Here is a 114,388-nt window from a genome sequence, read left to right on the forward strand (position 1 = left end):
CTGGTGATTTCCGTGCTGGCCCAGTTGCTGCTGTATCGCATGATTCGCAGCGGGAATCTGGTCAATGTCACTAGCCTGTTTTATCTGGTTCCTGTGGTGACAGCCGGATTGGATTTCCTGATTCTGGGCAATACCTTGGCGGCTCGCGCGGGGTTGGGACTGGTGGCTATCTTGGCGGGTCTGTGGCTGACATTACGGAAGAAGGCGGCGTAAGTCTGCTTTTTATAAGTGGGGTTTCATAGAGAGTGAAATCAGTCTTTGAATGATGAGATCGGTCTCAGTGAAACCACCACTTGGGTCCCTCTACAGGGATTGGGCTGAGCACTTGCCGGTGCTGCGCACCGGTGCCCTTGTCAGGAGATAGCTACGGGCGCATCCTGAACTCGCCGGGTACTTGGTCCCCCGGACCAAGTACAAGCGTCCGGCTCAAACAGCAGGATGCTTGAACCCCTACGCTATCTCCTGACCGCGGCAAGTACTCTGATCCGCCCAATCCCTGTAGAGGGACCCAAGTGGTTCACAGTGATGCAACTCCACGCTTCAAGCTGGTTTGCTTCCAAGATCCAAATACTCATAGATAGATCCTAATACCTAGATCTCTATTTTTAAGCGCAACCCTCAAAGCGCCCCTCTAAAAACCCCTGATTTACGAGTTCTCGCTACAGATAGATGCCAATCATCAGCATGTGAGTACGGCAAGCACGTTGATCATCATTGATGATTACTTTTGGGTATTTCAACTGGCCTCACTGCGCTCAATGGCAGTAGCCCTTCAATCCATCTCAACAACTTGGCCGACAACAAGCCCTAAGTCCACCAAGCGCCAAGCCAAGGAACTCTAAAAAGCCCCCTGTCTCCTATACAACCAGCACTTTCTCCCGCCACAAATCGGTTTTTTTATATTTCTCCGTTGTGAGCCGCTTAGGGGCCGGGTCCAGGGGGGTGGGCGATTCAGACTGCTTGCCGCAGGCGGTTCTGATATCCGGGATGCAAGCCCTGTGCTGCTTGAGCCCGACGCTTGTGATTGGTCCGGGGGACCAATCACCGGGCGAGTTCACAGGGTGCCCGGATATCAGAATCGACAAGGGCACCGATGCGCAGCATCGGCAAGTAGTCAAGCCCACCCCCCTGGACCCGGCCCCCAAGCGGCGTCCCCACACCGAGACACCAAACAAAAAAACCGACATCTCCAACCCTGGGGTCGGGCGAGATATCGGTTCAAAAGCCAGGGGCCTGTTCCCGGCGTGCTACCGTTTCAAAACGTGCTTCTAATTATTAATTCCAGAAGAACCAATCTCAGCCGTCTCACTGCGCCGCAATCCAGTCCTGCAATTCCTTCTCCCCTTGCCAGGGTTGACTACGATCAGCACTGGCCGTGCGTGCCTGGGCAACCAGCTCGGGAGTGATAGCATCCACCTCATTTCCCCACTCATGGCGAATAAAGCTCAACACAGCCGCCAGCTCCGCATCACTGAATTGTTCTGCAAACGCAGGCATCGCCCCCTGATATTCCTGACCTTTCACCGTAATAGGCCCGGTAATCCCATGCAGCACCAATTGCGCCAGCACCTTGGGTTCTCCCTTCACCCATTCAGAGTCAGCCAAAGGCGGAAACACCCCTGGCAAACCTTGTCCCGTCGCCTGGTGACACGCCACACAGGCATTGGCATACAACTGCTTGCCGTCCGCAGACGCACTGGCAGGAGCGGGAGCCAACACAGCCAACGGTCGTTGATCCCCCAGACGGGGAGAGCTGTTAGGCTGAGCTGACACGATGTAATACACCGCCCAGGCCAATAAAGCCAAAACCACCAGAATCACAACGCGCGGAACCGGGTTGTATTGCTCGTGAGGATCCGCATTCTCGCTTTGACGACTTTGCACAGGGCGACTCATTCCTCACCTCCCACTGCATCAGCACTCAAGATCGGATACACATGCTTGAGCGATTGCAAATACACCACCAGATCCAAGGCCTCCGGACGGGCCACCACCACCTTGCCCTCCGGTGCCACACCCGGCGGCAGACTCACGACGCGCTCATCGGGCTGCACCTGATCTGGGCTCTTGGCTTCAAACAAGAAACGATAGGGAGGCATATTGCTACCCGGCGAGTATGCGCGTGGATCGTACAAATGACCCAGATGCCAATCCTGACTAGGCTGACGCACGCCAATATTGAACAAATCCGGCCCGGTACGCATGGTGCCCAGCAAAGGCGGATCGTCGTAGTGATAATCCCCCGCGACCGAAGCGCGCCCCCAACCACGGCTGGCATCGGCTACACCCGCACCCGTGGTGCTGGGCTGCTGCGTGTGACAAGTAATGCAGCCATTGCCCCGATACACCGCCCGCCCCCGTATTTCCTGACTGGTATAGGGTGACAAGCCTTCCGGGGCAGGCTCGTCCTTCAGTTGCAAAAAGGGCACCACAATCATGGCCGCCGTTGCCAAGGACAAAGTCACCATGGACCCGATAATCAACTTCAATTCGTTTTCCATGACCTTAAACCTCCAGCTCAGCGATGCGGCGCACAGGAGCCGAGCGGGACTCGGTCAAGGCAAACGCACCCGACTTCACAATCATCAGCAATACGTGCAGGGCGAAAACCAGATGGCCCAGCGTCATCATGGCGCCGCCAATGGAACGACCTTGCAGCCACGGCATGGTGACCGCCACCGATTCCATAAAGCCACGCGCAGGATCCAGCAGGGCCAAGCCTTGCAGCACGCCACCAATGCTGAGCGTGATCATGTAGACAGCAAAACCAGCCACCACCAACCAGAAGTGCCAGGAGATCAAGGCGGGACGAGGCCAGGCGGTGTTCAGAATGCGTGGCAAGGCAAAGTACACACCACCAAAAATCACCATGGTCACAAAGCCGTACATACCCAGATGAGCGTGTGCCACCGTAAAGTGCGTAAAGTGAGTAATGGAGTTCAGCGAACGCAGTGCTTCAGCAGAGCCTTGCAGAGACGCGACGGTGTACATCATGGCGCCAAAGACAATGAAACGCAGAACAGGCGAGTGACGCAGCGCACTGAAATGACCTTTCAGCGTCAAGTGCTGGTTAGCCGAAAAGGCCAGCACCGGAATCACCATCATCATGCTTTGAACAATGGACAGGGTAATCAGCCATTCAGGAATAGGACCACCAATCAGATGGTGCGCCCCCACCTGTCCGTAGAAAAACGCCAGCGTCCAGAATCCCAGCAGCGACAAGTTATAGGAGCGCACGGGCCGCCCGATGACTTTAGGCAGGAAATAGTAAATGGCGGCAATCGACATGGGGGTGTAGAACAAGCCCAATACGTTATGCCCGAACCACCAGTTCATGGTGGCTTGCTCCACCCCGAAGTGCACGCCAGGAACCTTGGCCACCAGATACAGAATGGGGAACCAGAACAGCGCCGCACCGATATACCAAACCGACACGTATAAGTGCTTGACCTTGCGTTGCGAGAGCATCAAGGCCAGCGGCATACCAATCATCATGCCGCCAAAGGCAAACAACACGCCAATTTGCCAAGGGATCTCCAGCCACTCCAGGCCCGCATTCAAGCCAATGGCCAGCGCGCCCATCCCGGCCACCAAGGCGGCGTTCCAGACCAGGCCGCCCACCATCACCAAACGGCCCCCCAATAAGGGAGTTTGCAACAAGCGCGGCAGCATCCAGATGGTCAGGCCCAGCAAGCCCATAGGCGCCCAACCATAGGCCACGCCGTTCAGGTGAATCGTGCGTAAACGGCCAAAGCTCAACCAGGACACATCCCCCAGAAACTCGGGCCAGTGCAGCTTCAAGGAGCTGATCAGCCCCGCAAACGAAGCCACCACCAGCCAGACCACCGCACAGACAATCAGCAAAAAAGCAGGCAAGGAACTGGAACGGTCAGCCTGCTCACGCGCAGCCATTTCAATGGCACTGGTTTGTTGGCCATGATTTTCTGCCAGATGGTCGGCAGCAGCCAGACTCAACGCCTGCCGTTGGGCATCACCGGCAGAGGGTTCTTCGGGCTGGCCGATTTCGCCCTTGTAAAAAATAGTGCGTGCACCACTGACGTCAGCATCGAACAGGCCCTTGCGCAAGGACCAGATAAAGGCAAAAAGCCCGGCAATCGACAGGATGAATGCGGCAAGCAAAAGCGCCGTCGGGTTCATGGTATTCCTCTGAGTAGATAGGCCCGCCGCCCACACGGGCACGGACGAAAACACCCGGCAAGGCTACCCGTCGGTACAGTGCATTCCAAGAATCAGTTAATGCTTAAAAAACCCTATCAGTTGGCTTGAAAGCCGTGTAAACCCCGACTTGCTTGTATTTACCGGCATACCCATCAGATAATAAAAAAACCACATTTATTAAAATTACCGTATCAGATGGAGCACAGAGCAGCATGAAACTGTACGAGACGCTGGCCAAGGAACTGGCCCAGGCCATTCTTGACGGCACCGTAGCGGCAGGCGAGCGCATGCCCTCTGTGCGTCAATTGATGGATAAGCACAAGATCAGTGCCTCGACGATTTTCCAGGCCTATTACCGACTGGAAGCACAAGGCTTAATCAAGGCGCGCCCACGTTCAGGCTATTACGTGTGCTCCAGTCTGGCTCCTCATACGCTGGAGGCAGATACAGCCTCCCAACCTCCTCTGCAAGCGACCAGCGTCAATAATAGCGACCTGATCATGGCGATCTTGCAATCCAGCTCCGAGCGCTCCGTAGCCCCTTTGGGATCCGCATTTCCCAGCCCCTTGCTCTTTCCTCTGGAACGGCTTGGGCGCTTCTTGTCCGCCAGTCTGAAACAGCAAGACCCTTGGGCCAGCGTGGATGACCTGACCCAGGGCCACGCTCCCTTGCGCCGCCAGATTGCCTTGCGTTACCTGGCTCAAGGCATGGCCATCAATGCCAACGATATTGTGATTACCAACGGGGCTCTGGAAGCACTGAACCTCTGTCTGGCTGCAGTGACTCAACCGGGTGACATTGTGCTGGTGGAATCACCCACCTTTTATGCCGCCCTGCAATCGCTGGAACGCATGAAGCTGCAGGCCCTGGAAGTGCCCACCCACCCGCGTGAAGGCATTGATCTGGAAGCGCTGGAGCACGCCCTCAAGCAACACGCCCCCAAAGCCTGCTGGCTGATGACAAACTTTCAGAATCCGCTGGGCAGCCTGATGCCCGACACTAAAAAAGCCCAACTGGTCGAGCTGCTGGCCCGCTATGAAATTCCCTTGATCGAGGACGATGTCTATGGCGAGTTGTACTTCGACACGGAACGCCCTCGTCCCGCCAAAGCCTTCGACCGTCAAGGTCTGGTGATGCACTGCTCCTCTTTTTCCAAAACCTTGGCACCCGGTTACCGCATCGGCTGGGCCGTCCCGGGACGCTATATACGCGAAGTCGCCCAAGCCAAGCTGACCACCACCCTGACCTCCCCTGTGCCCACGCAACTAGCCTTGGCCAGCTATCTGGAAAAAGGCGCGTACGACCAGCATCTGCGCCGTTTGCGTACCCAGTTAAAAAACCAGTATGCGCAGTTCTCCAAAGCCTTGGGACGCTACTTCCCCGCAGGCACGCGGGCCACCCGCCCCGAAGGCGGCTACTTCCTGTGGGTAGAACTGGAACAAAGCGTGCAGACCCTGGAATTACATCGTCAGGCCCTGTCCCAGGGCATCAGTCTGGCGCCGGGTTCCATCTTTTCAACCACCCAGAATTACAGCCATTGCCTGCGTCTTAACTTTGGCCACCCCTGGACAGAACACAGTGATCAGGCCTTGGAGATTCTGGGTAACTTATGCCGACCATTGCCACTTAAAAAGTAAAGGCACGTAGCGCCTGACGATAGAAAATAAAAATTGGCAGCTTATTGAATGACAAAAGAAAAGACAGCATGATCGCGCAGTTACACACGCAAGCACACTGTCTGTTCAGGAGTTTTTGATGGCCCACACCTTACGTAACAAGCTGATCGGTGTCTGGCAATTGCAGTCCTTTGAGTTTGTTCCAGCAGATGGCTCGCCCCGCTATCCGGGGCTGGGGCCCAACCCCATTGGTCAACTGATTTACACAGAAACAGGTTATATGGGAGCACAACTGGGCAGCAGCACCAGAACGGTACAGGACAGTTGTCAGTCCCTACTGGATACGTACCTGGCCTATGCAGGTACGTTTGAAGTAGACGAGGCGACCCAATGCGTCACCCACTTTGTTGATATGTCTCTGTACCCCGATTGGGTGGGCGTTCCCCAGCTACGCCTGGCACGCTTTACCCAAGACGCGCTGGAACTGTCTACCCGTGATCCCGTCGTGGTGGCTGGCAAACTAGGCGTGGGCACCTTGCTGTGGCACCGTGCCGAGCCGGTCTAAGCACACTGGTTCAACGCCATGAGCAAAGTCCAGCCTGTGCTGGTCATGTCAGTGTTGAACCGCGCTATCGAGCAAGCCCAGAAAATAATCCACAATCGCATGGGCACGTCTGTCCTTGCGCATGGCCAAGGACAAGGGAATCGTAAACTGACGCTGCTGTGGGTCCACCGCAATCATCTGGCCCTTCTCTACCCAACGAGCCGCCACGTGCTCAGGCAGGAAACCGATGTACTCTCCCGTCAAAATCAAAAAAGCGGTTCCTTCCCGATCACTGGCGGTAGCGACACAATTCAAATCCTGATGCTGTCCAATCGCCTCCGGGCTCATGCGATAAGCGGGCGCAATAGCCGCAGCCTGGCGCAAGGCTTCCTGAGACACTGCCCCTTTTTGTACCGCTGCAAACAAAGGATGCTCCCAGGAGCAGTACAAAAAATAAGGCTCGGCATACAGCGTGCGATACTCCAGCCCGCTCAAGGCATTAATTTCGGGCAGCACACCCATATGCAAACGGCCATCCAATAAACCGCGCTCAATTTCACCTGGCGTGCTCATGCTGATATGCACACGCACCGCCTCGCTGTTTTGCCGCAAGGCACGCAAAGCGGAGGTGATGTGCATATGAGGCTGCGAGATCAGGCTATTCATCAAGCCTATATTCAAATCTCCCCGCAAGCTGGAATGCAGCTGGTTCACTTCACTGCGAAAATTCTCCACCGCAGCCATCAAGGTTTCACTGGCCCGCAATACTTGCCGCCCTTCCTCCGTCAAAGCAAAACCGGCCCTACCGCGCTGGCACAAGCGGATTCCGCCCAGGCGCTTTTCCAAATCGCTCATATGCAGGCTGATGGCCGAACGCGTAATCCCCAGCACACCTTCTGCGGCCGAAAAGCTGCCCACTTGCGCCACCGTTCTGAACACACGCAGCAGACGCAAATCAAAATCGGAAACCTGCAACAGTCCTTTGAGCTGCATATAGGTAAGTAAAACAATAAGTGAAGTTAAATAAAAACGTATTTTACTCAACAACTTAGCTCTCTACACTGGGGGTATTCACCGCCTTGAGGAGACAAACATGAACTCACCCTACTTTGCGCCACAGCAGATTGCCAGTGAACTCAATCTCCAGTCCCACTGGATGCCCTTTACCGCGAACCGACAATTCCAGCAGGACCCGCGTCTGGTCGTCAAAGCCGAAGGCAACTGGCTGTATGACCAGGAGGGTCGCCAGATTTTTGACGGCCTGTCCGGGCTTTGGACTTGCGGGGCTGGACACGCCCGTCATGAAATCCAGGCCGCCGTGCATCGCCAACTCGGACAACTGGACTATTCTCCCGCCTTTCAGTTTGGGCATCCCACCGCGTTTCAACTGGCCGACAAACTAACCCAGCGCACCCCCGACGGTCTGGATCATGTTTTCTTCACCAACTCCGGTTCTGAATGCACCGACACTGTCGTAAAGATGGTGCGAGCCTACTGGCGCATCAAAGGCCAGGCAACAAAAACCCGTCTGATTGGCCGCGCTCGTGGCTATCACGGCGTGAACGTGGCCGGTACCAGCCTGGGCGGTATCGGCGGCAACCGCAAAATGTTCGGTCAATTGATGGATGCCGACCACCTACCCCACGTGCTGCAAGCCGATTGCGCCTTCACACGCGGCCAACCCGAAACAGGGGGCCTTACCCTGGCCGACGAACTACTGAAGCTGATCGAACTGCACGACGCCAGCACCATTGCCGCCGTTTTTGTCGAACCCGTCTCGGGCTCGGCAGGCGTACTGGTGCCCCCTACCGGCTATCTGCAACGCCTGCGCCAGATTTGCGATCAGCACAACATCCTGCTGGTCTTTGATGAAGTCATCACTGGACTGGGCCGCCTGGGCACCTACACCGGAGCCGATTACTTTGGCGTCACCCCCGACATCATGACCATGGCCAAGCAACTGACCAACGGTGCCATTCCCATGGGCGCGGTCATTGCCAGCAAAGAGATCTACCAAACCTTCATGGGCCAGGACCTGCCACTGCACACCGTGGAGTTCAGCCACGGCCACACCTACTCCGCCCACCCTGTCGCCTGCGCCGCAGGACTGGCTGCCCTGGAGTTGCTGGAACAGGACAACCTGCTGCAACGTTCTGCCGAACTAGCCCCGCATTTTGAGCAGGCCCTGCACCAGTTGCGCAATAGCCCGAATGTGATCGACATCCGCAACTGTGGCTTGGCAGGTGCCATCCAACTGGCCCCGCGTAACGGTGACCCTACCATCCGTCCCTTTGAAGCCGGCCTACAGCTGTGGAAACAAGGCTTTTACGTACGCTTTGGTGGCGACACCCTGCAATTTGGCCCCGCCTTCACCACCACACACGCCCAGCTTGATTCATTATTCGATGCCGTCGGTGGCGTCCTGAAGCAACTGGCTTAAGCAACCCCAAAGGGCGGACTATCTTGGGCCGCCCTAAATCAGCTCCACTCGTTGCAACTGGAAACCTTAACTTTCTACCCAAGCAGCCCCTGTAACCGGCTCCAAGATCCACAAACGCGCCATAATACGAGCTTTGCTCCACAAGAAATATTCAGCGCCATGAGTTCTCCCACAACACCTACCTTTGCTCAGGCTCCCATCGGCCTGTTTGACTCGGGTGTGGGCGGTCTGTCCATCTGGCGCGCCCTGCGCCAGTCCTTGCCAAACGAAAACCTGCTGTATCTGGCCGACTCACAATGCGCCCCGTACGGCGACCGTTCCCCGGAATGGATCATTGAGCGCACCCTGTGCATGACAAAGTTGCTGGTCAACCAAGGCTGCAAAGCACTGGTCATCGCCTGCAACACCGCCACCCTGGTGGCAGCCCAGGCCTTGCGCGACACGCTAAGCATCCCCATTATCGCCATCGAACCCGCTATCAAACCCGCTGCTGCCCTGAGTCGCAACCGTAGCATCGCCCTGATGGCCACCAGTCGCACCTTGGACAGCGGCGGCCTGCAAAGCCTGATCGAACGCTACGCCAGCGACGTGGAAGTCATCCGTATCCCCTGCCCCGGCCTGGCCGACCGCGTCGAAGCCCTGCAGTTAAGCGGCCCGGAAATCGAAGCAGAGCTGCGCGCCCGCCTGGCCCCTGCCCTGCAAAGCCAGGCCGACACACTCGTGCTGGGTTGTACCCACTACCCCTTCCTGCGCCCCACCATCGAAGCCATCAGTGGCTCGCGCTTCCATATCCTGGAACCCTCCTTCGCGGTCGCCGCTCAAGTCCACCGCCGCCTGGAACAAGCTAACTGCCTGAACACACAGGCTCAAGCAGGCAACAGCGCCTTCATCAGCAGCGCCCCCATGGAGCAAGCGCGACAAGTCATCCGAGCACTGACAGGACTGGCAGAACCCACCATGCTGACATTCCCGACGCAAGCCGGAACACGCCCTATCGTCGCGGACTAGCACAAAGCAACAACAAACTCCCCGAGAGTGACGCCAGCCAGCGCCGCGCCAAACCCCGAGCGATCCCTGACTCAGACCATACCTCTGGGTGCCTTCTTATGCTCTTGTGTCATCGCTTGTCTCCTTCAAGACAATCATAGGCCCGAACACAAAATTTCCGACACTCTCCGCCGCGTCGGCAAGTTGTCCGCCTCCGCCCCCTGCTCCGAGGCCCCGAGTGGCGACCTACGAAGAGTGATAAAAACTACAACTCAAACCCATCACCCACCTTAAATTTGCTACTTAAAAGATAAAAATCACTTACAGCCCCGCCAAACTGCCCCACCGTAACAAACCATCCATTACACCGTCATATGCCTGCCAAGCCGCAGCCAGCCAGGCTTTGATCCCCGCTGCTCCCCTCCCCGCCCCACCCTTCACATAAAACACAATCCAATCATCGGCGGATTTTCTGATCCGTTCACAGGGCAGTCACACGCCCTTCCTACACTGCCCGCAGTCCTGATCCGATGCCGACTGGGCAGCCCACCCTCATGCACAGTCCGGCCTCTCTTTCCACCTTCTCTCCTTGAGTGGCTGTATGACCTTCACCTCCCGTCCCCAGAAATCCCCCACCGTGCAGCGCCTGCAACAAGCCGGACTCTCTCTGTCCCTGGCGCTGCTGCTGACCGCCTGCGGCAGCGGCTCCGGTGGTAATGATGGCCCAGCTAACCCTGGCACCAATCCCGAAACCCCTACCGTAGAGCCCGGCGACAAACCCCAGGCGCTGGGCGGCAAAAAAGCCCTGATCGTCACTATCGACGGCTTAAGCTACGAAGCCCTGCTGCAAGCCCGTCAAGCAGGCCAGCACCCTGCCCTGAAAAACCTGACCATTGCCCCCGCACAAACCGGTGGCTACGCGGGCACTGCCAGCGAACAACGCACCCTGCCACTGCCTGGCTGGGCCTCCCTGATTACCGGCGTCTGGGCAGACGAGCACGGCCTGCGCGGTGTCGGCCAAGAAGACACCAAACTCAATAGCCCCACCTTGGTCGCCCAGACCTCCAAACCAACCCAGGCCGCCCTGGCCTTGAGTACCGGCGACTACCGCACACTGTGGAGTCAGGATCTGCAAGAAGGCCGCATCATCGAAGCGGCCAACTGCACCGACTCTGATAGCTGTGTCAGCGAGCAAACCCAGAAATACCTGCAAGAAGGCAAATCTCTGATCCTGGCTCAAATCCAGGCCCCCGCCCGTGCGGCCAATCAGGCAGGCCTGGGTAGCCCGGCTTACCAACAGGCCGTCAACGACTCCCTGGCTGCGCTGGACAAGCTGTTCGCCCTGATCGACAAACGCACACAGGCCGATGCGTCGGAAGACTGGCTGGTCATCCTGACCACCAGCTACGGCCTGGACGAATTTGGCGGCACCACCGGCTCGCAATTTAACCGCAACAAGACCAGCTTTATTGCTACCAATAAAACCCTGGCCTCCTTGCCTGCCATCGACAGCCAAGTCTCCAGCAGCACGGACATGAACACCCTGGCCGCCGTCATTGACATCGCGCCCACCGTCCTGTCCCACCTGGGTCTGCAAAACGAACAATACCGCTTCCGTGGCTCGCCCCTGCAAGCCGACACCCGCGTACACAATCTGGTTTTCAGCAAACCGGCCGACAAGAACATGGTGGACCTGAACTGGGTGCTGCAAGGCGAAGCCTCGCAAGAAATCCAGGTCATGCGCGATGGCAAACTGATCGCTACCTTGCCTGCCGGTACTACTCAGTACTCCGATCCACTGCCTGCCTCCGATACCGCGCAAACCTACTCCCTGTATTACTCGGTCCAGGTGGGCAAGGCGGCCTCGACCCTGAAAGCCGATGTAGGCTACCAGCCCCCACCCAAGCTGGCTGACACCCTGAAAAACGGCCTGCTCAGCTATTACACCTTCAATAGCCAGCCCTTTACCGACGCCAAAGGTGGCAGCACGCTGCAAACCTCGACCCCTGCCGTGCCGGCCGGCCAGTTGATTGCCGCTGACTTCCTGGACCCCAGCACACCCAAGGGTGGGCTGCGCATCATGGGCAGCAATGTCGATGGCAACGGCAACCGTGGTTACCGCCTGTCCATGAGCCGCAATCTGTTCACTCTGAGCAGCGTGCAGCAAATGACGATTGGCTTTTGGCTGCGCACTGCCAACAACTGCCACGGCTATGGCGCCTCCATCATGGCCAACAAGAACTATGACTCGGGCAACAACCCCGGTTTTGCATTGGGCCTATTTAACGCCAACGGCTGCGACATCCGCTTTAACACGGGCTACGGCGGCGGCCGCAACGAGAGCCAGGGCTACAACATCACCCCCGACGAATGGGCCTATGTAGCCGTCGTCATCGACAAGGCCCAAGGCAAGATGCTGGGCCACGTGTTTGACCCCAAAAAAGGCGCGCAGTTTGGCTCGGTGGCTCTGGAAGCCCGCACTTTGCAAGCCCTGGGGGGCACCGGCACGGGCGAACTGGGCTTGAACGAAGACGTTACCGGCCAGTACTACAAACGCTGGGGACGCAGCGACATCAATATGGACTTTGGCGAACTGGCCATGTGGGACCGCGCCCTTAGCACGGACGAACTGACCAGCATTTACGAATCCCGCCAGCCTCTGTCCAGCCTCCAACCCTGATCGCCAAGCAAGGACTATTTATGACTTCCAAGAACGCTTCACTCACCTTTGAGCGCCTAAAACGCGCATCCGTCTTGTTGATGTTCTGCGGCCTGCTGGCTGCCTGCGGTGGTGGCAGCGACACCGATAGCTCGGGTAACACAGGCTCGCCTGAAGAGCCCACCGAGCCTGGCAAACCCACGCCCGAACCCGCGCCGCAACTGAAATGCGCCCCTTGATTGACTAAGAGATTAAGTACAATGACTTCACGCCGCAATTTCCTACGCAATATGACCGGTGCCAGCCTGGCTGCCGGTTCCTTGGCCGCTTTCCCTCCCAGCATCCGCAAGGCGCTGGCCATTCCGGCCAACAACAAGACGGGCACCATCAAGGATGTGGAACACATCGTCGTCCTGATGCAAGAGAACCGCTCATTCGACAACTACTTTGGCACGATGAAAGGCGTACGTGGTTTCGGGGACCGCTTCACCATCCCGCTCCCGAATGGCCGCAATGTCTGGCAGCAAAACCTGAGCTCCACCGAAACCATCATGCCCTACCACTTGGACAGCACCAAGGGTAATGCTCAGCGGGTCAACGGCACCCCCCACGCCTGGGTCGATGGGCAGCAAGCCTGGGACCATGGCCGCATGGCTTTCTGGCCCAAGTACAAGCGCCCCCACTCCATGGGCTACTACCGCGAAGCCGAGGTGCCGTTCCAGTTCGCCATGGCCAACGCCTTTACCCTGTGCGATGCCTACCACTGCTCCATGCACACCGGTACAAACTCCAACCGCATGTTTATGTGGACGGGAACTAACGGCCCAACCGGGACGGGTGAATGTACCGTCAACAACGCCTGGGACAGCCTGGGTTCCTCGGCGTTGGGCTACGAGTGGAAGACTTATCCCGAGCGTCTGGAAGAAGCCGGTATCAGTTGGAAGGTCTACCAAAACCTGCCTGACAACTTTACTGACAACTCGCTGGCAGGCTTCAAACAATATCGTCGTGCCAACGAACAATCGGGCAAGCCAAACAATGCCCCTTACGAGCCGTCGGATGACATTGGTAATCCCCTGTACAAGGGCGTGGCCAACACGATGCCCGACGGTGGTTTCTTCGGCCAACTGCGCAAGGATGTCGAAGAAGGGAATTTGCCCCAGATTTCCTGGGTCGTGGCACCGGCCGCCTACTCCGAACACCCTGGCCCATCCAGCCCGGTGCAAGGTGCTTGGTACACGCAGGAACTGCTCGATGCACTGACATCGAACCCCGAGGTCTGGAGCAAGACCGTTCTGCTGGTCAACTTCGATGAAAACGACGGTTTTTTTGACCACGTACCGTCCCCTTCGGCACCATCCATTGATCCGGACACGGGCAAGCCTATGGGCAAAACCACCCTGACCGATGAGCAGATTGCTTTTGAATACTACAACTACCCCAGCCCCAAAGGCTTGATGGGTCAACCTCCACGTGACGGCAAGGTATTTGGCCCCGGGGTACGCGTTCCAATGTACGTGATCTCTCCGTGGAGCCGTGGTGGCTGGGTGAATTCGCAAGTCTTTGACCACACCTCCGTGATCCGCTTCATGGAAGAGCGCTTTGGCGTGATGGAGCCCAATATCAGCCCCTATCGCCGTGCAGTATGTGGTGACTTGACCAGTGCCTTTAACTTCGCCAGCCCGAACGACGAACCTCTGCCCACCTTGAACGGACGTCGTAGCCGTGACGAGGCCGATGCCATCCGCCGTGCCCAGGAACGCCTGGCTCAGGTGCCTCAGCCCCTGGACAATCAGCGCATTCCTGTGCAGCAAACCGGTGTGCGCCCGTCGCGTGCCCTGCCCTATGAACTGCACGTCAGCGCCCGCTGCGATAGCGAAAAAGGCGTACAGCTGCTGTTCTCCAACACAGGCAAAGCCGCTGCTGTTTTCCATGTCTACGATAAGCTGAATCTGGACCGCATTCCCCGCCGCTACATGGTCGAACCCGACCAGATGCTGGACGATGTCTGGGACGTTCAGGCCGATAACCTGGGTCACTACGACCTGTGGGTACTGGGCCCGAACGGCTTTCACCGTCACTTCCGTGGCGATGTCAGCGTACTGAGCCAGTCCGAGGCCGCTCGCCCCGAAATTCGCGTCTGCTACGAAGTCACCAAAGGCGATGTCTATCTGGAAATGATGAACGGCGGCCAGTCTGCCTGCACCTTCACCATCCAGTCCATGGCCTACCGCGAAGACGGCCCTTGGGAAGTGACGGTTGAACCAGGCCAGCAGTCCAAACAGTCCTGGGCCCTGAAGTCCAGCGGCCACTGGTACGACTTCGTGGTCCGCAGCAGCAACGACCCAAGCTACTACCGTCGCTTCGCAGGTCGAGTGGAGTTTGGCGCACATGGCGTCAGCGACCCAGCCCTGGGGATCCCCGCCTACCTGTAAGACTTAAATACTCTGAATCCAACGTTCTATTGTCTGACTATGTGTGCGTGCGCACCACGCACACTTTTTACCCCGCTGCCAGTACTTGGCATCGGGGTTTTTTTTATCTGTAGCCTACACCCCAGAGAGAATAAAAATGCCCTACTAACCGGGTCAGGAACGGCTTGTCTTTCCTAGAATGCTCCATGACAGTGGGCATCCAGCACTAGCAATGCCTACTGCTGCAGGCAAAGAGTCCCTACAAATCGTAGCCTTGCGCATAGGGCTCAGATGTACATCAACATGGCGACCAAGTGGCGCATGTATTACGTCCTGCGGGACGACATCTTGATGATGAGTTGGGGCGAAAACTGCCAACTCCCCCTGAATGACGGCAGCAGATCTTGCCATCTATCTGCACATTGCCGTCAGAGAGGGGGGAGACCGCTGTAATGGCTGCGGCCGGAGGAAATATCGCTAAAGCCAGAGGTACAAGGCCGTTGGCACGTGATACGAGCCTGTCTCGGGAAAATCTGTACAAAAGCTTGTCAATTGTTTCCCTAGTTCGGGTACCTTGTTCAAGGTGACCCGAACTAAAGGGGCAAGCTAAGCATCAAACCCTGGTTCAACTCCCATTGAACACCTGCTTACTGCACCAGCTGATTCATCTCGATAATAGGCAGCATCACGGCCAGCACAATCAGCAAGACCAAGCCCCCCATCAGCAAAATCATCAAGGGTTCCAGCAAGGCGGTCATGGTCAGGGCCTTGCGCTCCAGTTCAGTCGACAAGGTCGTGGCCGCACGATCGAGCATAGGGGCCAGTTCGCCAGTTTTTTCACCGCTGGCAATCAGTTGTACCAATAATGGCGGGAACAAGGCACTGCGTTGCAAGGCAGTCGCCAAAGGCAGACCCTCGCGCACATGAATAGCGGCCTGATTCACCGCATCGCGCAAGGCCAGATTCGAGACCGTACGTCCTGCCGCTTCCAGAGCGGTCAGCAAAGCCACATTGCTACCAGCCAGAATCGCCAGCGTGGCGGCAAAACGAGCAGTATCCACACCCAGCAAATAGCCCCCCAGAACGGGCACGCTTAACAGCCGTCGATGAAAGGCCAGCTTCAAGGCCGGTTGTCGCAACAGGAAAGCGGCCAGCACAGCCAGCAGTAGTAACACCACAAACAGCACCACACCCCAGTCGCGTAACAGATCGCTGGCGCCGATCATCACGCGCGTGAGCATGGGCAATTGCTGTTTGGCTTGGGTAAATGCGCCCACCACCTGGGGGACGACATAGCTCAGCAAAAACACCACCATCGCCACAGAAATCAGGCTGACGATGGCGGGATAAATAAAGGCTGTCAGCACCTTGCCGCGCAAGGCTCCGCTGTCTTCGATAAAGCTGGCCAGACGATCCAACACTTGTTCCAGTTCACCGGACTGCTCACCTGCCCGCACCAATGCTCGGTAAATTTCAGGAAAGTCACGAGGGTGATTGGCCAGGGCATCGCTCAGGCTTTGTCCTGCTCGGATATCAGCACGCAAGGCTGCCAGCAGTTGCACCAAAGGCCGACGCGTCGCCTGCTCAATCACCACTCCCAGGCTGGCCTCCAACGACAAGCCCGCCGCTACCAGACTGGCCAACTGACGAGTCAGCCAGGATAGCTCGGTGCGGCGCAAACCCGCACTGCGGGCACGAGCCACAGCACGACTGCGCCCCGCTTTCAGGGAAACGGTCAGCAGACCTCGGGACAGCAATTGCTGGCGCGCCAGACGCTCGCTCTCGGCCTCCAGCACCCCCCGTTCGCTGCGACCGGCCTGATCCACGGCCTCATAGTGATAGGTCCCCATACTGTCCTGCCCGCCTATAACTCGCGCGTGACGCGCAATACTTCTTCAGGCGTACTGACGCCCTGCTCCACCCACCGCTGAGCATCTTCACGCAAGCTTCGCATGCCCGATTCACGCGCGGCCTGACGCAAGGCGGGTTCGGCTCCGGCGTCATTTAACAAGTGCTGGGCACGTTCATCGATGCGATACAGCTCATGAATCCCAGTACGCCCCTGATAGCCCGTATGGGCACACTGTTGGCAACCTTCAGGGCTAGCCCGGTATTGCCCCTGCTCGGCAGGTTGACGGCAATGTCGGCACAGTTTGCGTATCAATCGCTGGGCCAGCACACCCCGCAAGGTAGAGGCCAGCAAAAAAGGCTCCACCCCCATATCCACCAAGCGAGTGGCCGCAGACACCGCATCATTGGTGTGCAAGGTAGCCAGCACCAAGTGGCCAGTCAGGGAAGCCTGCACCGCAATCTGCGCGGTTTCCAGATCCCGGATTTCTCCGATCATGATGATGTCCGGGTCTTGTCGCAATATGGCGCGCAAGGCGCGCGCGAAACTCAATTCAATACGAGGGTTGACCTGCGTCTGGCCGACGCCAGGCAAGTCATACTCAATCGGATCTTCGACGGTCAGCACATTGCTGCGTGCCGTATCAATGCGCCCCAAAGCGGCATACAAAGTCGTGGTCTTACCGCTGCCGGTAGGCCCGGTGACCAGCACAATGCCGTGTGGTTGATGAATCAGCTCATCGAGCTGAGCCAAAATATCCGGGGCCATGCCCAGACGCTCTAGCTCCAGCTGTCCGGCTGACTTGTCCAGCAGGCGCATCACGGCGCGTTCGCCATGTCCGGTAGGCAGAATCGAGACACGCAGGTCCAGCGCCCTGCCTCCTACTTTCAAGGCAATACGGCCATCTTGTGGGAGCCGCTTTTCGGCAATATCCAGGCTGGCCATGATCTTGATACGGGACACCAAGGCTCCGTGCAAGGCCCGGCGCGGGCTGACGATATCGCGCAAACGGCCATCCACTCGATAGCGCACGACCGAGTGGGTTTCATACGGCTCCAGGTGAATATCACTGGCGCCATCCCGCACAGCCTGGGTAAACAAGGCATTAATCATGCGAATGACCGGCGCATCGTCCTGATTTTCCAGCAAGTCGGTGACAGCGGGCAATTCCTGCATCAGTCGATCCAGGTCCACCTCGTTGGCAGCGGCATCCACCACGCTGGCAGCATCGTCGCCCTGTGCATAACTGGCATCAATCAAGGTATCCAGTTCGGCATCTGGGATTTGCCGCTCGTCCAGCTCGGGATAGCGTCGCCGCAACTCCACCAAGGCCCAATCCGGTGTGCGCTCGCTAATCACCAACGTGCCCACACCTTGCTGCTGCGTCAGCACCGCGCGGTGCTGACGTGCCCAGGAGTAAGGCAGGCGGGTCATAGCGTCTCTCGCAGGTCTACCGCAGCGGATGAACCGGCGGCCTGTGGCAAGACCATGTGTCCCGCATCAGGGTGAAACCAGGTGGAACGATCCGGCAGTCCAGTCTGCACGGCACGCATATAGTTGTAGCGGTCCAAAGACAGACTCTGGCTGTCCTGCGCGTTACGCACGATATGCGGACGCAAGAACACCATCAAATTGGTTTTTGTACGCTTGCGTTTCTCGTACTTGAAAAGGCTGCCTACCAGCGGAATATCTCCCAGCAAAGGCACCGATTGTGTACCGTCCTCAATCGAGTCTTCCAGCAAGCCACCCAGCACAATGATCTGGCCATCATCCACCAGCACATTCGTGCTCAGCGCACGTTTGCGTGTGACGGGCGAGTTGGCCGATACCGACATGGCTGTATCGATACTGCTGACTTCCTGATAGAGCGCCATCTTGACGGTGCCCCCTTCCGAGATCTGCGGGCGCACTTTCAAGGTCAGCCCCACGTCTTCACGCTGAATCGTCTGGAACGGATTGCTGGCCCCGTCGCCCGTGGTGGTGTATTGGCCCGTCACAAAGGGAACGGTACGGCCCACCATGATGCTGGCTTCTTCATTGTCCAGCGTCATCAGGTTAGGAGTAGACAGAATATTGGTGCCCCCCTGGCGCTCCAGCGCTCGCGCCAGTACACCTAGATTGACAATCTGCTGACCCAGCACGTTCACTGTGCCTTTCACCACACCCAGGCTCAAACCAGCCGCCAAGGAATCAAGCGTCGTTGCCCCAGCCTTGGTGATACCGCTGCCGCCCAGATTGGCACCGCCCACAAAGCCCGAGCCGCCGTCCGAAATATTGCCGCCGCCCGTCATCCACTGAATGCCGAACTCGGCCGCATTTTCTGCATTCACCTCCACGATCAGGCTTTCGACCAGCACCTGAGCGCGACGTTGATCCAGTTGGTCGATCACTTCACGCAAGCTGCGGTAGACCGGATCGGGGGCCGAGATAATCAAGGTATTGGTAGACGGGTCGGCTTGAACAGTCGCCCCACCAGCGCTAAAGGCCACGGTGCCACTGGCATTATTAGCGGCACTCAAGCCCATCTCGCCTTGGGACTGACCTGCTGTTGCCGACGTTTCCATTGCCTTGGCCGCGCCCGTGGTGCTGGAGGCATTGCCAGCAGGAGCCAGACTATTGCTCTGTTGCTGTCCACCCGTTGCCGTATTACCTGAGCCGGACTGCCCGGTCAAAGCAGCCCGCAACACTTCAGCCAACTGTACGGCCTGGGCATTACGCAAATAGACCACATGCAAATTGCCCTTATTGCTTTCCGGGCTGTCGATACGGCGTATCAAATCCCGCGCCAAATCCAGCCGTGCCGGACTGCCTGCCCGCACCAACACGGAATTGCTGCGCGGATCGGCCACCACCGTGATGCGTTGCGCCACATCATTTCCCGGAGTATCCAGCATTTGGGATGCCAAGGCCGCCACATCCAGCGCCACCCCGTAATCAATCGGGATGATGTCCGTATTCAAACCGGCAGGGGTATCTATCCCGGCGATCACCTGGGCAATGCGATCCAGATTATCACCATAGTCAGTCACAACCAGGGTGTTATTGGAGGGGTAAGCATTGATAGGATTGTTGGGCGAAATCATGGGCCGCAACACGGGAACCAGGGCCGTGGCATTTTCATAACGCAAGGTGAACACACGGGTTTCCAGCTCGCCACTGCCGCTGGCCCCGGCACCTGCGGCACGCACGGCACCGCCCTGTTGACGCGCCTCGGTTTCGGGCACTACTCGGCTGACCTTGCCATTGCGCAATACAGCAAACCCTTGCATCCGCAAGGCTGACAGCAACATCTCGTAGGCAGTGCGGGCGTCGACCGGCACCTCGGACACCAAGGTCAGTTGCCCTTTTACACGCGGGTCCACAATAAAGTTCTGGCCGGTAAAGCGCGCCAAGGCGGCCACCACCCCGTCCAGCTCAGCATCTACAAAATTCAAGGTAATGTCGTTGCCTTGCGGAAACTCGGCCGGGTCGGGCAGGTCGATCGGAGCGGCCCGGCCCCCGACTCGCTGCGGAACCCGACGCGTCACGGCAGCAGAAGGCGTATTGTCATTGGTAAAGCGCGGATCAGCCTGGGTACTGCGTACAGGCGTCTTGCCTACCGAAGCAAAAAACGAAGAAGGATCCGGGCCAGGCTCAGGTTTCTGACCTGTGCTGGCACAGGCGCTTAATAGGACGGCGGCCCCCAGACTTAAAAAGAAGCGAGGGCGCAGCCCAGGAAGTCGTTTGGTCAAGGTACTCATAGTCAAAATATGGTTATTCCTGCTTGCTAATCGTTGTGGCTATTCGCCATTGGGTCACACCCTGACGCTGAGGCCCCAAGGCCTCTAGTAACTCTTTGAATCGTTGATCGTCGGCCTGCTTGGCTTGGGCACGTCCTTCAAACAGCCCGCCTGCCGCCCCCCACTGACCCTGACCTGCCAAAGTCAGATCCCCCGCCAGGGTTCGCAGGCTTAGCTGCACACCCTGGCCCTTGCGGCTGACAGCCAATTGGTAATCACCCAGCTCGGCTTGGGCCGCCAAAGCCGAGCGCGCATTGCGCCAATCCAGCTCCAGCAAAGGTCCACTTTCAGCGGCCAGCGCCTGACTGGGCCAGCGCAACTGCAACTGCCCTTGCGGTTGTACGGTCTGCAACAAGGGATGCAAACGCCCTAAAAGCGCAGCGGGAACCGTTAGGCTTTGGCCAGAAATGCGCCAGCCTTGCAGGCTGGCTTGCAAGCGCACAGGCTGGTCCAGCCACGCATGGCTTACTTCCATTTGCGGCCAGGGCGTCAAACGCCAACGCCAACTGACAGGGCCGGGAACAGTGCGAGCCAACAAACCCGACCCCACCACCAGCAGACCTTGCCCGGAAGCCAGATTGCCGTGAGCCGTTTCCAGTCGTAGCGGCAATTGCTCCGGCTGCCAGATCAACATCATGCGGGCAGGCAAAAAGGGCACGGCGGCCAGCAGCAGACACACCGCCAACAAGGTCCAGGCCATGATTTTGGTCAGTTTTTTCATGCAGGCTCTCCTGCACCCAACACAATGCGGCCATCCAACAAACCTGCACGTTCGCGGCTATCTACCACCGAGCGACTCAGGCTGACTTCTTGCACGGCAAAGCCCAGCACACGAGGGGCGTGCATCAACCAATCCATCAAGGCAGGAGCGGCCACGGCCTGGCAGACCAGAACACGCTGCTCGGCCGGCGACACCTCTGTCTGACATTGGGTGCCCAAAGTCTGCAAGCTGCGCTGCAAGGCTTTGTCTTGTCCTTGCGCGTCAACCGGCGCGACCAGCTCTTTATCCAGGACCTGAATTTGCGACAACACGGTTTGCAGTTGCGCCATCTCATACTGCAGGCGCGGCAGCTCTTGTTTTGCCAAGGCCAGATCACGAACAGCGGGACGTAACAGCAACAACCACAGAAGCATCACAAGCAGCACAGCCCCCAATACCGACAAGGCCAACTGATCCCGACGGCTCAAGGCTCGCCAGTACTGTCGGGCAATGGCAAGCTTGTTATGGACGGTCAGCAGTACAGGCTGAAAGGCAGCAAATTTGCTCATTGCTGCCCCCCTTGCTGGCTGGACGCTTGCGCTGCTTTGTTCAAACCGATCTCCCACTGACGGGCCGACTCGCCCTGTTTCCACTCCAGCTCCGATTCAGCAGGCAAAGGTGGTGCAGGCAAATCGCTGGCCAGTGTCAAAAGCAACTGTTGGTCCTTGAAATTCAATGCGCGCACCTGTCCTTGCAAGGCAGGCCATTGCACGGCACTGGCCATCAACAACCGATCAAAAGGCGCCGAGGCCGGACTTTTATCGGCCAGCAAGCCGTCACGATGCTGTCTGGCCTGCGTCAAGGGCGCAACAATGACAGGCAAATGCGGCAAGGCTTGTCGAACAGCCTGCTCCATCTGGGTCTGTACCTGTTTCATCTGGGAGCGCAAGGACTGCGCCTGCTGCTGCAAGACCAAGGTCCAGCTCAATACCGCGGCCAGAGTCCACCACAGACTTTGGCGCAGCACGCTGTTCCCGCCGCCACTGGCGGCCATCTCCGGCATCAACAAGGAGCAAGCGGGTACTGTCAGCATTTGACCTTGGCCCTGCCTGTCTTGCTCATGCCCCTCGGACCAGGCATAGACTCCACTGAGAGGGACTCCGGCCTGGCGCGCTTGCTCTCCCAAGGCCAGCAAGGGCTGGCGCTCCGTCCAGACTAATTGACTCATACCGGCAGGCCCCGGTGCCGAGCAGGCCACCCACACCTGTTCAATAGGGCTCAAACACAAAGGCTCGACCGCACTGCAGGCCACGGCCTGCCGCCGCGACGCACTGACTGAAGGAATACGCGCCTCAGTCACCGTTGCCATCCCGGCCGGTAAAACCAGCTCCAACGATCGGGCCAGGGCTTTGAACTCCTGAATCGCTGCCCGGCCACGGCGCAATACCTTGGCACGCTTGTCGCGCAGCACAAAGTCCACCGGCTGATCCAGCCTAGGTGGGGAGTCCAAATAAATACGCAGCACTTTGCTCATCACTTCAACGAATCCAGACAATCCGGCTGCGGTCCGCAGCCCTGTTAATCAGGGCCTGGGTCGCTACCCGGCTATGGTCAAGTCGTAACTGACCACTTAATAAAAACCACTCACTGCGCACGGTCAGCGTTTGCCCCTCCAACGCCTCCTGACGTTGCAAGCGGGCTTGAACATCGGCCTGATCCCGGAACCACTGGCCCCGGTCGCGCTGCGCCAACAGGCCACGCCACTCAACCAGACTGACGGAAGGCTGCACCGCAGCCAGCACCTGGGCACTGGCAGTATTCACATTCAAGGATTTGGCTTGCGGCAGGTAGCTGAGATAAGGCTCCAGTTGCTTGGCCTGTTGCACCGCATTGGGGAAAAAGTCCTGCAAATGGGAGGGCCAGGGCGCTTGTCCGGCCTGAGCCCGTTGCAGCCGCTGGGCCAACTCCAAAGCCAACGAGGGTTCCTGCTGCACACTGCCCAACAACTGCTCCAATGCCTGCACGTAGCGGGCCTGAATCCGGCCATCGCTTAGCAATAAAGCCAGATTGAATTTGCCCTGCTCGTCCTGGATATAGCCAGAGAAGTAAGCCGCACGGGTCTTGTCAGGAGTCTCTATCTTCAACTCACTCAAAGCCTGGGCCCACAGGCCGCCTTTATGCGTCACAGCCGAACGCTGCGAGTCCAAACGCAAGACCAGCACGGCCCAATCCAGCGCACCGCGCAGCAGCCAGTTGGCCTGCATGTAGTCACGCTCGCTGGCCAGTTGCGTTGCCAGTGCACTTTGACGCTGCACAATGCCCATAGTGGCAATAGACACTGCCATCACGACCACCAGCGCATTGATCACCGCCATGCCTTGTTGGGATACCCGTTTCATAGCAGCATCACCACTTTGCGGTATGGATGCTCCTGCCCTTCCAATTGCACGGTCAGCTCTATGCCAGTCGCCGCTGCTCCAGCCTGCTCGGGCCACGGCCAGCTTTGCCAGCCACGTGCCGGAATCCAGATACGCAAATTCCAGGCAGTGACCTGCTCCAGCACAGCTTGCAAAGGCCCCAACTCGGGCAAGGGATACACCGTTCCTGCCTGGGCAATGGCCCGCTGCAACACACCCTGCTGCAAACGCCATTGAATCTGCTGGGTTCCCGCGCCAGCATCGCTACGACGTTCAATCATCAGGATGGCCGGGCCTTCACCCTGGGCTTGCCAGCGAATACTGGCGGGCAGTACTGCCATCGCCCCGGTCGGGTCCACGGGGCCTGGCACGGGGGGCAGATGCAGCTCCAGATCCCGTCCCATTTGAGCCAAGACATTGAACAAGGCCTGGGTCTGACGTGCCTGCTGACCAAGTTGCTCATCCGCATGCAAGACCGCATCCAGGCCTCGCCAGGACATCAGGCTAATCAAGGCCATGATGGTCAAGGCCACCAGCATTTCCACCAAAGTAAAGCCTTCCTGGCCAGTATCTGTCATGGCAAGGACGCCAAGGTCGCGTGCAGCTCGGCCAGCACGGGGCCTTGGGGCAAGGCAGCCTGCACCGTTACCTGACGAAAGAAGCGATTGGCCGTGGCTTGCACGGTCTGCTTGCACTGCAAATTCAAGGAACCTTGGCGGCAAGGCACCACGGTTTCACCCGGATCGGGAAACAGGCGGCGCAGACGCATCTCGGCCACCACACCGTCAACGGCCAGCAGAGCCAGGCTGCGCTCATGCATGGCCTGGCTGCCAGAAGCACTCAGGCCCAGCGCACGCAATCCGGCGGTCAGGGCCACCGATACGATGGCCAGCGCAATCAACACCTCAATCAAACTCATGCCACGCTCTGTCATGACTGCACATCAAAACGGCCTGTCGGGTCGCTGCGAAGATGCAGTACCTCGTGGCCATCATCCAGCTCCAGCAGACGCGGCGCGGACAACCATTCATTCACAAAAACCCAGGGCCCGGCTGGCTCCAGGCGCACACGCACTGATTCCAGCGTCCAGGATCGCTGGGGAAACAATTGGGCAAAACGAGCCTGATCGCGCAGCCAGCCCACAGTGGGGCTGGAGCCATCGGTAGCGTCCGGAATCAGGCTGAAACGATAGCCCTGCTGATCCGCATTCCAGGCGACGCTGCGGCCACTTTCGCGCACATAGCTTTGCAACTGCGCCAGACGCAGGGCCAGTTGACGGGCTTCCCGCTGTATCCCCTGATCCCGGTCCAGTACCAGCACGCTTAAACCTGCGCTGCTGACAATACCCACGATCAACAAGACCACCAGGGTCTCGATCAAGGAAAAGCCCCGCTGTGCCACATCAGTCCCAATTGCCGATATCGGCATCACTACCCGCCCCGCCAGCCTGACCATCCGCCCCCAGCGAGAACACATCGATCTCGCCATGCACGCCGGGTTGCAGATACTGGTACGGATTGCCCCAAGGGTCGTTAGGCAGACGGTCCATATAAGGGCGCCAGTTGCGTGGCTCGGGAGGCTGAGCGGGGCGCTGGTGCAGCGCCGCCAAACCTTGAGCCGTACTGGGGTAACGGCCGTTATCCAGGCGATACAGCTTCAAGGCCTGTGTCAGCGCGGCAATATCCTGACGGGCCGCGACGGCACGTGCCTGATCGGGCCGGTCCATCAGGCTGGGGACAACCAAGGCCGCCATAATGCCCATGATGACCACCACCACCATGACCTCAATCAGAGAAAAACCTTGTTGAGCGCGGGACTGAACCGATCCGGCCAAACGACGCGCCGGACTGCGAGATAAAGTAGATCGAGACATGAAGGAAATAAGCCACCCAAAAAAACCCAAGCTCTTGTCATACGGGCTTCATGCAGCACACGCACACTAAGAGCCCTTAAGACAGCCATACGGGCTGTCTGCCAATGCACTATTCGATGCAGTCTAAATGGGTATTATTTCCGCCATATTTCCGTCACATCTTTGGCTGCGTTTGTGTCAGGCCGGTATTGCTCTGGCCTTGATCAACCTGCTGATCCATCTATTCCTACCCTCGGAAGGAACGATTGCGCCTGTGCTGGAGCAGGACCACCGCGAACAGATCAGCACGCAACAAATTGCGCAGTGGTTTGGAGGCAGCACCGCCATGCCCGAGCTGCGTTTGCACGGCATGATTGTGAGTGGTCAGGGTGGGGCCGCCTTACTTAGCATTAATCAACAGGCGGTGCGCGCCTACCGCCCTGGTCAGGAGCTGGCACCAGGCGTGCTGCTGGATTCGCTGCAGCGCGAGCATATTGTGATTACGGTCGATGCCGTGCCCCAACAAATCGCCACCGAGCGTAAGGGCCCCGCCGTCATTGCCGGTATTCAGCAAGGGGCTCAGCCCTGAAGTGAAGAGTTAGCAGTATGATTTAAAGCTGTCTTTCTTCTTTCCCCCCTGGTGGGTATGTCTGCTTTATTTCGTCACTGGTTTGACAGCCTGCGCCCCAAGTCGCTGGCCATTGCACGCCCTGAAATGCTGCGTGCCACGCTAGGCGCCACGCTTAGCGTACTGATTGTTTCCTCTCTGAGCCTGTACCTGTCGGATTTTGCCGACACGCACCACTGGCTGGTAGCCTCCCTGGCGGCCAGTGCCTTGCTGATTTTTCTAGTGCCAACCAGCCCGTTGGCCCAGCCCTGGAATGTGTTGCTGGGCAATCTGGTCGGTGCTTTGACAGGGATTAGTTGCGCCATTTTGCTACCTCACCCAATTGCCGCCATTACCATGGCCGTGTGTGTGGCCATGCCCATCATGCTGGCGCTGCGCTGTGTGCACCCGCCTAGCGTGGCAATGGCGGTTTTCCCCGCCCTGAACGGGATTCACAATTACGACTTTGCGCTGTTTCCGGTCCTGTTTGACTCTTGCGTGCTGATTTGCCTGGGCATGCTGTACAACCGCCTGACCGGGGTTACCTATCCCCCCGTCCCTAAGCCCACCACTCGTGCGACAAGCACACTGTCACGCTTTACGGACCAGGATTACGATGCTGCACTAAGCCACTACAACCAGACGCTGAACATCAGCCAGGACGATCTGGAAAAATTGGTCAGCTACGTTCATCAGTCGGCCTTCCGACGCAATCTGGGCACACGACGCTGCGCGACCTTGATGAATGATGCCCCCCTGTCCTGCCAGGTCAGCACGCCCTTGCAACAAGCCTGGGACATGATGCGCGAGCGCAAGATCAAGGCCCTGCCAGTGCTGGATCAAGACAAACATGTGATTGGTATTTTGGCCTTGTCGGACTTCTTGCAGCGCGCCGGACTGGATCAACCTGATAATCTGCGCCAGCGACTCAAGCGCTTTTTAAGCCCCCGCCAGCAATCGGCTCCCACGGTGGCCGAAGTCATGACCTCGCCTGCCGTCACCGCCAATGCAAACTGGTCTGTGGCCGAGCTGATTCCCTTGTTCAGCCAGGGCCGCCATCGTCACATGCCGGTGGTCAATGAACACAAAGAACTGGTGGGCATGATTACCCAGTCAGATCTGATGCTGGAGCTGTTCAGAATCCTGCAGCCTCCGCGAGACCAGCCGGACTGACTATAAAGCTGAGCTCCAATAAAAAACCCCACTGTTTGCCATCGCCAAACAGTGGGGACAGATCTGCATCAGTACATTGAGCACTGACACAACACCTTTTTAGTCAGCCTGCAAGACACCTCGGCGCAACTGGTCGCGCTCAATGGACTCGAACAAGGCCTTGAAGTTACCTTCACCAAAGCCATCATCGCCCTTGCGCTGAATGAACTCAAAGAACACAGGCCCCATCAGCGTTTCAGAGAAAATCTGCAGCAAGAGACGACGGTGACCACCTTCTGATGTGCCATCGAGCAAAATGCCACGGTTTTGCAGTTCTGCAGTGGGTTCTCCGTGCTCAGGCAAGCGACCTTCCAGCATTTCATAATAGGTTTGTGGCGGCGCCGTCATAAAACGCATGCCCATGTCCTTGAGTTTGTCCCAGGTGGCAATCAGATCATCGGTCAGGAATGCTACGTGCTGGATGCCTTCACCATTGAACTGCATCAGGAATTCTTCGATCTGGCCCGAACCCTTGGCGGACTCCTCATTGAGAGGAATACGGATTTTACCGTCGGGGGCCGTCATGGCCTTGGAGGTCAAGCCAGTGTATTCACCCTTGATGTCGAAGTAGCGAATCTCACGGAAGTTGAACAGGTGCTCATAAAACTGAGCCCAGTAGGCCATGCGGCCGCGGTACACGTTATGGGTCAGGTGATCGATCTCTTTCAGGCCCGCACCCACAGGGTGGCGGTCCACGCCTTCCAGGTAAACGAAGTCGATATCGTAAATAGAGTTACCTTCGCCAAAACGGTCGATCAGGTACAGAGGCGCGCCACCAATCCCTTTGATCGCCGGCAAGCGCAGCTCCATCGGCCCGGTAGGAATATCAACAGGCTGGGCGCCCAGTTCCAGTGCACGCTCATAGGCTTTTTGCGCATCACGCACCCGGAACGCCATGCCGCAAGCCGAAGGACCGTGCTCGGCAGCAAAGTAAGCAGCGTGGCTCTTGGGTTCTTCGTTCAGGATCAGGTTGATCTCGCCCTGACGGTACAAGGACACTTTCTTGGAACGGTGTACCGCCACTTTGGTGAAACCCATCATCGCAAACACAGGTTCCATCACACCAGGCTGGGGAGCGGCAAATTCGATGAACTCAAAGCCCATCAGGCCCATTGGATTTTCAAACAAGTCAGTCATAGCAGACTCCAACTGTAATCAGGTAATCAAGGAGGGCGTAAAAACGCCTTGAAACGTTGACTTAAGCCTGGCTGGGAGGGGCGCAGGATATCCCGCGCACACTGCGTGCCAAGTGATCACCAAACAACAATTGAAACCCCAGAACTCTCACAGGCTCTGCTCCAGTGGGCGGGAACCCGAAATGCGCTCCCATCGCCGACACTTATTATGCGGGGAGCAAGCCCCTTTTCGATATAGAGCATTACCCTAGAAGTCTAAACCACCTGCCTTAGCGCGCCAGCAGCACAGGGACAGATGACAGCAACATCGCTACCCCGGACAAAGTCAGTAGACTCAACACAATGGCGCGAAAAGTGCTTTGACTGATCCCCACATACAGACGTGCGCCCGCCAATACGGGAATCAGCACCGCCAGCATGACCAACCCGATCGCGGGCAGCATGGACGAGACAATAGAACCGGAGGCGATATACGCCAGCAAGGTCACAGACAAGGTAGCCAGATTGAAGTTTTGAATAACGGCACGCTGCTTGTCTTTAGGCAGGCCCGTCATGGTGGTCCATAAAGTAGGAATCACCCCGGTCATCCCACCCAGACCGCCCATCACACCACCAATCAAACCCGCCAAAGCATTAGCCAAGCGACTGCACACCCGCACATGGCCCAGACGGCTAGACATCAGCATGACGGGGCACCAGATCACCATCAAGGTACCCAGAAACGCCTTGAACAGCGCTGCATCCAGAAAAGGCAGCAGATACGTTCCAACGGCACGCCAAGCAGCCCACCGAATAAGAAAGGCAAGAGAATCTGCCAGTACGACGTGCGCCGCCGGGTAAAGGCGGCAATCATCTGCCCCGTCCAGGCACCACACACTGCCAGCACCGCCGCCAGTTGGGGCTCCAGAAACCAGGCCCAGCAGGACATGGCCACCATACCAAAGGCAAAACCTGACAGGCCCTGCACAAAACCGGCCACAATGGCGCCAAAGGCAACCGCCCAATAAACCGACTCCATATTCCCCTGCTGCTCCTGCATGTAGACAAGGTCACAGTATCCTTCTTGTGCGAAATGAGCGGGCAGAAAAAAGCCTCCAACTTGGAGGCTTCCCAAACTGTTACCGGCGTTGGCCAAAGTTGGCCAAATCATGCCTGGCTCAGATTGGTTCAGGCTGGGTCAGCAGCGCGCAGATCACGAGGTTGGATCAGCGATTCGGCACACAACACTTCATTGAGGGTCTCGGCATCCATCAGGCCACGCTTGAGAACCACATCACGAATATTAGTACCTGTCTGGAAGGCTTCGGCGGCAACCGAGGTAGCGGCTTTGTAACCGATAAACGGGTTCAAGGCAGTCACCAGGGAAATAGAACGTTCGATATTGCTTTCCAGGCATTCACGGTTGGCAGTGATACCCACCACGCAGAACTGAGTCAACGTGTCGCAAGCATTGCTCAACAAACTCATGCTGCGCAGCAGGGAGTGAATAATCACAGGCTCAAACGCGTTCAGCTGCAATTGACCGGCTTCAGCAGCCATGGTCACGGTCAAGTCGGCACCAATCACTTCAAAGGCGACCTGGTTGACCACTTCAGGGATCACAGGGTTGACCTTACCGGGCATGATGGACGAACCCGCTTGCACAGCAGGCAGACAAATTTCACCCATACCAGCACGAGGACCGCTAGAGAGCAAACGCAAGTCGTTGGACAGCTTGGACAACTTGACGGCAGCCCGCTTCAACACGCCCGACAGATGCAAGAAACCACCACAATCCTGAGTTGCTTCGATCAGGTCGGCAGACACGCGCAGCTGAACACCGGACAGATCGGACAAAGCCGCTACAGCCAGCTCGGCGTATTCAGGGTGTGCGGTAATACCAGTACCAATTGCCGTACCACCCAGATTCACATCACACATCAGTTTGCGCGATTCTTTCAGGCGCACGATGTCTTCGTTAATCATGGTGGCAAATGCGTTGAACTCCTGACCCAGGGTCATGGGCACAGCATCTTGCAACTGCGTGCGGCCAATCTTCATGTACGAGGAGAATTCCTCGGACTTTTTCAAAAAGGCATCACGCAAACGTTCCATGGCCGCAAACAGCGGATCCAGCGAACGGTAGGCCGCCAGGTGCAAAGCCGTTGGATAGACGTCGTTGGTGCTTTGGGCCATATTCACATCTTCATTGGGATGAAGATATTGGTACTCGCCACGCTTGTGCCCCATATGCTCCAAAGCCAGGTTACAAATAACCTCGTTGGCATTCATATTGGTCGAGGTACCTGCGCCGCCCTGAATCATGTCTACCACAAAATGCTCATGACACTTGCCTGTCTGTACGGCCTGGCATGCAGCCACAATGGCGTCATGCTTGTCCTGCTCCAACAAACCCAGTTTGAAATTGGCCTGAGCAGCAGCCTGCTTGACCAGTGCCAGAGCATTAATCAGTTCCGGGTAAGTTGAAATAGGCGTACCGGTAATGTGGAAATTCTCCTTGGCACGCAAGGTATGAACACCATAATAGACTTCATCGGGGACTTGGCGGTCTCCCAGCAAATCATGTTCGATACGGAACTGACTCATAATTCCTTCGTTTCCTTAATAACGATAGCAAGACATTTCTGATACGCCTCATACTCAATCCCGGAGTACAAACGGAACAAAGCCCTGCCATTTCTTGCGAACTGGGCAGGGGCTCGGGGACATGCTGGCAAATACCACTAATAAGCTTTGGATAATGCTTGTATCCAGTTGCGGAAAGCAAAGGCCCGTAAAAAACGGGCCTGTATTGCTATCCGCCAAGCGGGGTGAATGATCCAACCGCCTTTTTTGAAGGCATCGTCGAGCTTGGGAAGCGCTGTAAGCATTGTAAACGCCGAGCGCTCGCCTGCACGTCGTTTTGCGGTTTTTCTTGAGTTGCTGCGCCTGGTTTTTCTGCTTGGCGCTTGAGAACCGACTTAATTTGACGGTCTACCTCTGATATAGCTCACTCATCCTGCCCATAACAAAGATCTGGCGTTTTGAACACGAACGTTGCGTGCTTGCATCATTTTGATGCTGTTGCGCTATAAGACTCACAACACAAGATCAACAATCATCACCAAGATGCCGGTATTGAGAGTCCCAGAACCTTGTTATGTGAGAAAAAAAGAAGGCAAAAGAGTATACACAAACAGTGAGACCATTCAATAAACTCACTACTGACAATACTGAAAAAAACCAGCACTATTTTACTAAATGAAAATTCCTGATCAATAAAAGGTGTTTAAATCAATGAAAATGGAATTAAAAAATAAGATAAATTTCCACTTTAAAAGCAGCGGCTCAGTAATAAAAGAAAGCAAGCCCGGTTTTATTGGGCTTTGTGATTCTTTCTAAATAACTACTGCTCTTTGCCGCGCACTACTCAACGGCACAGCACTATGAAATTACTCGATCTGAAATATCAAACTATCCTGAGCGAATCCCAGCGCCAGGCTCACCCTAAAACCGAGGATATCGAACTGTGTTTACGCGTTCTATCGCTGGCGTCCAGTATTAATCGCGCCTCCAGCACCGTCTTGAACGAATTTGGCCTATCCGAAGGCCGTCTGGTTCTGCTTTTTTTGCTGAGCCGCCAACCTTCCGGCCTAAGTCCCGCCTTGCTGGCAGAACAAGCCGGTGTCACCCGCGCGACCATTACCGGCCTGCTAGACGGGCTGGAGCAGCAGCAATTGCTGGTGCGACAAAACAATGCCTCGGATCGCCGTGTACTCACTGTTAAACTGACCGAAGCTGGCAAAGAGTTAAGCGAGCACTTGCTGCCCTATTACATCGAGTGGCTCTCGGGTGTGTTTAGCCATGTGCCCCAAGACGTGCGTGAACGCTTGTCTAATTTGTTATCCCGGGCCATGCAAAGCGATAGCAAAGGGGAAATCAAAATTGAAAAACCTCTTTCGCACACCGTTCCCGGAACCATGCAGCGCAGTTATATGGTTTAAAGCGCAAGATCGTCTGCCCAAAGGTCAACCTTGTGGTCGACCCAACATGATCAAGGGTGGCACCGATACGGTTGCCACCCTTTGTTTTCGTCCCCGCAAGGCTGAGGTTTATGGATGCTGCTGTTATTGAAGCCATGAAAAAATGGCCCAATGTACCCGCTGTCAGCGGATATCTCTCTTTGGATCAATCAGGCCATTGGCGTCATCATCCGGCTGGCGATGCCAACCAGCATCCCGAGCACGTGGGTGAACGCATTTCTCACCCAGGATTGCTGGCATTTTTCAATCGTAATTATCAGACGGATGAACAAGGCCGCTGGTTTATCCAAAATGGCCCCCAGCGTGTCTATGTTCGCCTGGACGCCGCTCCTCTCATTGTGTCCCTGGCCGAAGATCTGGCGCATTTGCAAGACCACACCGGACGCCTCGTAACAGCCGTCCAGGCGTGGTTCGTCAGCGCTGAAGGTCGGCTATATTTGCGTACCCCTACCGGCCCGGCCTTATTGGCCAGTCGCGATATTCCGGCGCTGCTGGAACAATTGCGAACAGAGCAACACGGCCTGGACAGCCTGGATCTGGAGCACCCTCATTACAGCGAGGGCTGGTCTTTACCCGCCTACCCCAGGCGCTGTTCCCTGACAGTCTGGTCATCCTGCGTGTCGCCCGCCGACGAATTGGCGTATATTGTTTTGCCTGAGCCCGATCCTATTTGAACCGCCATCACAGAATCTGCATGACCCAGCCACCCGCCTCTTTTTACTTCCCTGCTCCACGCACGCAAAACTTCTGCAGTCAATGCGGCAGCAAACTGACACGACTGGTGCCCCCGGACGATAACCGCATGCGTGATGTCTGCCAAAACTGCGGCGCGGTGCACTACCAGAATCCCCGTAATGTGGTCGGGATTGTGCCTGCCTGGAAAGACGATCAGATCTTGTTGTGCCGTCGTGCCATCGAACCACGCTACAACACCTGGACCTTGCCCGCCGGTTTTATGGAACTGGGTGAGACCCTGGGGCAAGGCGCCTTGCGTGAAATGGGTGAGGAAGCCGGTGCCCAAGTCGAACCCGGCCCGCTCTTTACCGTCATCAGCGTGCCCTACGCAGAACAAGTGCATATTTACTACTTGGCCAAAGTCACCAGCGACGTATTGGATCCCGGTCCGGAATCTCTGGAAGCCCGTTTCTTCCACCTGGACGACATTCCTTGGGACAATCTGGCGTTCCGCACGGTCAGCGCCACCTTGGAGCGCTACGTGGAGGATCACAAGGCTGGTCGCTTCCAGATTCACGAATTTGATATCGCCCCCCGCGACCACGACTGATCATGTCGCTTGTCTGGGTCACTCCCGATCAGGCCCTGCCCAGCCCTGAGCACGCCAGCCCGGAAGGGCTGGTGGCTGCCGGTCTGGATTTAAGTGTTCCACGTCTGCTAGAAGCCTACAGTCAGGGCATGTTTCCCTGGTACAGCCCTGGCGACCCGGTACTGTGGTGGTCGCCTGATCCGCGCATGGTGCTGGAAGTGGACAAATTCAAGATTTCCCGCTCCTTGGGCAAGAAGCTGCGCCAGGTTGCACGCCAGCAAGATCAGAACGAGGCCCGCCTTCGTGTCACCTGCGATCTGGCTTTCGAGCAAGTCATCGGCCAATGCGCCGCGCAACGCAGCGCCACCGGTACCTGGATCAGCCCGGATATTCAGCAGGTCTATACCGACTTGCATCACAGCGGCTACGCCCACAGCATAGAAACCTGGATGGATAACAAGCTGGTCGGTGGTTTGTATGGCGTGAATCTGGGCCGCTTCTTTTTTGGCGAATCCATGTTTGCCTTACAAACCGATGCCAGCAAAATAGCCCTGGCCCATCTGGTGGATTTTCTGAAATTTGCCGGGATACCGTATATAGACTGCCAGCAAGAGACATCGCATCTGGCCAGTCTGGGCGCCAGCCCCATTCCCCGAGCGGATTTCATGGATGCCCTGGCCTGGGCCATGAACCAGCCCAGCCCGGTTTGGCCACACGGGGCTTTGCAACTAGGCCAGCCCCCAACTTGCTAGGCTGGCGCGAGCATCCCATAATGGCTCTATCACGCTTGGCAGAGTCGCATGAATTATCCCAAAGCACCCACCAGTCCCCAAACGCTGCAATTCTATTCCACGGCCAGCTACCGTTGCAGCTACCTGCCAGAACAACAGGCACGCTCTCTGGTTGCCGCTCCTGCGCACCTGATTAACGACGCGGTTTACTCCAAGCTAGTCCAACAAGGCTTCCGACGCAGCGGCACCTTTACCTATCGTCCCTATTGCGACCAATGCCGCGCTTGCCAGCCCTTGCGTTGCGACACTCTGCACTTTCAGCCTGACCGTGCCCAGCGCCGTGCCAAAAAACGTCATGGCCATCTGATCGTGCAAGATCTGCCCCTGCACTGGAACGCCGAGCACTACGAGCTGTATCGCCGCTACCAGGCCAGCCGCCATCCCGGTGCCGGCATGGACGAAGACGACCAGTCCCAGTACGCCCAGTTTCTGCTGGCCAGCCATGTCACCTCACGCCTGCTGGAGTTTCGCGAGCCCGACGGCACCTTGAAAATCGTGGCGGTCATTGATGTGCTGCAAGACGGACTCTCCGCTGTCTATACCTTTTTTGATCCCGACGACACCGGCAGTTTGGGCACCTACGCCGTACTCTGGCAACTGGATTATTGCCGTCAACAATCCCTGCCCTGGCTCTATTTAGGCTATTGGATCGAAGAAAGCCGTAAAATGACCTACAAAACCCGCTTTCGCCCCTACCAGCTCCTGATAAAAGGTCGTTGGGAATGGCTGGCTTAACGTCCTCTTTTATCGATCCCCATGTCTGCCCTATTCAGCCTTTATCCCTTGGCTCGCCGGGTGCTGTTCAGTCTGGATGCTGAACACGCCCACGAACTGACTCTGAAATCCCTGCATTGCGCCCACCAAACCCCTATTTTGGGCAGCTTGCTCAAAAGCCTGCCCAGCAAGCCTCTGGAACTGATGGGCATGAAGCTACGCAATCCCGTAGGGCTGGCCGCTGGTCTGGATAAGAATGGCGCACATATCGATGCCTTGGGCGCACTGGGCTTTGGTTTTGTTGAAGTCGGCACCGTTACTCCGAAAGCACAGCCCGGCAATCCCAAACCTCGCCTGTTCCGTCTGCCTGAAGCCAATAGCCTGATCAACCGCTTTGGCTTTAACAACGACGGCCTGGACACCTTTATCGAGAATGTGCGTAAAAGCCAGTTTCGTTCACAAGGTGGCATTCTGGGTCTGAACATTGGCAAGAACGCGAGCACGCCTATTGAGCAGGCCGATCAGGACTATCTGACCTGCCTGCGTGCGGTCTACCCTCACGCCGATTACGTCACTGTGAATATCTCTTCGCCTAATACGCAAAACCTACGTGCACTGCAAGCTCAAGACGAGCTGGCTCGCCTGCTGGGCTCCTTGCAGACGCTGCGTACCGAATTGGCAGAAGAACACCAACGCTACGTACCTATCGTAGTGAAAATCGCACCCGATCTGGATCAATCGCAAATTGATGCCATCGCTGACACCGTTCCCTCGCAAGGACTGGACGGCATTATTGCCACCAACACCACCTTGTCACGTGAGGCCGTTCAAGGTTTGCAGCATGGTCAAGAGCAAGGCGGTTTGTCCGGCCCACCGGTGCACGAGCTGTCCTTGAACGTCATTCGTCGTCTGCGCGAGCAATTGGGACCGGACTTCCCGATTATTGGTGTGGGCGGTATTGAATCCGGCCGTCAGGCTCAGGAAAAAATCCAGGCAGGTGCCCAGGCGGTGCAGCTATATACCGGCTTGATTTACAAAGGCCCCGCACTGATTTCCGAGTGCATTCGCGCTCTGTAAAACGCCTATTGCCCGCTTGATGCGGGCAACCGTATCCAGAAACAAATTGGCAACTTGCACTGCACGAAGCAAAAAAGCCAGCTCATCGAGCTGGCTTTTCCTTTAACACCTGATCAAATCAGGCAGGCAACGATTTACTTCTTGCTGGTAGCAGCAGTTGCAGCAGCGGCAGCCGCTTCAACCGTTTTGTTGCTGGCTTCAGTCACTTGAGCAGCCGCTTTCAAGCTGGCGTTAGTAGCAGCCTGGATGTTGCTTTCAGCAGCATCAGCAGCTTGGCGAGCCGCCTTAACAACGGTCTCAGCAGCATTGGAAGCTGTGGCGAAGGAGGACTTCAACAAAGCAACAGCGCTTTCGGTGCCGGTAGGGGCATTTTTGGCCAGTTGGTCGATCGCGTCAGCAGCGTGCTGTTGGCCTTGAGCCAGTTGAGCCTCAGCGATACGCGACAGGTTCAGTTGCAGGTCGGAGAAAATGTCGTACACGCTTTTGCCGTATTCCAGAGCCTGAGCAGCATTAGGCTTGGCCACGTTTTGCGACAGGGCCACTACGTCTTGCACGTCTTTGGCATTGATGACTTGCTGGGATTGGCCAGCCGCTTGCTCCAGCGAACTGCGCAGCAGATTCAGGTTCAGACCAACCAGCTTTTCAAAGCCTTGCAGCAATTGACCTTGGGCAGCGAACAGGTTGTTCAAAGTAGCTTGTTGGGATTCCAGTACGTTTTGTGGAATAGCACTCATGATGTTTTCCTTGGAGATACGTGGCCTGGGTCAAGCCAACGTGAAATTAATGTCAGTGTTACTAGACAAGGGTCTGTAGAAGGCCCAGCCCACTCGCAACTACGCAAGGCAAACCTTCTATGTTGCACCGCAACAATTCAACTTTAAGCGCTATCCAAACCAAAGTCAACGAAATTTGTTGCGCTGCAACAAAACCGTCATTTATTTGTCATAAATGACTTAAAAACAGCGATAAAACAAAGACCTAGCGCTGTTTGTCGTACCCCAGCGTTTCAGAGATCCTGGCGGCCGTGCTCAAAAGAACAGGAATCCAGTCGTCGTGCAAACGCTCAGCAGGCGCAGACAGAGACAAGCCCGCCAAAAGCTTGCCGGTATCATCGTACACACCCGCCGCAATACAGCGCACGCCCATTTCTAGCTCCTCGTTATCGCGGGCATAACCCAAGCGACGAACTTGCGCCAACTCACGTTCCAGCAACTCCAGTTGAGTGATGCTGTTGCGGGTCGCACCAGCCAGACCGGTCCGCATGACGTAAGCCCGAACCTGACGCGGCTCCCAGGAGGCCAAAAACAGCTTGCCGGTAGAGGTCAAATGCAAAGGCGCATGGCCACCAATGGCCCGCACCACCTGCATGCCGGAGCTCTCACTCCAGGAACGTTCTACATAGACAATTTCATCGCCCTGCTGCAGGGACAGATTGACCGTTTGTCCGGTGTACTTGTGCAACTCGCGCATGGGAGCTAAGGAAGCCGCACGGACATTGAGGCGGCCTTTCACCAAGGAGCCCAACTCCAGCAAACGCATGCCCAGGCGATACAAACCACTATCCACACGCTCAACGTACCGTCCCACCACCAAATCATTCAGGATGCGGTGAGTCGTAGACGTGTGCAGGCCAGTTGCCGCCGCCAGGTTCTTCAATGCCACTGGCTCGGATTGCTTGGCCAGTTCGTCTAATAGGATCATGGCGCGTTCCAGCACCTGGATCGACATCTGCCCACCATTGCTTGGCGATGCGTTAGAAGGCGTAAAGGAATTTGTTGTCATTATTAGGAGAATTATGATGCAACGCAACAAATTCCATAATATGAAATGGCCGCGCGCTTGGCAAGCGCTATTTTAGCGCAGGGCTCAAGCTTCCCCCCAAATCCAGCACCTGTTTGCGCAAATAGTCCAACGCTTCTGCTGCCGGTTCCGGGTCGCCTTTTACGCCCAGATCAATATGAGGCCGCCCATCTGTCCCCTCCACACTAGGCAAACTAAATGCTTTTACCCCAGGCCAAGTCAGCTCTACATGTTCCATCGCCGGTGTAATGCGTGACTCAGGCAAATTAAAGGCCAGGAAAGAATGCTCTACCCGATGAGCCTGATGATGCAATTGTCGATAGCGAGTATCCAGCGTCCACTCCATCATGGGCCAGGCCATCACGGGAAAGCCCGGCATAAAGGTATGGTTGTGAATGAAAAAACCGGGGATTTTGTTGTATGTATTGGGCACAATTTCTGCCCCCTCGGGGAACATGCCCATCTGCAAGCGCTGCTGGTTCTCGGGCAAGGACATATCAGCACTACCCACGCCATTACGTTCGTTTTCAGCGCAACGCTCGGTAATCAAGGCCGCTGCCTCGGGGTGCAGCGTCAGGTCTACACCCAAGGCTTTGGCCGTCGCCTGACGGGTTTGGTCATCCGGTGTCGCGCCAATGCCGCCACAGCAAAACACAATATCCGGTGTCGCAAAACTGCGCTCCAACGTAGCGGCAATCGTATCCAGATCATCAGGGATGATCTGCGCGCCTCCCAACTGCAACCCCCTGGCCCCCAGCAACTCAATCAATTTTAAAAAATGTTTATCGTAACGACGTCCCGACAGGATTTCGTCGCCAATGATAATCAAACGAATAATGGCTTGATCCTTAGTTGTCATGGTCTATGAGTGAAGTAGAAGCCGCAGCTGCCTCTTGCTGACGCAGGCGACGAAGGTTTTCCAAAGAGAAATGAGCAAATACCAGGGCCGAGAACACGGGCAAGACCAGCCAAGCGGGCGGAATCAGATTCAACAAGGCAAATACCAGGCCGATCAGCCAGTACTGACTATTCAGACGGGACCACAAATATTTACGCTCTGGCACATTGGCATGCTCTACCAAGGAGTCCACCCGTAACATGCGCGTCAGGGCAAAGACCCACCACAGCACGGGAAGAATCAGCGCAAAAGGAGGAAAAATCCATAAGGGCAAGGTGACTAGCCAGCCCACCAAAAACAAGGTGCCCACCCAAACTGCATTCCAGACGCTATAAGCCGTCGCATTATGACCTTGCTTGATCACATCGGGATAGTCCTTCTGCTGCAAGTGCCCCAAAACCAAAGGCATGACCAGAACGGCTGCAATAATCAGGCCCAGCACCCCTGCCAGCGGCAATAAAATGCCCAAGGCCAGCAAGGGGGCCAAATACACTTTCAGCGAGAACAGGCCCAGGCCCACCAGCCATTGATCCACAGACTCAAAGGTATTCCAGCCGCCCAACACCTCCAGCAACCAGTTCTGCAGAGGCGTCCAAAGCAGCCAACTCAACAGAATCAGGCCCACAAACATGATCAGAAAAGGCATGACCAAAGCCACCAGCATGCGTGGCTGAAATTGCGACACCAATGAACGCTTGAAGGCGGTTGAAATACTGGCCCATCCACCAGCCGGGCCCGATCGAGATGGGGCAGATGAAAAAAGGGACATACAGCTCCTGCGAAGCAAAATCGATTACCCGAGTATCATAGACACAGTCGCTTCTTTTTGTCTGTATGAAATTATGGCCTTGTTCAACGCCCAACACGATCTGCCCGCTCTGGCTGCCCATTTGCAAGCTACGCCCAACGCTTTGCTGATTGCCTGTTTCTGTGCCCAATGGTGCAAAACCTGTCAGCAATATCAGCCCGCTTTTGAGGCTTTAGCCACACAATTTCCCCAAGCCTGCCTGATCTGGATTGATATTGAAGAGCAGCCCGAACTGCTGGGCGAAGAAGATATCGAAGACTTCCCCACCTTGCTGATCCAAAACGAAAATGGGACCGTTTTTTACGGTCCCATGCTGCCTCATATCGAACATCTGACGCGTCTGGTGCACAGCATCTCAGAACGCAGCCCGGTGCTTAATACCGGGCCTGGAGATTTGCGCGCCTTAGTAGCGGCCGCCGCCTAAAAGGACACCCACCGAACGCTTGCGCGTTGTGTTGGAAGAAGACGTTACCGCTGGCTTAGGCGCCGCAGCGGTCGATGGCTCGTAAGGCTTTAAGAAAAAATCATCCACCGGTGGCGTGTTTGACTGATACGAACGACGCTCATGGCGCTTGGGGCCGGAACGGGGCGACGAAGCCGTTGACGGCAGATCCAGCTTCAGACGTGGCACAACGGTGCCAATCAATTTTTCAATGTCCTGCAACAGATGCTCTTCATCGGGGGCCATCAAGGCAATCGCCTCCCCCGAGGCACCAGCACGCCCGGTACGACCAATACGATGGACGTAGTCCTCGGCGTTATACGGCAGGTCCACATTGATCACACAAGGCATCCCGGCCACATCCAGACCACGAGCGGCCACATCGGTTGCCACCAATACATCCACGGTGCCGCTCTTGAAGGCGTCCAGCACTTTCATGCGTTCGAGCTGGCTTTTGTTGCCATGAATGGATTCCGCCTTGATGCCTTCACGTTCCAGATAGCGTGCCAGTTGACCAGCACCAATCTTGGTATTGGAAAAAACGATGGTTTGCGTCAACTTCTTGGTCTTGATCAGATGCGCCACGGCACGACGCTTCTCGTCTGCTGACATGGGGTATACCACCTGGGTCACATTCGAGGCAGTCGCGTTGCGGGCGGCCACTTCAATCTCGACCGGATCATTCAGGAAGTTACGGGCCAGCTTACGAATTTCCTTGCTGAACGTCGCCGAGAACAACAAGCCCTGACGGCTTTTCGGCAGCATGGAAACAATACGGTCCAGATCGGGCAAAAAGCCCATGTCCAGCATGCGGTCTGCTTCGTCCAGCACCAGCATGCTGACCTGGCTTAAATTGATGGTGCGCTGATCAATATGATCGAGCAGACGGCCCGGGGTCGCGATGACAATCTCCACGCCGCGTCGCAGGGCTTCTTTTTGTGGTCCGATATCCACGCCACCAAATACCACCGTCGAGCGCAGCGGGACCGATTTGCTATAGAGCGCAATGCTCTCAGCCACCTGGTCGGCCAACTCGCGTGTTGGTGTCAGCACTAACGCCCGCACCGGGTGACGAGCGGGAGAAGCGCTGGTCGTGGCGTGTGCCATCAGACGATTCAGGATAGGCAAAGAAAAGGCTGCCGTCTTACCTGTACCAGTCTGGGCTGCCCCCATGACATCACGGCCAGCCAGCACCACGGGAATGGCCTCGGCCTGAATAGGCGTAGGCTTGGAATATCCCGCCTCGGTGACGGCATTTAATATTCCAGGGTGCAGACCGAAATCAGCAAACGTAAGGTCATTGGGAGTCGAAGGAGTTTTATCTGTCATGTACGCAAAAAGTCGGCTTGCCATCAGTGGCAAGCATTTGTAACAATCCTATTTTAACTGATGCCTGCCAGCATCAACAGCGGCCACAGGCATTAAGTACTCGCGTCAGGATTTCAGGGCATCACGGCACGTATCAGCCAGAACGACACCATCCCGGCCACGATTACCCATACAGCGTTACGGGTACGAATAAACACCAGCACAGCCACTAGGCTGGCCAAGGCTTTAATATCCAGTCGAGGGGTGTCGCCGTAAGCCCAAGGCAAAAGTTCCGGGATAATGATTGCTGCCAGAGCAGCCACCGGAGCAAAGCGCAAGGCGCGCCGCATACGTTCGGTCAGGGGCAGCAAATCACCAAACATGAAATAGCCTGAACGGGTGAGCAAGCTGCACAACACCAACAGGGCAATTGCACCCAAAACGTACCAATCATACTGCCAATCGCTCATCACCGTGCATCCCTATGCCGTTGCAGTTGTTCTGCCGCCACGCCAGCCAACACTCCGCCAAGCACGGCTGCCACCAGCCCCAAACGCAGGGGAAGCGCCTGTCCAACCCACGCAATCACACTGGCCGTAATCAGACAGGCCCACATCGCACGGTTGTTGACCAGAGGAATCAACAGTGCCAGCAAAGCCAGAATGGCTGCAAACTCCAGCGACCAGGAAGGCGGTACATACGCACTGAGCACAATGCCCGACAAGGAAGCAATCTGCCAGCTCAGCCAACCGGGCAGGATGATACCCAGGTAATACCAAAGATGCTCGCGCGAGCCGCGCTCTTTGGAGTCACCATACTTGGACATAAACAGAACAAACACCATGTCACTGGTGATGTAACCCAGGCCCAGACGCTTTTTCCAACTCAAATGGCGGAAAAAAGGCTGCAAGGCCGCTCCAAAAATAATGAAACGGATATTGACGATAAAACCGGCGGTGAAAATCAGCCACAAGGGGGCGTGAGATTCGATCAGCGGCAAGGCTGTCAGTTGGGCCGATCCTGCATACACAAACAAGGTCATCAAGGTGGCTTCCAAGCCACTCAGACCAGACTTGACCATCGCCACACCCGTCACAAAACCCCAGACCACAGTGGCTATCAAAGCGGGAATAAAGTCGATAAAACCGGCGCGCATATGCACACGGTCCTGTGCGCTAGGCAACAAGGCCGATAATCTTGTGAAGGCTGACACGCCGTCTCCTGAGATGTGCTGCCCGCAAGCGGTAATCTGTGGAGGCAGCTTTACTTGTGATTTTTCTTATTCTAGAAGCAAAAGACGGCCCCGAACATCTTGCTCTATTAATATGGTCAAGAAAAAACAGGCCGGGTCTTGCTACAATCGCTAGTCTACGCACGTAACGCTCAGCATCGCCGTTACGTGTACGGTATTGTTACCCTCTCATTGTTATCAGGAACCTTATGAGCGCCGCTATCGAACCTAAAAAAGCAGATCACGAACTGATCATGGTCGGAGCCGACGATCTGCCCGTACACTGCCCTCGTCCTGGCAGCACGCTATGGAATATGCACCCTCGCGTATTCATCGATATCAGCAAAACTGGCGAAGCCGCTTGTCCTTACTGTGGTGCCCGCTACCGCCTGAAAGAAGGCGAGAAGGTTCACGGTCATTAATTTTTGAAGCTGGCTTCGTTGGATCCCACTGCTCCCCCCTCTGGCAATGCGATAGCGCCGGGCCCTGTGCCCGGAGCAGACGCGCACCCTTGGCGTCATGCCGAAGTGACTGCTCGTCTGGATTCCAGCGCCTGCCCTCTGCCCGCCTGGCTGCCTGGCGGACACCTTCAAACGATTCACGGGGCATTTTTTGCCCGCCATCACCATATTGCCTTTGTCCGCCAAAGACTTGATACGCCCGATGGCGATTTTCTGGATCTGGACTGGACCGGGCCGGGCCTGTTTGCAGACAAGCTGGCCAACGGCGCCACCGCCCAGCCCGACGCCCATCTATCCCGTACCGCTGCCCGCCGCTGGATGCAGCCCCAGGATTGGGACAGCCTGCCCAGCACCACTGACACCCATGCTCTGATCCTGTTTCACGGCCTGGAAGGCAGCAGCCGCAGCCATTACATCCAGGCCATTGCGCAGTACTTTCGCGCACGCGGCTGGATTGTAGTTGTCGCCCATTTCCGGGGTTGCTCAGGCTTTCCAAATCGTATGGCACGCGCCTATTACTCGGGCGACTCGGAAGAAATCAGCTTTATCTTAAATACCGTTCGTGGCCATCTGCCCAATGTGCGCTGGCATGCGGCCGGCACCTCGCTGGGCGGCAATGCCGTGCTCAAGTACTTGGGTGAAGCGGGTGATGAGGTCTCCTGGCTGCAGGCATGTGCCTCCATTTCGGTGCCACTGGATCTGGTCGCTTGTGGCCGCTACCTGTCCGAATCCCGAATGGGTCGCTGGTTCTACTCGCCCTACTTTTTGAAAAGCATGCGCCGCAAGTTGCAGGACAAAGCCCATCGCTTTCCAGGAATGGTCGATACTGCCCGCCTAAACCAGGCCCGCACCATACGCGACTTCGACGATATTTACACTGCGCCCATGCACGGTTTCAGCCATGCGCTGGACTACTGGACGCGCGCGTCCAGCAAACCTTTGCTACGCAATATCAAAATCCCCACGTTGGTTTTGAATGCCCGCAACGATCCTTTCGTGCCGCACACCAGTTTGCCAACAATTCAGGACTGCTCGGATTCTATTTTGCTGCACCAGCCAGCCGAAGGTGGGCACGTCGGGTTCATTACAGGTAGTATTCCCGGCAATATGGGATGGTTACCCGCAAGACTGGCCCGCTTTTTTGAAACCAATAGCTAAAACGGCTTAAAGCGGGCCTGCGGGCTCATCAGGAGCGGAAACGCTCCAGCAAGACACGCTCACTTTCAACACGCTCGCGCAATTGGCGAATCTGCGTATCCAGCTCAGATTGCTGATAGAAATCCTGGGTCAGATTACGCGCCTGCTGTAGTTGCTCCACCGCGGTAGGCAATGCCCCGACCAATTCATAATATTGAGCCATGGCCCGACGAGCCTTAACCCCATCGCCCAAACGGTCATAGGTTTTGGCCAGCAACTGATGCAATTGCGGTTCATCAGGCCATTGTTTGATGCGATCCGTCAAGAAAGCCTGCGCCTGATCATTCTGTCCCAATTGCTGCAAGACCTGCACATAAGCCAGAGCCACCCCTTGGCTCTTGGGCCACCGCTGCCAGGCTTGTTTAGCTAAATTCAAAGCCCCTTGCACATCACGATCGGCAATCGCAATGCGGATCCCCAAGGTATCCAGTTCAGGAGCCTGGAACTGCCCCTGCCCCCGAGCTTCAGTCAAATGCACACGAGCCTGCTCATAATCCTGACGGCCTTGCGCAATATAAGCCAGACCATACTGCGCCGCAGAGCGCTCCAGATCACTTTGTGACTGGTTCGTGCTTTGCAGAGCCTGCTCCAGAACGCGCAAGGACTGCCCGCCCCCGGCCTGCATCACCATCAACTTCGCACGGATATACCAAAACGAAGGAGTGTCCTGATAACTGCTGGCCGGCAAACCGCGCACCCGGTTACTGATGTCCGATTCACGCTGCTGAGACATGGGGTGAGTGCTGGCGTACTCATTGGCTGTCGCACGTTCATTCAGGCGCGAAGCCGCCGCCAGACGCTGAAACATCTGCACCATGCCTTGGGGTTCGTAACCGGCCTTGAGCAACATCTCGAAACCAACCCGGTCAGCCTCTTGCTCAGCCTGCCGTGAAAATCCCAACTGACGATCCACGGCTGCCGCTTGTCCGAAGGCGGCCGCCCCCATCGCCAGATCACCGCTGCCCGCCAAGGCACCCAGCAAGGCACCGGCCAGAGCAGCAATCAACAAGTGATTGCTTTGGGCACTTTGCGTAATACCGCGAGCCACGTGACGTTGCGCCACGTGGGCAATTTCGTGAGCCAGCACCGAGGCCAGCTCGGACTCAGACTGTGAAGCCGTAAACAGACCGCTATGAATACCAATATAGCCACCGGGCAAGGCGAAGGCATTGATACTGCTATCGCGCAGGACAAACACCGTCACAGGCTGCGCCATGGCCGGGCCATACTGAGCCAGCCTGCGGCCCATATCCGTCAGATACTGATTGATATCCGGGTCCGACACATATTCGGGCGAGCGCCTGCCCTGCTCCATAATGGCATTGCCCAAAGTCCGCTCCAAAGCCGGAGACAGCTCGGCACCCGAAGCGGCTCCCATTGAAGGAATGCCCACAGGCTGCGCCTGTGCAGGTATCACTGAACTGAACGTCAGCGACAGTGCCAGACATAGAGAAAGTGCGGAACGGGCGGGTTTAAACTGCATGGATACTCCCGACAAAATCAATTGGCCCTGACCATCATAGCGTTTGTCTGCCTGCGAGATTCTGGCAAACGGTGACGCGCTGACAGGCGCATCAAGGTGCCCAAGGCATACAAAAGGCCAAACACTTCTACCAGACCGGCCAGCACCCACATGATCAGGCCTCCCATGACCTGATCATCCAGTGCATCCATGCCCGCAATGGCACGACCACATAAATCAAAAATTGGATAGAGATCGTATTCGGTAAAGGTGATGATGGCACCCACAATCATTTGCGGCACCATCGTAATAACCGGCGAAAGTATACGCCCACCCACCGACAGCCGGGCCGGTGGCGAAGGCCGGCGATCCAGGATCAGGTTCCAATACATGATCCCGCTGATCACCACAGACCAGTTCATCAAACGGTACAAACGCCAGTCCAGCATGGAATAGAACTGCACCGTAGGCAGCATCCAGATCAGGACCAGGAAAACAAACAGGAAAGCGACCAGTATCGGGTTGGTCAGGACAGCCTGGACACGCCGGCCACTGGGTCGACGCAACCAGTGCGCCAGAGCCCGTCGCCAGCTTGAAGGCAAGCCAGCGCGCAAGGTTTGACCAGGATAGGCACCCATCAGAAACAAGGGCCCCAGATGATGCAAGATCAGATGCTGGGCCCGATGAATGAAGAACATGCGCTCGGCGTAATAGTCCAGGCGCGTGTGCAAAGAAAGGTAGAGGAGAATCAGGCCAATCCAGAAAAAGGACTGGCGCAAAAGATTGGGGCGGTGTACTTGCCGCCCCCGGACGTACAAAGTGATGACCAGCAAGAAGGTCAAAAGCAGAACAGGAGAAAACTCCCAAGGTGTCAGCCAGTCGAGCAAGGACATAGCAGCGCCATCCGCAAATCCAGTTGCGGTTTAGTTTATAGCAATACGCTCCCGGCCTGCCCACTTCACATTCAACACACCGGGATAATCCCGAATCAACCGGGCACGCTGCATCAGCTCTGCTCGCAGTTCAGGCGGGCAGGTCAAGGTCACGCACGCGGTATCGTGCGTATCGGAATGGTCCACCTGCACATTGGCCACGCGGATACCCGCCGTGTTCAGGTCCGAGTAAATACGACGCCGGATCTGGGCCAGATCGCCACGAGGGCAGACAACCGTCAAACGGGAGACGGACAAAGGGGCACGGGCACGCAGGGCAGAGGCCTGGATGCCGGCACGGCGCAAAAAGAGATCAAAAATACGCATACATTCCCCCTATTGCACATTAACGTTGCAACACATCAGGATTCAGAAAGCGCAAGGCTTTCAGAGAATGAAATGGCGGGGAAGTTAAGGCAGCAAGAACAACTGCCTGAGATACCACGCCCTGAAATTTCCAGGACGCGGCAAGCTGTGAAGGAATCAGCGGGCCTGAACGCGCCTGGACATAGATAGGTCGAACATAGATCGACTAGCACTGTCGCCGGGGTCGGGATTCACCACACAGCTCCTATAAAACTAAAGAACCCGTAGTGTAACGTGCGCAGCCCCCTTCCACAAGGCAGCCCCCTAGAAAAACCTTTACTTTACAAGGCACTTGATGTGTTTAATACACAGACAAATCCAGCCAGCCCATATAGCGATAAAAGGCCATGATGATGTGCACCAGCCAGAACAGGCTGATATTGGCAAAGGCAACTGCAGCCACCACCGCCGTCAGGACACTGGGCCAGCCATGCTGGTTATGTTGATCGCTTTGCCGGTTGTAGAGCGCGTCAAATTTTTCGGGGCTACGCAGAGCCAGAATGACGGCCTCGATAATCCCGGCACTGACTGGCAAGATCAACAAATTGGGAAATAGCGAATCCAGCCCCTGCTCAAACACCAGCGTTCCCAGAACGGCCAAACTGGTAAACGCCAACGGGACATACCAAAAACGCCGGCCCAAATAACGGTGCTGTGCGCCCACCACGCCTAATAAAAGAGACAGCCACGCGGCGGTGACTTTATGGCGAAAAGGTTTGGTCTGTACAAATGACAAAGTCTGCTGAGACATGCAAGGCATCCAATCCGGGCTTGTGCTGCCAGCCATTGAGCACAGCTGTCAATTGCTTAACGCCAATTTGACAGCCACCTTCCCGTACAATACCTGAATTACTTCCTTGCCGTCATGAGGTCCCCCATGAATGCCACCGACTACGACATCGCCATTTGTGGCGCCGGTCCCGTAGGCGCATCTTTGGCGCTAATGCTGGCTGCCCAGCACCCAAGCCCGTCACGCATCGCCGTCCTGGGGAAAAACTTCAATCTGGCCAGCACCGAACATGCTCAAGGCGATCCGCGCACCCTGGCCCTGAATCACGGCAGCCGTCGCTTGATTCTGAATCAGCTCAAAGCCTGGCCCGAGCGCGCCGCCCTGATGCGCACCGTGCATGTATCCCAAAAGGGGCGTCTGGGCCGTTGCCTGATTCAGGCCGATGAACTGGGCGTCCCCGATCTGGGCGCGGTGGTGCACTACGATGATTTGCTCTGGGCCTTGCATGCCCGGTTGCGCGACAGCGGCGTCACCCTGCTGCCTGCCCAGCAAGCCCGTACCCATTCCGCCCCCAAACAAATTCTGGTCGACCACGATGCCGGTCAGGCCACGGCCTTGATTGCCGTGCAGTGTGACGGCGTCCGTCCCAGCGGCGTACGACGCGATTACGGCCAACACGCCCTGTTGACGACAGTACGCGCCAGCCAGCCTCAAACCGGCTGGGCATACGAGCGCTTTACCGAACATGGCCCCTTTGCAGCCCTGCCCCACCCTGACGCTCCGGACCTGTACGCGATCGTCTGGTGCAATAGCCCGGAGCGCAGCCAATCCTTGGCCGAACTGCCTGTCGACGCGTTTCAGACCGCCATGCTGCAGGCCTTTGGGGAGCGCCTGGGGCATCTGGAGCTGGTCTCCAAGCGCCACATCTTTCCGCTCGCCTTCCATGCTGGCCCCAGCCGCTTGTCCGAGCGCCTGCTGGCTGTAGGCAATGCCGCCCAGACCTTGCACCCGGTTGCCGGTCAGGGTCTGAACCTGGGCCTGCGCGATGTCGCACAATTGTCACAGTGTCTGGCCGCCTGGCAAGCCGATTGCAGCCAGAACCCCGATCCCTTTTTGGCACGCTATGCCCGTCTGCGTCGTCCGGATCGCTGGTTAACTGCTGCCATCACCGACACTTTGCCACGTCTGTTTGCCACCAAAAACCCTTTGATCCAGCACGCTTGTGGTCTAGGACTGTTGGCGATGGACACCCTGCCTTTCGCTCGTCAGCCCTTTGCCCGACAACTGCTGCAAGGGATGCGCGCCTAGGCCCACCAGCAACAGGGGCCCTAATACGGGGCCTGTCCTTTTCTTCTTGTAAGTCCTTGCCCACGAAGCCGTGTCGCAGGGTTAAAATCTTCCCCATGCGTATCGGCCCCTGGACCCTTCCCAACCCTATTTTCATTGCCCCCATGGCGGGAGTCACAGACAGACCTTATCGTCGTCTGTGCAAGACACTGGGCGCCGGTTATGCCGTCTCGGAAATGGCCGCCAGCAACAAGCGCTTGTGGGATAGCGTGAAAACTGCACGACGCCTCAATCACGAAGGAGAGGCTGACCCGATCGCTGTACAGATTGCCGGCTCCGACCCTGAAATGATGGCCGAAGCCGCCGTATTCAACATCAGCAAAGGCGCTCGTATCATTGATATCAATATGGGATGCCCGGCCAAAAAAGTCTGTAACGTCGCCTCGGGTTCAGCCCTGTTACGTGACGAGCCACGCATCATTGAAATCCTTGAACACGTTGTCAAGGCATGTACTCCCTACCAGGTTCCGGTTACACTCAAGACCCGCACTGGCTGGGATGCGCAATCGCGCAATGCTGTTCGTATTGCCCGCTTGGCCGAAGATATCGGCATCGCCGCGTTGACCCTGCATGGTCGCACACGCTGCGACTTCTACCAGGGCCACGCCGAATACGACACCATACGCGAAGTCAAGAACAGCCTCTCTATTCCGGTCATCGCCAATGGGGATATCGATAGTCCCGAAAAGGCAAAATTCGTACTAGAGTACACCGGAGCGGATGCCGTCATGATTGGTCGAGCCGCGCAAGGGCGGCCCTGGATTTTCAGGGAAATCCTGCATTACCTCGAACATGGCGAACATCGTGCAGCCCCCACCTTTGGCGAGCTGCGCGATTGCATGATCGAACACCTGCAAGACCACTACGTTTTCTACGGGCAGCACACTGGAGTACGTACTGCCCGCAAGCATATAGGCTGGTATCTGTCGGATATGCCGGACTCCCGACACTGGCTGGATCAGATTAATCGTATCGAAAACTGTGCAGATCAATTAGAAGCCATTACTCACTGGTTTCAAGAATGCGACCTGGACCAGCCCTACCTGCAATAAAAGACAGCTGTGTGGCTCTTTTGTATTTAAGTACTTCGTATACCTTCAGAAAAAAATGTCAACGACCAACCCACTAGAACAGTCCGTACGTGAACGCCTCGAACGCTACTTCGCCGATCTGGGCGAATCCGAGCCACGCGATCTGTTGTCGATGGTCATCTCCTGCGTGGAACGGCCTGTCCTGCAAGTTGCCCTGGAGAAATCCGCGGGCAACCAATCCAAGGCCGCAGAAATGCTGGGTATCACGCGCAGTACCTTGCGCAAGAAACTCAGCGCCCACAATCTGCAACCCTGATTCCTAACTCTCACGTCTCACCTTCCATGAAAATCCAGACAGCTCTTCTCTCTGTCTCCGACAAAACCGGTATTGTCGAATTTGCCCAAGCACTCGCCCAGCGCGGAGTGCGGCTTCTCTCCACTGGCGGCACGGCCAAGCTGCTGGCCCAGGCCGGCCTGACCGTTACCGAAGTGGCCCAGCACACCGGTTCGCCAGAAATTCTGGATGGCCGTGTCAAAACACTGCATCCCAAAATTCACGGTGGCCTGCTGGCCCGTCGCGACAGCGCCGAACACCTGAACACATTGGAAGAGCACGGCATTGACCGTATCGATCTGCTGGTCGTCAACCTCTACCCATTCCGTGAAACCATTGCCAAGCCGGGTTGCACCTTTGCCGATGCGGTAGAGAACATTGATATTGGCGGCCCCGCCATGTTGCGCGCTGCTGCCAAAAACCACGGTACGCCTGAAGGCGGCGCCTGTGTCGTCATTGACCCTGTCGATTACGAACGCGTACTGGCTGATATGGACGGCCCTGCTGGTCACCCTTCTTACGGCCTGCGTCTGGAACTGGCTGCCAAGGTTTACGCCCATACCGCCGCTTACGACGGTGCCATTGCCGCTTACCTGAGCAGCCTGGCTCAAGCCGAGCCTGCCCAGGACAGCGCCCCCGAAGTGAACACCTGGCCCAATGTGCTGACTATTCAGCTCAAACAGGAACAGACGCTGCGCTACGGCGAGAACCCGCACCAAAGCGCTGCTTTCTACACAGACGGCACCATTGGTGAAGGTCTGCTGGGTCGCTACAAGCAGTTGCAGGGCAAGGAACTGTCCTACAACAATATTGCTGACGCCGATGCCGCTTGGGAATGTGTACGCAGCTTTGATGCGGGCGCCTGCGTCATCGTCAAGCACGCTAACCCATGTGGTGTAGCCTTGGGCGAAACCGCCGAAGAATCCTACCGCAAAGCCTTCCAAACAGACCCAACCTCGGCCTTTGGCGGCATTATTGCCTTTAACCGCGAGGTGGACGAAGCGGCGGCCCAAGCGATCAGCAGCCAGTTTGTGGAAGTCCTGCTGGCACCTTCCTACACTCAAGGTGCACTGGACGTGTTTGCCGCGAAAAAGAACGTGCGCGTACTGAGCATTCAGCCCGGTCAGGCTCACAACGCTTTTGACGTCAAACGTGTGGGTGGCGGCTGGTTGGTGCAAACGCCCGATACGTTCCGCGACAACACCGAAGGCTTCAAGGTCGTGACGCAAGTCCAGCCTACCGCCCAGCAAATGCAAGACATGCTGTTTGCCTGGAACGTGGCCAAGTACGTGAAATCCAACGCTATTGTGTTCTGCGGTCAAGGCATGACGCTAGGCGTAGGCGCAGGCCAGATGAGCCGTGTGGACTCTGCCCGCATCGCCTCCATCAAGGCTGAAAACGCGGGCTTGACCCTGCAGGGTTCGGCTGTCGCGTCCGACGCGTTCTTCCCCTTCCGCGATGGTCTGGATGTGGTTGCCGAAGCTGGCGCCACCTGCGTGATTCAGCCCGGCGGCAGCGTGCGTGACGACGAAGTCATTGCCGCCGCGAACGAGCGTGGTATTGCCATGGTCTTGACCGGCACACGCCACTTCCGTCACTAATATGCGAATCCTGGGCATAGACCCTGGCTTGCGTCGCACTGGTTTCGGAGTGATCGACGCCCAGGGGCCCAGCTTGCGCTATGTGGCCAGCGGGACCATCGTGGTCCCGCCCGATCTGCCTCTGGCAGAGCGGCTCAAGCTGATTTTGACTCACATCACGGAAGTGATTGAGCAAAGCAAGCCCGATACCTCTGCCATTGAAAAAGTCTTTGTAAACAGCAACCCTGCCTCTACCCTTTTGCTGGGGCAAGCACGGGGCGCCGCCTTGTGTGCACTGGCGGTAGGTGGGCTGGATGTCCATGAATACACGGCTTTGCAGATCAAGAAAACCGTCACCGGCAGCGGCCACGCTGCCAAAGAACAAATCCAACTGATGGTCCAACGGCTCTTGCAGTTGAACGGCCTGCCTGCGCCGGACTCGGCCGATGCCCTGGCCTGCGCCATCAGCCATGCCCATCACAGCAGTGTGGTGGGTGGTCTGCAAAAAAGCGGAGCTCTCACAAGCGGGCCGCGCCGTCGCATTCGCGCTGGCCGGATCTTGGGTTAACTATCCAGAAGGAACATCATGATAGGTCGCATCCGGGGTACCTTGATCGAAAAACAACCGCCTACCATCTGCGTGGATGTAGGGGGGGTCGGTTATGAAATCGATGTACCCATGAGTACGCTCTACCAAATGCCGGAGCTGGGGGCGCAGGTCAATCTGTTCACCCATCTGGCCATTCGTGAAGATGCTCACGTGCTGTTTGGCTTTTCCAGCCTGAACGAGCGCAGCACTTTCAAGGCACTGATCAAAGTCACCGGTATTGGTGCCCGCACAGCCCTATCTTTGCTTTCAGGAATGAATGCTGAAGAACTGGCCGATGCCATCACTCGCCAGGAGACTTCCCGTCTGGTGAAGATTCCAGGCATAGGCAAGAAAACAGCCGAGCGTCTATTACTTGAACTGCGTGGCAAGCTGGGTGCAGACCTGGGCAGCGGTGGCGCCGTCAGCGCCGTTCCCAATAGCCGTGATGATGTGCTGCACGCCTTGGAGGCATTGGGCTACTCCAACAAGGAAGCCAGTATTGCTGTCAAAGCACTACCTGATGATATTGATGTGTCGGAAGGGATCAAGCAGGCCTTGAAGTCGCTGTCACGCGCGTGACAAAAAACTGCCATGAATAAGAAACCGGGCCGTTCAGATGAACGGCCCGGTTTTTTATATCTATCCATGTGGCAGCTTATCCGCCGTGACTCTTATTGATGCGATGATGTACTGGCTAATTGCCCTATTGGCTTACTGCGGTTTGCTCGTTTGCTCGTTTGCTCGTTTGCTCGTTTGCTCGTTTGCTCGTTTGCTCGTTTGCTCGTTTGCTCGTTTGCTCGTTTGCTCGTTTGCTCGTTTGCTCGTTTGCTCGTTTGCTCGTTTGCTCGTTTGCAACTCCAGTTTGATCCGCTTTCTGAACCATCGGCAAGATAAATGCTTACGTATGCAAATCACTGACCTCATCAAGCCAGCAGCCGACCCAAGGCGGAGACATCCACATTACCACCACTGATCAGCACACCAACCTTACGGCCTTGCAAATCCCCCTGACGCATTGCCGCTGCGGCACCCAGACACCCTGTAGGCTCCACCACCATCTTCATGCGCTCCGCAAAGAAACGCATGGCCTGAACCAGCTCGGTATCCGGCACCGTCAAAATATCCGTCACCATGCTGCGAATCAGCTCGAACGTCATGGGGGCCAGCGCTTGGGTCAGCGCCCCATCAGCAATCGATGCAGGCGGTGCAATCTTGACGATCGCCCCACTACGCAAAGACTGCTGCGCATCATCGCCCGCCTGCGGCTCTACCCCAAAAACTTCACAAGCCGGTGCCATGGCCTTGGCGGCCAGCAAGCAGCCCGACAGCAAGCCGCCTCCACCTAAGGGAACATAAAATTGCTGCAAATCGGGCACTTCCTGAAACAGCTCCAAAGCCGCCGTGCCCTGCCCAGAAATCACATCAGGATGCGCAAAAGGCGGGATCAAAGTCAGTCCCTCGCGCTCCACCAAGTCCTGGGCAATCTGGGCACGGTCTTGGGTCAGGCGATCGTACTCAATCACTTTGGCCCCGTAACCGCGCGTCGCAGCAAGCTTAAGAACCGGCGCATCCGAATTCATGATGATGGTGGCCGGTATACCCAAGAGCTTGGCTGATAAGGCCACGGCCTGAGCATGATTACCCGAAGAAAATGCCACGACACCGGCTTTTTTCTGTTCATCTGTCAAACGCGCCAGTGCATTGAAACCACCTCGGAACTTGAAAGCACCAATACGCTGAAAGTTCTCGCATTTGAAGTAGACTTCGCCATTCAGACGCTCGTTCAATGTAGTGGAAGTCAGGACCGGGGTGCGGTGTGCCACGGGCGCCAAGCGTTCTGCGGCGGCCACAACATCAGCAAAATCAGGTAATTCCAGGGACATGGCTAAAATCTCGTTTGAAAATTCCAACCCACATTATGCGGGATGCCAAGCGAAGCAGCCTAGACCCGTCGGCACAAAACGATCCTCCCTGTAGCAGAGCGACGATTTGCATAAGCACTCTGTGCACGCTGCCACGAGCCTCAGTACTCAGGCGGCTAGCGCTTGGTGTACCATACTGTATATTCAATCAGCGTAGTCATCATGGCCATACACTCCGATTCGCTCTCCAGCCTGCCTTCTGAACAGCGCATCATTACGCCCAAACCCTTGTCGCCCAACGAAGAGTCCATCGAGCGCGCCTTACGGCCCAAGATGCTGGAGGACTATGTCGGGCAAGCTCGTGCGCGTGAACAGCTAGAAATTTTCATCGCTGCTGCTCGACAACGTCAGGAGGCCTTGGACCACGTTTTGCTGTTTGGCCCGCCCGGTCTGGGTAAAACCACTCTGGCTCACATCATTGCCCATGAAATGGGCGTGAATCTACGTCAAACCTCAGGCCCCGTATTGGAGCGCCCCGGTGACCTGGCTGCCTTGCTGACCAATCTGGAACCCAACGACGTCCTGTTTATTGACGAAATCCATCGCCTCTCCCCCGTTGTCGAAGAAATTCTGTACCCGGCCCTGGAAGACTTCCAGATTGATATTTTGATTGGTGAAGGCCCGGCAGCCCGCAGTGTCAAACTGGATCTGCAACCCTTTACCTTGGTGGGGGCCACCACGCGTGCCGGCATGCTGACCAACCCCTTGCGGGACCGTTTTGGCATTGTGTCCCGCCTGGAGTTCTATGACGTCAAAGACTTAACGCACATTGTGGCACGTAGTGCCGGCCTGCTTAATGTCAGCACAACAGACGAGGGCACCTACGAAATTGCCCGCCGCTCACGTGGCACACCGCGTATTGCCAACCGGCTTTTGCGCCGGGTGCGCGACTACGCCGAAGTCAAAACCGGCGGCATCATCCATACCGAATGCGCCCAAGCCGCTCTGTCCATGCTGGAAGTGGACCCACAAGGTCTGGATTTAATGGATAGAAAGTTGTTGGAAGCCATCATCCATAAATTCGACGGTGGTCCAGTAGGAGTAGACAGTCTGGCCGCTGCCATCGGTGAAGAGCGCGACACAATCGAGGACGTGATCGAGCCCTATCTGATCCAGCATGGTTTTTTACAACGCACTCCCAGGGGCCGTATTGCCACCCTGAACACCTGGCGCCACCTGGGGCTCACACCCCCACGCAATACACAGGGTCAGGACCTGTTCGAGGCAGAATAAGCATTTAGCCCCGGCGGGACCAGGGGCGAAACACCAATAGCAAGGTAATCGCAATCGATACGGCGGCGGCCAACAGCAAGGCCGGCAGCCAGTGCATATACGTGAAGACCAAGGCCAGCGTAGTGCAAAACCCTGCCAGACTCCCCGTCCCCCACAAAGCCGAACGCAAGGTCGCTACCAAGCTAGCAGCACCCAGGGTTTGGTGAATGGTCACAGCCACCACGGTATAGCCAATGGGGAAAGCCATAATCAGTCCCGACAAGCTCGGCCCTAACAAAGAACTGCTGGTGGTCACGATAGCGACCAGAAGTCCTGCCAAGGCTCCTCTGAATATCAGCAAGCCCCAGCCCGCCTTCGCTTTGCTGGTCCCTTTCATACCGGCCAAACGGCGCGACGCGCGCAAGCTGAACGCAGTGACGGCAATAAACAAGGCTAGCCCCAGCACAGGCTGCACGGGCATGAAGGACAAAAGCAAGGCAGCCACTGCCCAAGCTGCGACCGCACACAGCAAGGTGCGCCAAGGCGACAAGTTGGGAGCGCAAAGAATGATGAGCAGCAAAAACAGTTGCGTCGCACTCAGCGAATACACGGCATAGGTTGCCGCCTGCTGCACATAATCGTCGGGAAACTGTTGGGACAAAAAATAAAAGCCGGGGCCCAGCACCATGGGCAAGCCCGCCAAAGCACCACCGATCAAGGGGCCAAATGCGCCCACAGACCACGAAACCAAGATCACGACCAAAGCGGTCGCGGCCATGCGTACGGCCAAGGCAGACCACGCCACATCAAGAAAAACAGTTTCCACGGACGTATTTCGCAGTGAGATCAGATATTAAGAGCCGCCCGGCTAAGCGTCATTAAAGACGCAGGAACCGAACCGCCTCTTTTTTCCCTAGCTCACCACACTCCAGTCCAGAGCTTGACCGGCAGCGAGAGGAATCAATGGCTCACCGGCCATCTCCACAGACTCTGGAATCGTGAATTGACGGCGTTGCAGCGTCATTGTTCCTTCATTGACGGGCAAGCCGTAAAAAGCGGGGCCATTCAAGCTGGCAAAGGCCTCTAGGCGATCCAAACGACCGGCCTTGTCAAAAGCCGACGCGTACAGCTCCATAGCATGCAGCGCGGTGTAACAGCCCGCACAGCCACAGCTTTGTTCTTTGCGGCTACGCGAGTGGGGTGCGCTGTCTGTACCCAGGAAAAAACGGTTACTGTCACTGGTTGCGGCGTCTACCAGAGCCTGGCGATGCTTCTCGCGCTTTAAGACTGGCAAACAGTACCAGTGTGGCTGCAAGCCCCCCTGGAACAGGGCATTACGGTTATAGAGCAGGTGATGCGCCGTGATCGTCGCGGCAACCGGGCCATCGGCCTGGCTCACGTAGGCGGCACCTTCTGCCGTAGTCAAGTGCTCAAACACGACTTTCAGCTCAGGGAAAGCCTTGCGCATGGGAATCATCACACGCTCGATGAATACCGCTTCGCGGTCAAACAAGTCGATGCTGGGGTCCGTAACCTCGCCGTGCATCAGCAAAGGCATGCCCGATTCCTGCATCTGCGCCAGCACCCGGGAACAGTTCTTTAGCAAATCCGTCACACCGGCGTCAGAGTTGGTGGTGGCTCCGGCAGGATAGAGCTTGACGCCATGCACAACCCCACTTTCCTTGGCGCGAACGATTTCCTCAGGCTGAGTATTGTCCGTCAGGTACAAAGTCATCAAAGGCTCAAACTTACCGACGTACTCGGTTTTGGCCAATGCGCTCAGAATGCGCTCGCGGTAGGCCAGAGCCTGTGCGGTTGCCGTAACGGGCGGGGTCAGATTGGGCATGACGATAGCCCGATCAAATTGTGCCGCAGTATGGCCCAAGACCGACTCCAACACAGCACCGTCGCGCAGGTGCAAATGCCAATCATCAGGACGACGAATGACCAAGGTATCCACAGTAGGGCTCATATCTTTACTCAATATCAAACAAAGGCTCCGTGCTTTGAACCGTCAATAAAGCAACAGGTGCCACAATTGCCTGTCAGCAGGCCGAATCCATCATTATGCTACAGCTGCCTGCGCTGCGCATGTCGGCACAGAAGTCCCGAGCCCAAATCAATACTGCGTTGCAGCAGCCTGTAAACACTGGAAAATCTGCTTACAGACCAGCAAAGCTCCTACTCACAAAGGGCTTGGACGTATAAGGAGTATCACGGTATGCTGACAGACAAGTCGTGCCCTAGCGCATAACCCGCCCCTTCAACTCGTTTCTCAGGAGTTCCGTTCATGGCCAGCACTGAAAAAAAACCTGCTACCCGCAAACCCAATGCAGCCTTCATGAAACCACTCACTCCTAGCCCAACACTGGCTGCGGTGATTGGCTCTGGCGCGCTACCGCGCACTGAAGTTACGAAGAAAATCTGGGAATACATCAAGAAACACGATCTTCAGGATCCCAAGAACCGTCGCAACATCAATGCTGACGCCAAACTACGCCCCTTGTTCGGCAAGGATCAGGTCTCCATGTTTGAACTGACCAAACTGGTCAGCGCTCACCTGAAATAAGCGCGGGGTGCTCAGGCACCTTTGGCAGTATCGGGCCGCGTCGCTGAGCTTTCAGCTGCGGCCCTTTTTCATGTGTCATCATCAAGCCTTCGCATCTTCATATCGATGTCAATCTCTACTACTCCCGATCAAACCCCACGTGTCCTATGCTGGCTGCGCCGCGATCTTCGCCTGCACGACCACGCGGCCTTGCACCACGCCCTGAAAAGCGGTTTGCCTGTGGCCTGTGTATTTATCTTTGACAGCACAATCCTGGACTCCTTGCCTGCCGACGATGTACGGCTGGCTTTTATACATGACAGTCTGCTGCAGGTGCAGGAACAACTGCGCCAATATGGTAGTGAACTGATCACGGCTCACGGTGACCCAGTACAGAAAATTCCCGAGTTGGCAAACCGCCTGAATGCGAAGGCGGTCTATGCCAATGAAGACTACGAACCTGCGGCCATGGCACGAGATCAGACTGTCAGTCATACCCTGTCTGGCCAAGGCATGGAACTAAAGCTATTCAAGGACCAGGTCATCTTTGCGCGGGATGAAATCCTGACACAGCAAAAACAACCGTATACGGTTTTTACACCTTACAAGCGGAACTGGCTGGCGCGTATTCAATCGGAGGATGCACAAGCCTATGACTGCTCGCAAGGAGAATGGGCCGCCCTGCCAGAGCAAGCCCTACCTGACTTGGAAGAATTAGGCTTTCAGGAAAAATCTCGCGCGAAACTGCTCAGTCCCGCCGGTTGGCAAGGCGCCCAGACATTGCTGGAACAATTTGAGCCCAGAATCCATGCCTATCATGAACGCCGGGACTTTCCAGCCAAACGAGGCGTGTCCTATTTAGCCCCCCATCTGCGCTTTGGAACACTATCCATACGCCAAGCCGTATCTCTGGCTTGGCCCAGCGACTCCGATGGCGCGGCCACCTGGCTGAGCGAACTGATCTGGCGAGAGTTCTACCAGCAGTTCCTATGGCATCACCCAGAAACGGCGACAGAGAGCTTCAAGCCGGCCTACAAGGACCTGCCTTTCCCTAATCGCGAAGACTGGTTTCAGGCCTGGAAAGACGGCCAGACCGGCTATCCAATTGTTGATGCCGCCATGCGTCAATTGAACCAGTCAGGCTATATGCACAACCGGCTGCGCATGATAAGTGCGTCCTTTCTGGTAAAAGACTTGCTGATAGACTGGCGATGGGGGGAGCAATATTTTGCCCAGAAGCTGCTTGATTACGATATGGCTTCTAACGTGGGGGGCTGGCAATGGGCCGCTTCCACCGGATGCGATGCGCAGCCTTACTTTCGCATCTTCAACCCCATAACCCAATCGCGTAAATTTGATCCAGACGGACAGTTCATACGTCGATATGTGCCCGAACTGGCGTCGCTGGACAAACAAGCTATTCACGCGCCTTGGCAGGCCAAGCAGCTCCCTATCGAATTCAGGTCAGGGAAAGACTACCCGGCCCCCATCGTAGACCATGACACACAACGACATCTTGCTTTGGCCTTATTCAAGCAAGCAGGAGAGCAAGAACAAGCGGATTGAAATACCTTAAGGATAGTTATGTCAGATAGCTTCAAGCGACCTTCTCCGATCAGTACTTCCGTATTACTACAAAACCTGCAAGCCGCTCATCCCCAAGCACAAGTGGCCGTTCTGGACTTCAGCGCAGACCATGCCGAAATCAGCTTGGCGCATCAAGGCGCCCCTGTACATACGGAGCACTTCCCGGAACTTAGCGCAGTCCAGCTGTTGGCCAATTGTTTTTCGGACTCAAGCTCACGCCAGGCGCAGTTGGAGCATGCCATTGAAGTCGTCGAAGACGCCATCATGCCGGCCAGTCTGGATCTACGCCAGTTCACGGTATTTGCCACGGCTGAATATGCAGAAGAACTACATGCTTGGCTCCATACAGCTCAAGGCAATGAACAGCACATCATCAACCGGGACATGATCGACGATCTGTTCACCCTTTATGCCGCCGCCAGCCAAGGGGCCGTCAGTCTGAAAATGATCAACGCTAGCTCTTTGGAAAATATCCATCAGCTAGTCAACAATCAAAACCTGGGTATATACCTGCTACTGCTGCGTGAATGCATGCACCATATGCATATCGAGCAGGTTCACTTGCTGGCGCCCTGAGGCTTGCCCTTTGGGGTTTTTATAGGTAAAGAGAAACCCAGCCATGCAGGAAAACACCCAACATAAAACCAGGCATCCTTCAGTACAAGCATTCAAGCAGCAAGCATCCTGGCTTGCAGTGGCCTAAGCTCCTGAAACCAGGGCAAAACGTCTTGTATTTTTTTGCCCCCCTGACATAGGGCGCAGAGAAGAGAAGCTGCCAACCGTCACGATGAGGCTGAGTCAACACGCATAAGCAAAGAGCCCCGCAAGCAAAGGGCCCAAGACTAATCGTACCCAGAATGGAGCAAAACGAGATCACATAAAAAAAGGTGCTCATCAGAGCACCTTTTAAAATACTTCTTTCTGGTCTGGCCCAGAACTCTTCTGATACTGGATCGGCCTAGTAATCGTGGCCCAGCGCCTGACCACCAGCCAAAGCCAACCAGCCTTTGATCAAGCGATGAACGATCCAAACCAAGGCCACCAGCGCGGTTACCCAACCAATGAAGATGGTCGTTAGCAAAGCGCTCAGCACCACCCACAACAGACCCCACCAGAAAGTCTTGATAACCCAGTCCAGGTGACTGGCATAAATGGTGCCCGACGCATCACCGCGTTTGACGTAAGCCAGGATCACGGCTGCCACAGCCGCAGCACCGAAGATACCTGCACTGATCATAGCCAAAGAAAACAAGCCATAGCAGATGTGCGTGATCTTGCGCAGCGACAAGCCTGGTTCAAGCTCGGGGCTAATGGGCTGATTCATTCGGTTCTCCTGAAACAAGCATTAACAATAACGATACCGAACCATTTTACCCATACTTTGGGCATTAACCGTATGACAGTGGCAGAGCTACCACCATATGAATAGAAGAAGTAGCGGCCTGAAGATAAATCCTATATCCCGAAGAAGTACACACCCCAAATACTCAATAGACACGGTAGGCAGCAGCCGAATAGAAAGAAGGGGAATCGGTAACCAAAACGGGCTGATGGTGATGCAGGTGTGCAGAGCTATCAACAACAAACACCCCACGCAGCCAGAGTTAGGCAAGCACCATGACGATGGAAGCGACGGTGGGTAAGCGAACAGAGGAAGGAAGGTAGGTTAAGAAGCGCCCGGAATGAGTTTTTACGGGTGGGATGGAGGGGTGTTGTAGAAGAAGAATGGGGAAGATCCAGCGTCCCCCCAGCCGATAGACCATCAGCTCGATCAAACCAAAGGCTTTCTTGGCTCACTGGATGCCAATCCACGTAACTACCCGAGGCAAGCCGAGAAGAAGGGGCGGACAACAGCCGTACAGAAGAAGGAAGGAAGGTGAGGCTGAAGGCTCCGACCTGTATTAGCAGCACCGGATGCTACGCGGCGGAGCTACCCGAGGGGCAAGCCGAAGCAGACGCTAGTAAGCCGTACAGAAGAAGAAGGGAGACAAGGTGCCCAGAACGGGCCAGGAGGCAGGAAGGGACGTCCGACCGATGATCGCAGGGATCCGGTCCTTATGCCGCCAGAACACGGCTGAGCAGCCGTGTGTACGTGTGGCGCGCATAAAAAACAAAACCCCCGCAAGGGATACTTGCGGGGGTTTTGAGCAATAAGAGCTTGACGATGACCTACTTTCACAGACGTCCGTCCACTATCATCGGCGCAAAGGCGTTTCACAATCCTGTTCGGGATGGGAAGGTGTGGGACCACCTTGCTATGGTCGTCAAGCGTAACTGGTTGCCAGGCCGTCTTTACAGGGACGTCCCAGCCAATTGGAAGAAGCACACTGCCAGCGATCAGTACGGATCAGCTAGCAGCGGTTACGAAGGTGTCGAGCGCGGGTTGCGCTGCACTTCAATATTACGTTCTGTGGTCAACAACTTAACTCACTACAACCTCAAGGGTTATAGGATCAAGCCACACGGGCAATTAGTACTGGTTAGCTACATGCATTACTGCACTTCCACACCCAGCCTATCAACGTCCTGGTCTCGGACGACCCTACAGGGAGGTCAAGCCTCCGGGATATCTAATCTTCAGACGAGTTTCCCGCTTAGATGCCTTCAGCGGTTATCTCTTCCGTACGTAGCTACTCGGCAATGCCATTGGCATGACAACCGATACACCAGTGGTACGTCCACTCCGGTCCTCTCGTACTAGGAGCAGGCTCCGTCAAATATCCAACGCCCACGGCAGATAGGGACCAAACTGTCTCACGACGTTTTAAACCCAGCTCACGTACCTCTTTAAATGGCGAACAGCCATACCCTTGGGACCGGCTACAGCCCCAGGATGAGATGAGCCGACATCGAGGTGCCAAACACCGCCGTCGATATGAACTCTTGGGCGGTATCAGCCTGTTATCCCCAGAGTACCTTTTATCCGTTGAGCGATGGCCCTTCCATACAGAACCACCGGATCACTATGTCCTACTTTCGTACCTGTTCGACTTGTCAGTCTCACAGTCAAGCACGCTTATGCCATTGCACTATCAAGACGATTTCCGACCGTCTCTAGCGTACCTTCGAACTCCTCCGTTACACTTTAGGAGGAGACCGCCCCAGTCAAACTGCCCACCATGCACGGTCCCCGATCCCGATAAGGGACCTAGGTTAGAACCGCAAACAGACCAGGGTGGTATTTCAAGGATGACTCCACGCGATCTGGCGACCACGCTTCAACGTCTCCCACCTATCCTACACAGGCCGGTTCACAATCCAATGCAAAGCTACAGTAAAGGTTCATGGGGTCTTTCCGTCTAGCCGCGGGGAGATTGCATCATCACAACCATGTCAACTTCGCTGAGTCTCAGGAGGAGACAGTGTGGCCATCGTTACGCCATTCGTGCAGGTCGGAACTTACCCGACAAGGAATTTCGCTACCTTAGGACCGTTATAGTTACGGCCGCCGTTTACCGGGGCTTCGATCAAGAGCTTGCACCCCATCACTTAACCTTCCGGCACCGGGCAGGCGTCACACCCTATACGTCCACTTTCGTGTTTGCAGAGTGCTGTGTTTTTAGTAAACAGTCGCAGCCACCGATTCACTGCGGCCTCTTCATGCTTTGTGCGCAGGCACATCACACTAATGAGGCATACCTTCTCCCGAAGTTACGGTATTAATTTGCCGAGTTCCTTCTCCTGAGTTCTCTCAAGCGCCTTGGAATATTCATCCCGTCCACCTGTGTCGGTTTGCGGTACGGTCTCGTAGAGCTGAAGCTTAGAGGCTTTTCTTGGAACTGCTTCCAGTTAGTTTAGAGCCGAAGCTCTATTCAGTCACACCCTTGAATTACGCACCCGGATTTGCCTAAGTGCCTTCTATGATGCGCCAACGGGGACATCCAACACCCCGATAACATTCTGCAATCCGTCCCCCCATCGCACTCTACGACGGTGCGGGAATATTAACCCGCTTCCCATCAGCTACGCATCTCTGCCTCGCCTTAGGGGCCGACTCACCCTGCGCCGATGAACGTTGCGCAGGAAACCTTGGACTTACGGCGAGGGGGCTTTTCACCCCCTTTATCGCTACTCATGTCAGCATTCTCACTTCCGATACCTCCAGCATTCCTCACGGAACACCTTCACAGGCTTACGGAACGCTCTCCTACCATGTGTACTAAAAGTACACATCCGCAGCTTCGGTCTATGGCTTAGCCCCGTTACATCTTCCGCGCAGGACGACTCGATCAGTGAGCTATTACGCTTTCTTTAAAGGATGGCTGCTTCTAAGCCAACCTCCTGACTGTCTATGCCTTCCCACTTCGTTTCCCACTTAGCCATAGTTAGGGACCTTAGCTGGCGGTCTGGGTTGTTTCCCTCTTGAGTCCGGACGTTAGCACCCGGTGCTCTGTCTCCCGTACTGTACTTGCCGGTATTCGGAGTTTGCCATGGTTTGGTAAGTCGCTGTGACCCCCTAGCCATAACAGTGCTCTACCCCCGGCAGTAATATACGAGGCACTACCTAAATAGTTTTCGGAGAGAACCAGCTATCTCCAGGCTTGTTTAGCCTTTCACTCCGATCCACAGCTCATCCCCTAATTTTTCAACATTAGTGGGTTCGGTCCTCCAGCACGTGTTACCGTGCCTTCAACCTGGCCATGGATAGATCGCCTGGTTTCGGGTCTACACCCAGCGACTGAATCGCCCTATTCGGACTCGCTTTCGCTACGCCTCCCCTATTCGGTTAAGCTTGCCACTGAATGTAAGTCGCTGACCCATTATACAAAAGGTACGCAGTCACACCACGAAGGTGCTCCTACTGTTTGTATGCATACGATTTCAGGATCTATTTCACTCCCCTTCCGGGGTTCTTTTCGCCTTTCCCTCACGGTACTGGTTCACTATCGGTCGATCACGAGTATTTAGCCTTGGAGGATGGTCCCCCCATATTCAGACAGGATTTCACGTGTCCCGCCCTACTTGTTCGATGCTTAGTTCCACGTACTGAATTTCGCCTACAGGGCTATCACCTGCTACGGCTGGACTTTCCATTCCATTCGACTATTCACTACGCTAAAACATCCAGGCTGATCCGGTTTCGCTCGCCACTACTTCCGGAATCTCGGTTGATTTCTTTTCCTCGAGTTACTGAGATGGTTCAGTTCACTCGGTTCGCCTCCACATGCCTATGTATTCAGCATGGGATACCGTATTACTACGGTGGGTTTCCCCATTCGGACATCTACGGATCAAAGCTTGTTTGCCAGCTCCCCGTAGCTTTTCGCAGGCTACCGCGTCCTTCATCGCCTGTGATCGCCAAGGCATCCATCATATGCACTTATTCGCTTGATCCTATAACGCTTGGTGCTGTTATAGGAATATGAGTATACGTTGTTGCCGTTCATCAATCCTTAGCTGTTATCCAATCCGAAGACTGAACAACGTCTATATTTTTGAGAACTTTCGTTGAACATAATTTGTTCTGTTGCAATCACAACCCGTGTATTGTCATCACAAGGCGACTAATCGCTTTGCGTTTATTAGACAACACACCTTCGTTGTGCTTCTTCCTAATTGTTAAAGAGCAATTCGTGGGTTGTATAACCCAACGAGCAGTATTCTTGTAAAAGAACACTCTTCGTTGAATCTAACGCCAGGCCAACCGTTGTTGACCTGTGCCCTATACTCTGTCATGAACCTTGCTGTATCTACCAACCACAAAAGCGGTGGTGGAGGATGACGGGATCGAACCGACGACCCCCTGCTTGCAAAGCAGGTGCTCTCCCAGCTGAGCTAATCCCCCGAGGTAATCGTTGGTGGGTCAAGTTGGAATCGAACCAACGACCCCCGCCTTATCAAGACGGTGCTCTAACCGACTGAGCTACTGACCCATCTATCACCAGTGGGCGATACCTTCAATGGTCATGACATTAACTAACAGCCAATAAGTGTGGACGCTTTCGCTTTGCGAGCCATTCGCTCTAAAAGGAGGTGATCCAGCCGCACCTTCCGATACGGCTACCTTGTTACGACTTCACCCCAGTCATGAATCCCACCGTGGTAAGCGCCCTCCTTACGGTTAGGCTACCTACTTCTGGTGAAACCCACTCCCATGGTGTGACGGGCGGTGTGTACAAGACCCGGGAACGTATTCACCGCGACATTCTGATCCGCGATTACTAGCGATTCCGACTTCACGCAGTCGAGTTGCAGACTGCGATCCGGACTACGATCGGGTTTCTGAGATTGGCTCCCCCTCGCGGGTTGGCGACCCTCTGTCCCGACCATTGTATGACGTGTGAAGCCCTACCCATAAGGGCCATGAGGACTTGACGTCATCCCCACCTTCCTCCGGTTTGTCACCGGCAGTCTCATTAGAGTGCTCTTGCGTAGCAACTAATGACAAGGGTTGCGCTCGTTGCGGGACTTAACCCAACATCTCACGACACGAGCTGACGACAGCCATGCAGCACCTGTGTTCCGGTTCTCTTGCGAGCACTGCCAAATCTCTTCGGCATTCCAGACATGTCAAGGGTAGGTAAGGTTTTTCGCGTTGCATCGAATTAATCCACATCATCCACCGCTTGTGCGGGTCCCCGTCAATTCCTTTGAGTTTTAATCTTGCGACCGTACTCCCCAGGCGGTCAACTTCACGCGTTAGCTGCGCTACTAAGGCCTAACGGCCCCAACAGCTAGTTGACATCGTTTAGGGCGTGGACTACCAGGGTATCTAATCCTGTTTGCTCCCCACGCTTTCGTGTCTGAGCGTCAGTATTATCCCAGGGGGCTGCCTTCGCCATCGGTATTCCTCCACATATCTACGCATTTCACTGCTACACGTGGAATTCTACCCCCCTCTGACATACTCTAGCTCGGCAGTTAAAAATGCAGTTCCAAGGTTGAGCCCTGGGATTTCACATCTTTCTTTCCGAACCGCCTACACACGCTTTACGCCCAGTAATTCCGATTAACGCTTGCACCCTACGTATTACCGCGGCTGCTGGCACGTAGTTAGCCGGTGCTTATTCTGCAGATACCGTCAGCAGTATCCCGTATTAGGGGATACCTTTTCTTCTCTGCCAAAAGTACTTTACAACCCGAAGGCCTTCATCATACACGCGGGATGGCTGGATCAGGGTTTCCCCCATTGTCCAAAATTCCCCACTGCTGCCTCCCGTAGGAGTCTGGGCCGTGTCTCAGTCCCAGTGTGGCTGGTCGTCCTCTCAAACCAGCTACGGATCGTTGCCTTGGTGAGCCTTTACCCCACCAACTAGCTAATCCGATATCGGCCGCTCCAATAGTGAGAGGTTCCGAAGAATCCCCCCCTTTCCCCCGTAGGGCGTATGCGGTATTAGCCACTCTTTCGAGTAGTTATCCCCCGCTACTGGGCACGTTCCGATATATTACTCACCCGTCCGCCACTCGCCACCAAGAGAGCAAGCTCTCTCGTGCTGCCGTTCGACTTGCATGTGTAAAGCATCCCGCTAGCGTTCAATCTGAGCCAGGATCAAACTCTTCAGTTTAATCTCTGTGGTTGTCCCGTCTTGCGACGAGACCGATTGTGTCTCAAAGAAAAATTCAGAGTTACACAAGGTAATTCTTCATCTTTCGTTTGTGAGCACTTGATACAAACTTGTGGCGATCCCCGAAGGGTTCGACTCGCTCATTCCAAGCGCCCACACTTATCGGCTGTTAATTGTTAAAGAGCAGTGACAGTTGCCTGTCGTTCTACTGACTAACCCGGCTGGCTCGTCGCGTTTAGCGCTTCGTGCCTTGCTGTGTTAGCAGCAGAGAAATGAGATTATGAAGCAGATCAGGCGGCGTGTCAAGCGTTTTTTTGAAGAAGCTAGAAAGTTTTAAACCGTCTAACTCGTCCCGCTTAACCAGAACTTTCGTTCCGTCCTACCTGGCGAACAATCAACCGTCAGGCCAACCATTCAACTTCACAAACAAGGGTAAATTTTCAAAACCGTTTCAACTTTCAAAACAGCTAAAAACTTAACGTTGCGTTCTCTGGAGCAGAACCTAGAACTTTAACACAGAATTTTCTGATTTGTCAAGCTCCGGGTTTTACACCGTGTCAGTTACCTGACCAGTCATTCAAGCTTCGGTGCGGGCCTCTTGGCCAAGGCGGTGAAACTTGCCTAACTGCTCTCTGCGGCGCTTCCGGGAAAACCCTGTGTGTGCTGCAGCGAGAAAAGAACTATAGCACGATGATTTTCCGCCTTGCAAGCCTTTTCATAGAAAAAAGTTAGACGACTTGAACCAAAAACCTTTAAACCCATGAATTATAAGAGAAACTATTTTTAAGCATTTTAGATCCTACCTACCAGACAACTGAAGGTTTCTCATTTAACCCCGTTTCAGGAGGAAGCTCACTATGTGCCCTACGCGCCCTTAGACGCAAATCCTAGACTAAACCGCTATTTTTCGCGTGAAAAATCGTCAGATACTCTTCAGCCCCTCAACACCCCCTCTTATATATAAAGGGGAATCGAGGACTCTCCCCAATATAGTCGCCAGTCCTTGTGCTTGCTTGCTTGCTTGCTTGCTTGCTTGCTTGCTTGCTTGCTTGCTTGCTTGCTTGCTTGCTTGCTTGCTTGCTTGCTTGCTTGCTTGCTTGCTTGCTTGCTTGCTTGCTTGCTTGCCTGCTTGCTGGCTGGCTGGCGTCACACTTAGATGGGTAGACCAATAAAGGAGCGGCAACAAGAGCACAGCATCAGCCTTTCGCCCCCAATCAATAGTGCCTCTATATAGATAGAGAGTTGAGAGGCCTTCAAAGATGGAGCACGATGCAGGGCTGTTAGCCACTCGGAGCCCCGGGACAGGGTATTGGGGCGAGTCAGACGACTTGCCGCAGTCGGAGTCACCATCGGGGATGCAAGCAGTCTGCTATTTGAGCCCAACGCTTGTGATTGGTCCGGGGGACCAATTACTGGGCGAGTTCAGACTGCGCCCCGATGGTGACTCCGACAAGGGGACCGGCGCGAAGCGCCGGCAAGTAGTCCGCCCCAACACCCTGTCTCGGGGCTTCGAGTAGCGACCTACGTAGAGCGGCTGGAACAACGAACGCCACCCTCTATATAGCCAGGCCTTTCATCACTGCGACTCTCCTCTCTATATATAGATAGGAGACGGGCCTCTCCAAGAGGTAAGCCAATCCTCTATACCTCTATACCTCTATACCCTTCAGCATCCCTCCGAGTCTCAGTCTCTTTGCCTTTGATACGTCGAATCTTAGAACCTTTGAGCCTCTGAACCTTTGAGCCTCTGAACCTTTGAGCCTCTGAACCTTTGGGTCTCTAAGTCTCTAAGTCTCTAAGTCTCTAAGTCTCTAAGTCTGCATCCATGAGAGCACCAAACACATCATCCCATCCTCTCTTGTAGAGACAGCTCTGCCTTCTCTCACCTATACAACCGCCTCTCTACAGATACGCTCTTGTTATATAGAAAGCAAAAACACACTTGCCTGAGAGATAGACACAACCACAGAGACACAAGCCCACCTAACGCAGAGCGGCAAGCAAAGCCTTCCTCCTCTCTCCTCTATATATAGAGACACCCTCTTACACCCACAAGCAATAAGCTAATCCCCAATTCATTGTTATTTTCTGTTCCCGTGTTCATTACCATTCCTTATGCACTTAAACCTCTAAGCAGGACCCTGCTTACTCAAGAGAGTAATAATGATCAAACCTATCCTCATCTCCCTGGCATTTGCATTCAGCACGGTTCTGGCACCGACTGCCAGCGCAGAGCCAAGCACACCCGAAACGGCAGCCAAACCAGCCGCCTTGATCTCGGCTGCCGACCTGGCCACCAAACTGGATCAAAACAATCTGCGCGTTCTAGATATCCGCACAGACAAAGAATATGCAGCGGGCCACGTGCCTGGTGCCGTTCACACCCCTTATGGCGCCTATCGCGGCCCAGCAGATAACGCAGGTGCCTTGCGCTCCGAAGCCGACCTGTCCGCCTTGTTCAGCAAAGCCGGTATTTCCAAAGACAGCTACGTTGTCGTCACCTACGCAGGCGCCAACCCCACAGACTTTGGCGCCGCTGCGCGCGTATATTGGACATTGAAAGCGGGTGGTCTGACTCAGTTATCCGTTCTGGATGGCGGCTTGCAAGCCTGGGAAGCAGAAGGCAAGCCCCTGAGCAAAGACACTCCCACTGTCACCCCTACCGAATTTAGCTACCACTACAACAAAGACATGGTAGTCAGCACGCAAGAAGTCGCGGACTACATCAAGAATGGCCAAGCCCCCATTTTGCTGGACGCGCGCCCAACTGAATTCTTCAAAGGCGAAAAGCGCGTTGACGCCGCCGCCCGCTACGGTACCTTGCCCGGTGCACGTGAACTGGACTTCAACAGCTTCTTTCGCAGCGACAAACCTGTCCTGAAAGACACCGGTGAGCTCGTCAAGATCGTCAAAGAACAAGGTCTGGATAACAAACCCACCGTTTCGTTCTGCAATACCGGTCACTGGGCTGCTACGAACTGGTTTGTATTGTCCGAACTGGCAGGTAACCCCAACGTGAAGCTTTACCCCGAATCCGTCGTGGAATGGAGCCGCAGCAGCTTGCCCATGGACAACCAGCCCTCCCGCTTCGAGGTTCTGAAACTCGATGCCAAGCGCGCCGTTAACTAAAGAAATCGATCATGCTTTATCTGACTAGACTGGGCTTTATCCTGGCCAGCCTGGCCCTCATTGTCGGGGTCGCTCTGGTAGGTGGACTGCGCCAAGGCTTGCTTGCCTTATTAGGGATTGGCTTTGGCGCCGTGCTGCAAGGAGCCCGTTTCGGTTTCACGACCGGCTGGCGCAACTATATCGAGCGTCGCGACCCTCAGGGTATCTGGGCACAAATGCTCCTATTGGTATTGGCTGCTGCCTTCACCCTGCCGCTGATCGCTGACAGCGGCGGCGAGTTGGTCGGTGCCATTGCCCCACTGACCATCAGCCTGGTGCTGGGCGCCTTCCTGTTTGGTGCCGCTATGCAACTGGCTGACGGTTGCGGCTCCGGCACACTCTATAAAGCAGGTGCTGGCGCACCGATCTCCTTTGCGGTTCTGCCTACCTTTGCCATTGGCAGCTTTCTGGGCGCATCGCACCAACCCGGCTGGATTGCCTTGGGTGGCTTGCCTGCTATCGACCTGACTGTATCCCTGGGCTGGCCTACCGCCTTGCTGATTACCGTCCTGGGCTGCGCAGCCGTATCCTGGTTCGTAGGCCGGGGCGCACGCCGCCATCAAAAAGAACACAACAGCGCACCTGCCAAATGGGAAATGCGCTGGTGGATGGGCGCCTTGCTGCTGGCCGTGCTGTACGCCATTCACATGATTGTTGCTGGCCAACCTTGGGGCATCGTCTACGGTATTGGCCTGTGGGGAGCAAAAGTATTCTCGGCGCTGGGCTGGACACCCGTTGGCGACGCATTCTGGGGCGTGGCTCCCCATGCTCAACGTCTGGCAGAGCCTGTTCTGGCTGACGTTACCTCCGTCACCAACTTTGGTTTGATTCTGGGCGCAATGGCCGCTTCGCGCTGGAACCATCCTGCCAATTTCAAATCGCCCAATGCCCGTACCTTGTGGGTAGGCGCGATTGCCGGTTTGGTCATGGGCTACAGTGCCCGTATGGCCTTCGGATGTAATGTGGGCGCATTCCTGGGAGGCATCGCCTCGGCCAGCATACATGGCTGGGTCTGGTTTGCACTGGCCTTTGCCGGGTCCATCATAGGCGTGCGCATTCGTCGTCGCGTTAATCCTTGAGTCGCACCACCATGAGCAAAACTACTTTCCGCCTTATCACCATTACCTTCTGGCTGGCCGTTGTCTTGTTAGTTGTCATGGACAGCCTGCAGGACTACCCCTACCGTCCCGAACCCGCTCCCATTGCCTGGGGTAGCGGACAAGCCGCCAGTGGCGGTCACTGCTCGGGTCGATAGCTAGGGCCCACTCGGTCTGCAACGCCCCTGATGGGAGAAAACCAGGCAGCCTCACTTGGCTGCACCGGGTTTCACCGTCAGGGGTTTTCTTTTGGATGAGGGAACACACATCCGCTTGTAGCGGCAAACCGACAGCCCACATCGCCCACCCCACGCAAGCGCCAGGGCACGACAAAGCAAGCACTGGGCCATGCTAGCATCAGTCAGACTTCTCAACCTTCTGCTGTCATGCTGAACTTTCTTCGCACCACACTTAGCCGCAGCCTGCGCATGTTTTATACCGTTGCACGCATCATGGTTCCCATCATGATTGCGGTGCGTATTGCGGCGCAGTTGGGCTTGATCGAACAAGTAGGCACACTGATCGGCCCCGTCATGGCGCTGGTCGGCTTACCGCCTGAAGCCGGTATCGTATGGGCTACCACCGCCCTGGCCGGTATTTACGCAGGCATAGGATCGATGGCAGCGTTGGGCGACAGCTTGAGTTTCAACGTGGCCCAGATCAGCGTTCTGGGCACCATGATGCTGTTTGCTCACAGTCTTCCCATGGAGCAAGCGATTGTGCGTCGAGCCGGGGCCAGTTTCTGGTTTACGGCCACGCTACGAGTAGTCTGCGCCCTGCTCTACGGCAGCCTGCTGGCCTGGGGTTTGAACAGTGCTGGGCTGTTGCAGGAACCTGTTTCGCTGGCCTGGCTTTACGGGCAATCCAATGCGACACAAGGCGGTTGGCAAGGCTGGATAGACTGGTTGTGGGGAACGGCCAGTTCACTGTTCATGACCTGGCTGATTATTCTTGGCCTGCTGTTAATCTTGTCAGTTCTGGAGAAAATCGGCTTCACCCGTTTGCTGACCCGGCTTCTGCTGCCCTTGCTGCGTTTTTCAGGCCTGGAAGAGCGGGTCGCCCCCACCACCACGATTGGTGTGTTGCTGGGCCTGAGCTACGGCGGCGCCTTGATTATTGACGAGTCCCGTCAGCAAAACTACAGTCCCAGAACGCGCTTGCTGGCCTTGTCCTGGCTGTCGTTAAGCCACTCCCTGATTGAAGACACCATTCTTATTCTGGCTCTGGGTGCCAACATCTGGGTGGTCCTGGTTGGCCGACTTATCCTGACCTTGCTCATTATTGGCCTGATGGCCCGCCTGACATTACCAGGTAGCGCCCTGTACAGACGCTACCTTGCTTCTGCTTCGCACCCTCAGGATGCTTAGCTTTTGACCAGCAGATCCTGAAAACGCTGGTAGAACTTCTTGAGCTTGGGCGCAATCACCATCTGGCAATAGGCCTGCTCAGGGTTCAAGGCAAAATAATCGTGGTGATAGTCCTCGGCTTCCCAGAACGTGGAGCTGTCGAGCACATGCGTCACGATAGGCGCATCAAACTGCGATTTGATTTCTTCGATGACCTCGAAAGCCTGACGGCGCTGTTCTTCGTTTTGGCAAAAAATAGCCGAGGCATACTGCGGCCCCTGGTCAGCGCCCTGACGATCCGGCGTGGTAGGGTCGTGGGTCAGGAAAAATACCTCCAGCAAATCCCGATAGGAAATGACTGAAGGGTCAAACTCCACTTTGACCACTTCAATATGGCCGGTCTGCTTGCCACAAACCTGTTCATAGGTGGGATTTTCCACATGGCCGCCACAGTATCCGGGCACCACCGACTGCACACCTCGCAGGGCCTTGAACACCCCTTCAGTGCACCAAAAGCATCCGCCACCCAATATGGCTGTTTCCTTCATGAGTTCTCCTTTGTTGACGAATTGGCTAGACCCAGCAACCAGGCTGCAATCGCTTGCGCTTATAAGGCGCTGAGCCGGTTTTGGGTGGGTATGGAAATAGCACCCCCGTTCCCCCGACTATCTTGTTGAGCACGATATCCATCAACGCTACCGTATCAGCCTTTGCCATTGGATTAAAGATCATCAATCCACAAAAAACTACTAATGGTAAACGGCGGGCCAAGAGACTGAATGCAGCACGATCCTTCCCTTACAATTTACCCAGTCCTGGTCTGGGCTCGTAGTCACGCTATTATCTGATTTTCATCTCTGTAATGGGCACGCATGTTAATTCACCCGCAGTTTGATCCCATCGCCATACAACTTGGACCCCTTGCCATTCATTGGTATGGCTTGATGTATTTAGTGGGCTTTGGCCTGGTTTGGCTGGCTGGCATGGCGCGTATCCGCGCGGGCTATGCCTTGCTGACCCGCAAAGACCTGGAAGACCTGATCTTTTACTGTGTTCTGGGCGTAGTAGTGGGCGGACGTCTGGGCTTTACCCTGTTATATCAACCCTCCTACTACCTGTCGCATCCGCTGGAGATTCTGTATGTCTGGCAAGGTGGCATGTCCTTTCATGGTGGTCTGATCGGGGTGCTGGTGACGATTGCACTGTTTGCTCGTAACCGCCAACGCCGTTTTCTGGAAATCAGTGATTTCCTGGCCCCCTTGATCCCACTGGGGCTGGCGGTAGGCCGCTTGGGTAACTTTATCAACGGAGAACTGTGGGGTCGTCCTAGCGATGTGCCGTGGGCAATGGTGTTCCCGCAGATGGATGCAAACCCTCGCCACCCTTCGCAGTTGTATGAGATGGCCCTGGAGGGCATTGCCCTGTTCATCTTGCTGTGGTGGTTTACGCGCCGCCCACGCGCCGTGGGCCAGGCTAGCGCCCTGTTCCTGATCGGCTACGGTTTTTTCCGCTTCATGGTGGAGTACACCCGCGAACCTGACAGCTACCTGGGTCTGCTCAGTGCTGGCTTGTCAATGGGACAGTGGTTGTCCTTGCCCATGATTGTGGCTGGGCTGGCTCTGTTTGTTTATGCCAGCAAGCGTGGCGTTACGCCTGGTAGTCAGAAATAAACAAAGCAGCAGAAAAGGAAAAAGCCCGTCCAGATCTGGACGGGCTTTTTTGTAGGTGCCCCACCATTGCCGTCAAGACCGGCATCCTGGAACCGAAGGTCCAAGATCGGCTGTCATCAAGCCAGCTTCGGGTTCGTCGACGAGGACGATCGCTCCTACTGGCTAATCCAACAACCTGTATGCCAAAAGCATTGGTTCAAGGAATGTATGGTCGTGTCACGAACACGGCAGGGACTTACTGGGATGAAGCAGCCCGCAAGGGACAACAAGGAGCTGCTTTCAAATTTGGTTTAGCGCGATGTGCCCGAAGGCTCAATAACATCATCCATCATCGCGTGCATGTCTTCAATTTTACGCTTGAAATCGCCAAAAGCAACATTAGCCAGTGGACCATCAGGTGCTTTAGCCGATAAAAACTCGCTGGCGATCTGAATAGCAGCCATAACAGCGATACGTTCGTTGCCAGAAACGCGCCCCGAACCCTTGATAGCCTGCATACGCTGGTCTACCAGTTTGACCGCTTCCAACAAGCGGGCTTTTTCAGATGGAGGACATGCCAGGGAATAATCGCGGCCCAGTAGGGAAATATCAACTCGTTCCATGACTTACTCCTGTACGGCACCGGGTAAACGCATGAGGATCGAACCGATCTGGTCACGAGCCTGCCCTGCCACATCACGCAATACGCCCATTCCTGCACGAGCACTGTCTAGCTCACGACGCAAGGCGACCACCTGGGCCTGTTCCTGCTCAAGCAGTTTTTTCAGTTCAGCCTGATCCGCTTGTGCTTGTTGCTGCACCACATCCAACTGACGCTGATGCGAAGCAACACCGGTGGACAGGGACTCAAACTCGTCCTGTTGACGCCGATTTTGCTGGCGCAAGGCGTCCAGCTCGGCATCTTGAGTTTTCAGACGAGCTAATAATTGAGCGCGTTCAGCGTTGAGCTGACGAGATTGCTCTACCAGTTGACCGATACGGTCAGCGAGAAAGTCGAGATCTTGCAACATGGGCCTTATCGTAAACCATTGCTAGCGTTACTGGGTAGAGGAATTTCATACTAATGATAACCTTTCACCCATCTTTCCATTACCTTTCAAACTTCTTTCAAAGCATGTCATCCACCTGCGAACACGCTCCCAAAAAACCCTAATTTTCCGGATTTACCGGGAAAACCCTTAAAAACTAGGGTCAAGTCAGGGTTTTCAGTCTTCAAACGCTCCATTACCATGCGTCACCTCTGTTTAAAGCAGTCGGCACATGCAGAGTGTGGAACCCGCTCCACCATAAACAAGCTGACACAGGAAAAAGGAAAACCAATGCGCAAGGCAGACAAGGAGAATCCACCTTATGCAAATTAAAAATAAACAGGACTTCTGGTCCGGGATCATGTTCGTGGTCGTGGGCGCCGCTTTCTCGCTCGGGGCTACCAGCTACTCGATGGGAACAGCCGCCCGTATGGGACCCGGCTACTTCCCCTTCTGGCTTGGTGTATGCCTGAGCTTGCTAGGGGCGGTTGTCACCTTGAACTCATTGTCTGCCAAAGCAGAAAGCACTGAGATAGAGAAGTTTAACTGGAAAGTCGTCTTCGTTATCATCGGCGCGGTTGTCTTGTGCGGGCTGACGCTTAACTCATTAGGGGTATATGCCTCTATCTTCCTGCTTGTTGTGATCAGCAGCTTTGCCAGCCATGAGTTTAGCTGGCCGATCGCGCTGGGCGCAGCTGTATTTCTGGTGCTGTTTGTCTGGCTGGCATTCATCAAGGGCCTAGGGTTGGTATTTCCCTTGTGGCCAAGTTTTCTGGCCTGATTGGGGGTGAACGGATATGGAATTATTTGACAACCTGATGCTGGGTTTTTCGGTCGCAGTCACACCGGAGAACCTGGCCTACGCTCTGCTCGGTTGCATACTGGGCACCTTGATTGGCGTGTTACCTGGCATTGGCCCTGTGCCAACTATCGCCATGCTGTTGCCCATCACCTATGTACTGCCCCCTGTGGCTGGCCTGATCATGCTGGCCGGTATTTACTACGGCGCGCAGTATGGCGGGTCCACAACCGCCATTCTGGTTGCCCTGCCGGGCGAAACCTCGGCGGTGGTGACCGTGCTGGACGGGCACCAGATGGCACGCAATGGCCGGGCCGGTGCTGCTTTGGCGATTGCTGCCCTGGGTTCGTTCTTTGCCGGTTGTGTTGCAACCATTTTGCTGGCGGCCTTCGCACCGCCTTTGGCTGAGGTGGCCTTCAAGTTCGGACCTGCCGAGTATTTCTCATTAATGGTGTTAGGCCTGGTGGGCGCGGTGGTGCTGGCCTCTGGTTCTCTGCCCAAGGCCATCTGCATGATCCTGCTGGGTCTGCTGCTGGGCATGGTCGGCACCGACGTGAACTCCGGTGTGGCCCGCTACGACTTTGGTATTCCCGAGCTGCAAGATGGTATCGACTTTGCCGTGGTGGCCATGGGTGTATTTGGTTTCTCGGAAATCATGAACAACCTGGAGCTGGGCGACCAGCGTGTCGAAATTACAGGCAAGGTTGGCAGCCTGTACCCCAACAAACAAGAGTTCAAGGAATGCTGGCCAGCGGTGATTCGTGGCACAGCCATGGGCTCTTGCCTGGGTATCCTGCCCGGTGGTGGCGCGGTTCTGTCCTCCTTTGCCTCCTACACGCTGGAGAAGAAAATCTCCAGAAATCCGGAGCGCTTTGGAAAAGGCCACCCTGCCGGTCTGGCCGGTCCCGAGTCGGCCAACAACGCCGCCGCTCAAACCTCCTTCATCCCGCTGCTGACACTGGGTATCCCCGGTAACGCCGTGACGGCTCTGATGATTGGTGCCATGACCATCCACAACATTCAGCCCGGCCCACAAGTGATGACCAGCCACCCTGAACTGTTCTGGGGCCTGATCGCTTCCATGTGGATCGGTAACCTGATGCTGGTCATTCTGAACCTGCCATTGGTTGGTCTGTGGGTGAAGCTGCTCAAAGTACCGTACCGCCTGCTATTTCCTGCCATCCTGGTCTTTTGTACGGTCGGGGTGTACTCGCTGAACTACAACGTGTTTGACATTCTGGTCACCGCCGCTTTTGGTTTTGTCGGCTACGTATGGTCCAAACTGCGTTGTGAAGGCGCTCCCTTGTTGCTGGGTCTGGTATTGGGTCCCATGATGGAAGAGAATTTCCGTCGTGCCCTGCTCCTGTCCCGTGGTGACTACACCACCTTTGTCACTCGTCCGCTGTCCTTGTCATTGCTGGTTCTAGCCGCCATCCTGGTGGTGATTGTGGCCCTGCCCTCTGTCAAGAAAAAACGCGACGAAACTTTCGTGGAAGAGGACTAAGGCACAGCCAGTCCTCTGGTTTGAAAGCTGCCCCTGAAAGGGGGCATTCAAACTGGCGCAACAGCAAGAAGGCCTGATTTCATCTCTCCACGAAATCAGGCCTTTTTTTTATCGACTGGTTTTGCTGCCTGGTTTCAAGACAGCTCAATCCTTGCTGGGCTAAACGGAGCCACCTCCAAGAACAAACATCAAGCAGCCAGAACCGCCTGCGTACACAACCTTCCTAATAAGGGAGCCAGAATGTCGCCGGAGTGGGCTACGGCGGCAAGCAAACCAGCCAAACGAAGCAGCGTTTGCACTAGGCGTACTGCGCGGACCTTGATCGATCAAGGTCACAGCGGCACCCGCTTGAGTCAAATGCCAGGCGACAAGATACGGTCTGTTCCTAGCAAAAACAACAATGGCCTGAACCCCTTGCGGAATTCAGGCCATTGAGATCAGCCAACTTACATCGTGCCTTGACGGCGCTTGTAGAAGTTACCGATATACATGGCCAGCAGCACCAGCACAGTAGAGATCAGAATCATGATGATCCCCAAGGCCGAGAGCTTGCCCCACAAACCATCTTCGGCATAGCTCAACACCTGTACCGCCAGCACTTCTGTGCCAGGACGGGACAGCACCACGGATACCGTCAACTCACGAATGAACATGGTGGCCATCAAAATCCAGGCTGACACCACACCGGGAATCAGCAAAGGAATAATGATGCGGCGCATGGTTGTCCAGGAGCTGGCCCCGGCAACGGCCGAGGATTCCTCCAGGTGAGCATGTACCTGCACAAAAGCCGCCGATAAAGGTCGGATCCCGTAAGGCAGATAGGCTGCGATATAAGCCAGCAGCAAGGCGGTCAAGGTTGCATACAAAGGCGTTTGCACAAAGAACCACATAAAACCGATACCGATCACAATCCCCGGAAAGGAGAAGGACAGAAAGCTCAAGGTATCGAGCAGCGCCGCCGCTCGCGTTCGTAACTTAACCACCACATAGGCCACAAATAGCGACAACAGCACACCCAGACTGGCCCCGAACACAGCCAGGAACAGACTATTTGTCATGGCCACTTTGGAGATTGGGTCTTGAATGACATCAATCCAGTTCGCCCAGCTCATCAAAGAGAAGGCGCGAGCGCTAGGCACCATGGAGTACGGAATCATGGAGGTGTAGAGCAGCACAGCGACAGGCAACACTACCATCAGCAAGCTGATAATGCCCACGATGATGAACAGCGGGATTTTCGCGCGACGCAGTTCCAGTTGCGTCGGTTTGAAACCACGGCTGGAGATGGTCACATACTTGCTGCTTTCTTTCGTCATGTAGCGATACAGCACGATCAGGGCAATGGAGGCCGATAGCACACTCATGCCCAGCGCTGCCGCTTTTCCATAGTCTGGCGCGAAGCCGGTTGAGATCATCTCGAACAGATACGTGGCCAGCACATCCACACGACCCGGCGTACCCAGAACACGTGGCACCGCATAAGAGGCCAGCGCCCGCACAATCGCCAAAATGAAAGCCGCCATGATGGCTGGGCGCAGAATCGGCAAGGTGACCCGCGTCAAGGTGCGCCACAGACCGCCCCCGAATACACGCGAGGACTCTTCCATGGACACGTCAAACGAGGCCATGGCAGGCGCGATGATCAGATAGGCCACAGGCATGTTCAACAAGCCCTCGACCAGAATCATGCCCCAGAGCGAATAAATATTCAGCGGTGCGTCCTGCAGACCCAAGGTGTCCTGCAAGAACATATTGATCAGGCCATTGGACGGATTCAACAGCAGTGCCCAGCTAACCGAGAACAACAAGTGCGGAATCATCATGGGGACGATGGACAGCACCGTAAACACACCCTTCATGGGCATGTTGGTACGCGTATTCAGGTAAGCCAGGAAAACGGCCAGCGCGGTAGAGAACAGGGACGAGCCCAGCACGAAAACCACCGTATTGAAGGTGACTTCCAGCAAAAAGGGATCGGTGTAGGCGGCTACATACTTGGCCGTAGTGAAAGAACCAAAAGCCGTCAGGCCCTGCGAAAAACTGCCCAGCAGCAACATCAGGACCGGACATAGCGTCAGAAAGCCAACAATCAGAATAAGCGACCAGCTAAGTGGTCTGCGTGTTTGATTCATGATGTTCCGCCCTTATGCCGACAAGAGCATGCAATGCGCAGGATGCAGGTTAAAGCGCACGGTATCGCCCTGCTTTACCTTCACATCAGGATCGATACACACCAGGAGTTGCTCTTTACCCACTGTGACCTCGGCCTCGTAGGACTCGCCCACGAATTCCAAGGCCTGAACCTGCCCATGGAACAGATTCTGGCCCACTTCACTGGACTGACTACTGACGCGAATAAACTCGGGACGAATGCACAACGTGACCTCCGTGCCCACGGGCAGATCTCGCTTCTTGCAGTGCAACTGACCCAGTTCGCATTCCACAAGGGTGGAATCCACACGCTGCTCCAGCACCTTGGCGCTGATCTGGTTGGCACGACCAATAAAGTCCGCCACAAAGCGGTGGTCGGCATCAAAGTAAATTTTTTCTGGTGAGCCAATTTCCAGAATTTTGCCGCCACGCATAACAGCGATGGAGTTGGACAAGGCCAGCGCCTCGACACGATCATGCGTCACGTACACTGCGGTAATGTCCAGACGGCTCAAGAACTCGCGCAGTTCTTTACGCGTTTCTTCACGCAGCTTGGCATCCAGGTTGCTGAGCGGCTCGTCAAACAGGATGACCTTGGGCTCGGCCACCAGAGCTCGTGCCAGCGCCACTCGCTGTTGCTGGCCACCGGACAGACGCGTTGCGGAACGCTGATCCACCCCTTCCAGTTGCACAAACTTCAAAATGTTCGCGACTTTTTCACGAATCACCTCTTTGCGCTCGCCACGTACTTGCAGCGGGTAAGCGATATTGTCGAACACCGTCATGTGCGGCCAGATGGCGTAGGTCTGAAACACCATACCCAGACCGCGCTTTTCTACCGGAACAGCAATATTCTTGGCGCTGGACCAGACGATCTCGTCCCCAATGCGGATTTCACCCTCGTCTGGGGTTTCCAGACCAACAATGCACCGCAGCAGTGTGGTTTTGCCGCAGCCACTGGGCCCTAACAGGGTGAAAAACTCATTCGCGGGAATCGTCAGGTTGATATTGTCCAAGGCCTTGAAGGTTTTGTCCTCTGAGACATAGGTCTTGCTCAGGCCGGTAATTTCAATTTGCATAATGAGTTAATGTTTTCAATAAAAATAAGGCGAGGCGCCAAGGCGCCCCGTTCTTGTTGAACCAGCTCTTGCCGTCGCGTGATTAACGCACAGCAAAGATACGGCTGAATTCACGACTCCAACGAATCAGTTCTGCATCGCTCAGGTCCCGGATAGGCTCGACCTTGGCTTTATCAATGCCAGCGACCGGAGGATGAATCCCGGGGGCCAGAACATATTCGCCCACCTTATTGGCCAAAATACCCATGGCTTCATTGCCCAGCCAATAATCCAGAAAAACGCGGGCCGCATCCGGATGCGGCGCATTCTTAGTCAGAGCAATAGCACGCGGCGAGCCCAGCAAAGGCTGACCCGACATGGGGCCCCAGGCCAATGGCGCAGGCGACTTGGTCACGATGTACTTGGGCATGGAAATGGCAATCAGCTTCTCGCCACTTTCAATAGGAGCGGGGGTTGGGCCAAACGACGCTACAAACATGGGTTTGTTGGCAGCCAGCCCTTTCAGGAAGTCCAGCCACTGCTCTTCGCTGCTAAAGACTTTTTCCTTCAAGCCAATCAGCCAACCAATGGTGGACGGGTGATTAGCCGGGTTAGCCATCACGATCTTGTCTTTCCACTTGGGATCGGCCAGATCTTCGTAACGTTGCGGCGCGTCCTCGGCTTTGAGGTGGTCCGTATTATAGATATAAGACACATATTCGATGCCAAACTGAATAATCGAATCGTCTTGAATAGCCCACTGCGGGTAGCCCTGTACGGCATCAGACTGATGAGGAACCAACACGCCCTGCTCTTTAAGCATTTGCAACATCGGCAGGGGAGCCTGGACCACATCCGCCATCAACTTGCCAGCGTTGAACTCGGTCAGGATGGTGGGGATGAACTTGGAGCTGGAAATACGAGTGTATTTACCTTCAATGCCTTGCGCTTGCTGCAAGGCCTTCATGATGGGCTCTACAGCCGTGATGTTGGCGTAAAACACAGCCTGGCCTTGAGCCTTCGCTTTTTCCAGTACCGCGGCATCTGCCGCCCACGCCGCCCACGGCAAAGAGGTCCCCATAGACGCCAATCCAGTGGCACCTGCCAGCTTCAAGAAACGACGACGATCGAAAGAGTTCATAGGATTCAAGTTCCAGTTAATTAGCCAGGAAATCATGTGTGCCCATCATGATCCGGACAGGAAAATTCCATTTATTACAGATCTATGTTTGGTTTAGAACATGAGGGGCCTGATGCCGTCAAGCTTCAAACACCTTGCCGCTTATTCCCTCAGGCGGCGATCAAGTTGGAAAAGCTGCGCTAAGCTCTACGTCTGAACATGATTATTCTTAAGGAGCCCCGTGCCATGAACCCATCCATTCAGCCCAAACAGTATGAATCTGGCCGCCCGCAAAAAGTGGCGTTCATTGGTCTGGGAGTGATGGGATATCCGATGGCGGGTCATCTGGCTCAGGCCGGCCATCAGGTGACGGTGTACAACCGCAATCAGGCCAAAGCGGAGCAATGGAGCGCACAATTCAAACAGGCCTGGGCGGCCACTCCGGCCCAGGCAGCGGCACAAGCCGACATTGTGATGGCCTGTGTGGGAAATGATGATGATTTGCGCGCCATTTTTCAGGGGCCAGACGGTGCGCTGGCAGGTATGAAGGCCGGCAGCCTGTTTATCGACCATACCACCGCCTCCGCCAACGTTGCCCGGGAACTGGGGGCACTGGCCGCCAGCAAGCAGGTCGCCTTTGTCGATGCCCCGATTTCCGGCGGGCAAGCCGGAGCCCAGAAAGGCATGCTCAGCATTATGTGTGGTGGGCATGCGCAGGATATGGAACGCGCCCGCCCCCTGATGATGAGCTACGCCCAGGCTTGCACCTTGATGGGGCCACTGGGATCTGGGCAGCTATGCAAGATGGTGAACCAGATTGCCGTCGTCGGTCTTTTGCAAGGTCTGGCCGAAGCCATGGCTTTTGGTGAACGAGCCGGACTGGATATGGAACAAGCTCTGTCTGTCCTGACCAAGGGCGCAGCCCGCAGCTGGCAAATGGAAACCAAAGGCCCCACGATGCTGGCTAGAGACTTTCAACCCGGTTTCACCGTGAACTGGATGCTGAAAGACCTGGATCTGGTGCAGCAAGAGGCCCTGCGCACTGGGGCTCAGTTGCCGGCAACCCGCTTGATTCAGGCACAGTTTGCGAAAATTGCCGAACAGGGCCACTCGGATTGGGATGTCTCTACCCTGTTCAATCTGTTGGCCCGCCCAAACGACAAAGCTTGATTCAGGAATTATCTGATTGAGGCGCTTCGGGCTGCAACAAGGGCAAGCGTAGCGTCGCCTTCAAGCCGTAGCCGCCCATATCGTTAGGCTCGCCATCAGTGAGCACAATCGTGCCGCCATTGCGCTCGGCGTAAGCCAGCGCAATGGCCAGACCCAAGCCAGAACCCGAACCACGTCCGCCCTTGCGTGCCGGGCCGCCCCGGTCAAAGCGCACAAATACGCTTTCACGCAAACTGGCAGCCAAGCCCATGCCATTGTCCGTCACACTGATCCAGGCCTGCTTGTCGTCGTGTCCGGCAGAAACCGTTATTGCACTGCCGCTACCGGCATGATTGATGGCGTTGTGAATCAGGTTGGAGACCGACTCATGGATCTCGGCATCGCTGGCGTAGACCCACAAGGGCGCTTGCTCCCCTTCTTCGCCCGGCCCGATCCAGCCCAGATCCTGGCGATGTTCGCGCGCCAAGGGCAGATATTGCAGCACTACCTCGCGCCCCAAACTGGCCAGATCGACCTGGCCCTGGCTCATGGTAGTGCTATGGCTGGCATGGGCCAAAGCCAATAACTGCTCGGTCAGGCGGGTCGCCTGCCCCAACTGCTTGATAATCGCCCCCAAGGACTCCCGGACACGTTCAATATCCGGCTCGCGGCGAGCGTACTGAGCCTGAGTATGAATAATCGCCAAGGGGGTACGTAATTGATGCGAGGCGTCGGCCAAAAATTGTGCCTGCCTATCCAGCACGGAACGGTATAGCTCTATGTGATGATTGACCGAACGAACCAAGGGGACCACCTCACGCGGCACATCGCGCTCGTCCAGGGGCTGCAAGTCATCCACGCTTCGGTTGCGCACTTCCTGACGCAAAGCCTGCAAAGGACGCAAGGCCCAGGCCACGGCGAACCACACCAGCAGCACAGCCAGCAACAACATACGCAAATTGCGGAAAATGCCTTCGCGCCAGGCTTCCTGTTGAGTGCGTAAACGCAAATCCAGGCTTTCGCCCACCATCACCAAAACCTGCCTGTGCTGGCCTTTGTAATGCAGGTCGCGCCACAAAGCCACCATACGCACGGTGTCATTGCGGAAATAGGAATCGTAGAAAACCGGCACGCCTTCATGGTCGGCCAGATTGGCGGGACGCGGTAGCCCTTCCATCCCAAGTAAGGTGCGCCCTTTTAATTGATTGGCATCGGCACCACCCAGGTTACGGACCAAAGGGGTGACTTCTTCGACCCGAAAATACTTGCGATTGCCTGGTCTGGACTCCAGCATGACCTGGGCATAAAAGGGCGGATCGATGCGTAAACTGCCATCGGTATTGAACTCCACACTGGTCTCAAGCACTTTGGCCGGTTCCAGCAAAGCGCTGTCGTACACATTTTCCGTGACGGAGTTCATGGCCCGGTAATCTTCCCAACTGTCATACAACAGCAAGGCGACCACCCCCGGGATTAGCAGGACCAGCAGCCAAAAGCGCAAACTGCCTTGCCAGGCATTGGCGGGGGGTGGAGAAGGTGCTGTCATGAAACGCCGGATTCCGCCTCAAGCACTTCCAGCATGTAGCCTAAACCTCGTACCGTCACGATATGCACATCGCTATTGGCCAGTTTCTTGCGCAAGCGGTGTAAAACAACCTCGATGGCATCGGGGCTGGCATCGCTATCGTGCTCGAACACGCGGGCAAAAAGCTGGGACTTTTCAACCGGCATACCAGAACGACTGATCAGCACCAACAAAGCCGCATGTTCACGCGGAGTCAAATGCACAATGGCATTGTCCAGCATGAAAGCCCGGCTTTCGGGGTTGTATTCCAGCGAGCCGCAGCTGACTACAGGCGCCACACGGCCACGGCTGCGCCGCACCAAAGCAGCCAGACGAGCCTCCAGTTCCTCCAGGGCAAAGGGCTTGGTCAGGAAATCGTCGGCGCCCAGATTCAGACCACGAACACGGTCTTGCAAGGCGCCTTGAGCGGTCAGAATCAGCACGGGAGTGTGATCACCACGTTCACGCATCTCGCGCAAAAGCACCAGCCCGTGTTTATCGGGCAGGCGCAAATCCATCACAACCGCATCATATTCATGGGCCGTCAACAACACTTCTGCCGTTCGGGCATCATGAGCGGGATCGGGCAAAAAACCACTTTGCGCCAAAGCCCGCTCCAGCCACGCGGCCATTTCCAACTCGTCTTCAACCAATAATATGCGCATGATCCCTGCTGTCTACGGTATCGGCATCAATTGCGCTTGGGGGGCGCTGACGTAAATAACGATTTTCCTGACGCCGCCGGAATAAAATATCCGACAGCTCGTTTAGCGCTTGCTGATAGACTTCCCGCTTGAACTCAATCACTGAATCAAGTGGCACCCAATATTGACTCCAACGCCATGCATCAAACTCCGGCGTCGAGGAAGAGCGCAGGCAGACATCGCTGTCTCGCCCTACCAGTCGCAACAGGAACCAGATTTGTTTCTGGCCCTTGTAATGGCCACGCGCCTCCCGACGTACAAAATGATTGGGCACGTTGTAGCGAAGCCAATCTCGCGTCCGGCCTAATATACGGATATGTTCTGGCAGCAAGCCCACTTCTTCGTGCAGTTCGCGGTACATCGCCTGTACGGGTGTTTCGCCGTATTTGATACCGCCTTGCGGGAACTGCCAGGCATGTTCCCGAATACGCTTGCCCCAAAAAACCTCGTTTTTGCGATTAACGAGAATAATTCCGACATTAGGACGGTAGCCTTCACGATCTAACATAGGCCACCTCTAACGAATTCAATACAATTAAATCTGATTATACGTACCTGACGAGTTCCCTACCATGCATGCTAGCCAGTATCACATTAATACCCTGAAAGAAGCGCCTACCGAGGCCGAAGTTGCCAGCCACCAGCTCATGACGCGCGCCGGCATGATACGCAAAGCCGCCGGCGGTATCTACACTTATATGCCTATGGGCCTGCGCGTGCTGCGCAAGATTGAAAACATCATTCGTCAGGAAATGGACCGCTCCGGCGCCATTGAGTTGCTGATGCCAGTAGTCCAGCCCGCCGAACTCTGGGTAGAGTCTGGCCGTTGGGAAAAATATGGCGACGAGCTGCTACGAATCAAGGACCGCCACCAACGCGACTTCGTGCTGCAGCCCACCTCTGAGGAAGTCATCACGGACATCGCCCGCAACGAAATCCACAGCTGGCGCCAATTGCCGATTAACTTCTACCATATTCAAACCAAGTTCCGTGACGAGCGTCGTCCCCGTTTTGGCTTGATGCGCGGCCGCGAATTCACCATGAAGGACGCCTACTCCTTTGACCGCAACGCCGAAGACGCCCAGGCCAGTTACGACAATATGTACGACGCGTATATGCGTATCTTTGCTCGTCTAGGTCTGGACTTCCGTGCCGTGGCGGCTGATACCGGCTCCATTGGCGGTTCGCGCAGCCATGAGTTTCAGGTTATTGCCGATACCGGCGAAGACTTGCTGGTCTACAACCCTGACACCGACTACGCTGCCAATATCGAACTGGCTCCCGCCCCTTGCCTTCTGGCTGAGCGCGCCGCTCCTGGCCAAGCGCTGGTCAAGACCGCCACACCAGAGGCCCCCAAATGCGAACTGGTCGCTCAACAACTAGGACTGGACCTGACTGCCACGGTCAAATCCGTGGTGGTGGCTACCGATGTTGAAGAAGATGGGCAAACCAAGACGACTGTGTACCTGCTGCTGATTCGCGGCGACCATGAGGTCAACGACATCAAGGTTTCCAAACTGGCCGGCTTTGAAAAAGGTCACCGTCTGGCAACCGAAGAAGAAATTGTGGCCGTCTTTGGCTGCAAGCCCGGCTATCTGGGCCCGATCGGCACACGTCAAGCAGTGCAAGTCATTGCCGACCTGACCGTTGCCAACATGAGCGACTTTGTCTGTGGCGCCAACGAAGAGGGCTTTCACTACACCGGCGTGAACTGGGGTCGCGACCTGCCCGAACCCATCAAGGCAGACCTGCGCAACGTGGTTCACGGCGACCCGGCTCCTGAGGGCGGCAAGCTGGCCATCCAGCGCGGCATTGAAGTGGGCCACGTGTTCTTCCTGGGCGATGTCTACTCCAAGAAGCTGAACGCCACCTTTTTGGAAACTGATGGTAAACCGGCTGTTATGCAAATGGGTTGTTATGGCATTGGCGTCAGCCGTATTGCAGCCGCAGCCATCGAACAAAACCACGACGAGCGTGGCATGATCTGGCCTCGCGCCCTGGCCCCGTTTGAAGTGGTAATCTGCCCGATCGGCTTTACCAAGAGCGATGCGGTACGTCAGACTGCGACGGATCTGTACACGCAGCTCAAAGAACAAGGCGTGGATGTCATTTTGGACGACCGCGACGCCCGCCCCGGCATCATGTTTGCCGACTGGGAACTGATTGGCGTGCCGCTACGCATTACGATCGGTGAGCGCGGCTTGAAAGAGGGCGTCGTTGAAATGCAGGCACGCCGTGATGCCAGCAGCACCAACGTCCCGGTCGAGCAGATTGCTCAGGTCAGCGTGGAGCGTCTGGCCTCGCTGTAAAGACTCCAAGCAGGGCTGGCCGTAGGCCATGCCCTGCCCGTCAACATAAACTCTTTTACGAACGACATGCTTACTGACAAGTGGGACACCCAGGCTCGGCTTGATATTCGCGTATATTACGAGGACACCGACGCTGGGGGGATCGTATATTACGCCAACTACCTGAAATTCTTTGAGCGTGCGCGCACAGAATGGCTCAGGAACCTGGGCGTAAACCAATCCGATGTGGCCGAGCAGAATCAACGCCTGTTCGTAGTCAAGAAGGTTGAAATACAATATCTCAAACCTGCCCGGCTCGATGATTTGATCTCGGTACGCAGCCGGATTACCCAACTGGGGTCGGCTACCATCCATTTTGAACAAGGTGCCCTGCGAGGTGGGGAACTGTTATGCCAAAGCACCATCCAAATTGTTTGCGTTGACGCCAACACGCTTCGTCCAAGCAAGCTGGACTCTGATTTACGTACCCTCTTGGAAAAGGTTCAGGACTGACCATGCAAGCTACTAGCGACCTGTCGCTGATTTCGCTACTTCTCGATGCCAGTATTCCCGTTCAGCTTGTCATGCTGATCCTGCTGGGAATCTCGATTCTCTCGTGGGCCTATATCTTCAGTAAACGGGCTGCACTTAAACGCACGCTGGAGCAGACTCGCCGTTTTGAGGACGACTTCTGGGCGGGTGGCGATCTGGCCGTGCTTCAGCAATCCATCTCCTCGCGTCGTGCTGAACACGGGGCCTTGGCCCGTATTTTTGAAGCCGGCATGACTGAATTCATCAAGGCCCGTCGCAGTCAAAGCTCGGGGCCTGCCCTGCTGGACGGCCCACGTCGTGCCATGCGTGCCAGCTATCAACGCGAAATGGATACGCTGGAAACACATCTGAACTTCCTGGCCTCTGCCGGTTCGGTCAGCCCCTACATCGGGCTGCTGGGTACCGTCTGGGGGATCATGCACGCCTTTATCGGTTTGTCGGGCATGCAGCAGGCAACCCTGGCCTCGGTGGCTCCCGGTATTGCCGAAGCCCTGATTGCCACGGCTATTGGTCTGTTTGCCGCCATCCCTGCGGTGGTGGCCTACAACCGCTTTACCAACGAGCTCGATCGTATCTCGATCCGCTTTGACAGCTTTATCGACGAATTCCTGAACATCTTGCAGCGGCAGGTGAACTGATGCCATCGATGCGTGGAAGCACCGGCCGTCATGGCCGGCGCATGAAAAATGAAATCAACGTCGTACCGTATATCGACGTGATGCTGGTGCTGCTGGTGATCTTCATGGTCACCGCTCCCATGATTACCCCTGGTTTGGTGGAACTGCCTTCGGTAGGCCAAGCCTCCGAAGTACCTGCCAAGCCGGTGGAAATCCAGGTTGATAAGGACGGCAAACTGGCCATACGCTTGCGCGATGCGGGCTCCGAGTTCATGAACATCGAGAAGTCCACACTGCTCAATGAAGTACGCTCGCGTATGCAGGCCGACAGTCCGGTTGTCATCGCCGCCGACGGCAAGGTTCCCTACGAGACCGTCATGGGCTTGATGGATGAGCTGCGCTCCAATGGCATCAACCGCCTGGGTCTGATCGTCGATCGCAATAGCGACCCTGACGCTGGCAAATAACCTCTGGCCGGATAGCGTGCTCGCCGTCCGGCGCGAAAAACCTGAACTGAATGAAGCACAGAACACGCAATACCCGCAATCAGGCGCTGCGCTCGCCTGAGCAAAAGGAAGATCGGCGCGGCTTGCTCATCGCCCTGGGTCTGCACGGGCTGTTGCTGCTCGCCATTTTGGCGGGAGCCCTTTTTTCTACTGCGCCCAAAACACCCAATGCGGTGCAGGTCGAATTGTGGATGGACGGTGTCGCGCCCGACGCGGCCGTCAATGCGGATCCCGAAGCCCCCGAGGCCGAGCCAGAGCCACAACCTGAGCCTGAACCAGTTGCAGAGCCAGAACCCAAGCCTGAACCGGAACCCGAACCGCCTCCGGCACCCAAGCCACCTCCTGAACCTGAAAAGGTCACACCTCCTGCTGAACCCGAAGTCGATCCCGAGATCGCTTTGGAGCAAGCTCGCAAAGAACGCGAGCAAAAAGAACGTGAAGAAAAGCTGGAACAAGAGCGTCAGGAAAAACAGCGTCAGGACAAGCTAGCCGCTGAACGACGTGAACGTGAACAGAAGGAAAAGCAGGAACAGGAACGCAAGGACAAGGCCGAAGCAGAAGCTAAAGCCAAGGCGGAAGCCGAACGCAAGGCCAAAGCAGAGGCCGACGCCAAAGCCCGTGCTGATGCCGAACGCAAAGCCAAAGCCGAGGCAGAAGCCAAGGCCAAGGCAGACGCCGAGGCCAAAGCCAAAGCGGATGCTGAACGTAAGGCTCGCGCTGCTGCTGCCGCCAAAGCCAAGGCGGACGCCGAGCGCAAGGCCAAGGAAGAAGCGTTCCGTCGCGCCATGCGCGAAGGTGCTCCTGGCCGCCCCGGTGGTACCGCAGACCGCAACCAGGCTGGCGGCGGCGGTGGTGACGGTGGCTATGCCGCCAAGGTGCGCGCTTGCGTGCAGCCTGGCGTGGTCTACAGCACCCCTGCGCGCTCCGAAGTACGCGGCAACCCTACTTTGCAGTACCGCGTGGACCTGAATGCCGATGGCACCCCTAACCGCGTTCAAATCAAACGATCGTCCGGCATCGCTCTATTCGATGATGCCGTATCCAAGGGACTTGCCCGTTGCAGCCCTTTCCCCAAACCGCCTAGCGGGCAGTATCCATCGTATATTGATGGCGAATACCGCATGTTCGATTAATCAGGAGATTGCATAATGACCGCCGCTACCCCTGCCCTGGCGACCTTAGGTCGTCATTGGCGCGCCACGGCCACTGGAGCGTTTGCCCTGGCCGCTGGCATGTTCGCCAGCCAACCGGCTCAGGCCCAACTGCGGGTCGATATATCGGGTGTGGGTGCTACCCAGTACCCCATCGCGATCGCCGATTTTGCTGATAACCCGGCCAGCCAGTCCCTGGCCGAAGTGATTCGCGCCGACTTGACTCGTTCGGGTCAATTTCAATTGATCAATGCCACCGGTGCTGGTCTGAATGCAGAAAGCACCATCGCCTACGACGAATGGCGCAACCGGGGGGCTGATTACCTGGCCTACGGCTCGGTCGCCCAGACCGGCGGGCAATACTCCATCAGCTATCGCCTGGTGGATTCCGTTCGTCAAACACAGCTGGATGGGGTGGCTTTTGCGGGCAGCGAGAAAGAGTTACGTCGCATATCCCACCAGATTGCCGACCGTATCTACGAAAAAATCACCGGTGTACGGGGCGTTTTTTCGACACGCCTGGCCTATGTGTTGCAAACGGGCAACAACTACGAGTTACAAATTGCTGACGCCGACGGACAAAATCCACAGGTAATGTTGCGTTCTCGACACTCAATCATCTCGCCAGCCTGGTCCCCTGACGGTAAAAAGCTGGCTTATGTGAGCTTTGAGAACGATAAACCTGTTGTATATGTGCAAACTTTGGCCACTGGCCATCGTGAGCCACTGGCCAATTTCAAAGGCAACAACAGTAGTCCAGCATGGGCTCCCAACGGCAATCAGCTAGCTGTTGTGCTCTCCAGAGACGGTATTTCGCAGATTTACACGCTAAATGCAGACGGTTCGGGCTTGCGTCGTGTGATGCGTTCACCCCTGATCGATACTGAACCGAGTTTTATGCCTGATGGCAACTCCCTTGTATTTGTCAGTGATCGTGGTGGCGCTCCCAATATTTACAAAGTAAGCCTGGGAGGAAACGACGCACAACGCATTACCTTCAACGGGAGTTACAATATTTCACCGGAGGTCTCTGCGGACGGTACTAGGCTTGTATACGTCACACGCAGAAACGGTGCTTTCCGAATTGCCACTCAAGATATGGCATCAGGGTCTGAGCAACTGCTGACGACAGGTCCCGACGATCAGTCTCCGAGTTTCGCCCCTAATGGGATGCAGATCTTATATAGTTCTGTTCAGGGGGGGCGCAGTGTCCTAGCTGTAACATCCGTGGACGGTCGCGTTCGTCAGACCCTCTCGTCATTGAATGGCAAAGTACGCGAACCCACCTGGGGACCATTTACCAACTGACATCCTGTGTGACTCTTTTTCAAAAGGAATTCAAATGAGCTCGCGCATTCTTAAAAGTCTTACCCTCGCCGCCATGGCTGTAACCCTTGCTGCTTGCAGCTCGGTGCCTTTGGATCAATCAGGCTCCGGCTCAACCGGCGGTACTGGATCAGACTCTGCTAGCGCAGGCCAGATCATGGACCCTTTCAATCCTCAAAGCCCACTGGCACAACAACGCTCGGTATATTTTGACTACGACAGCTACGTTGTGAACGAACAGTACCGTGGCCTGGTAGAAATGCACGCCTCGTACCTGAGCGGCCATCCTCAGCAAACCGTGCGCATCGAAGGTAATACCGACGAGCGTGGTGGTGCTGAGTACAACCTGGCTCTGGGTCAGCGTCGTTCCGATGCCGTGGCACGTATGCTGGGTCTGCTGGGCGTGAGCAACAGCCAGATCGAAGCTGTGAGCTTTGGTAAAGAGCGTCCAAAAGCCTTGGGTAACACCGAAGCTGATTACGCCGAAAACCGTCGCGCAGACATCGTTTACCAACGATAATTTCTGCATCGACCAAGTGGTTCCGACGCCGTGGCGGTTGTTAACGCCGCGGCGTTTTTTATCGGCGCTGTGCCCGATCCACTGAAAATTCGTTATGCTGGACAACGGGCTCGCCAGGCCGGCCAAAGCCCCCCAGATCACAGCCCCCGACAGAGGGGAAACCGGCAGGTGAGGAGCCTGCGCATTGCGGATGCACATTTTTTAACGGACTTCACTATGCACGCTTATAAAAAGCCTTTTCGTCTTGCGACCGTTGCCTTGTTCGCGACGGCCGCCCTATTTGCCAGCCTGCCGGCCAAGGCCTTTGCCGATGACGAGGCCCGACGCGCCATTTTGGAGCTGCGTCAGCAAATTCGTCAGATGCACGAGCAAAATACCCAAGCTCGCCTGCAACTGGCAGATCAAATTGACACCCTGCGCTCTGAAGTTGTCTCACTGCGCGGCCAAGTCGAAAAACTGAGCTGGCAAGCCAGCGGTCAGGGCCAGAACAATGCGCCTGCCGGACAGCAAAGCCCTCATGCCGCAGACCCACAAGAACAAGCTGTCTTTGACAGCGCCATGGACGCCTATCGCGCTGGCCAATACAAACCCGCAGCCGATGCTTTTGCCGGTTTTCTGGCCGCCTACCCCTCCAGCGTTCTGGCCGATGAAGTGCGCTTTTACGAAGGCAGCAGCCTATATGCCATCAAAAGCTTCAAGACATCCATCCAAAAGCTGCAGGCTTTTGTGAAAGCGTCCCCACAAAGCCCTCGCGCTGCTGATGCTTTGATGGTGACGGCATCCAGCCAGATCGAACTGAACGATCTGAGCGGTGCCAAAACCACCTTGCAGCGTATCGTCAAAGACTACCCACAATCTGAAGCGGCCGAGACCGCGCGCAGCCGCCTGAAGCTGCTGGAATAATTACCCCGCGTGTAACGCCATACGGACCGGGTTCAAACCCGGTCTGTTTTTTTAGGCGACTGATTCTTGCCTGACTTGTACTGCTTGCCATGACACCCCCCTTTGCCGACTTCTCCACCCTTGAACTGACCGCACAAGGCTATCGCCACACATTTGTAGACCAAGGGCAAGGCGCAGCCGTTTTGCTGGTTCATGGTTCTCTGTGCGACTGGCGATACTGGCGTTGGCAGATCCCCGCCTTTGCCACCCAGTATCGGGTTCTGGCTCCCAGCCTGCGCTCCTACTGGCCCGGCGCACCCAGCCCCGGTCACTTCAGCACAGCGCAACACGCCCAGGACTTGCAGGCCTTGCTGGACCAGCATATTCCTGGCGAGAAAGTGCATATCGTAGGGCATTCTCGCGGCGGTCATGTTGCCCTGCTGCTGGCTCAACGAATGCCCGAGCAAGTGGCCAGCCTGACCTTGGCAGACCCCGGTTTCCCGACTCCTGGCGCCTATTCCTATGCCCCTTTGTTCCAGCAAGTGGCCGAACGCCTGGAACAGGGCGATCGTGATGGTGCCATGGCTCTGTTTGTGGATACGGTCAATGGCTCGGGAACCTGGAAGCAAATGACGCGCTGGTTCCGCGAGATGATTCAGGACAACGCCCATACCATGCTGGATCAGCAGCAGGAGCCCAACCTAGGGCCGAGTCTGGAATGGCTCAAACAGCTGGATGCGCCCTTGAGCTTCATCACGGGCGAGAACAGTCCCACGCGCTACCACCATTGCATGGACATCATTCGTCAGCACCGGCGCGAGGACCAGTTGCACCGCATCCCTTTGGCGGCCCATGGCATGAATCTAGCCAATCCAAAAGCATTCAACCAGGCTGTACTGACAGCACTACAAGCCTGAGCACGAAAGCAAAACTGCACGCTTGATTGAACTGCCCCCAAAAAAGTTAGACAGCCGTCCAAGCTTTTGGGGGCAGTTCAGAGACGGTCCTTTTTCTATGGAAGTGCCAACCTGAATCAGTAAGCCTGTGTCTTGGCGGGCCGTAACTCGCACTCGGCCTGGACCTGGGTATCGTCAGACAGATGCAGACTCAGGATAATGCGTTCGCCCAGCGCCAGATCCTCTTTCGCCTGCCCCAGCATTACATGAAAAGCGCCGGGCTTCAGACGTAATGTGCCACCTGCTGGAATCTCCACCTCGGACGTATGCGACATGCGTGACATGCCATCGTGTTCGGTCGTCTGATGCAGCATCACATGCCCGAACGACAAGGTGCTGGCCCCTACCAAAGCCACACTCTGCTCACCCTTGTTTTCCAGCTCCAGATACGCGGCCGAAGGCGCAGGCTCCGGCAGCATACGCACCCAGCATTGACTGGCATGGACCTGTGTGCTCAAGGCACGTACCGCTTGGGGCTTACCATGGCCTGCATGCCCCTGTGCCATCACGGTGCTGGTCAAAGCCAGCACACTTAAGCCTAGAACAACTGCGCTGCGTTTCATGATGCTCCTCACTTCTTTCTGGTCGATTGGAATTGGCCCCACTTTGAGCAGCCTGCCGCCGAGCTCCCCCGATACGCGAGGCGATCTGATACAGTACCAGCCAGTCTGCCTCTCTTACAACGGCCTTCTTTTCAGTAACGATGTCATGACCAGCACACACACTGCACCCGAACCCAAAATCGATATTGTTCAATTTCGTGATCTTTTAGAACGCCTGCATCCCTTTGCCGCCGTTCTGGGTATTGATGTCGTGCACATTGGCCACGACAACGCCTGTTTACGCCTGCCCGAACGCAATGCGCACCAACGTATGGGTGGCATGGTGGCAGGCCCCATGTTGATGGGGCTGGCGGACCTGGCTCTCTATGCCGCTGTGGTCGGTGCCACCGGCAACCCCGATGCCGTCACCTCCAGCCTGACCATCAACTTTCTGCGCAAAGCCCCTCCCGGCGATATTCTGGCGCACGCCCGGATTCACAAGACAGGCCGTACCTGTGCGGGTGATGTTCTGCTGGAACCGGCCAACGGCGGCCCGGCTGTTGCACAAGTGATCAGCACCTGGTCTTTGCCTCGCCCCCAATAAACCATGTTTGCAAAGTCTCACACTCCCGGCCCGACCCAGCTCTGGCTGGCGGAGCTGCAATCGTCCATGCGCTTGGGCGGCCCCCTGATTCTGACAAATCTGGCGCAAGTCAGTCTGTTGGCAACGAATATGATTTACATGGGCCGACTGGGCCCTGATGAGCTGGCTGCCGGCTCTCTGTCCGCCAGCCTATACCAAGCCTTCATGATTTTCAGCATGGGGCTGGTATCGGCTGTCGTTCCCATGCTGGCCACGACACTGGGACGACGACTGCGCAATGTACGCGAATCCCAGCAGATCATTCGCCACGGATTTCTGACCGCTTTGCTCATTACCCTGCCGGCCTGGATTGTGCTGTGGAATGCCGAGCACATCTTGCTCATGATGGGCCAAGACCCTGTCGTCGCGGCGCGGTCCGTGACCTATATGCATACCCTGCAATGGGCCCTGCTGCCCTACTTGGGTTACATCGTGCTGCGCTCATTTCTGGCGGCCATGGAAAAACCTGGATGGACCTTGGCGGTGGCGATTACGGCCATTGGTATCAATGCCATACTGGGCTGGCTCCTGGTCTTCGGTAACCTGGGCTTGCCTGCCATGGGATTGGCGGGCGCGGGACTGGCCACGACCGTATCCAGCGTATTCATGTTTGCAGCGTTAAGCTGGATCGTGCTGAGCGACCCGCGTTTTAGACGCTACTACCTGTTCAACGAAGCCTGGCAGTGGAGTTTTAAGCGTCTGTGGAAAATGTGGGCACTGGGTATTCCCATTGCGATTACCTTCACCCTGGAAACGTTGGTCTTTTACGCCGCCGTCATGATGATGGGCGTGCTGGGACAATCTGATCTGGCTGCGCACGCGATTGCCATGCAGATTTGCGCGGTGTCCTACATGATTCCTTTAGGTTTCAGCCAGGTCGCCACCATCCGTGTGGGACTGGCGGCAGGCCGGGTCGATCCTTTAGGCGCACGTCGTGCCGGCTGGATTTCCTACATCCTGGGCGTAGGCTTTATGGGCTTGGCTGCCTTGGTATTCTGGTTCGCCCCCTTGACGTTGATCAGCCTGTTCCTGGACCTGGATGTCGCCGAAAACCAGGACGTTATTGAACTTGCCATTACCTTCCTGGCGCTGGCCGCTTTGTTCCAGATCAGTGATGGTGCCCAGGCTGTAGCTGCAGGGATGCTACGTGGCCTGCATGACACGCGCATACCCATGCTGCTGGCCTTGCTAGGGTATTGGGTGCTGGGTGTTCCTACGGGTTCTTTACTGGCCTTCCAGTTCAATATGGGAGGGATGGGAATCTGGATCGGACTGGTAACAGGTTTGTCTGTGGTTGCCGTGCTGATGACGCTACGCTGGATGCGGGCCTCGGCGCGCTTGGGACGCAAGCGGCCTGCACGAACGGCATAGTCTGGGGTCTGCTCGGTGTATCGACTCTGTCGTCATAGGCTGACTACAAACCCGCCCCAGAGGCAATACCGAACGCACTTGGGCTGAGCCTGAGCAACAGCCAGAAAAGCCGCAGCAGCCACACATTGCAAAGCCCCTTGCTGGACTATCCAACAAGGGGCTTTGTGTATCTACAAACTGCGGGGCAGATTACTGCTTGGGCAGTTTGCTGGCCACGCCTTCCACGTAGTAGTCCATGCGGTTCAACGCATCGTCATCCAGGAAACCGGATTCCAGACGTACCTTGCCGTCGTTGTCCTTGATAGGAGCGGCAAAAGGTTGCAGCGTACCAGCCTCGATCTCGGCCTGCTTGGCCAGAACAAACTCTTTCACGTCAGCGGGCACTTCGGGACCGAAGCCTTCCAAAGCCGCCATACCGGACTTCAGGCCACCCCAGGTGCTGTCGTTCTGCCACTTGCCATCCAGAACTTCAGTGGCCTTGCGAGTGAAGTAGTCACCCCAGTGGTGGGTCACAGCAGCCAGTTGGGCTTTAGGGCCGAACTTGCTCATGTCGGAGTGGTAGGCAATAGCGTACTTGCCCGCTTCTTCCGCCGCTTGCACGGTGGCAGTGGAGTCGGTGTGGTGAGTCACCACGTCTGCGCCCTGACCCAGTAAGGTCACAGCCGCATCACGTTCTTTACCTGGGTCGTACCAGCTATTGGCCCACACCACGCGCACCTGGGCTTCGGGGTTCACGCTCTTCAAACCGATAGCAAAGGCGTTGATACCTTGCAACACTTCAGGAATGGGATGAGCACCCACGTAACCGACCACATTGGATTTGGTCATCTTGCCAGCCAGCACGCCAGCCAGGTAACGGGACTCGTAGAAACGGGCGTTGGTGGTTGCCACGTTAGGAGCTGTCTTGTAGCCGGTGGAGTGGACGAATTTCACGTCAGGAAACTGCTTGGCCACTTTCTGCGTCTGGTTCATGTAGCCAAACGAGGTGGTGAAGATCAGCTTGTTGCCTTGCTGGGCCAGATCGCGAATGACGCGTTCTGCGTCAGCGCCTTCAGGCACATTTTCCACGTACTGAGTGACCACGCGGCCTTTCAGGGCCTCTTCCATTTCACGGCGGCCAATATCCTGCTGCCAGGTCCAACCGGCTTCACCGATAGGGCTGACATATACAAAACCGATTTTCAGGGGTTCTTGATCGTTTGCCTGAGCGGACACAGGCAAGGCGGCCAGGGGGGAAGCGATGGCAGCGGCCAAAAGGGCCTTGCGCATAAAGTTTCCAGTCATGTCAGTCCTCTAGTTGTTGGGATTGAAGTTTTTGCCAAGCGATGCAGGCATATTCAACCTGATCCAGTTAGCGTTTCGGGAAATTAAAACCAGCACAATAATCGTGGCCAGATACGGCATCATGGCCAGCAATTGCGAGGCTACCGGAACACCCAGAGCCTGCGCATGATAGGTCAGGATCGTGACCCCACCAAACAAGTAAGCGCCCAGCATGACGCGCCAGGGTCGCCAAGTTGCAAACGTTGTCAGCGCCAGGGCAATCCAGCCACGCCCGGCAACCATATTCTCGACCCACATCGGCGTGTAGACCAGGCAGATGAAGGCACCAGCCAAACCGCAGCAGGCCCCCCCGAACATCAAGGCGCCCAGGCGAATGTAGCGCACGTTATAACCGAGCGAATGCGCTGAAGCAGGCGACTCACCCACTGCGCGCAAGACCAAGCCAGAACGTGTACGAGCCAAAAACCAGGCCACGGCAATGCACAGCACCCAGGAGACATACACCATATAGTGTTGCTGGAAGAACGCCGGCCCAATCAGGGGAATATCTTTCAGAACCGGAATGGATAGCTTGGTGACAGTCAGAGAGTTGCCGGTGAAAGGCAGACCGATATAAGCCGAGGCCCCGACCCCAAATAGCGATAAGGCCAAGCCACAAGCCACCTGATTCGCGCCTAGCCAGACCGTCAACCAAGCAAAGGCAGCGGCCATCACGGCCCCCACAACCGCGCCGAGCACAAAGCCCAAGGCCGGGCTGCCTGTTTGCACGGCCACAGCAAAGCCCACAATGGCGGCCATCAGCATCATGCCTTCCGAGCCCAGATTGATAACGCCCGATTTTTCATTGATCAGCAAACCCAAGGCCGCCAGGAGCAATGGGGTGCCTGCGTTGATGGTTGCGGCTAGCAAAGGTGCAATCGCGTCCATTACTTTCTCCAGACCAAACGCTTGGTGATGAGCACGTCACAAGCCAACAAGGAAAACAAGAGGATGCCCTGGAAAATGCCGGTAATCGCATTGGGCAGGCCCAATCGACTTTGAGCCAGTTCCCCACCGATATACAGCAAAGACATCACAAACGAAGAGAAAATCAGTCCCAGTGGGTGCAGTCGCCCCACAAAAGCCACGATGATGGCCGCAAAACCATAGCCGGGTGAAATAGAAGGGGTCAATTGCCCGACTGGCCCCATCACCTCTGCGGCTCCGGCCAGACCGGCCAGTGCACCTGAAATCAGCAAAGAACTCCACAAGGCCTTACGGGAAGAAAAACCCGCGTAACGAGCCGCCAACGGCGCCATACCGCCCACTCGCAAGCGGAAACCGGCCATGCTGCGTGTCAGGAAAAGCCATGCAGCAACCGAGGCAATCAGCGCCAGCACAATACCAGTATGCAAACGCGTACCCGGCAAGACGGCAGGCAAGAGAAACCCATCAGAAAACAGACTGGATTGCGGAAAACCAAAACCGTCAGGATCACGCAAGGCACCATGCACCAGGTAGCTGAGCAGGTGCTGGGCCACATAGACCAGCATCAGGGACACCAGAATCTCGTTGGCATTGAAGCGATCTTTCAGGAAAGCCACAATCGCCGCCCAGGCCATGCCACCGAGCATGCCGCAGGCCAAGGCAATGCTAATCAGAAAAAAGCCGCCGTTCTCGCCATTGTCTACCTGCAAAACAAAGGCTCCGGCTGCCAAAGCGCCCATCACCAACTGCCCTTCTGCCCCGATATTGAAGATATTGGCCCGAAAGCAAATCGCCAGACCGACAGAGATCAGCAGCAAAGGAATCAGCTTGACGCCTACCTCTGCCCAACCATTCAGGTCACGCAAAGGCTCCAGAAAAAACACATTCAGGCCCGCCAGGGGATCTTTGCCCAAGGACCAGAACAAGGTTCCGGCAACCACCATGGTCAACAAGACCGCCAACAAAGGCGAACACCAGGCCATCAAGGTAGAGGGCGTGGCACGAGTCTCAAGCCTGAACATGCTCACCCTCCTCCCACAAACCGCTCATCCATTGCCCAATCTGATCAACACTGGCTTGCGCCACGGGAATAGAAGGAGACATACGACCTTTGGAGATAACAATCAGGCGATCGGCAATCGCAAACAATTCGTCCAGCTCTTCGGAGATCACCAGCAAGGCACAGCCCGCATCACGCAGAGCCAGTAGCTCGGCGTGAATCTGGGCAGCAGCCCCGACGTCCACGCCCCAGGTTGGCTGGGCAATCACCAGAATGCGCGGCTGACGGGTGACTTCACGGCCAATAATGTATTTTTGCAAATTCCCGCCCGACAGGCTGTTGGCAGCGGCCTGCTCGTTGGAGGTTTTGACGCGGAACCGCTTGATAATCCCGCCTGCCAGACGGCGGATGCTGGAAAAGCGCAGAAAACCCCGTTTTACCGTTTCCGGGTTTTGATGAGATAGCAGCAGATTTTGGGCCAGAGACAACTCTGGCACCGCACCGCGCCCCAGGCGCTCTTCGGGGACAAAACCCATGCCCTGGTCACGTCGCCAGGCCGCATCACGCTGGCCAATCGCCTGGCCGTCCAGCAAAATCATGTCTGCCTGCGCGCGGGTATCTTCACCCGACAAGGCCGCCAGCAACTCCTGCTGACCATTGCCGGAAATACCGGCCACACCCAGAATTTCGCCCTGGTGCAGATCAAAACTGACGTCCTGCAATTCGCAGGCAAACGGATGAGATTTGTTCAATTGCAGATGACGTACCTGCAAGAGCGTGCCGCCTTGCTGCATGCTGCGCTCACCCAGCGACTGAGGTTCAGCACCAATCATCAGGCGCGATAGGCTGGCCGTGGTTTCCTCGCGGGGATCGCAATAACCCGTGACCTTGCCCATGCGCATGACCGTACAGGCATGGCACAGCTCGCGGATCTCATCGAGCTTGTGGCTGATATAGACAATGCTGCAACCTTCTGCGGCCAACTGACGCAAGGTGCCGAACAAACGGCGCACCGCCTGCGGCGTCAGTACCGATGTCGGTTCATCCAGAATCAGCAGCTTGGGCTTGCCCAGCAAGGCACGCACAATTTCCACCCGCTGGCACTCACCCACGGACAAGGTATGAATGTGGCGTTGCGGGTCCAGATCCAGCCCGTATTGACTGGCAGTCTCGCTAATGCGGCCCGCCAGCTCCTGCATATTGGTGGAAGCAGGCAAACCCAGCGCAATGTTTTCCGTGACCGTCAGGGTGTCAAACAAGGAAAAGTGCTGGAACACCATACCAATGCCCAGTTGTCGGGCGGCCGCCGGGCTGCTGATCTGAACGGGCTGACCGTCCCAAAGAATCTGGCCCTGATCTGGTTTGACCACCCCGTAGATGATCTTCATCAGGGTGGACTTGCCCGCGCCATTCTCTCCCAGCACGGCATGAATTTGCCCCGGCAGAATAGACAAGGAAATATTGTCGTTAGCCACCACCGCCGGATAGGCCTTGGTGATAGCGCGAAGTTCCAGGCGTGGCACAGCCTTGGGGTCTACGGATACCGTTTGCTCACCAGACTCAGAAGAATGGCCCACGGGAGACGATGGGGTCATGGCTGTATCAGCAAAAAAATATAAAACGTCTGAGCAAGCCCATCATGGCCTGCTCAGACGTAGAAAAAGAAAAGCTCAGGGTTTAACGCTTGCCCAGGGCTTGCTCGATTTTCTTATCAGTCTTGTATTGGCTAAGAGCGTATACCGCCCAAATCGCGGCAGGGATCCATCCGATAAGGGTCAACTGCAAGATCAGGCAAATAATACCCGCCACTGGACGACCAATCGTGAAAAATCCTAACCACGGCAACAATAGTGCGATCAGTAAGCGCATGAGAATACTCAAAATAATAAGAAGTGGGCGCTATTTTACCCTTTATTGGCGCACCGAATCATTCGCCTGAAATCAAACAAGACAAATGGCCCGGATCAGGCAGGCTGAACCGGGCCGATACTTGGGCACTGAACTTACAACAGCTCTTTACGCAACTGTGCGGCCGACTTGGGCGAGAGCAGGCCTGGGGCCACATCCAGGACAGTCTGGGCACCAATCTGACCGCTCTTGTTCATGCGGTACGCAGCGCGCGCGTAAGCGACCAACACGCTGGACGTGAACTCCGGATTGCTGCCCAGATTCAGCGCATACTCCACCACTTGCTGCGAGCCCGAACCCGATTGGCCGCTACGGATCACGAACCCCCCGTGTGGCATGGCTGCGTGGTCACGAGCCAGTGTTTCAGCGTCGATAAAGTTCACTTCGGTGTCGTAGTCAGCAAAGTAGTCAGGCATGGTGACAATCGCTTCTCGCACCGTATCGGCATCCGCGCCCTGCTCCAGCACCACAAAACACTGACGCTTATGCTTTTCACGGGTGCTAAGTTCAGGCTGCTCACCGTTGCGTACGCGCTGTACTGCGGCCTCGATAGGCAGGGTGTATTGCACGCCACCGGCCACACCGGCGACACGACGAATTGCATCGGAGTGTCCTTGGCTCAGCCCCTTGCCCCAGAAGGTGTAGGTCTGACCAACGGGCAAGACACATTCGCCATACAGACGATTCAGCGAGAACAGGCCCGGGTCCCAACCCACCGCGATCAAAGCCGTGGTACCAGCGCCTTGAGCGGCCGCATCGACAGCTGCGTAGTACTCGGGGATACGGGCGTGGGTATCAAAACTGTCCACGGTTGTGAACCAGCGTGCCAGGGCCGGGCCTTGCTCGGGCAGGTCATTTTTAGAGCCACCACAGAGAATCAGCACATCGATATCATTGCGGTACTGTTCGATCTGGTCCAGGGCACGTACGGGCACGCCTGCACTTTGCAGTTGCAAGGAAGCAGGGTCGCGACGAGTAAAAACGCTGACCAGCTCCATGTCCGGGTTTTGTGCCAGGGCCAGCTCTACGCCTCGTCCCAGATTGCCGTAACCTGCAATACCGACACGGATTTTGCTACTCATGGGTGTTTTCCTTAAATCTGATAAATAAGTGCTGTCAGAACTGCTGCGCTCTGAAGCGGCTGGCCTAGTCGCTGATCATACGGGCAGCAAAGCCCATAAACAGCAGCCCCACCGAGCCATTGCCCATACGGGACAGACGCTGATGACGTCGAAAAATGCCTGCCAGGCGATTGCCGCCAAAAATCAGCAAAGACAAATAACAAATACTGATCAGCTCCACCACCAGACCCAGCAGCATAAAAGCCAAGCCCGTGTGACCTTTGGACGGGTCCACAAACTGCACGAAAAAGGACAGGAAGAACAGGATGGCTTTGGGGTTCAACAAACTCAGGAGCAAGGCCTTGCGAAAGCGGGTGTCGTGGCGCAAACGCGTGTCTACGGACTGCACCGGGCCGCCTTGTCTGAAGGCCGACTGCAAGAGCCGCACACCCAGATACAACAAATAGGCAGCACCCAACCAACGTATCCCCGTATGCAACATGGGTAGCGTCTTGAGCAGCGAGGCGGCGCCCAGGGCTGTCAAGGTCATCAAGATGCCATCGCCCACGACAACGCCAAAGGCCGCTTTATAGCCTTCACGCACACCATGCCCGGCGCCACTGGCCAAGACATATAAAGAATTGGGACCGGGTAACAGTACGATAAACACCGTACCCACGACAAAGGCCCAAAAATTGACTATACCGATTTGTTCAAGCACACCGGCCTCGCGAAACGCAGCAGAATCAGCAATTTTAGCGCTAAAAAAATGCCCCTGACACGGGTGGAGTGCCAGGGGCGATCAGGTCAGCTTGTAAGGTCTACGCTACCGGACTGACTCGGCAACGCATTACCAGACCTGATGGACTACGCAGTAGCAAGCTCCTGTGTCTGGAACTGCTCCTGTTTCATCGTGCCTTCCTGCTGGAAACGAACGTGCCAGGACAGGGCCTCTTCCAGGATGTGGGGCGTGTGACCGCCACGTTGGCTGGCGCGTTCAACATAGTCCAACAAAGCGGGACGGTAGTCAGGGTGGGCACATTTCTCGATGATCACGCGGGCACGCTCACGGGGAGCCAGACCACGCAAATCCGCCAGACCCCATTCAGAAACCAGTACGGCTACATCGTGCTCGCAGTGGTCTACGTGCGAGGCCATCGGCACCACACTGGAGATGGCGCCATCTTTGGCGACAGACTTGCTGACAAAAATAGACAGGTGTGCATTACGGGCAAAGTCGCCAGAGCCACCAATGCCATTCATCATGTGGGTGCCACAGACGTGGGTGGAGTTCACATTGCCGTAGATATCAAATTCCAGGGCGGTGTTGATCGCAATGATGCCCAGGCGACGCACCAACTCTGGATGATTACTGATTTCCTGAGGGCGCAGCACCAGCTTGTCGCGGTAGTTATCCAGACCTTCCAGGAACTGCGCCATTTTGGGAGCGGACAAGGTCAAGGACGAGGCCGAGGCAAAGCTCAACTGGCCTGAGTCCAGCATGGCAATTGCACTGTCCTGCAAGACTTCCGAGTACATCTTCAGGTCAGTGAAGGGAGAATCCAGCAGGCCATACGTCACGGCATTGGCAATCGTACCGATACCCACCTGCAAGGGCAGCAAAGAGTGGCTCATACGGCCAGCATCCACTTCGCCTTTCAGGAACTCGATAATGTGACCGGCAATCGCCTGCGTTTCCTCATCCGGTGGCAGTACACTGGAGGGGCTGTCCATCGCATCAGTCACCACAATACCCACGATGCGGGAAGGATCCACCTGAATGGCGGTGGTGCCAATACGTTGGTCCACATCCGTCAGTTCAATCGGCTGGCGATTGGGGCGGGCTTCGGGCACATAGATATCGTGCAAGCCTTCCATCTCTACCGGCATGCTCAGATTCAGCTCAACAATGATGTGTTTGGCTTGCTGGGCAAAGCTGGCCGAATTGCCTACCGAGGTCGTCGGCACAATCGCGCCGGTTTCAGTAATGGCAACCGCTTCAATGACGGCAATGTCGATGGCAGGCAAGTTGCCCGAACGCATGTGCTCCACTGTCAGCGACAAGTGCTGGTCAGTAAACAGGACTTTGCCTTCATTGATATGACGGCGCAGCACCGAGTCCACTTGAAACGGCGAGCGGCGGGCCAGAACACCGGCCTCAGCCATCAAGCCATCGCTATCATTACCCAGCGAGGCGCCGGTCACCACATTCAGTTTTAATGGCTCAGTCTGGGCCCGCTCGGCCAAGGCACGAGGCATGACCTTACAGTCTCCGGCGCGGGTAAAACCACTCATCCCGACATTCATCCCGTCTTTAAAGAAGGCGGCTGCCTCCTGAGCGGTCATGACCTTGCCTTCCAATTCGGGGGAACGAATGCGATCCTTGAACATCGTGTGCTCCTGTCTCTGTGTCATTGATCTACCTGTTGTTGCTTTCGGAAGGAGCCAGGGCCGAAAGCGCCAGGCGAGATCTTCACGCAACAGAACGACATCACGCTTTAAAAATAGTGGCTGTATGAGCCGGAGAGAAAAAGCCGAAATCGCCCTGACAACAGGCGTTTATGTTTTATGAACAAAGCCAGCATAGCATCGCCATAATGAATAAAATAACTAGCAATAAGTCGTAAAAATCATAAACAAAGGCCAGCCAATCATGGATATCCGATCCTTGCGATACTTCATTGAAACCGTTAAACATCAAAGCTTTACGCAAGCTGCGCAGAGCCTGAACGTGACGCAATCGACCATCAGCAAGATGGTCAAGCAGCTGGAAGATGAACTGGGCGAGCCCTTGCTGATCCGCGATCATCGGCAATTACAACTGACCGATTGCGGCAAAATTGTGCTGGAGCGCGGACAGGAGGTTTTGCAGAGCATGCAGGGCTTGCTGCGAGAAGTTCACGAAGTTCAGGCCTTGCAACGCGGTCGCCTGGATCTGGGCATTCCGCCCATGATTAATGTGCTGTTCACAGAAGTACTCAAGACCTTCAAGAATCGACATCCGCAGATCGAGCTGATCCTGCACGAAGAGACCGGCATGGGGATTGAGCGCATGGTAGCTGCAGGCACAGTTGAAATGGGCCTCAGTATTCTGCCCTTGGGACCGGAGTTGAATGTATCGGCCACCCCGGTAGCCAAACATGCGGTTTGGGCAATAGGCCACAAAGACACGCTGACGGGGACACAAAAGAAGATCAAGCTGCGGGAGCTGGAAAAGCATCCCTTGATTTTTCTGGGTGAAGACTACGCCTTGACCCGTATGTTGCGGCGTGCCTTTGCCCATGCCGGACTGCAGGCGAATATTGCGGCACAAAGCAATCAATGGGATTGGGTGGCTTCCATGGCACAGGCGGGAATGGGGGTTGCTTTGCTGCCCCAGCCGTTTCTGTCTCGGCTGGAACCGGGGGACTGGGTTGCCAAAGAAGTGGTGGAGCCGGCGCTGAACTGGGAAGTGGCGCTGCTATGGAATGGACGGTATCTGTCGCAAGCCGCCCGAGCATGGCTGCAGGTTTGTACGGATGTGCTGGGGGGGAACTGGCCTGAGCTTGAAGGAGATTCATAGCAAAGGTGCGCTACTGGTTGGCCCTTGAGTGCTCATTGCAGAATAATCAGGTCTAGCTTGCAACGGTACTGATCCAGTTCCACCAGGGTGCCGAACAGTTACTGACTCAGTGCATGTGGCTTGGCAAACGCTCCTGATGCAAGTCCTGCATAGAAAGACTCCTTGCCGCATCGTAAAGACGGCAGTTCATCTTGCTATTGTACGAGGCCAGGCGGATGGCTATTTGGGGTGTCATGTTTTTCCAGACCTGGGTGCAGTACAAGAAGCGTTTATGTCAAAAGGTAGGTGGATCAAGCAAAAATGAGGATCTGCGTACCCTCAAATCTGCGCCTCAACAATTCACTTGACTAACATATAGGTAGCCAGCTACATTTCAGCCTTAATGATTATGTGGCGGCATGATGTTTGAACTCAAGGATCTTCCTAGCTACGACACGCTGGTCAAGATGGGCGTCGAGTACAGCAACCCAGATGTAGATGGGCTGCAGACTTGGCTTATCTGGGCTTCGGCTACCAGTGAAATGTTGTCGGCTTTTGAAGCCAATCTTGATCGCACTTCCGGCTTATCGCAGACACAATTTTTCGTGCTGATTCTGCTTAAGCGCAATCCGAATGGTTTGAGCATAGGTACGCTGGCAGATGGGGTGTCGGTCACATCGCAGACGATGACTCGCATTATTGATCGCATGGAAATCGCCGGTTTATGCAATCGGGAGCAGCACCCTCAGGATCGTCGTGCCTGGTTGGTTCGCCTGACCGAGCACGGGGTCGAGGTTTTGGGTAAAGCCTTGCCGGCTCACTATGTATGGGTTGCCGAACTGATGAGCCATTTCGACGCGCAAGAACGCGATGTGCTTGTACGCTTGATGCTCAAGCTCAATCAACAAGGGATCTTGCCCAAGACACACGGCGGCTGATTGTCAGCCGTTTTTTTTTAAGTATATATGTAGCTTGCTACATAACAGCTAGGAACATTTACCATGAAAGTATCTGCCAGTGATCCGCACGCTATTGGGATAGGTTTGCGTGCCTTGATGGTTATCTGCGCTTTATCGGTTGTGTCTTTGCTGTACCTGCCTTTACCGATTTTGGAGACGTTGAAACATACCTATGGCATTGAAGCTACGGGCATGGTGAGCAGCTTTGGGTTTGCCTACGCAGCCGGGTTTCTTATCTTTGGTCCCCTGTCCGATCGAGTGGGGCGTCGCAATGTCATGGTCGCCGGCCTGCTGGCCCTGGTGGGCGCGACAGCGGTACTCGCATTGGCAAGCTCCCCTCTGTTCCTAACGTTTGGCCGCGTGTTGCAAGGCCTGGCAGCCTCTTCCTTTCCCCCCGTAGCGATTACCTACCTGGCAGAGCGAGGCAACCCACGCCAAAAAATTTGGAGTGTGGCCTGGATGAGTACGGCCTTTCTTTCCGCCGGTTTGCTAGGGCAGATTTATGGCGGATTGGTGGCCGGGCCTTGGGGCTTGGGGGCGGCTTTGGGGCCACTGTGTGGTGTGTTCGCCTTGACTGCTTGGAGCTTGTGGAAGAAACCAGCAGATAAGCCGGCAGGCCAAGGTTTAAGCGGATTTTTCAGCAATTACAAAGCCATAGGCAGTTTGTTGGCGGATGCACGATTGCGCCGTGTTTACCTGCCAGCATTCTTCCTGCTGATGTGTTTCGTTGCTTTCTACATGATCTTGGATAGCAAACTCGGAATGCAATTTGAGCAGTTGGGCATTTCTCCTATGACGACACGAGCTGTGGTGGCGCCTGCTTTTTTGATGCCTTTGCTGGTTACTGTCGTGATGCCGAAGTTAGGGCCTCAGCGAACCTTGGGCGCTGGATTAGTGTGCGCCGCAGCAGGTTTGGCCTTGAGTGCATGGGCCGGGGAGGAGCACCTGATGGCTTTGCTTGGCTCCAGTTTCTTATTTGTGGCCGGACTGGGTATCAGCGTTCCTAGCCTGATTGCCCGAGTAGCAAGAGTTAGCGATATCTCGCTGCGGGGATTGGCTGTGTCGCTCTACACCTTTGTGCTGTTTATTGGCGCAAGTCTGGGGCCATGGTTGGCCCAACAGACGGCGGATATGGCTTTGGCCAGTACCTATTTGCTGCTTGCTGGCGTATTGGCCATCTGCGCGATCTACGCCGCTTTTCCCAACTAGGAGTCTGCAACGATGCGAGTTTATTTTTCTGTTCCTGCTGTGCTTGCTGCAGTAACGCTGCAAGCGGTTTGGCTTGTTCCTGTGCAGGCACAGACTAGCCCCTCTTCTACGGAGAATGTCGTGAGTACCACAATCAATAATCTGGCTGCCGCCTTTGTTCCAGAAGCTTACGTTCAGGTGGCCCAAGGTGCTGTCAGCGTAGATGGTGAAGCTGTTGTATTGACTCGTTATGAGCGTGAGGATGGTCGAAACTCAGGTTTGGAAGGTGAGCATTTCAGCTCTGTTGTCTCTGAGTCCGGGCGGCTGAAAGGCTTTGCGCATATTTCTTTGGACCTGGTGGACCGGCCCTTGCCCAGCGCCGAACGTAGTGAGGCGATTGCCCGTGCTTTCTTGCAGGAGCATGCCCCTGACTTGTTGCCTAAAATGGAGATTCATTGGGTGGATACCCATGATGAGCCCATTCGCATAGAACGAAACGGTCGTACAGAAACCGTGACCTTAACCGGTATGAAAGTGAAGGCCCGCAACCTGGAGGACCGCTTGTGGTTCTGGGTCATTGTTGGACCTGATGAGCAGCCCATGGTGTTCGAGCGCGACATTACCTGGATTACCTTTCCCGGTCACCGTAAGACTGAAAAATGGCTGCATGATAGTTGGCTTAAGCAGCAAAAGACGGATCTTGGCAACGGCAACAAGCGCGTTTAAGCTGCCCCCATGGTGTATTTCATGCCTATGTGACAAGGCCTTAACGTCGGTTTAGACGTCCCTTGGACAAGCGCAGCTTTAGCCTTTCAGGCTAAGGCTGTCGATCGCCTCGAGAATCGCGGGGGCTGCTTGGTTAAAGTACAGTGTTTATCGACACAGCTTCAGAGCCGGTACGGTGGTAGCGTCCTCTAGCCTGTGCAAGCAGAATATGCCTGATAAGCCTGAACGCTAGACGCGATGGTACGCCTGAATCGACACTACTTCACATAATGTTCGATCGGCGAATGATCATCCAGCCTCAACACCCGACCATCGATTAATAACGATGGCAGTCGCGTCACTCCAGCGGCAAGCGCATCGGCAACACCTTCCTGCTGCTGCGAGAGATTGAATGCCTGGTAGTGATGCCCGGGTGTCGAGAAAACGCCGCGCATCAGCTCGTCAATACCCAAGCAAATATTGCATCCGTCATGAAAGAGTGTGACGTTGATCATTGAATGTCCTCTATGTATGAGAGTCTAGATACAAGGAAAATGACGTCCTTTGGCCTACACGCACTACTGAACCGTTAGAAAACACCCAATAACCCTGATCAATGCTGAGGCGGCTTTGCTAGATTCATAGCGACATGTAGCGACAAAATGGAACTCATTTATGTCCTGTGACATATAAGAATAATAACAAATAACGTCCCTACAAACGGCCTGATCTTCCCGAAACCATACCCTAAACGCCAAATCCTTTTGCAAGCATCAGCATCCATTCCTCTAGCGACTTGCTACAGTCTTGGCACGTTCTCACGTTCACCCTGAATATCTTATTGACTCAAGCGCATCTCCAAGCGATGCGGGTCGCGTCTTCTTCACATCTAATGCCTAACAGCAGCCTCTAATCACATTCGGTGAAAAACAAAAAAAGACCACCCTAAACAGGGTGGCCTTCTTGAACAGCAAGATCCAACAATCAGAAAGACTTAAGCAGTCACTTGCTCCGCAGCCGGTTCTTCAACTTCAGCCGAACTACGGATCAGGTAATCAAACGCGCTCAAGGCAGCCTTGGCACCTTCACCGGCAGCAATCACGATCTGCTTGTAAGGCACAGTCGTCACGTCGCCTGCAGCAAATACACCTGTTAGCGAAGTAGCGCCGCGTACATCAACCTCGATCTCGCCATGGCGCGACAAAGCCACATCGCTGCCCTTGAGCCATTCCGTGTTGGGCACCAGACCAATCTGAACGAACACACCGTCCAACTTGATGCTCTTGGCTTCCTGAGTCTGACGATCCAGGTAATTCAAACCAACAACCTTGGCGCCGTCACCTAGAACTTCCGTCGTCTGAGCCTGCGTAATGATCGTCACATTAGGCATGCTGCGCAGCTTGTTCTGCAAAACCTGGTCAGCCCGCAAGGCATCGCCAAACTCAATCAAGGTAACGTGCTTGACCAAACCAGCCAGGTCAATCGCTGCTTCAACGCCGGAGTTACCGCCGCCGACCACCGCCACATCCTTGCCTTTGAACAAAGGACCATCACAGTGCGGGCAGTACGCCACACCGCGGTTACGGTAATCCTGCTCGCCAGGCACATTCAGTTCACGCCAGCGGGCACCTGTGGCCAGAATAACGGACTTGGCTTTCAGTTGAGCGCCACCATCCACGTCCACAATGACCTGCTTGCCTTCGCGGCGAATACCCTTGGCACGATGCAAATTCATGATGTCCACATCGTACGTTTTAACGTGCTGCTCCAGCGCGGTGGCAAAGGCAGGACCATTGGTCTCGACCACCGAGATGTAGTTCTCGATAGACATGGTGTCCAGAACCTGACCACCGAAACGCTCGGCCAATACACCCGTGCGAATACCCTTGCGAGCAGCGTACACAGCCGCGGCTGCACCAGCAGGACCACCGCCGACGATCAGGACATCAAACTCGTCCTTGGCATTCAGGGCTTCAGCACGAGCCGAGTTATCGCCCGTATCCAGCTTGGCCAGCAACTCTTCAGCACTGGCACGGCCTTGATGGAACATTTCGCCATTCAAGAACACGGCCGGAACCGACATGATGTTGCGCTGCTGAACCTCGTCCTGGAACAGGGCACCGTCAATGGCCACGTGCTTGATACGTGGGTTGATCACGGACATGGCGTTCAAGGCCTGCACCACGTCAGGACAGTTCTGGCACGACAGCGAGAAATACGTTTCAAAAACAAAGTCGCCGGGCAGATTACGGATCTGCTCAATCACAGCGGCATCCAGCTTGATCTCATGGCCACCCACTTGCAGCAGGGCCAGGATCAAAGAGGTAAATTCGTGTCCCATCGGGATACCCGCAAAGCTCACGCTAATGTCGGTACCGGGACGGTTAATTTGGAAGGAAGGCTTACGCTCTTGCGCATCCGCATCTTCGCGATAGCTGGTCTTGTCGGACAGACCATCAATTTCTTGCAACAGTTCGCGCAGCTCGACGGACTTGGCGCCAGTATCCAGCGTCGCAACGATCTCGATCGGTTGCGTGATCTTCTCGAGATATGCCTTCAATTGAGTTTTGATGTTTGCATCTAACATGTGAAACGCCCTTTATCCTGTACTGAACGAAACAACTTGAGGTGCCTGAACCGGTCAGGCACCGGGGTGGCGGCGCAGCGCGCCGACCACCGCTTAAGACCCGTGTTTAAAAGGTCTTAGATCTTGCCAACCAGATCCAGGGAAGGAGTCAGCGTCTTGGCGCCTTCTTCCCATTTGGCTGGGCAAACTTCACCGGGGTGAGCGGCGATGTACTGAGCAGCCTTAACTTTGCGCAGCAGCTCGGAAGCCACACGGCCGATACCGTTGTCGTGGATTTCCAGAACCTTGATTTCGCCTTCTGGGTTCACTACGAACGTACCGCGCAAAGCGATACCTTCTTCTTCGATCAGCACGTCAAAGTTGCGCGACAGCTGATGAGTAGGGTCACCGATCATTGGGTAGTTCACTTTGCTGATGGCTTCCGAGGTGTCGTGCCATGCTTTGTGAGCAAAGTGAGTGTCGGTGGACACGGAGTAAACCTCTACGCCCATTTTTTGGAACTCGGCGTAGTTGTCGGCCAAGTCTTCCAGTTCGGTTGGGCAAACAAACGTAAAGTCGGCTGGGTAGAAAACAAAAACAGCCCACTTACCGGCAACGGTTTCGTTGCTGACTTCGATAAATTTGCCGTTGTGAAAAGCTTGTGCTTTAAAAGGTTTGATGACGGTGTTGATCAAAGACATATTTGCTCCGGTGAGTGATTAATCATTGACAGTAAAGCCATTATAGGAAGCCACTGACGATTAGTAAAATTGATTAATGCAATAACGCTCATTGCTATTAGCTATCGCACGTCGCATAAAAACTTCTTTCTATGCGTCGCACAGACTTATGCTAACAGAGCGAGATGACAGTGCAACTATCAGCGTTCAAGCTATAAGGCTACTTCGCTGAGCGCAGGACTGGAGGATTGCTGGGCATTGACTAAACAACGGGCAAAATCCTGCCAAAACTGCGCATCATCGCCTAAAGAAACATTAATGCGCATATAAGTAGATAGTTGCTGTTGCGGACAAAACAAGGCCCCTGGCACCAATAAATGGCCAGGACGCCCCAAAGCGCGCACCAAACTTTCCGTATCCACGCCCGTATCCACCCAAACAAACATGCCCGCCTGGGGCGGCGCGTCCGGAGCCAAACCCAAGTGAGCCAGTTGCTCCAACGTTCTGTGCCTATCGCGATCAGTATGACGACGCAAGCGATCCAGATGCTTGCGATAGGCACCGTCTACCAGCACTCGGTGAATGACCCGCTCGCCCAATTCCGGCGAGGTCAGCCCCGCCAACATTTTCAAATTCACCAAAGCCTGTAAAAGCTCGGGAGCCGCTGCCATGTAAGCCACCCGCAAACCAGCAGCCATCACCTTGGAATAGCCCCCAACCAAGGTGACGCGGTTCAACTGGTCCAACTGAGCCAGACGACAGGCAGGACTGGCATGCAGCTCGCTATAGGTATCGTCTTCAATAATGTGAAAGTCCCAGGTCTGAGCCAAGGTCAGAATGCTGTGTGCCGCCGCCGGGCTCAAACTAAAGCCGGTGGGGTTATGCACCACGGTATTCAGAATGACCAGACGTGGACGATGCTCACGCGCCAGTTGCTCCAAGACAGCCAGATCCGGACCATCTGCACGGCGTGGCACACTGAACACCCGCACATCCACCACAGCCAGACGAGCAAACAGCAAATACCAGGCTGGATCTTCCACAACAACCGCATCACCCGGACGCAACCAATGGCGCAAAAGCAAATCCAGCGCCTGCGTCACGCCACTACACAAGACAAGCTGGGTATCGGGATCCGCCTGTATGCCGCTGTCTTCCAGTTGCCCCGCAATATGCTGGCGCAAGGGACGATAGCCATGTGAATGCCCATAGCCCAGCAAGTTAGAGCCCGCGCTACGGCTGACCTGCCGCAAGGCCGCCAGAATCATG

General features: G+C 55.7%; 107 protein-coding genes, 2 tRNA genes, 3 rRNA genes, 1 other RNA gene and 1 pseudogene (2 of these 114 running past the window's edge). 53 read left to right on the plus strand and 61 right to left on the minus strand.

The window, feature by feature from the left end; all coding sequences use genetic code 11:
- Positions 1-213, plus strand: the 3' portion of a protein-coding gene (locus tag OKX01_RS14295) for a DMT family transporter (protein ID WP_230017587.1). 648 nt of this gene lie to the left of the window's left edge; only the last 213 of its 861 coding nucleotides appear in the window; its start codon lies off the left edge, out of view; the stop codon is at positions 211-213.
- A 1,092-nt stretch (positions 214-1,305) separates the two neighbouring features.
- On the opposite strand, the gene OKX01_RS14300 is transcribed toward OKX01_RS14295, so the two are convergent.
- The 3 genes from OKX01_RS14300 to OKX01_RS14310 are packed head-to-tail and all read right to left on the minus strand — an operon-like array spanning position 1,306 to position 4,158.
- On the minus strand, positions 1,306-1,896 hold the full coding sequence (locus tag OKX01_RS14300) for a c-type cytochrome (RefSeq protein ID WP_264671976.1): 591 nt from the start codon (positions 1,894-1,896) through the stop codon (positions 1,306-1,308).
- Complete coding sequence (locus OKX01_RS14305; RefSeq protein WP_094197481.1) at positions 1,893-2,501, minus strand: cbb3-type cytochrome c oxidase subunit II; 609 nt, start codon at positions 2,499-2,501, stop codon at positions 1,893-1,895. Before OKX01_RS14305 ends, OKX01_RS14300 begins: the two co-directional genes overlap by 4 nt.
- Positions 2,502-2,505: 4 nt before the next feature.
- Positions 2,506-4,158 carry a cbb3-type cytochrome c oxidase subunit I gene (locus OKX01_RS14310; protein ID WP_264671977.1) on the minus strand — a complete coding sequence of 551 codons (1,653 nt, stop codon included), beginning with the start codon at positions 4,156-4,158 and terminating at the stop codon, positions 2,506-2,508.
- A gap of 233 nt (positions 4,159-4,391) precedes the next feature.
- Here OKX01_RS14310 and OKX01_RS14315 point away from each other — a divergent pair, with 233 nt between their 5' ends.
- The gene (locus OKX01_RS14315; protein WP_264671978.1) at positions 4,392-5,816 is read left to right on the plus strand and encodes a PLP-dependent aminotransferase family protein; all 1,425 of its coding nucleotides are present in this window, start codon (positions 4,392-4,394) and stop codon (positions 5,814-5,816) included.
- A gap of 118 nt (positions 5,817-5,934) precedes the next feature.
- Positions 5,935-6,360, plus strand: a complete 426-nt coding sequence (locus OKX01_RS14320) for a lipocalin-like domain-containing protein (protein WP_264671979.1) — start codon at positions 5,935-5,937, stop codon at positions 6,358-6,360.
- Positions 6,361-6,408: 48 nt separating this feature from the next.
- Here the strand turns inward: OKX01_RS14320 and OKX01_RS14325 are convergent, their stop codons facing one another.
- On the minus strand, positions 6,409-7,332 hold the full coding sequence (locus OKX01_RS14325) for a LysR family transcriptional regulator (RefSeq protein WP_108727853.1): 924 nt from the start codon (positions 7,330-7,332) through the stop codon (positions 6,409-6,411).
- 100 nt (positions 7,333-7,432) lie between these two features.
- Between OKX01_RS14325 and OKX01_RS14330 the strand changes: the two genes are divergently transcribed.
- The 6 genes from OKX01_RS14330 to OKX01_RS18910 all read left to right on the plus strand — a co-directional run bounded on the left by OKX01_RS14330 (position 7,433) and on the right by OKX01_RS18910 (position 15,426).
- A complete protein-coding gene (locus OKX01_RS14330; protein ID WP_094197486.1) occupies positions 7,433-8,779 on the plus strand; it encodes an aspartate aminotransferase family protein in 1,347 nt (448 codons plus the stop codon).
- A gap of 159 nt (positions 8,780-8,938) precedes the next feature.
- On the plus strand, positions 8,939-9,787 hold the full coding sequence (gene murI / locus OKX01_RS14335) for a glutamate racemase (protein WP_264671980.1): 849 nt from the start codon (positions 8,939-8,941) through the stop codon (positions 9,785-9,787).
- A gap of 580 nt (positions 9,788-10,367) precedes the next feature.
- Positions 10,368-12,446 (plus strand): LamG domain-containing protein, encoded by a 2,079-nt coding sequence (locus tag OKX01_RS14340; RefSeq protein ID WP_264671981.1) that lies wholly within the window; start codon positions 10,368-10,370, stop codon positions 12,444-12,446.
- Positions 12,447-12,466: 20 nt separating this feature from the next.
- Entirely contained in the window at positions 12,467-12,664 is a 198-nt protein-coding gene (locus OKX01_RS14345) for a hypothetical protein (protein WP_094197489.1), read from the plus strand.
- Positions 12,665-12,685: 21 nt separating this feature from the next.
- Positions 12,686-14,860, plus strand: a complete 2,175-nt coding sequence (locus OKX01_RS14350; protein ID WP_264671982.1) for a phosphocholine-specific phospholipase C — start codon at positions 12,686-12,688, stop codon at positions 14,858-14,860.
- A 431-nt stretch (positions 14,861-15,291) separates the two neighbouring features.
- Positions 15,292-15,426 (plus strand): hypothetical protein, encoded by a 135-nt coding sequence (locus OKX01_RS18910; RefSeq protein WP_413544456.1) that lies wholly within the window; start codon positions 15,292-15,294, stop codon positions 15,424-15,426.
- Positions 15,427-15,486: 60 nt separating this feature from the next.
- On the opposite strand, the gene gspF is transcribed toward OKX01_RS18910, so the two are convergent.
- From gspF to gspG, 11 genes are read right to left on the minus strand one after another with little or no spacing between them, the layout of a single operon-like run.
- A complete protein-coding gene (gene gspF, locus OKX01_RS14355; protein WP_094197496.1) occupies positions 15,487-16,689 on the minus strand; it encodes a type II secretion system inner membrane protein GspF in 1,203 nt (400 codons plus the stop codon).
- Positions 16,690-16,703: 14 nt separating this feature from the next.
- Positions 16,704-18,122, minus strand: a complete 1,419-nt coding sequence (gspE, locus tag OKX01_RS14360; protein ID WP_094197497.1) for a type II secretion system ATPase GspE — start codon at positions 18,120-18,122, stop codon at positions 16,704-16,706.
- Positions 18,119-20,428 carry a type II secretion system secretin GspD gene (gene gspD, locus OKX01_RS14365; protein WP_125277653.1) on the minus strand — a complete coding sequence of 770 codons (2,310 nt, stop codon included), beginning with the start codon at positions 20,426-20,428 and terminating at the stop codon, positions 18,119-18,121. The genes gspE and gspD overlap by 4 nt, the downstream gene beginning before the upstream one ends.
- Before the next feature lie 13 nt (positions 20,429-20,441).
- Complete coding sequence (gene gspN / locus OKX01_RS14370; RefSeq protein ID WP_264671983.1) at positions 20,442-21,188, minus strand: type II secretion system protein N; 747 nt, start codon at positions 21,186-21,188, stop codon at positions 20,442-20,444.
- Positions 21,185-21,736, minus strand: a complete 552-nt coding sequence (locus OKX01_RS14375; RefSeq protein WP_264671984.1) for a type II secretion system protein M — start codon at positions 21,734-21,736, stop codon at positions 21,185-21,187. Before OKX01_RS14375 ends, gspN begins: the two co-directional genes overlap by 4 nt.
- Positions 21,733-22,701, minus strand: a complete 969-nt coding sequence (locus OKX01_RS14380; RefSeq protein ID WP_230017574.1) for a GspL/Epsl periplasmic domain-containing protein — start codon at positions 22,699-22,701, stop codon at positions 21,733-21,735. The genes OKX01_RS14375 and OKX01_RS14380 overlap by 4 nt, the downstream gene beginning before the upstream one ends.
- Before the next feature lie 4 nt (positions 22,702-22,705).
- A complete protein-coding gene (gene gspK / locus OKX01_RS14385) occupies positions 22,706-23,566 on the minus strand; it encodes a type II secretion system minor pseudopilin GspK (RefSeq protein WP_108727861.1) in 861 nt (286 codons plus the stop codon).
- The gene (locus OKX01_RS14390; RefSeq protein WP_094197503.1) at positions 23,563-24,162 is read right to left on the minus strand and encodes a type II secretion system protein J; all 600 of its coding nucleotides are present in this window, start codon (positions 24,160-24,162) and stop codon (positions 23,563-23,565) included. The genes gspK and OKX01_RS14390 overlap by 4 nt, the downstream gene beginning before the upstream one ends.
- Positions 24,159-24,518, minus strand: a complete 360-nt coding sequence (gspI, locus tag OKX01_RS14395; RefSeq protein WP_094197504.1) for a type II secretion system minor pseudopilin GspI — start codon at positions 24,516-24,518, stop codon at positions 24,159-24,161. The genes OKX01_RS14390 and gspI overlap by 4 nt, the downstream gene beginning before the upstream one ends.
- Entirely contained in the window at positions 24,515-25,012 is a 498-nt protein-coding gene (locus OKX01_RS14400) for a type II secretion system protein (RefSeq protein WP_230017572.1), read from the minus strand. Before OKX01_RS14400 ends, gspI begins: the two co-directional genes overlap by 4 nt.
- Positions 24,987-25,457, minus strand: coding sequence for a type II secretion system major pseudopilin GspG (gene gspG / locus OKX01_RS14405; RefSeq protein ID WP_094198415.1), 471 nt, complete (start codon positions 25,455-25,457; stop codon positions 24,987-24,989). The genes OKX01_RS14400 and gspG overlap by 26 nt, the downstream gene beginning before the upstream one ends.
- A 127-nt stretch (positions 25,458-25,584) precedes the next feature.
- Between gspG and OKX01_RS14410 the strand changes: the two genes are divergently transcribed.
- Together OKX01_RS14410 and OKX01_RS14415 are read left to right on the plus strand one after the other, a co-directional pair.
- On the plus strand, positions 25,585-26,025 hold the full coding sequence (locus OKX01_RS14410) for a hypothetical protein (protein ID WP_108727864.1): 441 nt from the start codon (positions 25,585-25,587) through the stop codon (positions 26,023-26,025).
- A 57-nt stretch (positions 26,026-26,082) separates the two neighbouring features.
- Positions 26,083-27,216 carry an HPP family protein gene (locus tag OKX01_RS14415; protein WP_094197507.1) on the plus strand — a complete coding sequence of 378 codons (1,134 nt, stop codon included), beginning with the start codon at positions 26,083-26,085 and terminating at the stop codon, positions 27,214-27,216.
- Between the two features lie 99 nt (positions 27,217-27,315).
- On the opposite strand, the gene hppD is transcribed toward OKX01_RS14415, so the two are convergent.
- From hppD to OKX01_RS14430, 3 genes and pseudogenes are all read right to left on the minus strand, one after another.
- Positions 27,316-28,392: a 4-hydroxyphenylpyruvate dioxygenase gene (hppD, locus tag OKX01_RS14420; RefSeq protein ID WP_264671985.1), complete on the minus strand. Its 1,077-nt coding sequence runs from the start codon at positions 28,390-28,392 to the stop codon at positions 27,316-27,318.
- 268 nt (positions 28,393-28,660) lie between these two features.
- Positions 28,661-29,409: pseudogene (locus OKX01_RS14425) on the minus strand (sulfite exporter TauE/SafE family protein).
- A gap of 149 nt (positions 29,410-29,558) precedes the next feature.
- Positions 29,559-30,977, minus strand: coding sequence for an aspartate ammonia-lyase (locus tag OKX01_RS14430; RefSeq protein WP_094197509.1), 1,419 nt, complete (start codon positions 30,975-30,977; stop codon positions 29,559-29,561).
- Positions 30,978-31,816: 839 nt separating this feature from the next.
- On the opposite strand from OKX01_RS14430, the gene OKX01_RS14435 reads away from it, so the two are divergent.
- The 6 genes from OKX01_RS14435 (at position 31,817) to OKX01_RS14460 (ending at position 36,259) form a co-directional block, all read left to right on the plus strand.
- The gene (locus OKX01_RS14435) at positions 31,817-32,374 is read left to right on the plus strand and encodes a MarR family winged helix-turn-helix transcriptional regulator (protein ID WP_094197510.1); all 558 of its coding nucleotides are present in this window, start codon (positions 31,817-31,819) and stop codon (positions 32,372-32,374) included.
- 110 nt (positions 32,375-32,484) lie between these two features.
- The gene (locus OKX01_RS14440) at positions 32,485-33,087 is read left to right on the plus strand and encodes a DUF2946 family protein (protein ID WP_125277650.1); all 603 of its coding nucleotides are present in this window, start codon (positions 32,485-32,487) and stop codon (positions 33,085-33,087) included.
- A gap of 20 nt (positions 33,088-33,107) precedes the next feature.
- A complete protein-coding gene (locus tag OKX01_RS14445; RefSeq protein WP_094197512.1) occupies positions 33,108-33,698 on the plus strand; it encodes an NUDIX hydrolase in 591 nt (196 codons plus the stop codon).
- A gap of 2 nt (positions 33,699-33,700) precedes the next feature.
- Positions 33,701-34,429 carry a leucyl/phenylalanyl-tRNA--protein transferase gene (gene aat / locus OKX01_RS14450; RefSeq protein ID WP_264671986.1) on the plus strand — a complete coding sequence of 243 codons (729 nt, stop codon included), beginning with the start codon at positions 33,701-33,703 and terminating at the stop codon, positions 34,427-34,429.
- Between the two features lie 48 nt (positions 34,430-34,477).
- Positions 34,478-35,203, plus strand: a complete 726-nt coding sequence (locus tag OKX01_RS14455; protein WP_094197514.1) for an arginyltransferase — start codon at positions 34,478-34,480, stop codon at positions 35,201-35,203.
- Between the two features lie 21 nt (positions 35,204-35,224).
- Positions 35,225-36,259 carry a quinone-dependent dihydroorotate dehydrogenase gene (locus tag OKX01_RS14460; RefSeq protein ID WP_094197515.1) on the plus strand — a complete coding sequence of 345 codons (1,035 nt, stop codon included), beginning with the start codon at positions 35,225-35,227 and terminating at the stop codon, positions 36,257-36,259.
- Between the two features lie 134 nt (positions 36,260-36,393).
- Here the strand turns inward: OKX01_RS14460 and phaP are convergent, their stop codons facing one another.
- From phaP to OKX01_RS14480, 4 genes are all read right to left on the minus strand, one after another.
- Complete coding sequence (gene phaP / locus OKX01_RS14465; RefSeq protein WP_094197516.1) at positions 36,394-36,993, minus strand: TIGR01841 family phasin; 600 nt, start codon at positions 36,991-36,993, stop codon at positions 36,394-36,396.
- 244 nt (positions 36,994-37,237) lie between these two features.
- Complete coding sequence (locus OKX01_RS14470) at positions 37,238-37,987, minus strand: IclR family transcriptional regulator (protein ID WP_162496905.1); 750 nt, start codon at positions 37,985-37,987, stop codon at positions 37,238-37,240.
- 121 nt (positions 37,988-38,108) lie between these two features.
- On the minus strand, positions 38,109-38,918 hold the full coding sequence (locus OKX01_RS14475; protein ID WP_108727868.1) for a competence/damage-inducible protein A: 810 nt from the start codon (positions 38,916-38,918) through the stop codon (positions 38,109-38,111).
- Positions 38,908-39,726: an EI24 domain-containing protein gene (locus tag OKX01_RS14480; RefSeq protein WP_108727869.1), complete on the minus strand. Its 819-nt coding sequence runs from the start codon at positions 39,724-39,726 to the stop codon at positions 38,908-38,910. The genes OKX01_RS14475 and OKX01_RS14480 overlap by 11 nt, the downstream gene beginning before the upstream one ends.
- Before the next feature lie 73 nt (positions 39,727-39,799).
- Here OKX01_RS14480 and OKX01_RS14485 point away from each other — a divergent pair, with 73 nt between their 5' ends.
- Positions 39,800-40,189: a thioredoxin family protein gene (locus tag OKX01_RS14485; protein ID WP_108727870.1), complete on the plus strand. Its 390-nt coding sequence runs from the start codon at positions 39,800-39,802 to the stop codon at positions 40,187-40,189.
- Here the strand turns inward: OKX01_RS14485 and OKX01_RS14490 are convergent.
- The 3 genes from OKX01_RS14490 to OKX01_RS14500 all read right to left on the minus strand — a co-directional run bounded on the left by OKX01_RS14490 (position 40,169) and on the right by OKX01_RS14500 (position 42,671).
- Entirely contained in the window at positions 40,169-41,536 is a 1,368-nt protein-coding gene (locus OKX01_RS14490; protein WP_094197521.1) for a DEAD/DEAH box helicase, read from the minus strand. The two genes, OKX01_RS14485 and OKX01_RS14490, sit on opposite strands and share 21 nt — an antisense overlap.
- 113 nt (positions 41,537-41,649) lie before the next feature.
- The gene (locus OKX01_RS14495) at positions 41,650-41,985 is read right to left on the minus strand and encodes an AzlD domain-containing protein (RefSeq protein WP_094197522.1); all 336 of its coding nucleotides are present in this window, start codon (positions 41,983-41,985) and stop codon (positions 41,650-41,652) included.
- A complete protein-coding gene (locus OKX01_RS14500) occupies positions 41,985-42,671 on the minus strand; it encodes an AzlC family ABC transporter permease (RefSeq protein WP_094198417.1) in 687 nt (228 codons plus the stop codon). The genes OKX01_RS14495 and OKX01_RS14500 overlap by 1 nt, the downstream gene beginning before the upstream one ends.
- Before the next feature lie 284 nt (positions 42,672-42,955).
- Here OKX01_RS14500 and OKX01_RS14505 point away from each other — a divergent pair, with 284 nt between their 5' ends.
- A complete protein-coding gene (locus OKX01_RS14505) occupies positions 42,956-43,168 on the plus strand; it encodes a zinc-finger domain-containing protein (RefSeq protein WP_094197523.1) in 213 nt (70 codons plus the stop codon).
- Between the two features lie 66 nt (positions 43,169-43,234).
- Positions 43,235-44,365, plus strand: a complete 1,131-nt coding sequence (locus OKX01_RS14510) for a YheT family hydrolase (RefSeq protein ID WP_094198418.1) — start codon at positions 43,235-43,237, stop codon at positions 44,363-44,365.
- Positions 44,366-44,393: 28 nt separating this feature from the next.
- Here OKX01_RS14510 and OKX01_RS14515 read toward each other — a convergent pair whose 3' ends face one another.
- The 4 genes from OKX01_RS14515 to OKX01_RS14530 all read right to left on the minus strand — a co-directional run bounded on the left by OKX01_RS14515 (position 44,394) and on the right by OKX01_RS14530 (position 47,915).
- A complete protein-coding gene (locus OKX01_RS14515) occupies positions 44,394-45,887 on the minus strand; it encodes a M48 family metalloprotease (protein WP_230017568.1) in 1,494 nt (497 codons plus the stop codon).
- A 17-nt stretch (positions 45,888-45,904) separates the two neighbouring features.
- Entirely contained in the window at positions 45,905-46,759 is an 855-nt protein-coding gene (locus OKX01_RS14520) for a cytochrome c oxidase assembly protein (protein ID WP_094197525.1), read from the minus strand.
- 30 nt (positions 46,760-46,789) lie between these two features.
- Positions 46,790-47,125 (minus strand): hypothetical protein, encoded by a 336-nt coding sequence (locus OKX01_RS14525; protein ID WP_003803097.1) that lies wholly within the window; start codon positions 47,123-47,125, stop codon positions 46,790-46,792.
- Between the two features lie 340 nt (positions 47,126-47,465).
- A complete protein-coding gene (locus tag OKX01_RS14530) occupies positions 47,466-47,915 on the minus strand; it encodes a hypothetical protein (RefSeq protein ID WP_230017567.1) in 450 nt (149 codons plus the stop codon).
- A 126-nt stretch (positions 47,916-48,041) separates the two neighbouring features.
- Here OKX01_RS14530 and OKX01_RS14535 point away from each other — a divergent pair, with 126 nt between their 5' ends.
- The 6 genes from OKX01_RS14535 to ruvA all read left to right on the plus strand — a co-directional run bounded on the left by OKX01_RS14535 (position 48,042) and on the right by ruvA (position 53,354).
- Positions 48,042-49,202, plus strand: coding sequence for an FAD-dependent monooxygenase (locus OKX01_RS14535; protein ID WP_094197527.1), 1,161 nt, complete (start codon positions 48,042-48,044; stop codon positions 49,200-49,202).
- 95 nt (positions 49,203-49,297) lie between these two features.
- Positions 49,298-50,293 (plus strand): tRNA dihydrouridine synthase DusB, encoded by a 996-nt coding sequence (gene dusB, locus OKX01_RS14540; protein ID WP_094197528.1) that lies wholly within the window; start codon positions 49,298-49,300, stop codon positions 50,291-50,293.
- A 55-nt stretch (positions 50,294-50,348) separates the two neighbouring features.
- Entirely contained in the window at positions 50,349-50,588 is a 240-nt protein-coding gene (locus OKX01_RS14545) for a helix-turn-helix domain-containing protein (RefSeq protein ID WP_003803089.1), read from the plus strand.
- A 26-nt stretch (positions 50,589-50,614) separates the two neighbouring features.
- A complete protein-coding gene (gene purH / locus OKX01_RS14550; RefSeq protein WP_264671987.1) occupies positions 50,615-52,207 on the plus strand; it encodes a bifunctional phosphoribosylaminoimidazolecarboxamide formyltransferase/IMP cyclohydrolase in 1,593 nt (530 codons plus the stop codon).
- A 1-nt stretch (position 52,208) separates the two neighbouring features.
- Positions 52,209-52,754, plus strand: a complete 546-nt coding sequence (gene ruvC / locus OKX01_RS14555; RefSeq protein WP_094197530.1) for a crossover junction endodeoxyribonuclease RuvC — start codon at positions 52,209-52,211, stop codon at positions 52,752-52,754.
- Between the two features lie 18 nt (positions 52,755-52,772).
- Positions 52,773-53,354 (plus strand): Holliday junction branch migration protein RuvA, encoded by a 582-nt coding sequence (ruvA, locus tag OKX01_RS14560; protein WP_108727873.1) that lies wholly within the window; start codon positions 52,773-52,775, stop codon positions 53,352-53,354.
- Between the two features lie 344 nt (positions 53,355-53,698).
- On the opposite strand, the gene OKX01_RS14565 is transcribed toward ruvA, so the two are convergent.
- Positions 53,699-54,658, minus strand: coding sequence for a threo-3-hydroxy-L-aspartate ammonia-lyase (locus OKX01_RS14565; protein WP_108727874.1), 960 nt, complete (start codon positions 54,656-54,658; stop codon positions 53,699-53,701).
- Between the two features lie 201 nt (positions 54,659-54,859).
- On the opposite strand from OKX01_RS14565, the gene ruvB reads away from it, so the two are divergent.
- Complete coding sequence (gene ruvB / locus OKX01_RS14570; protein WP_094197533.1) at positions 54,860-55,930, plus strand: Holliday junction branch migration DNA helicase RuvB; 1,071 nt, start codon at positions 54,860-54,862, stop codon at positions 55,928-55,930.
- Positions 55,931-55,934: 4 nt separating this feature from the next.
- Here ruvB and OKX01_RS14575 read toward each other — a convergent pair whose 3' ends face one another.
- Together OKX01_RS14575 and pyrC are read right to left on the minus strand one after the other, a co-directional pair.
- Positions 55,935-56,735 (minus strand): hypothetical protein, encoded by an 801-nt coding sequence (locus OKX01_RS14575; RefSeq protein WP_264671988.1) that lies wholly within the window; start codon positions 56,733-56,735, stop codon positions 55,935-55,937.
- 87 nt (positions 56,736-56,822) lie between these two features.
- Entirely contained in the window at positions 56,823-57,881 is a 1,059-nt protein-coding gene (gene pyrC, locus OKX01_RS14580) for a dihydroorotase (RefSeq protein ID WP_108727875.1), read from the minus strand.
- A gap of 318 nt (positions 57,882-58,199) precedes the next feature.
- On the opposite strand from pyrC, the gene OKX01_RS14585 reads away from it, so the two are divergent.
- From OKX01_RS14585 to OKX01_RS14595, 3 genes are all read left to right on the plus strand, one after another.
- The gene (locus OKX01_RS14585; RefSeq protein ID WP_009459783.1) at positions 58,200-58,478 is read left to right on the plus strand and encodes an SWIB/MDM2 domain-containing protein; all 279 of its coding nucleotides are present in this window, start codon (positions 58,200-58,202) and stop codon (positions 58,476-58,478) included.
- Between the two features lie 105 nt (positions 58,479-58,583).
- Positions 58,584-60,023, plus strand: coding sequence for a cryptochrome/photolyase family protein (locus tag OKX01_RS14590; RefSeq protein ID WP_230017563.1), 1,440 nt, complete (start codon positions 58,584-58,586; stop codon positions 60,021-60,023).
- An 18-nt stretch (positions 60,024-60,041) separates the two neighbouring features.
- Complete coding sequence (locus OKX01_RS14595; protein ID WP_094197536.1) at positions 60,042-60,620, plus strand: hypothetical protein; 579 nt, start codon at positions 60,042-60,044, stop codon at positions 60,618-60,620.
- Positions 60,621-61,002: 382 nt separating this feature from the next.
- Here the strand turns inward: OKX01_RS14595 and OKX01_RS14600 are convergent, their stop codons facing one another.
- The 6 genes from OKX01_RS14600 to OKX01_RS14625 all read right to left on the minus strand — a co-directional run bounded on the left by OKX01_RS14600 (position 61,003) and on the right by OKX01_RS14625 (position 67,549).
- On the minus strand, positions 61,003-61,368 hold the full coding sequence (locus OKX01_RS14600; protein ID WP_094197537.1) for a DUF4870 family protein: 366 nt from the start codon (positions 61,366-61,368) through the stop codon (positions 61,003-61,005).
- Positions 61,369-62,200: 832 nt separating this feature from the next.
- Positions 62,201-62,313: ribosomal RNA gene (rrf, locus tag OKX01_RS14605) — 5S ribosomal RNA — on the minus strand.
- A gap of 180 nt (positions 62,314-62,493) precedes the next feature.
- Positions 62,494-65,378, minus strand: a 23S ribosomal RNA gene (locus tag OKX01_RS14610).
- Positions 65,379-65,753: 375 nt separating this feature from the next.
- Positions 65,754-65,829: transfer RNA gene (locus tag OKX01_RS14615), tRNA-Ala, on the minus strand.
- Between the two features lie 11 nt (positions 65,830-65,840).
- A tRNA-Ile gene (locus OKX01_RS14620) sits at positions 65,841-65,917 on the minus strand.
- 93 nt (positions 65,918-66,010) lie between these two features.
- Positions 66,011-67,549: ribosomal RNA gene (locus OKX01_RS14625) — 16S ribosomal RNA — on the minus strand.
- Together the 16S, 23S and 5S rRNA genes with 2 tRNA genes alongside form the textbook arrangement of a ribosomal RNA operon.
- Before the next feature lie 2,163 nt (positions 67,550-69,712).
- Here OKX01_RS14625 and OKX01_RS14630 point away from each other — a divergent pair.
- From OKX01_RS14630 to OKX01_RS14645, 4 genes are all read left to right on the plus strand, one after another.
- Positions 69,713-70,678: a sulfurtransferase gene (locus OKX01_RS14630; RefSeq protein ID WP_094197538.1), complete on the plus strand. Its 966-nt coding sequence runs from the start codon at positions 69,713-69,715 to the stop codon at positions 70,676-70,678.
- Positions 70,679-70,689: 11 nt separating this feature from the next.
- Complete coding sequence (locus OKX01_RS14635) at positions 70,690-71,796, plus strand: YeeE/YedE family protein (RefSeq protein ID WP_094197539.1); 1,107 nt, start codon at positions 70,690-70,692, stop codon at positions 71,794-71,796.
- Positions 71,797-71,807: 11 nt separating this feature from the next.
- Positions 71,808-71,972, plus strand: a complete 165-nt coding sequence (locus OKX01_RS14640; RefSeq protein ID WP_264671989.1) for a hypothetical protein — start codon at positions 71,808-71,810, stop codon at positions 71,970-71,972.
- 228 nt (positions 71,973-72,200) lie between these two features.
- A complete protein-coding gene (locus OKX01_RS14645; protein ID WP_108728655.1) occupies positions 72,201-73,181 on the plus strand; it encodes a hypothetical protein in 981 nt (326 codons plus the stop codon).
- Here the strand turns inward: OKX01_RS14645 and msrA are convergent.
- Entirely contained in the window at positions 73,178-73,708 is a 531-nt protein-coding gene (gene msrA, locus OKX01_RS14650) for a peptide-methionine (S)-S-oxide reductase MsrA (RefSeq protein ID WP_042489352.1), read from the minus strand. The two genes, OKX01_RS14645 and msrA, sit on opposite strands and share 4 nt — an antisense overlap.
- 324 nt (positions 73,709-74,032) lie before the next feature.
- On the opposite strand from msrA, the gene lgt reads away from it, so the two are divergent.
- The gene (lgt, locus tag OKX01_RS14655) at positions 74,033-74,830 is read left to right on the plus strand and encodes a prolipoprotein diacylglyceryl transferase (RefSeq protein WP_094197541.1); all 798 of its coding nucleotides are present in this window, start codon (positions 74,033-74,035) and stop codon (positions 74,828-74,830) included.
- Between the two features lie 53 nt (positions 74,831-74,883).
- Here the strand turns inward: lgt and ssrS are convergent.
- The 3 genes from ssrS to OKX01_RS14670 all read right to left on the minus strand — a co-directional run bounded on the left by ssrS (position 74,884) and on the right by OKX01_RS14670 (position 75,840).
- Positions 74,884-75,067, minus strand: a non-coding RNA gene (ssrS, locus tag OKX01_RS14660) — 6S RNA.
- Positions 75,068-75,120: 53 nt separating this feature from the next.
- Positions 75,121-75,432: a cell division protein ZapA gene (locus tag OKX01_RS14665; protein ID WP_094197542.1), complete on the minus strand. Its 312-nt coding sequence runs from the start codon at positions 75,430-75,432 to the stop codon at positions 75,121-75,123.
- Between the two features lie 3 nt (positions 75,433-75,435).
- Positions 75,436-75,840: a hypothetical protein gene (locus OKX01_RS14670; protein ID WP_035273300.1), complete on the minus strand. Its 405-nt coding sequence runs from the start codon at positions 75,838-75,840 to the stop codon at positions 75,436-75,438.
- Between the two features lie 340 nt (positions 75,841-76,180).
- Here OKX01_RS14670 and OKX01_RS14675 point away from each other — a divergent pair, with 340 nt between their 5' ends.
- Together OKX01_RS14675 and OKX01_RS14680 are read left to right on the plus strand one after the other, a co-directional pair.
- A complete protein-coding gene (locus OKX01_RS14675) occupies positions 76,181-76,639 on the plus strand; it encodes a tripartite tricarboxylate transporter TctB family protein (protein ID WP_094197543.1) in 459 nt (152 codons plus the stop codon).
- 16 nt (positions 76,640-76,655) lie between these two features.
- The gene (locus OKX01_RS14680; RefSeq protein ID WP_094197544.1) at positions 76,656-78,161 is read left to right on the plus strand and encodes a tripartite tricarboxylate transporter permease; all 1,506 of its coding nucleotides are present in this window, start codon (positions 76,656-76,658) and stop codon (positions 78,159-78,161) included.
- Between the two features lie 446 nt (positions 78,162-78,607).
- Here the strand turns inward: OKX01_RS14680 and OKX01_RS14685 are convergent, their stop codons facing one another.
- From OKX01_RS14685 to OKX01_RS14695, 3 genes are all read right to left on the minus strand, one after another.
- Entirely contained in the window at positions 78,608-80,293 is a 1,686-nt protein-coding gene (locus OKX01_RS14685; RefSeq protein ID WP_108728653.1) for an ABC transporter permease, read from the minus strand.
- Between the two features lie 12 nt (positions 80,294-80,305).
- Positions 80,306-81,391, minus strand: a complete 1,086-nt coding sequence (locus tag OKX01_RS14690; RefSeq protein ID WP_094197546.1) for an ABC transporter ATP-binding protein — start codon at positions 81,389-81,391, stop codon at positions 80,306-80,308.
- An 82-nt stretch (positions 81,392-81,473) separates the two neighbouring features.
- A complete protein-coding gene (locus OKX01_RS14695; RefSeq protein ID WP_264671990.1) occupies positions 81,474-82,511 on the minus strand; it encodes an ABC transporter substrate-binding protein in 1,038 nt (345 codons plus the stop codon).
- 225 nt (positions 82,512-82,736) lie between these two features.
- On the opposite strand from OKX01_RS14695, the gene OKX01_RS14700 reads away from it, so the two are divergent.
- Positions 82,737-83,660, plus strand: coding sequence for an NAD(P)-dependent oxidoreductase (locus OKX01_RS14700; protein ID WP_264671991.1), 924 nt, complete (start codon positions 82,737-82,739; stop codon positions 83,658-83,660).
- 1 nt (position 83,661) lies between these two features.
- Here OKX01_RS14700 and OKX01_RS14705 read toward each other — a convergent pair whose 3' ends face one another.
- From OKX01_RS14705 to OKX01_RS14715, 3 genes are read right to left on the minus strand one after another with little or no spacing between them, the layout of a single operon-like run.
- Positions 83,662-85,185, minus strand: a complete 1,524-nt coding sequence (locus OKX01_RS14705; protein WP_094197547.1) for a sensor histidine kinase — start codon at positions 85,183-85,185, stop codon at positions 83,662-83,664.
- Positions 85,182-85,868: a response regulator gene (locus tag OKX01_RS14710; RefSeq protein ID WP_094197548.1), complete on the minus strand. Its 687-nt coding sequence runs from the start codon at positions 85,866-85,868 to the stop codon at positions 85,182-85,184. The genes OKX01_RS14705 and OKX01_RS14710 overlap by 4 nt, the downstream gene beginning before the upstream one ends.
- Entirely contained in the window at positions 85,849-86,415 is a 567-nt protein-coding gene (locus OKX01_RS14715) for an RNA pyrophosphohydrolase (RefSeq protein ID WP_094197549.1), read from the minus strand. Before OKX01_RS14715 ends, OKX01_RS14710 begins: the two co-directional genes overlap by 20 nt.
- A 64-nt stretch (positions 86,416-86,479) precedes the next feature.
- Between OKX01_RS14715 and OKX01_RS14720 the strand changes: the two genes are divergently transcribed.
- The 9 genes from OKX01_RS14720 to OKX01_RS14760 all read left to right on the plus strand — a co-directional run bounded on the left by OKX01_RS14720 (position 86,480) and on the right by OKX01_RS14760 (position 94,666).
- Complete coding sequence (locus OKX01_RS14720; RefSeq protein ID WP_108728651.1) at positions 86,480-88,216, plus strand: proline--tRNA ligase; 1,737 nt, start codon at positions 86,480-86,482, stop codon at positions 88,214-88,216.
- Positions 88,217-88,282: 66 nt separating this feature from the next.
- The gene (ybgC, locus tag OKX01_RS14725) at positions 88,283-88,708 is read left to right on the plus strand and encodes a tol-pal system-associated acyl-CoA thioesterase (RefSeq protein ID WP_094197551.1); all 426 of its coding nucleotides are present in this window, start codon (positions 88,283-88,285) and stop codon (positions 88,706-88,708) included.
- Positions 88,709-88,710: 2 nt separating this feature from the next.
- Complete coding sequence (tolQ, locus tag OKX01_RS14730; RefSeq protein ID WP_009454887.1) at positions 88,711-89,385, plus strand: protein TolQ; 675 nt, start codon at positions 88,711-88,713, stop codon at positions 89,383-89,385.
- Entirely contained in the window at positions 89,385-89,831 is a 447-nt protein-coding gene (tolR, locus tag OKX01_RS14735) for a protein TolR (RefSeq protein ID WP_108728650.1), read from the plus strand. Before tolQ ends, tolR begins: the two co-directional genes overlap by 1 nt.
- Before the next feature lie 50 nt (positions 89,832-89,881).
- Complete coding sequence (gene tolA / locus OKX01_RS14740) at positions 89,882-91,003, plus strand: cell envelope integrity protein TolA (protein WP_094197553.1); 1,122 nt, start codon at positions 89,882-89,884, stop codon at positions 91,001-91,003.
- Between the two features lie 15 nt (positions 91,004-91,018).
- Positions 91,019-92,329: a Tol-Pal system beta propeller repeat protein TolB gene (gene tolB / locus OKX01_RS14745; protein WP_094197554.1), complete on the plus strand. Its 1,311-nt coding sequence runs from the start codon at positions 91,019-91,021 to the stop codon at positions 92,327-92,329.
- A gap of 34 nt (positions 92,330-92,363) precedes the next feature.
- Entirely contained in the window at positions 92,364-92,867 is a 504-nt protein-coding gene (gene pal / locus OKX01_RS14750) for a peptidoglycan-associated lipoprotein Pal (protein WP_121739477.1), read from the plus strand.
- A gap of 216 nt (positions 92,868-93,083) precedes the next feature.
- On the plus strand, positions 93,084-93,770 hold the full coding sequence (ybgF, locus tag OKX01_RS14755) for a tol-pal system protein YbgF (protein ID WP_094197556.1): 687 nt from the start codon (positions 93,084-93,086) through the stop codon (positions 93,768-93,770).
- Between the two features lie 89 nt (positions 93,771-93,859).
- Positions 93,860-94,666, plus strand: a complete 807-nt coding sequence (locus OKX01_RS14760) for an alpha/beta fold hydrolase (protein ID WP_108728648.1) — start codon at positions 93,860-93,862, stop codon at positions 94,664-94,666.
- A gap of 116 nt (positions 94,667-94,782) precedes the next feature.
- Here OKX01_RS14760 and OKX01_RS14765 read toward each other — a convergent pair whose 3' ends face one another.
- Positions 94,783-95,268 (minus strand): copper chaperone PCu(A)C, encoded by a 486-nt coding sequence (locus OKX01_RS14765; RefSeq protein ID WP_108728647.1) that lies wholly within the window; start codon positions 95,266-95,268, stop codon positions 94,783-94,785.
- Positions 95,269-95,413: 145 nt separating this feature from the next.
- Here OKX01_RS14765 and OKX01_RS14770 point away from each other — a divergent pair, with 145 nt between their 5' ends.
- Entirely contained in the window at positions 95,414-95,851 is a 438-nt protein-coding gene (locus OKX01_RS14770; protein WP_094197559.1) for a PaaI family thioesterase, read from the plus strand.
- Positions 95,852-95,854: 3 nt separating this feature from the next.
- A complete protein-coding gene (locus OKX01_RS14775) occupies positions 95,855-97,261 on the plus strand; it encodes an MATE family efflux transporter (protein ID WP_094197560.1) in 1,407 nt (468 codons plus the stop codon).
- A 189-nt stretch (positions 97,262-97,450) separates the two neighbouring features.
- On the opposite strand, the gene OKX01_RS14780 is transcribed toward OKX01_RS14775, so the two are convergent.
- The 8 genes from OKX01_RS14780 to OKX01_RS14815 form a co-directional block, all read right to left on the minus strand.
- Positions 97,451-98,530, minus strand: a complete 1,080-nt coding sequence (locus OKX01_RS14780; RefSeq protein ID WP_086061419.1) for a BMP family ABC transporter substrate-binding protein — start codon at positions 98,528-98,530, stop codon at positions 97,451-97,453.
- Between the two features lie 24 nt (positions 98,531-98,554).
- On the minus strand, positions 98,555-99,472 hold the full coding sequence (locus OKX01_RS14785; RefSeq protein ID WP_042489288.1) for an ABC transporter permease: 918 nt from the start codon (positions 99,470-99,472) through the stop codon (positions 98,555-98,557).
- The gene (locus OKX01_RS14790; protein WP_094197562.1) at positions 99,472-100,533 is read right to left on the minus strand and encodes an ABC transporter permease; all 1,062 of its coding nucleotides are present in this window, start codon (positions 100,531-100,533) and stop codon (positions 99,472-99,474) included. Before OKX01_RS14790 ends, OKX01_RS14785 begins: the two co-directional genes overlap by 1 nt.
- Entirely contained in the window at positions 100,520-102,106 is a 1,587-nt protein-coding gene (locus tag OKX01_RS14795) for an ABC transporter ATP-binding protein (protein ID WP_230019202.1), read from the minus strand. The genes OKX01_RS14790 and OKX01_RS14795 overlap by 14 nt, the downstream gene beginning before the upstream one ends.
- Before the next feature lie 82 nt (positions 102,107-102,188).
- Entirely contained in the window at positions 102,189-102,380 is a 192-nt protein-coding gene (locus OKX01_RS14800; RefSeq protein ID WP_003802304.1) for a YqaE/Pmp3 family membrane protein, read from the minus strand.
- 134 nt (positions 102,381-102,514) lie between these two features.
- Entirely contained in the window at positions 102,515-103,501 is a 987-nt protein-coding gene (locus OKX01_RS14805; RefSeq protein ID WP_094197563.1) for a diaminopimelate dehydrogenase, read from the minus strand.
- A gap of 64 nt (positions 103,502-103,565) precedes the next feature.
- Positions 103,566-104,201 carry a leucine efflux protein LeuE gene (gene leuE, locus OKX01_RS14810; protein ID WP_094197564.1) on the minus strand — a complete coding sequence of 212 codons (636 nt, stop codon included), beginning with the start codon at positions 104,199-104,201 and terminating at the stop codon, positions 103,566-103,568.
- A 146-nt stretch (positions 104,202-104,347) separates the two neighbouring features.
- Positions 104,348-105,871 (minus strand): acetyl-CoA hydrolase/transferase family protein, encoded by a 1,524-nt coding sequence (locus OKX01_RS14815; RefSeq protein ID WP_094197565.1) that lies wholly within the window; start codon positions 105,869-105,871, stop codon positions 104,348-104,350.
- Between the two features lie 262 nt (positions 105,872-106,133).
- Here OKX01_RS14815 and OKX01_RS14820 point away from each other — a divergent pair, with 262 nt between their 5' ends.
- The 4 genes from OKX01_RS14820 to OKX01_RS14835 all read left to right on the plus strand — a co-directional run bounded on the left by OKX01_RS14820 (position 106,134) and on the right by OKX01_RS14835 (position 109,894).
- Positions 106,134-107,042: a LysR family transcriptional regulator gene (locus OKX01_RS14820; protein ID WP_121739485.1), complete on the plus strand. Its 909-nt coding sequence runs from the start codon at positions 106,134-106,136 to the stop codon at positions 107,040-107,042.
- Positions 107,043-107,440: 398 nt separating this feature from the next.
- Positions 107,441-107,959 (plus strand): MarR family winged helix-turn-helix transcriptional regulator, encoded by a 519-nt coding sequence (locus tag OKX01_RS14825; protein ID WP_264671992.1) that lies wholly within the window; start codon positions 107,441-107,443, stop codon positions 107,957-107,959.
- A gap of 63 nt (positions 107,960-108,022) precedes the next feature.
- Positions 108,023-109,189, plus strand: coding sequence for an MFS transporter (locus tag OKX01_RS14830; RefSeq protein ID WP_264671993.1), 1,167 nt, complete (start codon positions 108,023-108,025; stop codon positions 109,187-109,189).
- Between the two features lie 120 nt (positions 109,190-109,309).
- Positions 109,310-109,894, plus strand: a complete 585-nt coding sequence (locus OKX01_RS14835; RefSeq protein ID WP_264671994.1) for a hypothetical protein — start codon at positions 109,310-109,312, stop codon at positions 109,892-109,894.
- A gap of 257 nt (positions 109,895-110,151) precedes the next feature.
- Here the strand turns inward: OKX01_RS14835 and OKX01_RS14840 are convergent, their stop codons facing one another.
- The 4 genes from OKX01_RS14840 to OKX01_RS14855 all read right to left on the minus strand — a co-directional run.
- Complete coding sequence (locus OKX01_RS14840) at positions 110,152-110,388, minus strand: hypothetical protein (RefSeq protein ID WP_094197567.1); 237 nt, start codon at positions 110,386-110,388, stop codon at positions 110,152-110,154.
- A gap of 479 nt (positions 110,389-110,867) precedes the next feature.
- On the minus strand, positions 110,868-112,460 hold the full coding sequence (gene ahpF / locus OKX01_RS14845) for an alkyl hydroperoxide reductase subunit F (RefSeq protein ID WP_264671995.1): 1,593 nt from the start codon (positions 112,458-112,460) through the stop codon (positions 110,868-110,870).
- A gap of 116 nt (positions 112,461-112,576) precedes the next feature.
- Entirely contained in the window at positions 112,577-113,140 is a 564-nt protein-coding gene (gene ahpC, locus OKX01_RS14850; protein WP_042488726.1) for an alkyl hydroperoxide reductase subunit C, read from the minus strand.
- A gap of 191 nt (positions 113,141-113,331) precedes the next feature.
- Positions 113,332-114,388 carry the 3' portion of a PLP-dependent aminotransferase family protein gene (locus tag OKX01_RS14855; RefSeq protein ID WP_094197569.1) on the minus strand. Its footprint extends 380 nt past the window's final position, so only the last 1,057 of its 1,437 coding nucleotides appear in the window; its start codon lies beyond the right edge, outside the window; the stop codon is at positions 113,332-113,334.

This window comes from Alcaligenes sp. SMD-FA (assembly GCF_025960365.1).
Lineage (GTDB): Bacteria > Pseudomonadota > Gammaproteobacteria > Burkholderiales > Burkholderiaceae_B > Alcaligenes > Alcaligenes aquatilis.

Coding starts and splice junctions, on each gene's coding strand:
- OKX01_RS14300 (WP_264671976.1), bottom strand. CDS start 1,896: ATGAGTCGCCCTGTGCAAAGTCGTCAAAGCGAGAATGCGGATCCTCAC.
- OKX01_RS14305 (WP_094197481.1), bottom strand. CDS start 2,501: ATGGAAAACGAATTGAAGTTGATTATCGGGTCCATGGTGACTTTGTCC.
- OKX01_RS14310 (WP_264671977.1), bottom strand. CDS start 4,158: ATGAACCCGACGGCGCTTTTGCTTGCCGCATTCATCCTGTCGATTGCC.
- OKX01_RS14315 (WP_264671978.1), top strand. CDS start 4,392: ATGAAACTGTACGAGACGCTGGCCAAGGAACTGGCCCAGGCCATTCTT.
- OKX01_RS14320 (WP_264671979.1), top strand. CDS start 5,935: ATGGCCCACACCTTACGTAACAAGCTGATCGGTGTCTGGCAATTGCAG.
- OKX01_RS14325 (WP_108727853.1), bottom strand. CDS start 7,332: ATGCAGCTCAAAGGACTGTTGCAGGTTTCCGATTTTGATTTGCGTCTG.
- OKX01_RS14330 (WP_094197486.1), top strand. CDS start 7,433: ATGAACTCACCCTACTTTGCGCCACAGCAGATTGCCAGTGAACTCAAT.
- murI (WP_264671980.1), top strand. CDS start 8,939: ATGAGTTCTCCCACAACACCTACCTTTGCTCAGGCTCCCATCGGCCTG.
- OKX01_RS14340 (WP_264671981.1), top strand. CDS start 10,368: ATGACCTTCACCTCCCGTCCCCAGAAATCCCCCACCGTGCAGCGCCTG.
- OKX01_RS14345 (WP_094197489.1), top strand. CDS start 12,467: ATGACTTCCAAGAACGCTTCACTCACCTTTGAGCGCCTAAAACGCGCA.
- OKX01_RS14350 (WP_264671982.1), top strand. CDS start 12,686: ATGACTTCACGCCGCAATTTCCTACGCAATATGACCGGTGCCAGCCTG.
- OKX01_RS18910 (WP_413544456.1), top strand. CDS start 15,292: ATGGCTGCGGCCGGAGGAAATATCGCTAAAGCCAGAGGTACAAGGCCG.
- gspF (WP_094197496.1), bottom strand. CDS start 16,689: ATGGGGACCTATCACTATGAGGCCGTGGATCAGGCCGGTCGCAGCGAA.
- gspE (WP_094197497.1), bottom strand. CDS start 18,122: ATGACCCGCCTGCCTTACTCCTGGGCACGTCAGCACCGCGCGGTGCTG.
- gspD (WP_125277653.1), bottom strand. CDS start 20,428: ATGAGTACCTTGACCAAACGACTTCCTGGGCTGCGCCCTCGCTTCTTT.
- gspN (WP_264671983.1), bottom strand. CDS start 21,188: ATGAAAAAACTGACCAAAATCATGGCCTGGACCTTGTTGGCGGTGTGT.
- OKX01_RS14375 (WP_264671984.1), bottom strand. CDS start 21,736: ATGAGCAAATTTGCTGCCTTTCAGCCTGTACTGCTGACCGTCCATAAC.
- OKX01_RS14380 (WP_230017574.1), bottom strand. CDS start 22,701: ATGAGCAAAGTGCTGCGTATTTATTTGGACTCCCCACCTAGGCTGGAT.
- gspK (WP_108727861.1), bottom strand. CDS start 23,566: ATGAAACGGGTATCCCAACAAGGCATGGCGGTGATCAATGCGCTGGTG.
- OKX01_RS14390 (WP_094197503.1), bottom strand. CDS start 24,162: ATGACAGATACTGGCCAGGAAGGCTTTACTTTGGTGGAAATGCTGGTG.
- gspI (WP_094197504.1), bottom strand. CDS start 24,518: ATGACAGAGCGTGGCATGAGTTTGATTGAGGTGTTGATTGCGCTGGCC.
- OKX01_RS14400 (WP_230017572.1), bottom strand. CDS start 25,012: ATGCCGATATCGGCAATTGGGACTGATGTGGCACAGCGGGGCTTTTCC.
- gspG (WP_094198415.1), bottom strand. CDS start 25,457: ATGTCTCGATCTACTTTATCTCGCAGTCCGGCGCGTCGTTTGGCCGGA.
- OKX01_RS14410 (WP_108727864.1), top strand. CDS start 25,585: ATGGGTATTATTTCCGCCATATTTCCGTCACATCTTTGGCTGCGTTTG.
- OKX01_RS14415 (WP_094197507.1), top strand. CDS start 26,083: ATGTCTGCTTTATTTCGTCACTGGTTTGACAGCCTGCGCCCCAAGTCG.
- hppD (WP_264671985.1), bottom strand. CDS start 28,392: ATGACTGACTTGTTTGAAAATCCAATGGGCCTGATGGGCTTTGAGTTC.
- OKX01_RS14430 (WP_094197509.1), bottom strand. CDS start 30,977: ATGAGTCAGTTCCGTATCGAACATGATTTGCTGGGAGACCGCCAAGTC.
- OKX01_RS14435 (WP_094197510.1), top strand. CDS start 31,817: ATGAAATTACTCGATCTGAAATATCAAACTATCCTGAGCGAATCCCAG.
- OKX01_RS14440 (WP_125277650.1), top strand. CDS start 32,485: ATGGATGCTGCTGTTATTGAAGCCATGAAAAAATGGCCCAATGTACCC.
- OKX01_RS14445 (WP_094197512.1), top strand. CDS start 33,108: ATGACCCAGCCACCCGCCTCTTTTTACTTCCCTGCTCCACGCACGCAA.
- aat (WP_264671986.1), top strand. CDS start 33,701: ATGTCGCTTGTCTGGGTCACTCCCGATCAGGCCCTGCCCAGCCCTGAG.
- OKX01_RS14455 (WP_094197514.1), top strand. CDS start 34,478: ATGAATTATCCCAAAGCACCCACCAGTCCCCAAACGCTGCAATTCTAT.
- OKX01_RS14460 (WP_094197515.1), top strand. CDS start 35,225: ATGTCTGCCCTATTCAGCCTTTATCCCTTGGCTCGCCGGGTGCTGTTC.
- phaP (WP_094197516.1), bottom strand. CDS start 36,993: ATGAGTGCTATTCCACAAAACGTACTGGAATCCCAACAAGCTACTTTG.
- OKX01_RS14470 (WP_162496905.1), bottom strand. CDS start 37,987: ATGTCGATCCAGGTGCTGGAACGCGCCATGATCCTATTAGACGAACTG.
- OKX01_RS14475 (WP_108727868.1), bottom strand. CDS start 38,918: ATGACAACTAAGGATCAAGCCATTATTCGTTTGATTATCATTGGCGAC.
- OKX01_RS14480 (WP_108727869.1), bottom strand. CDS start 39,726: ATGTCCCTTTTTTCATCTGCCCCATCTCGATCGGGCCCGGCTGGTGGA.
- OKX01_RS14485 (WP_108727870.1), top strand. CDS start 39,800: ATGGCCTTGTTCAACGCCCAACACGATCTGCCCGCTCTGGCTGCCCAT.
- OKX01_RS14490 (WP_094197521.1), bottom strand. CDS start 41,536: ATGACAGATAAAACTCCTTCGACTCCCAATGACCTTACGTTTGCTGAT.
- OKX01_RS14495 (WP_094197522.1), bottom strand. CDS start 41,985: ATGAGCGATTGGCAGTATGATTGGTACGTTTTGGGTGCAATTGCCCTG.
- OKX01_RS14500 (WP_094198417.1), bottom strand. CDS start 42,671: ATGCGCGCCGGTTTTATCGACTTTATTCCCGCTTTGATAGCCACTGTG.
- OKX01_RS14505 (WP_094197523.1), top strand. CDS start 42,956: ATGAGCGCCGCTATCGAACCTAAAAAAGCAGATCACGAACTGATCATG.
- OKX01_RS14515 (WP_230017568.1), bottom strand. CDS start 45,887: ATGCAGTTTAAACCCGCCCGTTCCGCACTTTCTCTATGTCTGGCACTG.
- OKX01_RS14520 (WP_094197525.1), bottom strand. CDS start 46,759: ATGTCCTTGCTCGACTGGCTGACACCTTGGGAGTTTTCTCCTGTTCTG.
- OKX01_RS14525 (WP_003803097.1), bottom strand. CDS start 47,125: ATGCGTATTTTTGATCTCTTTTTGCGCCGTGCCGGCATCCAGGCCTCT.
- OKX01_RS14530 (WP_230017567.1), bottom strand. CDS start 47,915: ATGTCTCAGCAGACTTTGTCATTTGTACAGACCAAACCTTTTCGCCAT.
- OKX01_RS14535 (WP_094197527.1), top strand. CDS start 48,042: ATGAATGCCACCGACTACGACATCGCCATTTGTGGCGCCGGTCCCGTA.
- dusB (WP_094197528.1), top strand. CDS start 49,298: ATGCGTATCGGCCCCTGGACCCTTCCCAACCCTATTTTCATTGCCCCC.
- OKX01_RS14545 (WP_003803089.1), top strand. CDS start 50,349: ATGTCAACGACCAACCCACTAGAACAGTCCGTACGTGAACGCCTCGAA.
- purH (WP_264671987.1), top strand. CDS start 50,615: ATGAAAATCCAGACAGCTCTTCTCTCTGTCTCCGACAAAACCGGTATT.
- ruvC (WP_094197530.1), top strand. CDS start 52,209: ATGCGAATCCTGGGCATAGACCCTGGCTTGCGTCGCACTGGTTTCGGA.
- ruvA (WP_108727873.1), top strand. CDS start 52,773: ATGATAGGTCGCATCCGGGGTACCTTGATCGAAAAACAACCGCCTACC.
- OKX01_RS14565 (WP_108727874.1), bottom strand. CDS start 54,658: ATGTCCCTGGAATTACCTGATTTTGCTGATGTTGTGGCCGCCGCAGAA.
- ruvB (WP_094197533.1), top strand. CDS start 54,860: ATGGCCATACACTCCGATTCGCTCTCCAGCCTGCCTTCTGAACAGCGC.
- pyrC (WP_108727875.1), bottom strand. CDS start 57,881: ATGAGCCCTACTGTGGATACCTTGGTCATTCGTCGTCCTGATGATTGG.
- OKX01_RS14585 (WP_009459783.1), top strand. CDS start 58,200: ATGGCCAGCACTGAAAAAAAACCTGCTACCCGCAAACCCAATGCAGCC.
- OKX01_RS14590 (WP_230017563.1), top strand. CDS start 58,584: ATGTCAATCTCTACTACTCCCGATCAAACCCCACGTGTCCTATGCTGG.
- OKX01_RS14595 (WP_094197536.1), top strand. CDS start 60,042: ATGTCAGATAGCTTCAAGCGACCTTCTCCGATCAGTACTTCCGTATTA.
- OKX01_RS14600 (WP_094197537.1), bottom strand. CDS start 61,368: ATGAATCAGCCCATTAGCCCCGAGCTTGAACCAGGCTTGTCGCTGCGC.
- OKX01_RS14630 (WP_094197538.1), top strand. CDS start 69,713: ATGATCAAACCTATCCTCATCTCCCTGGCATTTGCATTCAGCACGGTT.
- OKX01_RS14635 (WP_094197539.1), top strand. CDS start 70,690: ATGCTTTATCTGACTAGACTGGGCTTTATCCTGGCCAGCCTGGCCCTC.
- OKX01_RS14640 (WP_264671989.1), top strand. CDS start 71,808: ATGAGCAAAACTACTTTCCGCCTTATCACCATTACCTTCTGGCTGGCC.
- OKX01_RS14645 (WP_108728655.1), top strand. CDS start 72,201: ATGCTGAACTTTCTTCGCACCACACTTAGCCGCAGCCTGCGCATGTTT.
- msrA (WP_042489352.1), bottom strand. CDS start 73,708: ATGAAGGAAACAGCCATATTGGGTGGCGGATGCTTTTGGTGCACTGAA.
- lgt (WP_094197541.1), top strand. CDS start 74,033: ATGTTAATTCACCCGCAGTTTGATCCCATCGCCATACAACTTGGACCC.
- OKX01_RS14665 (WP_094197542.1), bottom strand. CDS start 75,432: ATGGAACGAGTTGATATTTCCCTACTGGGCCGCGATTATTCCCTGGCA.
- OKX01_RS14670 (WP_035273300.1), bottom strand. CDS start 75,840: ATGTTGCAAGATCTCGACTTTCTCGCTGACCGTATCGGTCAACTGGTA.
- OKX01_RS14675 (WP_094197543.1), top strand. CDS start 76,181: ATGCAAATTAAAAATAAACAGGACTTCTGGTCCGGGATCATGTTCGTG.
- OKX01_RS14680 (WP_094197544.1), top strand. CDS start 76,656: ATGGAATTATTTGACAACCTGATGCTGGGTTTTTCGGTCGCAGTCACA.
- OKX01_RS14685 (WP_108728653.1), bottom strand. CDS start 80,293: ATGAATCAAACACGCAGACCACTTAGCTGGTCGCTTATTCTGATTGTT.
- OKX01_RS14690 (WP_094197546.1), bottom strand. CDS start 81,391: ATGCAAATTGAAATTACCGGCCTGAGCAAGACCTATGTCTCAGAGGAC.
- OKX01_RS14695 (WP_264671990.1), bottom strand. CDS start 82,511: ATGAACTCTTTCGATCGTCGTCGTTTCTTGAAGCTGGCAGGTGCCACT.
- OKX01_RS14700 (WP_264671991.1), top strand. CDS start 82,737: ATGAACCCATCCATTCAGCCCAAACAGTATGAATCTGGCCGCCCGCAA.
- OKX01_RS14705 (WP_094197547.1), bottom strand. CDS start 85,185: ATGACAGCACCTTCTCCACCCCCCGCCAATGCCTGGCAAGGCAGTTTG.
- OKX01_RS14710 (WP_094197548.1), bottom strand. CDS start 85,868: ATGCGCATATTATTGGTTGAAGACGAGTTGGAAATGGCCGCGTGGCTG.
- OKX01_RS14715 (WP_094197549.1), bottom strand. CDS start 86,415: ATGTTAGATCGTGAAGGCTACCGTCCTAATGTCGGAATTATTCTCGTT.
- OKX01_RS14720 (WP_108728651.1), top strand. CDS start 86,480: ATGCATGCTAGCCAGTATCACATTAATACCCTGAAAGAAGCGCCTACC.
- ybgC (WP_094197551.1), top strand. CDS start 88,283: ATGCTTACTGACAAGTGGGACACCCAGGCTCGGCTTGATATTCGCGTA.
- tolQ (WP_009454887.1), top strand. CDS start 88,711: ATGCAAGCTACTAGCGACCTGTCGCTGATTTCGCTACTTCTCGATGCC.
- tolR (WP_108728650.1), top strand. CDS start 89,385: ATGCCATCGATGCGTGGAAGCACCGGCCGTCATGGCCGGCGCATGAAA.
- tolA (WP_094197553.1), top strand. CDS start 89,882: ATGAAGCACAGAACACGCAATACCCGCAATCAGGCGCTGCGCTCGCCT.
- tolB (WP_094197554.1), top strand. CDS start 91,019: ATGACCGCCGCTACCCCTGCCCTGGCGACCTTAGGTCGTCATTGGCGC.
- pal (WP_121739477.1), top strand. CDS start 92,364: ATGAGCTCGCGCATTCTTAAAAGTCTTACCCTCGCCGCCATGGCTGTA.
- ybgF (WP_094197556.1), top strand. CDS start 93,084: ATGCACGCTTATAAAAAGCCTTTTCGTCTTGCGACCGTTGCCTTGTTC.
- OKX01_RS14760 (WP_108728648.1), top strand. CDS start 93,860: ATGACACCCCCCTTTGCCGACTTCTCCACCCTTGAACTGACCGCACAA.
- OKX01_RS14765 (WP_108728647.1), bottom strand. CDS start 95,268: ATGAAACGCAGCGCAGTTGTTCTAGGCTTAAGTGTGCTGGCTTTGACC.
- OKX01_RS14770 (WP_094197559.1), top strand. CDS start 95,414: ATGACCAGCACACACACTGCACCCGAACCCAAAATCGATATTGTTCAA.
- OKX01_RS14775 (WP_094197560.1), top strand. CDS start 95,855: ATGTTTGCAAAGTCTCACACTCCCGGCCCGACCCAGCTCTGGCTGGCG.
- OKX01_RS14780 (WP_086061419.1), bottom strand. CDS start 98,530: ATGCGCAAGGCCCTTTTGGCCGCTGCCATCGCTTCCCCCCTGGCCGCC.
- OKX01_RS14785 (WP_042489288.1), bottom strand. CDS start 99,472: ATGGACGCGATTGCACCTTTGCTAGCCGCAACCATCAACGCAGGCACC.
- OKX01_RS14790 (WP_094197562.1), bottom strand. CDS start 100,533: ATGTTCAGGCTTGAGACTCGTGCCACGCCCTCTACCTTGATGGCCTGG.
- OKX01_RS14795 (WP_230019202.1), bottom strand. CDS start 102,106: ATGACCCCATCGTCTCCCGTGGGCCATTCTTCTGAGTCTGGTGAGCAA.
- OKX01_RS14800 (WP_003802304.1), bottom strand. CDS start 102,380: ATGCGCTTACTGATCGCACTATTGTTGCCGTGGTTAGGATTTTTCACG.
- OKX01_RS14805 (WP_094197563.1), bottom strand. CDS start 103,501: ATGAGTAGCAAAATCCGTGTCGGTATTGCAGGTTACGGCAATCTGGGA.
- OKX01_RS14815 (WP_094197565.1), bottom strand. CDS start 105,871: ATGTTCAAGGATCGCATTCGTTCCCCCGAATTGGAAGGCAAGGTCATG.
- OKX01_RS14820 (WP_121739485.1), top strand. CDS start 106,134: ATGGATATCCGATCCTTGCGATACTTCATTGAAACCGTTAAACATCAA.
- OKX01_RS14825 (WP_264671992.1), top strand. CDS start 107,441: ATGATGTTTGAACTCAAGGATCTTCCTAGCTACGACACGCTGGTCAAG.
- OKX01_RS14830 (WP_264671993.1), top strand. CDS start 108,023: ATGAAAGTATCTGCCAGTGATCCGCACGCTATTGGGATAGGTTTGCGT.
- OKX01_RS14840 (WP_094197567.1), bottom strand. CDS start 110,388: ATGATCAACGTCACACTCTTTCATGACGGATGCAATATTTGCTTGGGT.
- ahpF (WP_264671995.1), bottom strand. CDS start 112,460: ATGTTAGATGCAAACATCAAAACTCAATTGAAGGCATATCTCGAGAAG.
- ahpC (WP_042488726.1), bottom strand. CDS start 113,140: ATGTCTTTGATCAACACCGTCATCAAACCTTTTAAAGCACAAGCTTTT.